General features: G+C 38.6%; 105 protein-coding genes, 1 tRNA gene, 1 riboswitch and 2 other annotated features (2 of these 109 cut by a window edge). Of the genes, 15 read left to right on the forward strand and 91 right to left on the reverse strand.

Features of this window, described 5'->3' with window-relative positions:
• Positions 1 to 339, reverse strand: the 5' end (the start) of a protein-coding gene (locus HNQ80_RS02320) for an undecaprenyl-diphosphate phosphatase (RefSeq protein WP_184307789.1). The gene continues 483 nt to the left of window position 1, outside the view; the window shows 339 of its 822 coding nt (coding positions 1-339); it begins with the start codon at positions 337 to 339; its stop codon lies off the left edge, out of view.
• A 175-nt stretch (positions 340 to 514) separates the two neighbouring features.
• On the opposite strand from HNQ80_RS02320, the gene HNQ80_RS02325 reads away from it, so the two are divergent.
• Positions 515 to 1,729, forward strand: coding sequence for an MFS transporter (locus HNQ80_RS02325; RefSeq protein WP_184307790.1), 1,215 nt, complete (start codon positions 515 to 517; stop codon positions 1,727 to 1,729).
• Between the two features lie 11 nt (positions 1,730 to 1,740).
• On the opposite strand, the gene HNQ80_RS02330 is transcribed toward HNQ80_RS02325, so the two are convergent.
• The 5 genes from HNQ80_RS02330 to HNQ80_RS02345 all read right to left on the reverse strand — a co-directional run bounded on the left by HNQ80_RS02330 (position 1,741) and on the right by HNQ80_RS02345 (position 7,217).
• Positions 1,741 to 3,666, reverse strand: a complete 1,926-nt coding sequence (locus HNQ80_RS02330) for an ABC-F family ATP-binding cassette domain-containing protein (protein WP_330602725.1) — start codon at positions 3,664 to 3,666, stop codon at positions 1,741 to 1,743.
• Between the two features lie 80 nt (positions 3,667 to 3,746).
• Positions 3,747 to 4,517, reverse strand: coding sequence for a dienelactone hydrolase family protein (locus HNQ80_RS02335; protein WP_184307794.1), 771 nt, complete (start codon positions 4,515 to 4,517; stop codon positions 3,747 to 3,749).
• 37 nt (positions 4,518 to 4,554) lie between these two features.
• The gene (locus tag HNQ80_RS02340; RefSeq protein ID WP_207726823.1) at positions 4,555 to 5,532 is read right to left on the reverse strand and encodes an MBL fold metallo-hydrolase; all 978 of its coding nucleotides are present in this window, start codon (positions 5,530 to 5,532) and stop codon (positions 4,555 to 4,557) included.
• A 432-nt stretch (positions 5,533 to 5,964) separates the two neighbouring features.
• Positions 5,965 to 6,093: a hypothetical protein gene (locus HNQ80_RS26195; protein ID WP_279288945.1), complete on the reverse strand. Its 129-nt coding sequence runs from the start codon at positions 6,091 to 6,093 to the stop codon at positions 5,965 to 5,967.
• Positions 6,094 to 6,185: 92 nt separating this feature from the next.
• Complete coding sequence (locus tag HNQ80_RS02345; RefSeq protein ID WP_184307796.1) at positions 6,186 to 7,217, reverse strand: homoserine dehydrogenase; 1,032 nt, start codon at positions 7,215 to 7,217, stop codon at positions 6,186 to 6,188.
• Between the two features lie 268 nt (positions 7,218 to 7,485).
• Between HNQ80_RS02345 and HNQ80_RS02350 the strand changes: the two genes are divergently transcribed.
• Positions 7,486 to 8,112 (forward strand): GTP pyrophosphokinase, encoded by a 627-nt coding sequence (locus HNQ80_RS02350; protein ID WP_184307798.1) that lies wholly within the window; start codon positions 7,486 to 7,488, stop codon positions 8,110 to 8,112.
• Between the two features lie 49 nt (positions 8,113 to 8,161).
• Here the strand turns inward: HNQ80_RS02350 and HNQ80_RS02355 are convergent, their stop codons facing one another.
• Genes HNQ80_RS02355 through HNQ80_RS02365 form a run of 3 tightly spaced genes read right to left on the reverse strand, consistent with a single transcriptional unit; the run spans position 8,162 to position 12,247 of the window.
• On the reverse strand, positions 8,162 to 10,042 hold the full coding sequence (locus HNQ80_RS02355) for an ABC transporter ATP-binding protein (protein ID WP_184307800.1): 1,881 nt from the start codon (positions 10,040 to 10,042) through the stop codon (positions 8,162 to 8,164).
• On the reverse strand, positions 10,039 to 11,766 hold the full coding sequence (locus HNQ80_RS02360) for an ABC transporter ATP-binding protein (protein WP_184307802.1): 1,728 nt from the start codon (positions 11,764 to 11,766) through the stop codon (positions 10,039 to 10,041). Before HNQ80_RS02360 ends, HNQ80_RS02355 begins: the two co-directional genes overlap by 4 nt.
• A gap of 31 nt (positions 11,767 to 11,797) precedes the next feature.
• Positions 11,798 to 12,247 (reverse strand): MarR family winged helix-turn-helix transcriptional regulator, encoded by a 450-nt coding sequence (locus HNQ80_RS02365; RefSeq protein ID WP_184307804.1) that lies wholly within the window; start codon positions 12,245 to 12,247, stop codon positions 11,798 to 11,800.
• Positions 12,248 to 12,849: 602 nt separating this feature from the next.
• On the opposite strand from HNQ80_RS02365, the gene HNQ80_RS02370 reads away from it, so the two are divergent.
• On the forward strand, positions 12,850 to 13,470 hold the full coding sequence (locus tag HNQ80_RS02370; RefSeq protein ID WP_184307806.1) for a glycerol-3-phosphate acyltransferase: 621 nt from the start codon (positions 12,850 to 12,852) through the stop codon (positions 13,468 to 13,470).
• 52 nt (positions 13,471 to 13,522) lie between these two features.
• Here the strand turns inward: HNQ80_RS02370 and HNQ80_RS02375 are convergent, their stop codons facing one another.
• The 9 genes from HNQ80_RS02375 to HNQ80_RS02415 all read right to left on the reverse strand — a co-directional run bounded on the left by HNQ80_RS02375 (position 13,523) and on the right by HNQ80_RS02415 (position 23,770).
• On the reverse strand, positions 13,523 to 14,752 hold the full coding sequence (locus HNQ80_RS02375; protein WP_184307808.1) for an aminopeptidase: 1,230 nt from the start codon (positions 14,750 to 14,752) through the stop codon (positions 13,523 to 13,525).
• A 331-nt stretch (positions 14,753 to 15,083) separates the two neighbouring features.
• Positions 15,084 to 16,097 (reverse strand): formimidoylglutamase, encoded by a 1,014-nt coding sequence (gene hutG / locus HNQ80_RS02380; RefSeq protein WP_184307810.1) that lies wholly within the window; start codon positions 16,095 to 16,097, stop codon positions 15,084 to 15,086.
• A 100-nt stretch (positions 16,098 to 16,197) separates the two neighbouring features.
• A complete protein-coding gene (locus HNQ80_RS02385) occupies positions 16,198 to 18,450 on the reverse strand; it encodes a HelD family protein (protein ID WP_184307812.1) in 2,253 nt (750 codons plus the stop codon).
• Positions 18,451 to 18,495: 45 nt separating this feature from the next.
• Positions 18,496 to 19,107, reverse strand: a complete 612-nt coding sequence (locus HNQ80_RS02390; RefSeq protein ID WP_184307815.1) for a TetR/AcrR family transcriptional regulator — start codon at positions 19,105 to 19,107, stop codon at positions 18,496 to 18,498.
• Between the two features lie 130 nt (positions 19,108 to 19,237).
• On the reverse strand, positions 19,238 to 20,425 hold the full coding sequence (locus tag HNQ80_RS02395) for a CaiB/BaiF CoA transferase family protein (RefSeq protein ID WP_184307817.1): 1,188 nt from the start codon (positions 20,423 to 20,425) through the stop codon (positions 19,238 to 19,240).
• A gap of 153 nt (positions 20,426 to 20,578) precedes the next feature.
• Positions 20,579 to 21,226: a GntR family transcriptional regulator gene (locus HNQ80_RS02400; RefSeq protein ID WP_184307819.1), complete on the reverse strand. Its 648-nt coding sequence runs from the start codon at positions 21,224 to 21,226 to the stop codon at positions 20,579 to 20,581.
• A gap of 327 nt (positions 21,227 to 21,553) precedes the next feature.
• Positions 21,554 to 21,805 carry a zinc ribbon domain-containing protein gene (locus tag HNQ80_RS02405; RefSeq protein WP_184307822.1) on the reverse strand — a complete coding sequence of 84 codons (252 nt, stop codon included), beginning with the start codon at positions 21,803 to 21,805 and terminating at the stop codon, positions 21,554 to 21,556.
• Positions 21,806 to 21,886: 81 nt separating this feature from the next.
• The gene (locus tag HNQ80_RS02410) at positions 21,887 to 22,798 is read right to left on the reverse strand and encodes a helix-turn-helix transcriptional regulator (RefSeq protein ID WP_184307824.1); all 912 of its coding nucleotides are present in this window, start codon (positions 22,796 to 22,798) and stop codon (positions 21,887 to 21,889) included.
• Between the two features lie 195 nt (positions 22,799 to 22,993).
• A complete protein-coding gene (locus HNQ80_RS02415) occupies positions 22,994 to 23,770 on the reverse strand; it encodes a GNAT family N-acetyltransferase (protein ID WP_184307826.1) in 777 nt (258 codons plus the stop codon).
• A 173-nt stretch (positions 23,771 to 23,943) separates the two neighbouring features.
• On the opposite strand from HNQ80_RS02415, the gene HNQ80_RS02420 reads away from it, so the two are divergent.
• A complete protein-coding gene (locus HNQ80_RS02420; protein WP_184307829.1) occupies positions 23,944 to 24,204 on the forward strand; it encodes a glutaredoxin domain-containing protein in 261 nt (86 codons plus the stop codon).
• A 117-nt stretch (positions 24,205 to 24,321) separates the two neighbouring features.
• Here the strand turns inward: HNQ80_RS02420 and HNQ80_RS02425 are convergent, their stop codons facing one another.
• From HNQ80_RS02425 to treP, 13 genes are all read right to left on the reverse strand, one after another.
• Positions 24,322 to 25,680 (reverse strand): metallophosphoesterase, encoded by a 1,359-nt coding sequence (locus tag HNQ80_RS02425; RefSeq protein ID WP_184307831.1) that lies wholly within the window; start codon positions 25,678 to 25,680, stop codon positions 24,322 to 24,324.
• Between the two features lie 278 nt (positions 25,681 to 25,958).
• Positions 25,959 to 27,839: a molecular chaperone HtpG gene (gene htpG, locus HNQ80_RS02430; RefSeq protein ID WP_184307833.1), complete on the reverse strand. Its 1,881-nt coding sequence runs from the start codon at positions 27,837 to 27,839 to the stop codon at positions 25,959 to 25,961.
• Positions 27,840 to 27,984: 145 nt separating this feature from the next.
• Positions 27,985 to 28,950 carry an AEC family transporter gene (locus HNQ80_RS02435; protein WP_184307836.1) on the reverse strand — a complete coding sequence of 322 codons (966 nt, stop codon included), beginning with the start codon at positions 28,948 to 28,950 and terminating at the stop codon, positions 27,985 to 27,987.
• Positions 28,951 to 29,032: 82 nt separating this feature from the next.
• Positions 29,033 to 29,839, reverse strand: coding sequence for a hypothetical protein (locus HNQ80_RS02440; RefSeq protein ID WP_184307838.1), 807 nt, complete (start codon positions 29,837 to 29,839; stop codon positions 29,033 to 29,035).
• A gap of 262 nt (positions 29,840 to 30,101) precedes the next feature.
• Entirely contained in the window at positions 30,102 to 31,448 is a 1,347-nt protein-coding gene (locus HNQ80_RS02445) for a short-chain fatty acid transporter (RefSeq protein WP_184307841.1), read from the reverse strand.
• Positions 31,449 to 31,519: 71 nt separating this feature from the next.
• Positions 31,520 to 32,179 (reverse strand): 3-oxoacid CoA-transferase subunit B, encoded by a 660-nt coding sequence (locus HNQ80_RS02450; RefSeq protein WP_184307843.1) that lies wholly within the window; start codon positions 32,177 to 32,179, stop codon positions 31,520 to 31,522.
• Entirely contained in the window at positions 32,179 to 32,832 is a 654-nt protein-coding gene (gene atoD, locus HNQ80_RS02455; protein WP_184307846.1) for an acetate CoA-transferase subunit alpha, read from the reverse strand. The genes HNQ80_RS02450 and atoD overlap by 1 nt, the downstream gene beginning before the upstream one ends.
• Positions 32,833 to 32,858: 26 nt before the next feature.
• Positions 32,859 to 34,037, reverse strand: coding sequence for an acetyl-CoA C-acetyltransferase (locus HNQ80_RS02460; protein ID WP_184307848.1), 1,179 nt, complete (start codon positions 34,035 to 34,037; stop codon positions 32,859 to 32,861).
• A 288-nt stretch (positions 34,038 to 34,325) separates the two neighbouring features.
• On the reverse strand, positions 34,326 to 35,783 hold the full coding sequence (locus HNQ80_RS02465) for a sigma-54 interaction domain-containing protein (RefSeq protein ID WP_184308048.1): 1,458 nt from the start codon (positions 35,781 to 35,783) through the stop codon (positions 34,326 to 34,328).
• Positions 35,784 to 35,857: 74 nt separating this feature from the next.
• Positions 35,858 to 36,052: a hypothetical protein gene (locus HNQ80_RS25555; RefSeq protein WP_207726824.1), complete on the reverse strand. Its 195-nt coding sequence runs from the start codon at positions 36,050 to 36,052 to the stop codon at positions 35,858 to 35,860.
• Positions 36,053 to 36,265: 213 nt separating this feature from the next.
• Positions 36,266 to 36,979 carry a trehalose operon repressor gene (treR, locus tag HNQ80_RS02470; protein ID WP_184307851.1) on the reverse strand — a complete coding sequence of 238 codons (714 nt, stop codon included), beginning with the start codon at positions 36,977 to 36,979 and terminating at the stop codon, positions 36,266 to 36,268.
• A 35-nt stretch (positions 36,980 to 37,014) separates the two neighbouring features.
• A complete protein-coding gene (gene treC, locus HNQ80_RS02475) occupies positions 37,015 to 38,679 on the reverse strand; it encodes an alpha,alpha-phosphotrehalase (protein WP_184307854.1) in 1,665 nt (554 codons plus the stop codon).
• A 133-nt stretch (positions 38,680 to 38,812) separates the two neighbouring features.
• Positions 38,813 to 40,246 carry a PTS system trehalose-specific EIIBC component gene (gene treP / locus HNQ80_RS02480; protein ID WP_184307857.1) on the reverse strand — a complete coding sequence of 478 codons (1,434 nt, stop codon included), beginning with the start codon at positions 40,244 to 40,246 and terminating at the stop codon, positions 38,813 to 38,815.
• A gap of 349 nt (positions 40,247 to 40,595) precedes the next feature.
• Positions 40,596 to 40,855: a binding site (T-box leader), on the forward strand.
• An 84-nt stretch (positions 40,856 to 40,939) separates the two neighbouring features.
• On the opposite strand from treP, the gene ilvA reads away from it, so the two are divergent.
• Positions 40,940 to 42,181, forward strand: a complete 1,242-nt coding sequence (ilvA, locus tag HNQ80_RS02485) for a threonine ammonia-lyase (RefSeq protein ID WP_184307859.1) — start codon at positions 40,940 to 40,942, stop codon at positions 42,179 to 42,181.
• An 81-nt stretch (positions 42,182 to 42,262) separates the two neighbouring features.
• Here ilvA and HNQ80_RS02490 read toward each other — a convergent pair whose 3' ends face one another.
• From HNQ80_RS02490 to HNQ80_RS02580, 19 genes are all read right to left on the reverse strand, one after another.
• Positions 42,263 to 43,417 carry an iron-containing alcohol dehydrogenase gene (locus tag HNQ80_RS02490; RefSeq protein ID WP_184307861.1) on the reverse strand — a complete coding sequence of 385 codons (1,155 nt, stop codon included), beginning with the start codon at positions 43,415 to 43,417 and terminating at the stop codon, positions 42,263 to 42,265.
• A 176-nt stretch (positions 43,418 to 43,593) separates the two neighbouring features.
• Positions 43,594 to 45,525: a sigma-54-dependent Fis family transcriptional regulator gene (locus tag HNQ80_RS02495; protein ID WP_243182939.1), complete on the reverse strand. Its 1,932-nt coding sequence runs from the start codon at positions 45,523 to 45,525 to the stop codon at positions 43,594 to 43,596.
• A gap of 71 nt (positions 45,526 to 45,596) precedes the next feature.
• Positions 45,597 to 46,481 carry a DMT family transporter gene (locus HNQ80_RS02500; protein WP_184307863.1) on the reverse strand — a complete coding sequence of 295 codons (885 nt, stop codon included), beginning with the start codon at positions 46,479 to 46,481 and terminating at the stop codon, positions 45,597 to 45,599.
• 50 nt (positions 46,482 to 46,531) lie between these two features.
• A complete protein-coding gene (locus HNQ80_RS02505; protein ID WP_184307865.1) occupies positions 46,532 to 48,079 on the reverse strand; it encodes a sensor histidine kinase in 1,548 nt (515 codons plus the stop codon).
• A gap of 167 nt (positions 48,080 to 48,246) precedes the next feature.
• Positions 48,247 to 48,894 (reverse strand): cyclase family protein, encoded by a 648-nt coding sequence (locus HNQ80_RS02510; protein WP_184307867.1) that lies wholly within the window; start codon positions 48,892 to 48,894, stop codon positions 48,247 to 48,249.
• Between the two features lie 12 nt (positions 48,895 to 48,906).
• The gene (gene zwf, locus HNQ80_RS02515; protein ID WP_207726825.1) at positions 48,907 to 50,379 is read right to left on the reverse strand and encodes a glucose-6-phosphate dehydrogenase; all 1,473 of its coding nucleotides are present in this window, start codon (positions 50,377 to 50,379) and stop codon (positions 48,907 to 48,909) included.
• A gap of 19 nt (positions 50,380 to 50,398) precedes the next feature.
• Entirely contained in the window at positions 50,399 to 51,307 is a 909-nt protein-coding gene (gene gnd, locus HNQ80_RS02520) for a phosphogluconate dehydrogenase (NAD(+)-dependent, decarboxylating) (RefSeq protein ID WP_330602730.1), read from the reverse strand.
• Between the two features lie 121 nt (positions 51,308 to 51,428).
• A complete protein-coding gene (locus tag HNQ80_RS02525; protein ID WP_184307871.1) occupies positions 51,429 to 51,767 on the reverse strand; it encodes a YckD family protein in 339 nt (112 codons plus the stop codon).
• A gap of 101 nt (positions 51,768 to 51,868) precedes the next feature.
• Positions 51,869 to 52,207, reverse strand: a complete 339-nt coding sequence (locus HNQ80_RS02530) for an arsenate reductase family protein (RefSeq protein ID WP_184307873.1) — start codon at positions 52,205 to 52,207, stop codon at positions 51,869 to 51,871.
• A 159-nt stretch (positions 52,208 to 52,366) separates the two neighbouring features.
• On the reverse strand, positions 52,367 to 52,636 hold the full coding sequence (locus HNQ80_RS02535; protein ID WP_184307875.1) for a hypothetical protein: 270 nt from the start codon (positions 52,634 to 52,636) through the stop codon (positions 52,367 to 52,369).
• Between the two features lie 117 nt (positions 52,637 to 52,753).
• Positions 52,754 to 53,512, reverse strand: coding sequence for an exodeoxyribonuclease III (locus HNQ80_RS02540; RefSeq protein ID WP_184307877.1), 759 nt, complete (start codon positions 53,510 to 53,512; stop codon positions 52,754 to 52,756).
• Between the two features lie 34 nt (positions 53,513 to 53,546).
• Positions 53,547 to 53,966 carry a DUF3785 family protein gene (locus tag HNQ80_RS02545; RefSeq protein ID WP_184307879.1) on the reverse strand — a complete coding sequence of 140 codons (420 nt, stop codon included), beginning with the start codon at positions 53,964 to 53,966 and terminating at the stop codon, positions 53,547 to 53,549.
• A 357-nt stretch (positions 53,967 to 54,323) separates the two neighbouring features.
• Positions 54,324 to 59,243, reverse strand: a complete 4,920-nt coding sequence (locus HNQ80_RS02550; RefSeq protein WP_184307881.1) for a DUF4132 domain-containing protein — start codon at positions 59,241 to 59,243, stop codon at positions 54,324 to 54,326.
• Between the two features lie 10 nt (positions 59,244 to 59,253).
• Complete coding sequence (locus HNQ80_RS02555) at positions 59,254 to 59,673, reverse strand: hypothetical protein (protein WP_184307882.1); 420 nt, start codon at positions 59,671 to 59,673, stop codon at positions 59,254 to 59,256.
• Positions 59,674 to 59,833: 160 nt separating this feature from the next.
• The gene (locus tag HNQ80_RS02560) at positions 59,834 to 60,331 is read right to left on the reverse strand and encodes a DUF6544 family protein (protein WP_207726826.1); all 498 of its coding nucleotides are present in this window, start codon (positions 60,329 to 60,331) and stop codon (positions 59,834 to 59,836) included.
• 35 nt (positions 60,332 to 60,366) lie between these two features.
• The gene (locus HNQ80_RS02565) at positions 60,367 to 60,888 is read right to left on the reverse strand and encodes a flavodoxin domain-containing protein (protein ID WP_184307884.1); all 522 of its coding nucleotides are present in this window, start codon (positions 60,886 to 60,888) and stop codon (positions 60,367 to 60,369) included.
• 22 nt (positions 60,889 to 60,910) lie between these two features.
• The gene (locus HNQ80_RS02570) at positions 60,911 to 61,360 is read right to left on the reverse strand and encodes a MarR family winged helix-turn-helix transcriptional regulator (protein ID WP_184307885.1); all 450 of its coding nucleotides are present in this window, start codon (positions 61,358 to 61,360) and stop codon (positions 60,911 to 60,913) included.
• A gap of 316 nt (positions 61,361 to 61,676) precedes the next feature.
• Positions 61,677 to 61,991 carry a TrfB-related DNA-binding protein gene (locus tag HNQ80_RS02575; RefSeq protein ID WP_184307887.1) on the reverse strand — a complete coding sequence of 105 codons (315 nt, stop codon included), beginning with the start codon at positions 61,989 to 61,991 and terminating at the stop codon, positions 61,677 to 61,679.
• A 35-nt stretch (positions 61,992 to 62,026) separates the two neighbouring features.
• Positions 62,027 to 62,212 (reverse strand): hypothetical protein, encoded by a 186-nt coding sequence (locus HNQ80_RS02580; protein WP_184307888.1) that lies wholly within the window; start codon positions 62,210 to 62,212, stop codon positions 62,027 to 62,029.
• A gap of 469 nt (positions 62,213 to 62,681) precedes the next feature.
• Here HNQ80_RS02580 and HNQ80_RS02585 point away from each other — a divergent pair, with 469 nt between their 5' ends.
• Positions 62,682 to 63,200, forward strand: a complete 519-nt coding sequence (locus tag HNQ80_RS02585) for a cysteine peptidase family C39 domain-containing protein (protein WP_184307890.1) — start codon at positions 62,682 to 62,684, stop codon at positions 63,198 to 63,200.
• A gap of 113 nt (positions 63,201 to 63,313) precedes the next feature.
• On the opposite strand, the gene HNQ80_RS26395 is transcribed toward HNQ80_RS02585, so the two are convergent.
• The 4 genes from HNQ80_RS26395 to HNQ80_RS02605 all read right to left on the reverse strand — a co-directional run bounded on the left by HNQ80_RS26395 (position 63,314) and on the right by HNQ80_RS02605 (position 67,478).
• A complete protein-coding gene (locus HNQ80_RS26395; protein WP_184307892.1) occupies positions 63,314 to 64,396 on the reverse strand; it encodes a leucine-rich repeat domain-containing protein in 1,083 nt (360 codons plus the stop codon).
• Between the two features lie 791 nt (positions 64,397 to 65,187).
• Positions 65,188 to 65,931 carry an ABC transporter permease gene (locus HNQ80_RS02595; protein WP_184307894.1) on the reverse strand — a complete coding sequence of 248 codons (744 nt, stop codon included), beginning with the start codon at positions 65,929 to 65,931 and terminating at the stop codon, positions 65,188 to 65,190.
• Positions 65,918 to 66,652 carry an ABC transporter ATP-binding protein gene (locus HNQ80_RS02600; RefSeq protein ID WP_184307896.1) on the reverse strand — a complete coding sequence of 245 codons (735 nt, stop codon included), beginning with the start codon at positions 66,650 to 66,652 and terminating at the stop codon, positions 65,918 to 65,920. The genes HNQ80_RS02595 and HNQ80_RS02600 overlap by 14 nt, the downstream gene beginning before the upstream one ends.
• A gap of 64 nt (positions 66,653 to 66,716) precedes the next feature.
• Complete coding sequence (locus HNQ80_RS02605; protein ID WP_184307898.1) at positions 66,717 to 67,478, reverse strand: MerR family transcriptional regulator; 762 nt, start codon at positions 67,476 to 67,478, stop codon at positions 66,717 to 66,719.
• Positions 67,479 to 67,925: 447 nt separating this feature from the next.
• On the opposite strand from HNQ80_RS02605, the gene HNQ80_RS02610 reads away from it, so the two are divergent.
• Positions 67,926 to 68,231, forward strand: coding sequence for a YciI family protein (locus tag HNQ80_RS02610; RefSeq protein ID WP_184307900.1), 306 nt, complete (start codon positions 67,926 to 67,928; stop codon positions 68,229 to 68,231).
• 306 nt (positions 68,232 to 68,537) lie between these two features.
• On the forward strand, positions 68,538 to 68,990 hold the full coding sequence (locus HNQ80_RS02615; RefSeq protein WP_184307902.1) for a GreA/GreB family elongation factor: 453 nt from the start codon (positions 68,538 to 68,540) through the stop codon (positions 68,988 to 68,990).
• 174 nt (positions 68,991 to 69,164) lie between these two features.
• Here the strand turns inward: HNQ80_RS02615 and HNQ80_RS02620 are convergent, their stop codons facing one another.
• The 6 genes from HNQ80_RS02620 to HNQ80_RS02645 all read right to left on the reverse strand — a co-directional run bounded on the left by HNQ80_RS02620 (position 69,165) and on the right by HNQ80_RS02645 (position 76,901).
• Positions 69,165 to 70,889, reverse strand: a complete 1,725-nt coding sequence (locus HNQ80_RS02620; protein ID WP_184307903.1) for a methyl-accepting chemotaxis protein — start codon at positions 70,887 to 70,889, stop codon at positions 69,165 to 69,167.
• Between the two features lie 257 nt (positions 70,890 to 71,146).
• Positions 71,147 to 72,520: an MATE family efflux transporter gene (locus HNQ80_RS02625; protein ID WP_184307905.1), complete on the reverse strand. Its 1,374-nt coding sequence runs from the start codon at positions 72,518 to 72,520 to the stop codon at positions 71,147 to 71,149.
• Positions 72,521 to 72,629: 109 nt separating this feature from the next.
• The gene (abc-f, locus tag HNQ80_RS02630; RefSeq protein WP_184307907.1) at positions 72,630 to 74,279 is read right to left on the reverse strand and encodes a ribosomal protection-like ABC-F family protein; all 1,650 of its coding nucleotides are present in this window, start codon (positions 74,277 to 74,279) and stop codon (positions 72,630 to 72,632) included.
• Positions 74,280 to 74,686: 407 nt separating this feature from the next.
• The gene (locus HNQ80_RS02635; RefSeq protein ID WP_184307909.1) at positions 74,687 to 75,316 is read right to left on the reverse strand and encodes a hypothetical protein; all 630 of its coding nucleotides are present in this window, start codon (positions 75,314 to 75,316) and stop codon (positions 74,687 to 74,689) included.
• Between the two features lie 186 nt (positions 75,317 to 75,502).
• The gene (locus HNQ80_RS02640) at positions 75,503 to 76,399 is read right to left on the reverse strand and encodes a GNAT family N-acetyltransferase (RefSeq protein WP_184307911.1); all 897 of its coding nucleotides are present in this window, start codon (positions 76,397 to 76,399) and stop codon (positions 75,503 to 75,505) included.
• A gap of 115 nt (positions 76,400 to 76,514) precedes the next feature.
• Positions 76,515 to 76,901 (reverse strand): hypothetical protein, encoded by a 387-nt coding sequence (locus HNQ80_RS02645; protein ID WP_184307913.1) that lies wholly within the window; start codon positions 76,899 to 76,901, stop codon positions 76,515 to 76,517.
• Between the two features lie 146 nt (positions 76,902 to 77,047).
• Here HNQ80_RS02645 and HNQ80_RS02650 point away from each other — a divergent pair, with 146 nt between their 5' ends.
• On the forward strand, positions 77,048 to 77,557 hold the full coding sequence (locus tag HNQ80_RS02650; RefSeq protein WP_184307915.1) for a hypothetical protein: 510 nt from the start codon (positions 77,048 to 77,050) through the stop codon (positions 77,555 to 77,557).
• Positions 77,558 to 77,590: 33 nt separating this feature from the next.
• Here HNQ80_RS02650 and HNQ80_RS02655 read toward each other — a convergent pair whose 3' ends face one another.
• Entirely contained in the window at positions 77,591 to 77,884 is a 294-nt protein-coding gene (locus HNQ80_RS02655) for a hypothetical protein (protein WP_207726827.1), read from the reverse strand.
• Positions 77,885 to 78,460: 576 nt separating this feature from the next.
• Here HNQ80_RS02655 and HNQ80_RS02660 point away from each other — a divergent pair.
• Both HNQ80_RS02660 and HNQ80_RS02665 read left to right on the forward strand, forming a co-directional pair.
• Positions 78,461 to 79,513, forward strand: a complete 1,053-nt coding sequence (locus HNQ80_RS02660; RefSeq protein WP_184307919.1) for a PocR ligand-binding domain-containing protein — start codon at positions 78,461 to 78,463, stop codon at positions 79,511 to 79,513.
• A 155-nt stretch (positions 79,514 to 79,668) separates the two neighbouring features.
• Positions 79,669 to 80,316: a hypothetical protein gene (locus tag HNQ80_RS02665; protein WP_184307921.1), complete on the forward strand. Its 648-nt coding sequence runs from the start codon at positions 79,669 to 79,671 to the stop codon at positions 80,314 to 80,316.
• A gap of 108 nt (positions 80,317 to 80,424) precedes the next feature.
• On the opposite strand, the gene HNQ80_RS02670 is transcribed toward HNQ80_RS02665, so the two are convergent.
• Positions 80,425 to 81,396: a DUF4367 domain-containing protein gene (locus tag HNQ80_RS02670; protein ID WP_184307923.1), complete on the reverse strand. Its 972-nt coding sequence runs from the start codon at positions 81,394 to 81,396 to the stop codon at positions 80,425 to 80,427.
• 2 nt (positions 81,397 to 81,398) lie between these two features.
• Complete coding sequence (locus HNQ80_RS02675) at positions 81,399 to 81,959, reverse strand: sigma-70 family RNA polymerase sigma factor (RefSeq protein WP_184307925.1); 561 nt, start codon at positions 81,957 to 81,959, stop codon at positions 81,399 to 81,401.
• A 266-nt stretch (positions 81,960 to 82,225) separates the two neighbouring features.
• Between HNQ80_RS02675 and HNQ80_RS02680 the strand changes: the two genes are divergently transcribed.
• Complete coding sequence (locus HNQ80_RS02680) at positions 82,226 to 82,609, forward strand: hypothetical protein (protein ID WP_184307927.1); 384 nt, start codon at positions 82,226 to 82,228, stop codon at positions 82,607 to 82,609.
• Positions 82,610 to 82,728: 119 nt separating this feature from the next.
• Here HNQ80_RS02680 and HNQ80_RS02685 read toward each other — a convergent pair whose 3' ends face one another.
• The 6 genes from HNQ80_RS02685 to HNQ80_RS02710 form a co-directional block, all read right to left on the reverse strand.
• The gene (locus HNQ80_RS02685; RefSeq protein ID WP_184307929.1) at positions 82,729 to 83,763 is read right to left on the reverse strand and encodes a PTS sugar transporter subunit IIC; all 1,035 of its coding nucleotides are present in this window, start codon (positions 83,761 to 83,763) and stop codon (positions 82,729 to 82,731) included.
• Between the two features lie 90 nt (positions 83,764 to 83,853).
• Positions 83,854 to 83,946: riboswitch (glycine riboswitch) on the reverse strand.
• A gap of 146 nt (positions 83,947 to 84,092) precedes the next feature.
• A tRNA-Lys gene (locus HNQ80_RS02690) sits at positions 84,093 to 84,169 on the reverse strand.
• A gap of 122 nt (positions 84,170 to 84,291) precedes the next feature.
• Positions 84,292 to 85,971, reverse strand: a complete 1,680-nt coding sequence (locus tag HNQ80_RS02695; protein WP_184307931.1) for a carbon starvation CstA family protein — start codon at positions 85,969 to 85,971, stop codon at positions 84,292 to 84,294.
• A gap of 107 nt (positions 85,972 to 86,078) precedes the next feature.
• Positions 86,079 to 86,336, reverse strand: a binding site (T-box leader).
• Between the two features lie 174 nt (positions 86,337 to 86,510).
• Positions 86,511 to 87,029 carry a nitroreductase family protein gene (locus tag HNQ80_RS02700; RefSeq protein WP_184307933.1) on the reverse strand — a complete coding sequence of 173 codons (519 nt, stop codon included), beginning with the start codon at positions 87,027 to 87,029 and terminating at the stop codon, positions 86,511 to 86,513.
• Between the two features lie 186 nt (positions 87,030 to 87,215).
• On the reverse strand, positions 87,216 to 87,731 hold the full coding sequence (locus HNQ80_RS02705; RefSeq protein ID WP_330602734.1) for an O-acetyl-ADP-ribose deacetylase: 516 nt from the start codon (positions 87,729 to 87,731) through the stop codon (positions 87,216 to 87,218).
• A gap of 114 nt (positions 87,732 to 87,845) precedes the next feature.
• Entirely contained in the window at positions 87,846 to 89,201 is a 1,356-nt protein-coding gene (locus HNQ80_RS02710) for an aminotransferase-like domain-containing protein (RefSeq protein ID WP_184307937.1), read from the reverse strand.
• A 169-nt stretch (positions 89,202 to 89,370) separates the two neighbouring features.
• Between HNQ80_RS02710 and HNQ80_RS02715 the strand changes: the two genes are divergently transcribed.
• Together HNQ80_RS02715 and HNQ80_RS02720 are read left to right on the forward strand one after the other, a co-directional pair.
• Positions 89,371 to 90,555, forward strand: coding sequence for a class-III pyridoxal-phosphate-dependent aminotransferase (locus HNQ80_RS02715; RefSeq protein WP_184307939.1), 1,185 nt, complete (start codon positions 89,371 to 89,373; stop codon positions 90,553 to 90,555).
• Between the two features lie 13 nt (positions 90,556 to 90,568).
• Positions 90,569 to 91,420 (forward strand): DMT family transporter, encoded by an 852-nt coding sequence (locus HNQ80_RS02720; protein ID WP_184307941.1) that lies wholly within the window; start codon positions 90,569 to 90,571, stop codon positions 91,418 to 91,420.
• Between the two features lie 13 nt (positions 91,421 to 91,433).
• Here the strand turns inward: HNQ80_RS02720 and HNQ80_RS02725 are convergent, their stop codons facing one another.
• From HNQ80_RS02725 to HNQ80_RS02775, 11 genes are all read right to left on the reverse strand, one after another.
• Positions 91,434 to 92,441 carry a FecCD family ABC transporter permease gene (locus HNQ80_RS02725; protein WP_184307943.1) on the reverse strand — a complete coding sequence of 336 codons (1,008 nt, stop codon included), beginning with the start codon at positions 92,439 to 92,441 and terminating at the stop codon, positions 91,434 to 91,436.
• Positions 92,438 to 93,445 carry a FecCD family ABC transporter permease gene (locus HNQ80_RS02730; protein WP_184307944.1) on the reverse strand — a complete coding sequence of 336 codons (1,008 nt, stop codon included), beginning with the start codon at positions 93,443 to 93,445 and terminating at the stop codon, positions 92,438 to 92,440. Before HNQ80_RS02730 ends, HNQ80_RS02725 begins: the two co-directional genes overlap by 4 nt.
• Positions 93,446 to 93,517: 72 nt before the next feature.
• Positions 93,518 to 94,444 (reverse strand): iron-hydroxamate ABC transporter substrate-binding protein, encoded by a 927-nt coding sequence (locus tag HNQ80_RS02735; protein WP_184307946.1) that lies wholly within the window; start codon positions 94,442 to 94,444, stop codon positions 93,518 to 93,520.
• Entirely contained in the window at positions 94,395 to 95,240 is an 846-nt protein-coding gene (locus HNQ80_RS02740) for an ABC transporter ATP-binding protein (protein ID WP_184307949.1), read from the reverse strand. The genes HNQ80_RS02735 and HNQ80_RS02740 overlap by 50 nt, the downstream gene beginning before the upstream one ends.
• A 282-nt stretch (positions 95,241 to 95,522) precedes the next feature.
• Entirely contained in the window at positions 95,523 to 96,767 is a 1,245-nt protein-coding gene (locus HNQ80_RS02745; RefSeq protein WP_184307951.1) for an OFA family MFS transporter, read from the reverse strand.
• A 129-nt stretch (positions 96,768 to 96,896) separates the two neighbouring features.
• Complete coding sequence (locus HNQ80_RS02750; protein WP_184307953.1) at positions 96,897 to 97,259, reverse strand: DUF2294 domain-containing protein; 363 nt, start codon at positions 97,257 to 97,259, stop codon at positions 96,897 to 96,899.
• A gap of 261 nt (positions 97,260 to 97,520) precedes the next feature.
• On the reverse strand, positions 97,521 to 97,976 hold the full coding sequence (locus HNQ80_RS02755) for a C-GCAxxG-C-C family protein (protein WP_184307955.1): 456 nt from the start codon (positions 97,974 to 97,976) through the stop codon (positions 97,521 to 97,523).
• Positions 97,977 to 98,169: 193 nt separating this feature from the next.
• Positions 98,170 to 99,213, reverse strand: coding sequence for a hypothetical protein (locus HNQ80_RS02760; RefSeq protein WP_243182940.1), 1,044 nt, complete (start codon positions 99,211 to 99,213; stop codon positions 98,170 to 98,172).
• An 82-nt stretch (positions 99,214 to 99,295) separates the two neighbouring features.
• On the reverse strand, positions 99,296 to 100,132 hold the full coding sequence (locus HNQ80_RS02765) for a nucleotidyltransferase domain-containing protein (RefSeq protein WP_184307957.1): 837 nt from the start codon (positions 100,130 to 100,132) through the stop codon (positions 99,296 to 99,298).
• A gap of 150 nt (positions 100,133 to 100,282) precedes the next feature.
• On the reverse strand, positions 100,283 to 101,032 hold the full coding sequence (locus tag HNQ80_RS02770) for a MerR family transcriptional regulator (protein WP_184307959.1): 750 nt from the start codon (positions 101,030 to 101,032) through the stop codon (positions 100,283 to 100,285).
• A 331-nt stretch (positions 101,033 to 101,363) separates the two neighbouring features.
• Positions 101,364 to 103,637 (reverse strand): ATP-binding cassette domain-containing protein, encoded by a 2,274-nt coding sequence (locus tag HNQ80_RS02775; protein ID WP_184307961.1) that lies wholly within the window; start codon positions 103,635 to 103,637, stop codon positions 101,364 to 101,366.
• Between the two features lie 190 nt (positions 103,638 to 103,827).
• On the opposite strand from HNQ80_RS02775, the gene HNQ80_RS02780 reads away from it, so the two are divergent.
• Positions 103,828 to 104,760: a helix-turn-helix transcriptional regulator gene (locus HNQ80_RS02780; RefSeq protein ID WP_184307962.1), complete on the forward strand. Its 933-nt coding sequence runs from the start codon at positions 103,828 to 103,830 to the stop codon at positions 104,758 to 104,760.
• A 102-nt stretch (positions 104,761 to 104,862) separates the two neighbouring features.
• Here the strand turns inward: HNQ80_RS02780 and HNQ80_RS02785 are convergent, their stop codons facing one another.
• From HNQ80_RS02785 to HNQ80_RS02835, 11 genes are all read right to left on the reverse strand, one after another.
• Positions 104,863 to 105,762 (reverse strand): peptidylprolyl isomerase, encoded by a 900-nt coding sequence (locus HNQ80_RS02785; RefSeq protein WP_207726829.1) that lies wholly within the window; start codon positions 105,760 to 105,762, stop codon positions 104,863 to 104,865.
• A gap of 235 nt (positions 105,763 to 105,997) precedes the next feature.
• A complete protein-coding gene (locus tag HNQ80_RS02790; RefSeq protein WP_184307965.1) occupies positions 105,998 to 106,624 on the reverse strand; it encodes a hypothetical protein in 627 nt (208 codons plus the stop codon).
• Between the two features lie 411 nt (positions 106,625 to 107,035).
• Complete coding sequence (locus tag HNQ80_RS02795) at positions 107,036 to 107,692, reverse strand: Vat family streptogramin A O-acetyltransferase (protein ID WP_184307967.1); 657 nt, start codon at positions 107,690 to 107,692, stop codon at positions 107,036 to 107,038.
• Positions 107,693 to 107,730: 38 nt separating this feature from the next.
• On the reverse strand, positions 107,731 to 108,618 hold the full coding sequence (locus tag HNQ80_RS02800) for a Vgb family protein (protein WP_184307969.1): 888 nt from the start codon (positions 108,616 to 108,618) through the stop codon (positions 107,731 to 107,733).
• A 386-nt stretch (positions 108,619 to 109,004) separates the two neighbouring features.
• On the reverse strand, positions 109,005 to 109,562 hold the full coding sequence (locus HNQ80_RS02805; RefSeq protein WP_184307971.1) for a flavin reductase family protein: 558 nt from the start codon (positions 109,560 to 109,562) through the stop codon (positions 109,005 to 109,007).
• A 308-nt stretch (positions 109,563 to 109,870) separates the two neighbouring features.
• Complete coding sequence (locus HNQ80_RS02810; protein WP_184307973.1) at positions 109,871 to 110,923, reverse strand: ABC transporter substrate-binding protein; 1,053 nt, start codon at positions 110,921 to 110,923, stop codon at positions 109,871 to 109,873.
• Positions 110,924 to 110,936: 13 nt separating this feature from the next.
• The gene (locus HNQ80_RS02815; protein WP_184307975.1) at positions 110,937 to 111,710 is read right to left on the reverse strand and encodes an ABC transporter permease; all 774 of its coding nucleotides are present in this window, start codon (positions 111,708 to 111,710) and stop codon (positions 110,937 to 110,939) included.
• Entirely contained in the window at positions 111,704 to 112,543 is an 840-nt protein-coding gene (locus HNQ80_RS02820) for an ABC transporter permease (RefSeq protein WP_184307976.1), read from the reverse strand. The genes HNQ80_RS02815 and HNQ80_RS02820 overlap by 7 nt, the downstream gene beginning before the upstream one ends.
• A 2-nt stretch (positions 112,544 to 112,545) precedes the next feature.
• Entirely contained in the window at positions 112,546 to 113,589 is a 1,044-nt protein-coding gene (gene potA, locus HNQ80_RS02825) for a spermidine/putrescine ABC transporter ATP-binding protein (protein ID WP_184307977.1), read from the reverse strand.
• Positions 113,590 to 113,887: 298 nt separating this feature from the next.
• A complete protein-coding gene (locus HNQ80_RS02830) occupies positions 113,888 to 115,117 on the reverse strand; it encodes an MFS transporter (protein WP_184307978.1) in 1,230 nt (409 codons plus the stop codon).
• 147 nt (positions 115,118 to 115,264) lie between these two features.
• Positions 115,265 to 115,343: the end of a GAF domain-containing protein gene (locus HNQ80_RS02835; protein ID WP_184307979.1), read on the reverse strand. It continues 1,769 nt past the right edge of the window; the window shows 79 of its 1,848 coding nt (coding positions 1,770-1,848); its start codon lies beyond the right edge, outside the window — the gene reads right to left on this strand; its stop codon occupies positions 115,265 to 115,267.

Here is a 115,343-nt window from a genome sequence, read left to right on the forward strand (position 1 = left end):
TAATAGCTCCTCTATGGCATCTTCAAATAGTGTCCCTACGACACCAGCAGGTACTGTAGCCACAATAATTTTAAACCAAATGCTTATGGTCTCTCTTCTCTCCTGACCCCTTTTATGGGGGTCAAAGGGATTTAACTTTTTAAAGAACAAGACGATTACAGCCAAAATTGATCCAAATTGGATCACGACGAGAAATGTACTCACGAAGGCTGGAGAAAGCCTAAACTTAAACACTTCTTCCACCAATATAAGGTGCCCTGTACTGCTCACTGGAAGCCATTCCGTAATTCCCTGGACAATCCCCAGTATAATGGCCTTCAAAATCTCTATCCATTCCATCTTGATTCCTCCCATGTATTATCTTCTATGCGTCTTAACGCTATTTTCATATACTTTCATCCTTCCTTAACACTTCCTTTATTTATGTAAATATGTAAAAATCCGTTGACCTGACTATAGCTTTATAGTTTATGCTGGTATCACCACACAAATTATATCAAAGGAGGATGAAAAAATGATAAATAATTTTTTTATAAATAAAAACTTTTTTCTGTTGTGGACTGGAAAAATCGTATCCCAAGTAGGTGATAAATTCTATGGTATCGCCCTTGCATGGTGGATCCTACAAAAGACCCATTCCCCTGCAACCATGGGTTTTTTTATGGCAGCATCTACCCTTCCTGGACTTCTCCTGGGCCCCTTTGCGGGCACACTGATCGATCGTTGGAATCGAAAGCACATCATCATCATAAGTGACATTGTCAGAGGTCTTTTGGTTGTAGTTACTGCCTTACTTTCTACTTGGGATGTCCTGGCCTTATGGCATATTTTCTTAGCCTCAATCATAATCTCCTTGGCATCGGCCTTTTTTGATCCAACAGCGCAAGCCATTATTCCCCAATTGGTCACCAAGGATCAGCTTTCCAAAGCCAATGCCCTAGGTGAAATGGTCACCGCCTTTAGTACGATTATTGGACCCATATTCGGTGCCATGTCTGTAAGCCTTCTGGGATTTACTTGGGTCTTTCTTATGAATGGCCTCTCCTACTTGATCTCTGCCTTCTTCGAGTGTTTCATAACATTCTCAAAGACTCATGATTCCCATATAAGACAAAACAGCCTATGGTTCGAGATGAAAGAGGGAGTGAAATTTTTATTCCACCGGCCAAATCTTATCCTTATCATTAGCATCATAGGTATTACCCACTTATTCGTAGGCTGTCTCATGGTTGTTCTGCCCTTTCTGGCAAAAGAGCTAGGAGACAACAGTGTTCAAAACCTCGGCAATCTAGAAATGATGCTAGGTGTAGGTATGTTTCTTGGTGCCACCTATATCCATAGAAAAATTAAAAATATTACCCAAGAAAAAAATCTTTTTTATATCATTCTTCTCATGGGTGTTTTATTTGCATCTATAGGTGTTGCCAGAGCTATGGTAGGTTTATCCCTGCCCCCTTATATGCTATTGGTATTCTTGATAGGTACAGCCATTGCAAATGCATCCATCTATTGGAGATCTCTCTTGCAACTCCACACCCCTGATACCATGACAGGACGTATATTTAGCATTTCCTCTATGGTTGGCAATGTATCTCTTCCCCTGTCCTATGGTTTATTTGGGTTATTGCTCAATTATCTGTCTATCTCTCTTTTAATGCTTATTTCTGGAGCTTGTCTATTGCTGGTCGGCACCACCCTCATGGGATCATACAAAACAGCCGCGCAATAACTGCGCGGCCACTATTTTTTCTCAATCTTTTCAGCCAATTCATTGAGATACATCCATCTCTCCATTTTTTCTTCCAATTGCCTTTCTAACGCTTCCTTCTCTGCAGATAGCTGCTGTAAGAGGGTATAGTCTGTGGCCGCATTATCGAGTTTTTCTTCTGTCTCTTGAATCTTTCGCTCAAGATCGGCAATAACATCATCTATCTCCTCATATTCTCGCTGCTCCTTGAATGAGAATTTTAATGGCTTTTCCTTCTCTCTCCCTCTATCTCCCTTGTTTGAAGCATCGGCTTTCTTCGTTGTGGTATCTTTTTCTACAACGTCATTGTCTGCTTCATGGATGCTGCTTTCCTTGTAGTCGCTATAGTTTCCGGTATATTGCTGTATTCTTCCCCGCCCCTTAAAAGCAAAGATCTTATCTGCTATTTTATCCAGGAAATAGCGATCATGAGAGACAGCGATCACTGCTCCCGAAAAATATTCCAGATAGTCCTCTAGAATGGTCAGGGTTTCTATATCCAAATCATTGGTTGGCTCATCTAACAGCAGTACATTGGGTGCTTCCATGAGGATTCTTAAGAGATGCAGCCTTCTTCTTTCACCCCCGGAAAGCCTGCCAATAGGTGTCCATTGCAACCCAGGGGGAAACAAAAACCTTTCCAGCATTTGAGAAGCACTGATTCGTTCCCCGTCTGCCGTTCTCACAAATTCTGCACCTTCTCGGATATATTCAATCACCCTTAGGTCATCATCCATATGGGAAGTTTCTTGGGCAAACATACCGATTTTCACCGTTTCTCCCACTTCAATCTTTCCTTGATCTGGTTGAAGGATTCCTGCCAGCAGGTTAATCAGAGTAGACTTGCCCATTCCATTCGGTCCTATGATACCTATTCGATCATCCCGTAAGACCGTATAGCTAAAATCATGGATTACTTCCTTATCATCGAAGGCCTTGGAAACATGGGCTAACTCGATGACTTTTCTTCCTAATCGACTGCTGGCCACAGAGATCTCTAATTTCTCCTCATTGAGATCTATACCTGCCTCCTTCAGTTTTTCAAACCGCTCAATTCTTGCTTTTTGTTTCGTACTTCTAGCTCTTGCACCCCGCCTGATCCATGCCAGTTCATTCCGCAGTAGACTTTGGCGCTTTCTTTCCGTCGCAGCCTCCATCTCCTCCCGCTCCAGCTTCTTCTCCAAGAAATTATTATAGTTCCCTTTGTATAGGTACAAGCTGCCTTGATCCAGCTCAATAATCTCATTGACCACTCTATCTAGAAAGTATCGGTCATGGGTGATCATGAGGAGAGCGCCCTTTCTTTTGTTAAGATACTGTTCAAGCCAATCAATGGTATCATTATCCAGATGGTTTGTAGGCTCATCTAAAATCAATAAATCCGATGGATTAATTAAGGCCGCCGCCAAGGCAATCCGTTTTTTCTGACCTCCCGACAACGTACCTACCTTTGCTTGAAAATCTGTGATCCCAAGCTTTGTCAAAACTGTTTTTGCCTCACTCTCGATGCTCCAGCCATTCATGGTGTCCATATCGTGGCTGAGCTTTATGATTTTTTCATTAGGAGTATCTGGATTCTGTATGGCTTCTTCATATTCTCGAAGGGCCTTCATCACCGGTGACTCCCCCTTAAACACCTGGGTAAGAACATTGGCCTCAGGATCGAAATAAGGATTTTGAGACAGATATTCTATCACCACGGAACTGCCCTTCATGACCCTGCCCTCATCAGACACTTCAATTCCAGCAATAATCTTCAGCAATGTACTTTTTCCTGTTCCATTGATGCCAATGACACCAATTTTATCCCCTTCGTTGATTCCTAGATTTATATGATTTAATAGTGGTTTCTCACTATAGCTTTTCGAAACATTTTCTACATTTAAAAGATTCATGGTGCTCCCTTTCCTTATGTTCATTGGTTTTTATTTACTTATAACATATACTGCATGAAAGCGCAAATTTTTCAATCACTAGCCAATAATGCATTCAAATGATATTACAAATACTTTTTTAGCCAGATGATGGCTTCCTCCAACATACCTGTGCTGATATAATGATCCATTCTGGGAATTTCCTGAAATTTTAATTTCTCTGGTGCATCCTTATATAGGGATGACACCTTTTGATAGAATACCCGCTGACAATCAATAGGCACAGATGAATCCGCATCCCCATGAAGCATCAGAATAGGTCTTCCCTTAAGGGCTTCCTTTTGCTGCAGCGGATCATACTGGGCAAGCACCGCGATGTGGGATGGATCTGCGGATGGTATTTTTCCTCTTTTTCGGAAGATCTCCTCTGACTTTGCCCAAGCACAAGAGCCATTGAAATTTACCAGACACTTCAAGTCAGGATTATGGACGAATATACCCGATGCACTGAAACCACCCATGGAACTTCCCATGACGCCTATCCGTTGAGGATCCGCGCTGTGATTTTCAACAAGACCACGGATCAGTGCCCTGGATTCCTCCACATTCTGAAGTACAACCTTCCAAAAATATTCTTCCATCATTTTGGGGTCGCTATGCTGTATGGGATTTCTCTCCCCATGATGCAGGGCATCGGGTAAAATTACTTGATATCCATAGGCCGCGAGAGAAACTCCTCTGAATCTTTGGTACTCTTTGCTAGAACTCCAGCCATGGTAATAAATTACCGTTGGCATTTGCCCTTGACTACCTTTGGCCCTAATTTTTAAACAAGGTATTTCTTCAACCTCAATCCGCTCTATGGTAACAAATTCGTTTTCAAAAGAAAACATCATGTCCAGTTCCTCCTTATCTCTCCTCATTCTTCCTATGCTAGAACGAAGGCTTTTGCTGATAATATAGTATGCCATTCTCCTTGGCCTTTTCAGCCGCACCCACCGATACCAAGTGCTCTAAATGAGACATGGCTTCCCCCGCTGCAAACCATTTCTGAGGTCCCGGAAAATCTTCCCAAGTATCATATCGTAAATCCCAATGCATCCGTGCCGCTATGTCTCGAACTGTCCTTCTCTCATTCTTGATAATTTCCATGATCTCATCCAGCCGTTTCTTATGATGCTGTAAAAGCTCATCAATACGTCGTTTATGATCCCTTAGTACATTGCGATGAGCTGTAAAAAGATAATCGATATCATATCCATACACCTTTTTCAAACTGTTGAAATAGACAGATAAAATATCCTGATCGAATCCCCAAAAAGCGATATTCGGTGTAATTTTATCTAAAATATGATCTCCACCGAAAAATAGCTTATGTTTTCTCTCATAAAGTCCAATATGGCCCGGCGTATGTCCTGGTATGTCCACTACTTGGAAAACATATTCTCCTAGGTCCAGTATATCCCCTTCCCTTAGAGAATCAAAATCAATAGGTTTCTTCGGGCTATATTTATATCCTGGATGCTCTTCAAAGGAGATACCATCCTTTCCTAGCCCAAACAGAGTATTATATGCTTCGAACTTCTCCCAATATTCACGTTTTGTCATCTCGTTGATCATATTGCCATCAATCGCTCCAGCATATACCTTAACACCTTCTTGGTTTAAGGCTGCAGCAAGGCCTGAATGGTCTGAGTGCAAGTGAGTAATCAACAGATTAGTTTTTTTCAAATCTATACCTAGCTCCTGAACCCCTTTCATCAATGCATCCCTACAAATCTCGATGTTGAATCCCGTATCGATGATTAAGTTCCTATCTTCTGAAACGATGATATAACTATTGATCGCCTTTAATGGATTGTTGGGTAGTGGAATTTCCAGTTGATAGATATTTGGATATACTTGTATCATTATGTATTCACCTTCTCCTTCGTTAAGATTTGCCTATTTATTATAAGGAATCCATGTACATTTCTTTCTAATTCAGAAAATGTTGCATTTTCTTCATACTTAATTCATGATTTCTTCATAGTTTTTCCAGAGATATACTATAAAATATAGTTGTGAAGAGATAACCCCCATCTCCTTTTAAATAGGGTTTCTATCCAGTTGGTAGAAACCCCCTATGATTTTTTGAAGATTTTTAAATAATTTTTCGCTATTTATGTATAAGGTCGTGAAACCTGTCAATACTATGATTATCGAGAACTTGATGCCCCGGTATTTTAGTCCCCCTTTAATGCCGACCCATCCATCAAATTCTCGATTTTTTTATGCTATTTTCTCAAACAATCTATCTCCTAATACTATTATAGCTTAATGGTATACAAAAGCCAGTTTATCCTAAAATAAACTGGCTTTTGTATACTTTCTGCCTATTCTTTTATTTGTAGGAATCAGTGTCCTTACCGTTTCTTGGTTTTTATCTATACCTACGGAACGACAGAGTCGTCGTTCCCTACATAAATCCATGATGAATTGATCTATCGTAGGGTTGGACGACCCTGTCCAACCGTTATCGCTGTGTCGTGTTTTTCTACAGCTACCATACTTTATCTATCTGTTTACAATTTACGAATTAGCCTCAGCAAATCACTGAACAAGCCATAACCCGTTTGTTCAATTTCAGGGTCATGTTCAATAATTGTCAATTCTCCCATTAGATCTGTCTTAATGGACAATATAGACGAAGTTCCTGTTACGCTGGCAAAAACATGATCTTTTGAAATCTCCATAGGTTTCACCACACCTACAACCTGTCCGTTTTCCACCCGCCCTTGGCAGATCAGCTTGATTACTTTTCCCTCTCGTTGGGCCCTTAGAATATCCTCATGGGTAATGTCCTCTATACCCTTTCTTTGAATATCCCTTGGTGTTATATTGGCATGCATCAATACATTCAACAGGGCAGCAGTTTTTGCAGCCGCATCCCATCCTTCAATATCCATGGAAGGATCTGCTTCCACAAAACCCCTTCTTTTTCCCTCTTCCACAGCATCTTCAAAACTTTTTCCCTCAGCCATTTCCTCCAGGATAAAGTTGGTCGTTGTATTGAGGATTCCTTTTATTCCTGTTACCCTGCACATGGGCAGGGTTTCGTCCACAAGATTAAACACAGGCGTACCATCCATGACTGTTGTTTCATGAAAGAAATGTACCCTTTGTTTCTCCGCCATACTTATTAGCTCATGATATGCCCATGCAATGGGTCCCTTATTGGCAGTGATGACATGTTTCCTTCTGCCAAAGGCTGTGTTTATATGCTCTATGGCTGGTTGTCCTGTAAAAATATTCAAGGGTGAAATTTCGATCAATACATCATAGTCTACCCTCTCTATGATTTCCATGGTACTCCACTCTCGATAAGCTTCCCATTGCCTATCAAAGGATCCTTGCCTTTCCAAATCTTGAAGAGCCCTATTCAAATCTATCCCTTTCTCATCCACCAGATTTCCTCTGCTGCCTGTGGTAATGGCTACTATTTTCAGCTCCCATTCCAGCGTTCCACTTAATTCCTTTTGTTTATCTAATATAATTCTTGCTAGTGCTTTTCCTGCATTTCCAAAGCCTACCATTGCAATTTTTAATGTTTTCATTGTTCTCCCCCTCTATCAAGGATATCTAAATTAATTTCTATTTGTATTTCAAGGTTTCCTGCCTATTGCCCTATACTCTTTTTAGAATCTTTTAAGACCTTTATCCTTATCTATTTCTGAAAACCACTGGAAAACTTTACATATAGGTCCTTTTATTGTATTCTAAAATATAGATAGATCATAAAAAAACAAATTTCGACATGTGTTATAATGAAAGTAGTCCATGAAATACTAATTTTCATATTTATAAAACAGGAGTGATTTTGTCATGGAAGCCATGGAAATACCGAGGGATGTAGCTGAATGGAATAATCTGATACTTATTTATAAATTTGCCCTTAAGGAAATCGATACTAAGTTAAACATTTTGAATGAGGAATTTCAGTTTATTCATGCCCATAACCCAATTGAGCATATCAAATCCAGAGTGAAAACAACAGACAGCATTATCGGCAAACTAAAGCGTAAGGGGTATGATGTCACTCTTGAGAATGCAAAGGAATATATCCATGATATCGCGGGCATTCGAATCATTTGCTCCTTTACATCGGATATCTATACCATCTATGAGTTGATCAAGAAGCAGAGCGATGTGAAAATTATAGAGGTGAAGGACTATATCAAAACGCCAAAACCCAATGGCTATCAAAGTCTCCATCTCATCGTTGAAGTTCCCATTTTTCTGTCTGATCGAGCGGAGCCAGTCAAGGTAGAAATACAAATCCGTACCATTGCTATGGATTTCTGGGCCAGCCTAGAACATAAAATCTTTTATAAATTTAACAAAGCTGTTCCTGAAGGAATCACCGATCAATTGAAAGAGTGTGCTGACGTCGTTTCAAACCTTGATCATCGTATGCTTTCTATTCGAAATGTCATGGCCCAATATAAATAGCGCATGGGAGTTTTTTATCCCATGCGCTATTTATATTGAGGACTTTATACTAGCTCGCTTGTTCATCTGAACTTTCACCTGTAAACTGGCTATTATAAAGGTCTGCATAAAAGCCCCCTTTTGCTAAGAGTTCTTGATGCTTGCCCTTTTCAATAACACTGCCGTTATTCATGACCAAAATCAGATCTGCATTACGAATCGTAGACAATCTATGGGCAATGACAAAACTGGTTCTTCCCTTCATCAGCTCTCCCATGGCTTTTTGTATATTTACCTCTGTTCTCGTATCTACACTGCTGGTGGCTTCATCCAGTATCAAAATTGCCGGATCAGCAAGTATAGCTCGAGCAATGGTCAGCAGCTGTTTTTGTCCTTGGGAGATATTGGAAGCCTCCTCATTCAGTAGGGTATCATATCCATCTGGAAGGGTTCGAATAAAATGATGAGCACGAGCAGCCTTTGCTGCCTGAATGATCTCTTCCTCGCTGGCGTCCTGTCGACCATAGCCTATGTTTTCCCGAATGGTTCCATGAAAAAGCCAAGTGTCTTGAAGTACCATACCAAAAATACTGCGCAGATTTCCTCTCTTTATGTTTCGAATATCTATCCCATCTATCGTAATTTTCCCATTATTAATCTCATAAAAACGCATTAAGAGATTTACAAGGGTTGTTTTCCCTGCCCCCGTGGGCCCCACAATAGCCACGGTTTGCCCCTGCTTTACATCGATATTCAGATTTTCCATCAACATCGTATCTTCCTTATAGCCGAATTGCACATTTTTGAACTGAACCTCACCCTTGGGAGAAGTAATTTCCTTTGCATCTATAGCATCTGATACCTCCTCTACCTCATCTAGCAGCTCAAAAACACGTTCTGCCGAAGCCACTGTAGATTGAAGGATGTTGGCAATATTGGCTGTCTGTATAATCGGTTGGGTAAACTGCCTTGAGTATTGTATAAACGCCTGAATATCTCCGATTTGAATTCTCTGTTTCGTTACAAGGATTCCCCCGACCACACATACAAATACATAGCCAATGTTATTGATAAAGCTCATCAAAGGCATGATGATCCCTGATATAAACTGGGCTTTCCGACCCGCTTGATAGAGCTGGTCATTGATTTGATTAAACTTTTCAATGGATTTTTTCTCGTGACCAAAGGCCTTTACAATGGTATGGCCTGTATACATCTCCTCTACATGACCATTTAGTTCTCCAAGGGCCTTTTGCTGCCCTGTAAAATATTTTTGTGAACGGGATGTTACCGCTTTTGTTACTGTTACATATAAAGGCAAGGTCACCACGCAGATCAACGTCATCATCGGACTGATGGATAACATCATTACCACAATCCCTACCAGAGTGATAACTGATGTGATGAGCTGGGTCATGCTTTGCTGCAACGTACTCCCTATGTTATCAATGTCATTGGTAACACGACTTAGAATTTCCCCATGGGTACGAGAATCAAAGAATTTTAAAGGCAGCCGCGCAAGCTTACCATTTACATCTTCCCGTATATCATAGACAGTTTTTTGGGCTACACCCGCCATGATAAATTGCTGGATATAGGTAAAAACAGTACTGATTACATATAGTACCCCTAGGATCAATAGGATCTGAAGGATATAGTTAAAGTCAATCTTTGCCCCTGGGACACCCCTCATTTTTATCATGATCCCTTCAAACAATTTGGTGGTAGCTTTTCCCATCACCTTTGGGCTAAAGATACTAAAGGTTGTGCTCAGAATTGCCATAAAAGTTACGGCTAACAGCTGGAAGCCCCTGGGTTTTAAATACACAAGGAGCCTCTTTAGCGTGCCCTTAAAATCCTTCGCCTTTTCTCCAGGCATTCCCATACCATGCCCCATAGGCCCGCCGCCGAGTCTTCTACCACCTCTATAGCCTTCCCGTTGTTCACTCATGCGATTTCCTCCTCTGAAAGCTGTGACGTTACGATCTCACGATAAACCATACACCCCTTCAAGAGCTCCTTATGATTGCCCATTCCCACAATTTTGCCATCATCTAACACGATAATACGATCTGCATCAATAACCGTGCTAACCCGCTGTGCCACAATCAATAAAGTAGCTTCCTTGGTTTCTCTTTTAAGAGCAGCTCGGAGCTTTGCATCAGTTTTGAAGTCTAAGGCAGAAAAGCTATCGTCGAAAATATATATTTCAGGTCTTCTAACTAATGCTCGGGCAATAGCAAGACGCTGCTTTTGTCCTCCTGAAACATTATTTCCTCCCTGGGCAAGAATAGATTCAAAACCATTCTCCATACCAGATATGAACTCCATAGCTTGGGCAGTTTCGGCTGCTCGTCTAATCTCTTCATCCGATGCACTTTCCTTACCATATCGGATATTGTCTGCAACCGTGCCCGTAAAAAGCACAGCTTTTTGAGGAACCAACCCAATTTTAGCTCTGAGGCTCTCCTGAGACATTTCACGGACATCCACACCATCCACTAAGATACTCCCCGCATTCACATCATAAAACCTTGTAATCAAGTTGATTAGTGTTGATTTTCCCGAACCTGTACCCCCAATGATGGCCGTTATCTCTCCAGGACCTACATGGAATGTAATATCTTGAAGGGCTGGCTGCTCTGCCCCTGGATAGTAAAAATTTACATTTCTGAACTCCACAAAGCCTTTTTTACGGTCCATTTCCTTGATCTCATCCGCATCTACAATCTCAGGAACCATGTCTAATACTTCATTGATTCTCACCGCCGAGGCTGAGGCTCTGGGAACCATCACGAACATCATGGAAACCATGATGAGGGAGAACATAATCTGCATGGCATATTGAATAAATGCCATCATATCGCCTACCTGCATGTTTCCATTGTCAATACGAACACTCCCAAACCAGATGATGGCAATGGTTGTAAAGTTCATTACCAGCATCATCATGGGCATAATAGCAGCTATGATTTTATTTACACGAATGGCATTTTCTGTTAGATCCCGATTTGCATCATTAAAACGCTTTTTTTCATGATCAACACGATTAAAAGCACGAATTACCCGGATACCGATCAAGTTCTCTCGAAGAACAAGATTTAATTTATCCAATTTTCCCTGCATCACTTTAAAAAGAGGCAATGCTTTTCGGGCTACGGAAAAAATCAATGCTGCAAGCGCTGGAATCACAACTACGAAGATCAACGACAGCTTTGCATCCTTTGATACCGCCATAATGATACCACCAATGCACATCATGGGCGCACTGACCATCATCCGTAAGCCCATGATCATCACCTGCTGCACTTGATTGATATCATTGGTTGTTCTAGTGATGAGAGAGGCTGTACCTATCTTGTCAAATTCGTGAAGTGAATAGGTTTCTACTCTAGAAAAAACCTTGCCACGGAGATCCCTGCTAAAAGCGGCTGCCGTTTTTGATGACAAAAATGTAGCCGTAATGGAACAAATCGTTCCACCTAACGCCACAAGAAGCATAAGCCCGCCGATTTTCAAAATATAAGGAGTATCTCCATTGACAATACCCTTGTCTACGATATCCGACATCAAAGTGGGCAAATATAGTTCCCCCAGAGATTGGAAGAACAAAAGAATCAAAACAATCGCTACTGTGGTTATATACGGTCTTAAAAATTTGAGTAATTGTACCATCCTTTATCCGCTCCATTCCATATAACTACTCTCAGTCTTTCATATTTTTTTCTATGGTCTCATTTAATTTCAAAAGCTGTGCTTCAATTTCGACTAACTCCTCAGGGCTTAATCCATCCACCAATTCACTGAAAAGCTCTCTATTCTTTTCTCGCATCTCATTAAATACCTTTTCACCCAAGTCTGAAAGAACAAAGTATATATTTCTTCGATCCTCTTTATTCTCTATTCTTTGCAGATAGCCCTCATCAACCAGTCTGTTCACCGTTAAGCTTAAGGAACTCTTGGCTAAGCTCAGATGATTGCACAAGGTGGTTAAGTTGGTTTCAGGGTGCTTTTTAATCATCTTCATGATAAACACCTGATGCATGGTCAAATGACTACTGTCCATCTCTTTCATCATGGCATGCCTCATATTCATGTGTATTTTTTTAAGCAGATACTGAAGCTGTTCTGGGATATTGGTTTTTATCTCTTCCATTGTTATCCACCTTCTATTTGTTTTATATGCGAACAGTTTTATTATAAAACTATATTGTTATCCTGTCAAGCAATACCATATTTTCTGCCTCTTCTCATTACAATTTCGTGCTTTGTATAGCATTATTTTATGCTATTCCGAAGACAATATTGCAATCCCCACGTATATGATATAATAGGAACAAAAGCATTTCATGATTTAAGATGAAGGAAATGCTTTTGTTCTTCACAGGGAACTAATAGGTGCTTTGCACCCGGCCGCCTCACCGTCTCGGCGGCGCTCGTAGCACGGCATCACTTCTTCGTGATGCCACTCGCCCTATGACGCTTCGCTGTAACCCTCCAATTATTAGACATAAAAATCGCAAATTGCTCCGCAAATGCTCATGTCGTAATAGAGATTTCTTCGAGTAAGACTCTCAAAATCTCTATTACTTAAATTAATTCAAAAAGTGGATTCTCTTTGATAGAGAATATTCCCGCTATAATTTTATATCATAAAGACAGTACTATGGGGTGAACCCCTTTAAAAATCCCCCATATCAAGGAAATCAAAACCCAAAATTTCCTTGATATAAAAAACATTATCAAGGAGGTTATTCCATGCAATCTTATATTCTTACTGTGTTAATTGGTTATATCTTTGGGTGCTTTCAGGCCTCCTATATTCTGGGTAAGATCGTTAAAAAAGTAGATATACGTAGTTTAGGAAATGGCAACGCTGGCGCCTCTAATGCCGTCAATACTTTAGGGTGGAAGTTTGGCATCGTGGTGGCCCTCGTCGATATCGGAAAAGCTACCCTCTCTATACTTATTATGAAAGTCCTTTTACAAGGCAGCGTAAGGCCTGAACAGCTTCCCTTTTTCCTCTATCTAAATGGCTTGTTTGTCATCTTAGGCCATAATTATCCCTTTTACATGGGCTTCAAAGGTGGAAAGGGAACGGCATCCCTCATCGGTATGCTCGTAGCTATCGATGGCCGCATCGCCCTCTTATGTATTATTGCCATCTTGATTGTTACTATTGTCACTGATTATATCGCCTTAGGCACCATTGGCCTCCTCATTGTTTTGGTGCTTTCCACTTTGTATTTTCAATACAGTATAGGTTGCGTCATCATAGCATTGGTCATTGCTGCCCAAAGTATCTATAAGCATATCCCTAATATCCACAACATTCGCCGTGGTACAGAGAGCGGCCTGCGAAAGGCTTTAAAGAAATAATGACAGCATTTTAATAGAAGAGGACGAATTCAGATGAATTCGTCCTCTTCTATTAAAATGCAAAGTTACCGTTCTTAAATATAGGTATTTCTCGTCCATCTATGGTAGTACCTATGATCTCTAAATCTGCGGTTCCAATCATAAAGTCCTCATGGGTAAGAGAATCATTTACCCCTGATCTTATTAACTCTTCCTGAGACATATTTTCTCCATCTTTTATACATACAGGATATGCTTTTCCAATGGCCAAGTGACAGGAAGCATTTTCATCAAAAAGAGTGTTATAGAATAATATATTTAAGTTTGAAATTGGAGAATCATAGGGAACAAGGGCAACCTCTCCAAGATATAATGCGCCTTCGTCCGTTTCAAGCAGCTTCTTTAGAATATCATATCCCTTCTTTGCTTGGAAATCTATGATCTTTCCATCCTTGAAGGTAAACGAGAATTCCTCAATCAAATTGCCATTGTGGTTTAAGGGCATAGAACTTACTACTGTTCCATTAACACCCGTCTTTTTCGGCAAAGTAAAAATTTCTTCTGTAGGCATATTGGCGATAAATTCCACTCCTCCAGGGGTATACTCCGACCCTCCAAGCCATAGATGGCCTTCTGGAAGTTCAATCTTTAAATCTGTACCCAAAGCATTTTTGTAATGAAGAAGCTTGAATTGATTTGAATTTAAGAACTCCATTCTCTTTTTCAAATTACTTTTGTGGGCTTTCCAGGATGCCACAGGGTCTTCTTGATCCGCCCTCACTGTTCTGAATATAGCATTCCAAAGTTCTTCTACAGCTTCATCTTCCATCAGTTCTGGGAAGACCTTCATGGCCCAGGATTGTGTTGGAATAGATGCGACACACCATACATTTTTATTGGCCATCAGTTTTTCATAATATTCTTTTAAAGCAGTACTACGAGCCTTTTCCGCCTTCATCATTCTATCCGGATCAACGTCCTTCATCAGTTCAGGATCAGAAGCAGAGATCGTCAAGAACGCTGCTCCTTGGCGCACATGAGATATGTATAACTCCTGCTGCCATGAAGGAAATTCTTCAAAAATCTCCTCTGGTCCATGCATAAATCTAATCTTTGAAAACAATTCATCTCTCCAATTCATCACCACATCCCTTGCCCCTTCTTCATAGGCAATTTGGGCAACCAATCTGGCAAAGGAGGCGCACTCTATGGGAGATGTAATCACTAAAATCTGATCTTTTTGAATGTTAATCCCTGTTTTTACGAGCAATCGAGCATATTTTTCCAACAAAGCCTGATCCATGATAAAACCCCTTTCACTCTTTATATAGACCCTTTGTTCCTATATTTTCCTCATAAGTAAGATTATATCATACTATTGTAAAAACATACCATTTCTTTAGAAGAATCCTATTGGTTTTGGGCGGTATAAAAGAAGGGCCGCATCTGCTACCCTTCTTTTTATGGTTCGTATTAGATAAAAGTTGTGCCATATCGCAGGGAGCGGCCCTCGCCGTTCCGTGGCTTTGAATTCCTATCTTTTTCGGAACGATGGGGGCTGTCGTTCCCTACAGAAAACATGATTTTCTGTGGTTTTGTAGGGTTGGACGCCCCTGTCCAACCGTTACCTTTGTTTACAGGGACAAATTATGGGCCTGACATAATGTATCAATGACAGAGAAAATCAGTACCTTCGCTAGGTTTGCCGTCGTGTTGTCTTGGTCAAATCGTGGTGATACTTCAGCAATATCAAAACTTACCACCTTATCGGACTTCAATATATATTTCATAAACTTTATCACTTTTTCTGGATCTAACCCTACAGGTTGTGTAGCACTAACCCCTGGTGCAAAGGCTGATGAAAATACATCGGCACATATGGTCATATAGATATGATCATTATTTTTCATAAAATGATCGAATCTTTCCAATAGCCCCCAATTATCCCCATCGATGATGTCTTTGGCAAGAATATATTCTCCGCCCAATCGATCGGCTGTTTTGAATAAATCGATGGTATTACTGTGTTTCTGTACCCCTACACAGAAATAGGAATAGTTCAATTGCTGTTCCTCACAGTGGTCAGCAATCTGCCGAAACATGGTTCCTGAACTTCCACCATTGGGATAAGGTCTCAGGTCGAAGTGGGCATCAAAATTAATAATACCAATATTGGGCTTATGATTCGTTTTCTTTACGTGATTCAATATCCCATGGTAATGGCCAAAAGCCACCTCATGACCGCCTCCCAATACAATAGGGAAAAGATTTAATCCCAAAAGCTTTTCAACCGCATTAGCAAGTAGCGCTTGGCTTTCTTCTAATGTGCAATTTTCACAATAGATATTTCCCGCATCAAAAAGCTTCACCTCTTGCGTGAAACGACAGGGTAGGTTGGATAACTCCCTTCGAATACTCTGAGGCCCATTGGCGGCCCCTGTCCTTCCTTTGTTGCGCTTTACACCTTCATCACAACAAAATCCAATAAAGGCAAAGCCCAGCTTTCCTGTAAAAGGTGTTAAATTATCTTTTCTTAGGTCCATAGGTTGTATCCATTGATGCCACCGGAAGGTATCATAGTTGCTTTCGCTATCAATCCGCCCTTGCCAGGCTGTCTCTTCTATGGTTTTATAATTTTCACCAAACATAGTTTCCTCCAAATTTGTTTTCTATACCACTACTACCTTAGTAGATATGACCTAACTCTGTCAATGTAAATTTCATCCATATCTATTGATAAAATCAACCTTATAGGAGAAAATAAGAGGAATCTGGCAGAAAAGAACTTTTTGTATCCTTATAATAGATAACCAGTCGGTGAAGGGCTCTTGTACAGGCAATATATAGGAGTTTTCTATCTAGTTCAGTCGCATAACGGCAATCTGATACATCATAGACAATGACAGCATCAAACTCTAAACCCTTGGCCATATATCCAGGGATAATCATGGCACCTGACTCTATTTCTTCGTCCTTTGAAGCAATGATGCTGATGTCGAGAAAAGTCTTCAATCGACTGTGAAGCTGTCTAGATTCTTCCATGGTCTTACAGATCACAGCAATCGTTCTCTGACCTTCCTTCATAAACCGATGAATATCTTCTACAACGGCATCATCCATGTTTTCTAAGCTGTCCTTTTTCAGCACGAGGGGTTTTCCTTCATGACGTTCAAAGCTGATGCACTCCTGCTGAAGATTCAATATTTTCTGAGAGAATCCACTAATTTCATAGGAAGAGCGATAGCTTTTGTTTAGAAACAAATGAATCGCTTTCCTCTTATGAAAGATTTGATTGATGTTATCGTATAGAGAAATATCTACTTCCTTATGGATAGATTGGTGAATATCCCCCAAAATCGTAAATCTGGCATCCTTAAACAAAAGGTCAAAAACTGCATACTGTATAGGTGCATAATCCTGAGCTTCATCCACCACTACCTGCTTGATTTCCGAGAACATGTCATTTCCTTCGATTTTGAGCTTTAGAAACAATAAGGGTGCACAATCTTCATATTGAATATGCCCCCGTTCTAAATTCTCTCTCGTAGATTGAATGATACTTTCAATATCGACTGGCAGCTCCAATCCCTGAGCCAGTTTCTTTAAAAGTCCCTCTTGATCAAACAATGTACGATATACCTGGAAGTAGTCCACCTGGGTAAAACTGCGGATTTTTTTCATTAATCCACTGGATTTCTTCATGGAAAGCAGTCGACTAAAAGATTTTATTTCAAATTCATGTCCATCCATTTTTTGTACGAGCTTCTCAATCTTAAACATCCTTTCCTTTCGTAATGGATGAATTCTGTCTAGGATCATTCCCTCCATTCGCTTCAACCGTTTGGCTATGGGTCTTCCTATTTTATCATGGAGAAATTGATTCCTTAATAGATTTTTTGTCTCAATAACCTTGCCAGCATAGTAAACGTCCTCAAAAACAATATGATTTCTTTCATAATATAACAGCAAACGATTTAAAAGCTCTACAAATATATTGGATTCTTTAAATGCAATGCTTTTCTTTCTTTGCTCTACCAGATCCACCGCCGGGCAACCAATCAGCCATTCTAGCTGCTCCATTCTTTTTTCTATGTTAAATCTACCATTCGATACCTTTGTTCCCAGAACATCAAAGGTTAATTGCTCTACATTTTCTTCTCCCAGCTCAGGCAAAACTCCAGAGATGTATTTACTAAATACTTCATTGGGTGAAATAATTAAGATGTTGTTGGAGCTCAGCTTTTCACGGATGCCATGATAAAGCAGAAATGCAATTCGATGAAGAGCAATGGAAGTTTTTCCACTTCCGGCAACCCCTTGCACAATAAGGAGCTCATTATTGGTATCCCTGATGATCGTATTCTGTTCTTTTTGGATAGTCTCTACGATATTTCTCATTTTTGAAGACGAATGACGGCATAAAACTTCTTGTAAAATCTCATCATCAATTTTCAAACTGCAATCAAAAAAATAATCCAGCTTCCCATGATGAATCTTATACTGTCTTTTTAGCAATACATTTCCTTCGATAGTGCCCTTGGGCGCTTGATAGGCCGCTTCTCCCAGCTCAAATTGATAAAATATGCTCGAAATCGGCGCTCTCCAATCATATACTAAGATATCATAGGATTCTTCGTCGACCACATTATGGAGACCCACATATATCTTTTCTCGCCCCGCTTCTCCCTTTTCTATGAAATCAAATCTTCCAAAATAGGGAGTATCCAACATTTTCTTATATTTTTCAATTTGTTTATAGATGGTTCCATAGCTGGTAGTTTGACCGTTGAGTACGGCCAAGTATTGGCTAATTTCTGTCAATCGTTCAAAATCCGTAGAGAAATGCACGGTATTTTCCCACATTTCCTTTCTAAGACTTAATAGATCATCCTTCCTATTTTGCAATGTACGAATCTCTCTATCCAGCTCATGACCTATGAAGTCTAGCGTTCTAGATAGATATTGCTGTTCTTCCTGTAGGTTTTGTTGATAACTGTCCATAAAATTTCCATCTCCTTTGCATTTCATTTTATGGCCGAAGGCATGCTATCGAAACAAACTTATGATTCCAAACATATGATAGGAATGAATTGATTTTAAATGCTGCCTTACCTCTTCAATATTCTTTGTATCCCGTAAGATACACAGCGTCATATGAATAAGATTCTCATAGATAAGTCTTATTACGAGCTCCTGCTTATTCTCTGCTAAAAATTGTCCATACTGAATTGGATGAATCACCTGTAGGGCATGCAAAAGAAATTCTACCAATTCCCTCTTCGCATTTTCATATTTTGTCCCTGTGTTTTTGTGAAAGACAATGAGCATGTGTTCTCGATGATCCACCATGAATTGGATCACCTCATGATTGACCAGCCAAAAACTCTCTGACTGCTCTACAAATTTTGCATCCGTTTCCTTGATGGCGGAAATCTTACTCCATAGCAGCTTTTTTACTATTTCTAAAAAATTTCCCGGCACATTGGCATCAAAAATCTCATCCTTGCTCTTGTAATATCGATAGATATTTCCAATGGAAACCCCTGCCCATTCTCCAATTTCGGATATTTTTGTATCCCTATAACCCTTTTCTGCAAATATCTTCAATGCTGCTCCATCAATCCGGTCTTTGATCTCGTCTTTTTTATACTGAACCATTATGGCCCTCCTTAAAAGCGAATTTTTCATTCTCTTTTATTATATACGAGTTTCTTCGTTTGTAAACCCTTAGAAAATAAAAACATATGGGACGTTTACGTCCCATATGCAGGTTATTCATGTTCACTTTTTAGAAAATATTTTCTTTCTTTAAAGCATCAATTTCTTCTGTACTCATACCCAATAGTTCCTTTAGGATCTCTTCTGTATGCTGCCCCAGCAGTGGTGCATGGGTACGTACGATACCTTGGGTTTCACTCATCTTAATAGGTACTCCTGCCATTTTTAAGTGGCCTGCCACAGGATGATCTACTTCTATGATCATATCTCTGGCCAATACTTGAGGATCTTCCATCACCTTATCAATCGTATTGATTGGTCCGTTTGGTACCCCTGCCTTGTCCAGTAGGTCCTGCCACTCTTTTGTTGTTTTTGTTCTTGTAACCTCAGTAATCAGTGGCACCAATTCTTCTACATGCTTCGTTCTCAATGGATTGGTTTTAAATCGCTCGTCCTGGGCCCATTCCTCTGTTCCAAATACTTCACACATCTTCACAAATAATGCATCATTTCCTGCTGCAATCATGATTTCTCCATCGCTGGTTTCAAATGGCTCAAATGGCGTAATGGAGCTGTGACGGTTTCCTGCTGGCTTCGGTGCTTCTCCCGTAACCACATATCTGGCAATGGCATTCTCCAGGATCGCCACCTGACAATCTAACATGGCCACATCCACCTTTTGTCCTACTCCTGTATTGTTACGATAATTTAAGGCTGCCAAGACGCCAATGGCTGTAAATAACCCTGCTGTTACATCTCCGATGGATGGACCTACTCTCGTTGGCTTACCACCCTTTGGTCCTGTGATACTCATGATACCTCCCATTGCCTGTACAACGGCATCATAAGCAGCTCTCTTGCTATAAGGTCCAGAGTGACCGAATCCTGATGAAGCGGCATAGATAATTCTAGGGTTTATTTTCTTTAATTCTTCATAGCCCAAGCCTAATTTCTCCATTGTTCCAGGTCTGTAGTTCTCTACCACCACATCTGCCTTCTTCACCATTTCTATAAATAGTTCCTTCGCTTTAGGTGCTTTTAGATTTAATGTAATACTTCTTTTATTTCGGTTTAAGCTCATAAAATAGGCGCTTTCATTCTGGATATAGGGTCCAAATTGTCTTGAATCATCCCCCACCTCAGGGGCTTCAATCTTAATTACATCTGCACCCATATCTGCCATTACCATGGTAGCATAGGGTCCTGCCAGCACTCTTGTCAAATCCAGTACTTTAATACCTTCCAAAGCCTGCTTCATATGTCTCTCTCCTTTTCTTTTTCATTATTGTTGGCATTTTATATAAAAAAATCCTATTCAATATATGTTATTCCTATCCTAAAAACACAATTCCAAACAAAATATTGATATCATATATTTGATCAAATTATTATTGCATAGAATTTATGATCGTTACTTTTCTGATTCGTAGGATTGAAAGAAAACTTCTAATGCCTTTTCCTTATGACTTCTTAGGATCTCTTGAGATTTTTCTATGTCTTTTTGTCGTAGGGCATCCAGCCATTCCTTATGCTCCTTTAAAGATTCCTTAGGTCTGGTACTGGATTTTGTGAACAATGTTCTATAAAAGGAAGATTTCTCCCATAGGCCCATAATCAACTCACGAAGATAATGATATGGACTGACACTATAGATATATCCATGAAACTCCTTATTGAGTTCTGCATACACCCTGTAATCTTGATCTTCTATAGCAGTCTCCATTTCTCCAATCAACGCTTCCAGTTCCTTAACTTCACCCTCATTGATATAGGGAATCGCTAATTTGGCAGCCAATACTTCTAGTTCCGTTAAAATGAGAAGGATTTCTTTCATCTTGTCCACCTCAAAAGTGGCAACCCTTGCACCGATGTGAGGTATTACTTCTACGAACTCATCCTGTTGTAGTCTTTTAATGGCCTCTCTTACGGGCATGGGACTCACATTGAACTCTGCAGCCAAATCTGAAATGATAATCCTCTCTCCAGGCTTTAGCATGCCATCTATAATCTTATCTTTAAGCTTTTGATATATAATATCATTTTTTGTTAGAAAATCCATTGACCTCACCTCTTATGATTTAAATTTTACCATATATTATATCAAATATCAAATATCTTCTTATTGATATCAAATGTCATTTATCTATCTTTTAGTATGTTCCTTCATGCCATAATCATGCAACAGTTTTAACAACTCAAAATTCCATATATACGCATATAAACACCTACTTAAAGCTGTTGACAGATTTATGAGGAAAAAAGCACACTATAGATACGGCTCTCTATAAAACAAGTGGGAGACTGATTCTTTATATCAATCTCCCACTTGTTTTATAGCCTATAATTGCTGTCCATTCTTTTGAGTCTATCCCATTAGATAGGGACCCTATGCCCATCTTTTCAAAGTAGGTAATAGACTTTTCATGATCTGCCTTGATTGTTCCTCTTTCATTCCTTGATGGACCATATGGGGTACACAGATCTCTACCATTTCTTCCATGGTCACTTCAGAAGCAAATTTACCATCTTGAAAGCAGTAACAACAATAGTCGTCGTTCTTAGATCCATTTTGATTGGTTCCCAGCAATTCCTCAGTTGCCATGGGCATTCCACAGCTTTGACATATTCTCTCCTTCATTCGATCTCCTCCTCAATGATATTTCTTTCATTTTCATTATAGGAGTTCCAATATGACAACAGCATGTCGTAATTCATTTGATCATTCATATTTTTTTAGAATGTTTTTTGTTCTCTCCAAAATAATTCTTCTGATGCGTTCTGGCTCTATGACCTCCACCTTATCTCCAAAGCTCAAAATCATTCCATAGACCCATTCATCCTCTGGATATTTTACAGTTACATAGACAGATCCATCTCCTTGTATATCCAAGCCTTCCAGTTCAAAATATTGATCGAGCCTACTCAGTGCCTCCTGCTCGAATTTAAGAATCAATTTTATCTTTTCCCTCTTATCATGATCAAAGTCGTACATCACGGGCCCTTCTCTCCTCATAAAGCCGTGATCTGTAACCTGAAGCTCCCTGATTCTGGTCAGCTTAAACAATCGATAGTCTTGACGCAAATGGCAATACCCATGAAGATACCATATATTCACCTTCAGAATCAAAGCCATAGGTTCTACTTCTCTCCAAGTTGCCTTACCATTAAGATCCAGATAGTTTATTTTAATGATTTTATTCTCTTCTATAGCCCTTCTGATGATATTGACCTTTTCCCTTCGTTTTACTGAATCTCCCCAGGGGCTAAAATCCATTAGCACATTGTTGGTTTTTATAGGATGATCTTTCCGCTTAACGGCCGATAGCTTGTCCATAATATCCTGTAGATTTTTATCATCATATGCTTTGTATACACCTTGGAGAGCTGTTAATAGCAGACTTTGCTCTGTCTTGGTAAAGTAGCTTTTGCTAATCACGTAATCCTCTAAAACACCGTAGCCTCCGTTTTGCCCTTTGTATGCAAAGACAGGGATACCTGCCATATTGATGGCCTCGATATCCCTTTGTATGGTTCGTACCGACACTTCAAAATAATCTGCCAACTCCTTGGCAGTCACTCGTTCTTTATTCAGCAGCTTGATGACAATGGCCAGCAGCCTTTCTAATTTCATAGGGTTAACACTCCAAAGCAAAAAATGATGGTTCTCTTTTTACTTCTATATCTATTCTCGGAATCCTCTAATTCTTTTCATCATCATAGTCAAATAAGACTCAGGAAGTGCTCCTCTTCCCCAATATTTTTCATAAATGATCTTTTTGAATACATAGAGGCTTTTTATCTTTCTACCCTACTCATTCCTTCATTATTAGAAGCCTACATAATGCTTTACCTGATCAAAGGCTCTAAATCCCAATCTTTCATAAATCCTTCCTGCATCCATGTTGTCATACTGCAAATAGAGATCTTTGCCTTCCTTCAACAGTTGATCGCATAATGCTTTTACACACGCTGTTCCCAATCCTTTTCCCTGGTATTCTGGATCCGTGGCAACACCAACAATCAAAGCCGAGGTTTCCATTTCAAATTCACTTTGGGCAACGGCTGCGATTTTTCCATTTCGACGTATGCATAGACCTCGGCCTCTGCCACTGTTGAGTCTTTCCTCCATCACGGCCTTTGAGCTAAACCCAGTAAATACTTTTTCATAGATCGTTGCGACCTCATCCAAATCCTGAATCTTGAGGATCTCTATTTCCTCAGAGATAGGATATTCCATAGTTTGGCCTAAAGCAGCTAGTTTGGCAATAATGGCTCCCTCATGGGCAGAAGCAAATAGACCTTTTCCCAAAAATTGATCACAATAGGAAGCAGGCCCAATCAAAGCTTTGAACTCCAGCTCTCTCATACATCCTACAAAACCTTCTATATCAAAGTCACCTTTGGCATAGAACTGCAAATTTCCTAGCTTACGGCGAAAAAGCACTGCCTTTAGTCTTTGTTCATGATCCCATTCTCCTATGAGCTTTTCATATACCTTTTTCCCATTTTCAAGGCCTAGACGAATAAAATAATTCCGCCCAGGGTCTTGATTTATAAATTCAAGCACTTCGCCATATTCCTCTTCTAGAATTTCTCTGATCATGATTGTCCTCCAAACCAATATAAAATTTGATTTTATGCGTCTACCCTTTGTTGAGGATCTCAAAGTTGGGTATAATATATATAGTTTCTCTATTTAATCTGTCCTTTCATTCTCTCATATGTTTTTTACCTTAGAAAGCTGTTGATTTAAAATGAAAAAGGAGAGTGATACAAATGAAATCTGTATTGATGTTTACCATGGAGTCGTGTCCATTCTGTAAGGAAGCCAGTACATGGATGGAGGAACTCAAAAAGGAAAATGTAAAGTATTTCAACATCGATATTCAGAAGATTGATGAACGACGACAGCCCGAGATTGCCAATAAATATGACTATTATTATGTACCTACATACTATGTGGATGGTGTAAAAGTCCATGAAGGGGCTGCAACGAAGGATATCATTCGTAAGGTTTTAGAAACGGCCTCTGAGTAAGGCCTCTCTAGAAAAGGAATTCTGATTTTGCTAGAATTCCTTTTCTAATTGATTGTTGTAGCTTTAGAACAAATACGCAGCATTGTCATCCTTTAGAAAGCTCTACAATTTTTTCCATTACTCTCTTATTTCCATATGCAATCTATTGTCCTCCATATCCTGATCTTTCAATATGCTCATAAGATATCTTTTTACAAAGCTATTGGGTGCTACCTTCCATAATTCAAATCCCTTGGATTCTTTAATCTCTTCTTCTCCGTCATGATCTTTGCCTGCAAAATATCTTATATTTAATATTTCCATGGTTTTCGCCATCCAATCCAGTTCTTCCTCGGTATAATGATTAAGACCCACCAAAGCAAGATAAGCCATATAGTAGGCCTCTTTTCCAAAGGATTTTTCCGAATAGTCCTTGAAATGATTTATATTCTCATCCACAATTCCAGCTTCCTTCGACCAGCCTTCCACATCAACCCATGCAGTACTATAGTCATAGGCCTCCCTATCCGGTGAATACTGCAGCACGCCATATTGCTGGGGGTAGACGTTCAAAGAGCTTGTGACAATATCATAGATTGGGCTCTTTCCTTGGCCTTCTGCCGGTTTATAGGAGCTTATGTCCTGAATATGAATATGGCCCGATAAAAATATGTTCAATCCTTGCTCCTCAAATACCGTTAAGCATTCCTTATGATTGTCCAGGGTATATCCCTCTTGGATCATTTCATTATGGTCCAGCAGATTGTGGTGCATCACAGTAATAATCTTCGCATTTTTCTTTTTCGCCAAATCACTACATTCTTTAATCCAGGCTAAGGTTTTAGGCCCAATTACCCCCCCTGCTTCAGGTCTACCATCTTTCATGTTATTCCTATATTGATTTGTGTCCAGCATCAGCAGCCATAGATCCTCTGAAGGAGCTGCAAGATAACTCAATGTTGTTCGATCCCTGGCGATAGCATCCTTGTATCCAAAATCTTCATATATCTTTTTAAAATCTTTGTCATTGATGGTCTCTGTTGCGTATCGTTGATCTTCCTTGAAGCCTGTAGCCCAAGGATTGAGTATATCATGATTTCCTGGAATGACGTATACCGATGTGCCCAATGCTTCAATTTCCTTAAACAACTCCTTCAGTTCCAGGTGACTTGCCTTTTCTCCATTGTTTGTTAAATCCCCGCTAACCAGCAAAATCTCTGGCTTTTTCCTTTGAATATCATAAATAAAGGCCCTCATGATTTCATCAATATAATCTAGCTCTCTTCCATCATCCCCAAGGGCAACATACTTTTTAAAAGCTTCTCCTCCATCCTTTAAACTGTCTGCTAAATAATGGATATCGGAAGCCACGAAAAAGGTGACCTCTTCCCCTGCTTTTAACCGGGTGGCCGTCTGTTGATCCCTTAGAAAAATGCCAATGGATCCTAGTATAAGTACCACAGCAATTGCCAGAAGTAATTTCGTTTTTCTTCTCATAGGGACCCCCTTTCTTTTTTAACTGCTATTTTATATATACATGATTCTTCCACTAAAAACAACAGGAACAAAGTTGCCTATCGGCAATTTGTTTTCGCTAGGAAACCCTAGGTTTCCTTCGACGCCTGCAATGCAGGTTCCTGAGGACCTTCCTGAATACGGCAAAGGGGAAATCCCCTCTGCACACCCCATATATAGGAAATTGAAAATCATAATTTCCTATATATCAAAAAAGGGAGTAAGCACTGTTACTCCCTTCGTTTCCTATAGATTCCCTACTAAGAGATCATCTTCTTCATGATCTCATTACTTCGTTTGATGAAGTTTGCCATAGCCTCTGGTGCAAGGGGCTTGTGACTGAGTACGGCTAAATCATATACCTGTTGCGCAATTAAATCCAATAACTCTGTTTCCTCGTTGGTATGGCCTAAAATATATTGTATCAGAGGATGCTTTTTATTCAGTACAAGGGTTTCTTCACTTGGGAACATCCCTGGGTTAAACCCTCCCATGTTATAACGCTTCATCATTTCCTGCATCCTTCGGCTATCTTCCGATAGAATGATCATACCCGCCACATCTTCAGACTTTAAGCTTTCAAGCTGAATCTTACAGTCTTCTTTTGCTAGTGCTTTTTTAAAGACCTTGGTTACATTCTCCACTTCTACCTTATTCGTCTCTTCATCAGTCTGATCCTGCTCCTTCATAAGCTCTGAAATATCAGAATCAACTCTTTTGAAGCGGATATCATTCTTTTTCATTTCAATATGGGATATGAAGGCAGAGTCAATACTATGGTCCAGGATCACAGCTTCTACTCCGTGGGCTTTCAGTAAACTGACATACTGGGCTTGCTGCACAGGATCTGAAACGTAGTAGACCTGCTTCTCTAGCTTTCCAGTATGCTTTTCCAGGTATTCCTCAATCGTTACATATTGTTCATCGGTTGTTTTGTATAGGAGGATGGATTCTATCTTCTCATAGAACTTATCATCCTTGATAGAACCATATTTAATAAATGGACTAATATCATCCCAGAATTTTTCAAAGCCTTCTCGTCCTGACTTAAAGAGACCATTCAATTTATCGGCTACCTTTTTTGTAATATAATCGGAAATCTTTTTGGTAAAACCATCATTCTGAAGAAAACTTCTAGATACGTTTAATGGTAAGTCTGGACAATCAATAACACCCTTTAAAAGCAGCAAGAATTCAGGGATAACTTCCTTGATGTTGTCTGCGATAAAGACTTGACTATTGTAAAGCTTGATGCGTCCCTCAATGGTATCAAACTCCGTGTTTAATTTGGGGAAATACAGAATCCCTTTTAAGTTGAATGGATAATCCATATTCAGATGAATCCAGAAAAGGGGTTCTTGAAAATCTCTGAAGGTTTTTCGATAAAACTCTTTATATTCCTCATCGGTACAAGCGCTAGGCTGCTTCAGATATAGCGGAAGCACATCGTTCAACGCCTCAGGCTCAGTAATAATAATATTTCCATCCTTATCTTTCTCTGGTTCCTTATCTGCCACTTCAAAATAGATTGGATATGGCATAAAGGAGCAGTATTTTTCAATAGTAGATCTTACAGTGTATTCACTTAAGAAGGTCTCTCCATCTGGTCCCAGGTGGAGCGTAATTTCTGTCCCTCTATGGGTTCTGCTGCCTTCCTCCATCTCAAACTCTGTGCCACCATCGCAACGCCATTTCACCCCTTGGGCTCCTTGACGATAAGATAAGGTATCAATCTCCACCATATCAGCTACCATGAAGGCTGAATAAAAACCAAGGCCAAAGTGACCAATAATCTGATCGATATCTCCTTTGTCCTTATAAGTCTTTAAAAAGTCCTCAGCTCCTGAAAAGGCAATTTGATTGATATATTTCTTTACTTCCTCATCGGTCATACCGATGCCATTATCAATAAACTTTAACGTCCTTGCCGTTGTGTCCAGGATCACCTTTACCTGAAAGTCTGTTTTGCCGCCTAGATGAGCCTCGCCTAGGCTGCTCAGCCTTTTTACCTTGGTAATGGCATCACAAGCATTTGAGATTAACTCTCGAATAAAGATGTCATGGTCTGAGTAGAGCCACTTTTTAATAATGGGAAAAATATTCTCACTATGAATAGACAAACTTCCTTTTTCCTTACTCATAAATGCCCTCCTTATCATTTAAAATTATGTAGTTGATTATCAGTTAAGGATGTAAGATCTCACCCCTTTTACAAATTTATATTACAACGATATAAATTTTCAGTCAATATAAAAATTAGCACTCCCTGATAAGGAGTGCTAATTTTTATACAACAGGAAAGAGTATCCCTGACATATAAATCACAGCAGTCAGCATAATTCCACTCAATAAGGTAGAAGCCATAACCACCTGTGAAGCATAATCAGCACAATTATCAAATTCTAAGGCCATAAGGGCGGTATTAACTGCTGTAGGTGCAGCTGATGAAATCAATATAGTCTGGGCAATCACCCCATCAAACTTCATCATGTAAATCAGCAACAATGTTAAAATTGGCCCTCCCACCATTCGAATGGCAGCTGCCATATAGACCTCTTTATTTTTTATATCCATTTGAGTCTGCGCACACTGGATACCAAGCGTCATCAAAATCAACGCCACAAATCCTTCCTTAATATGCATGATTGCAGACCAAATTGGAATCTGTGTTAGATCATAAGGAACATGTTTCATTAGAAATGCCAAGGGAATTGCATAGATTGTAGGCATGGCAAGTATTTTTTTAATGGTATCCTTCCAGTGCATATTCCCACGTCCTGCATTAAAAAAACCAATGGTATTCATCGTAATATTTTGAGCGATATAGATCATAATTTGTACTGCGAGGGCCATATTCAGATATGGGGTCTGTCCATTTTTTACAAAGGGACTGCTGCTAAATACCGTCATAACAAGAGGAATCCCCATGTTGCCAGCATTATAGAACATCGTAGCATTCTTTAATGCATTGGTCATCCGATCATCATAACCTCGCATCCTTGCAAACCAACGGGCCGTAAAACCAGTTATCACCACAAATATGATTGCATAGATAAACACTTTCATCATTTCAATAGGCATTTCTGTCGTATATAGGTTTACAAAAACAAATACAGGAAGATAAATATTTAGATTGATGATGCTTAACGTATAAATATGGGTGCTTTTTCTTTTACCAATAAAATATCCCAAGAAAATCAGTACAAAAATGGGAAGAATATTATAACTTAAAATATGGAAAAAAATCTTCATTTGTTTCTCCTTTCGATGACAAATTCTTTTATGAATAGGCGGCATTCATTTGAATCTTTTTTTATATGCGGATATTTATTGTTTATCTCCATCGTTCCATACACGCTGAGATTTCTTTTAATGTTGCCACATCCAATCCTGTATCATATTTTGTACCGCTTAATGCCTTAACAATGGTTTCTGTAGAAAGACCAGAACAGCCTGGTGTTTCCATGGATATGGATGCATCAATAACATCAGCACCTGCTTCAATTGCCTTTAGATATGCCATAGAAACCATATCGCTGTTATGGCAGCTATGAAAGTGAACAGGTATTTTTATCACATGTTTTAGCATAGTTATCATTTCAAATGCGCTATAAGGTGTAAGCCCTCCATGTTGATCGACCAGACAAATAGACTCCGCGCCTATTTCTTTCATCCTTCGAGCAATCCCTAGATAATGCCCTATATCATAGGGAGCTGCTGCCGTATATGCAATGGCTATTTGCCCTTGTCCCCCTTCCTTTTGAATAGTCCTTACGCAGGTTTCTATTTCCCCCATTTCCGTTGATGTATATAGAATTCTAATGATATCCACCCCATGATACACAGCCTTTCTTATAAACGTTTCTCTTTTCTGTCCCTCCGTAGCTTGCTTTGTCAATGACAATAGCAGTTTTGTGTGGGTCACAAATTTTCGCATCATTTTTAATCTTTCCCATGGGTTTTCATATAAAGCCCCGTGGGAGGCATCAAAAGCGTGTTCATTCCAAACCCCTAAAGCATAATATCCAATACTATCCAATTTCTTTAGAAGTGAAATCATTTCCCCGCCTTCTATTCGTTTTGCAATCAAGGATGGGTGCATATTCTGAAAAACGGTTTCCGTTACTTTCACCTCAAACATTTTTACCTCCTAATTCCCATTCATATTTTAAATTTCTACAGACTTTGTAACAGACAATACAAGGAAATAGAATTCCAAGGTTGGCCAACTTTTACAATTCTATACCCATTGAATGAAAGCTGAAAGTAATTATTTGCAAATTTTATGCCAATCATTGCGCATAGACAAATGGCTGTTTGCTACCTTTTCTTTCTAAAAAAAAAGTGTTACATGAAACATTTCATGTAACACTTTTTTCATTTTTTATTTTACAAGCCTATCCTTATAGAAACATTAATCCAAGACCGATAATCACACCTGTATAGATTAAATCAATAATGCAGAACCCCATGATATCTCTTGCACCAAGGCCTGCAATACCTAGAGCAGGTAATGCCCAGAAAGGTTGTATCATATTGGTCCATGCATCACCCCATGCAATGGCCATGGCTGTTTTGGCTGCCGGAACACCCAATTCGGCTCCAGCAGGCATCATAATCGGAGCCTGAACTGCCCACTGTCCACCGCCAGATGGCACGAAGAAGTTTACCAATCCCGCGCTTAAGAATGTAAACAAAGGGAAGGTTCTAGGTGTGGAAATGTTTACGAAAGCATTGGACATTGCTCCTGCCAGAGAAAGCCCTTCTGCACTCATGCCTACCATCATCCCCATAATTCCTGCATAAAAAGGAAACTGTAGAATAATTCCTGCCGTACCTTTGGCCGCTTCTCCAATGGCTGTTAAGAATCGTCTTGGCGTTCCATGTAATAAAATTCCTAAAATTAAGAATATGAAGTTCACAATATCTAGATTTAAGCTAAAACCATTGTTTATAAAGTAGTAGAAAATATATGCTAAACCTAGTACCCCAATCAATATGGACAGCACCGGACTCGTTTCCATTTTGTCTGCTGCTGTAGCAGCTTTTTCAGTAGTACACACTTCAGCCTCTAATAACATTTCTGGGTTTACCATAATAATCTTGTCTGGATCTGGATGCATCGCTTTGTTCACAAAAGGTAACGTAAATATAACAAGTCCAGAAATGATTAAGTTAAAATGAGAAAAAATCGTTTGACTAGTAGGAATCATTTCTGTGACAGCCCCTCTTGTCATACCGGCTAAATCTGCCGTAGGGGTTGCAAGGGTCAATGGTATGGAACCAGATAATCCACCATGCCATACCAAAAATCCAGAATAGGCTGCGGCAATCAGCAGACGATAATCCACGCCTTTCACTTGTTTGGCCAATTGCCTTGCATATAATGCGCCAATAACCAAACCAAATCCCCAGTTAATCCAACACGCAATGGCAGACACGAATGAAACGGCAAGGATTGCTTGGGTAGGTGTTTTTGTAAGTCCAGCTAAATTCTTCAAACCTCTTTTAATGCTGGGCGCGCTAGCCAAAGTGTGACCTGTTACTAAAACCAAGGCCATCTGCATGGAAAAGGCCAACAGACTCCAAAAACCTTTCCCCCAATGGACAGTCATTGCCATTGCACTTTGTCCTGTAAATATAATACCTAAGACAAATACAATCAGCGTCAGGATTACTGCAAATAAAAATGGATCCGGTAAATACTTTTGAACCAATGTAACGCAGCCATTTGTAAATCGTTTAAACATCTTCTCTTTCCCCTTTCATTGAATATATATTCTTGGGTACTACTCGCCTAGGCAAGCAGTACCCAAACAATTTATATCTCCATAGGTTTTAAATCTTCTGCAACAATAAGGTCTGCTTCTGTTGCCCGCTTTACATCTTCTATCGTAAAATCTGGATGAATCTCTTTCAGCACAATTCCCTGAGTCGTAACCTCCATCACGCCCATTTCTGTAATAATCAAATCTACCTCTTGAACAGCCGTTAACGGCAGGCTGCATTTCTTTAGTATTTTAGGCTCGCCTTTTGCAGTATGCTCCATGGCTACAATCACTTTCTTTGCGCCAACCACCAAATCCATGGCACCACCCATACCTGGAACCATCTTCCCTGGTATCTTCCAATTTGCCAAATTTCCTTCCTGATCTACTTGCAGTGCACCTAGCACCGTAGCATCCACATGTCCTCCACGTATGATACCAAAAGACATGGCACTATCAAAGAAAGCACCTCCCATTTTTATGGTAACAGGCTGTCCTCCTGCATTGACAATGTACTTGTTTTCTTTTCCAGTTTCCGCTGCTGGTCCAATGCCTACAAATCCATTTTCTGATTGGAGAGTGACATCCATATCTGGCGCTATATAATTTGCCACCATGGTAGGCAAACCAATCCCTAAATTTACAACATCCCCGTCTTTAAATTCCTTGGCTACTCTTTTGGCTATGACAATTTTCACTTCATTTTTATCCATTATTTTTCACCTCCTACAATATAATTTACAAAGATACCCGGGGTCATCACTTCATTGGGATCTAGTTCTCCTACTGCTACTAGATGCTCTGCTTCCACGATCACCACATCTGCTGCCGTAGCCATCAGAGGATTAAAGTTTCTAGCTGCATCCTTATAGCAAATATTTCCTTTCTCATCTACCTTGTGTCCAAAGATCAAGGCCACGTCCGCCTTTAAAGGCAGCTCAAGCAGATAGGTTTTTCCGTTCAACACCATTTTTTCTTTTCCTTTTTCTACTTCTGTGCCTACGCCTGTTGGCGTTAAAATACCACCCAAACCGGCACCTGCTGCCCGTATTTTTTCTGCCAAACTTCCTTGGGGAACCAAATCCACTTCTGTTTCTTTCTCATTCATTTGGCGTCCAGTTTCCGGATTTGTACCGATATGGGAAGTAATAATCTTCTTGAACTGCTTATTTACAACCATTTTCCCAACACCTGCATCTGGAAAAGCCGTATCGTTGCAAATCAACGTTAGATCCTTTACTCCTTTTTCAACCAAAGCGTCAATCAGCTTTTGTGGGCTTCCGCAACCTAGAAATCCTCCAACCATTATCGTCATACCATCTTGAACATGGGTGACAGCCTCTTCTATAGATATGCTTTTATTCATAAATATATCCTCCTTTTGCTTTCTATCTATCGCTTGATCACCATAGCAATCCCTTGTCCGCCACCAATGCAAAGGGTAGCCAACCCTGTTTCCGCATCCCTTTTTATCATTTCATGTATCAAGGTTACCAGGATTCTTGCCCCTGATGCACCAATAGGATGACCTAAAGCAATGGCGCCACCATTGACGTTGGTTTTCTCAGGGTCTAAGCCTAAATCCTTCACTACTGACAAAGATTGTGCTGCAAAGGCTTCGTTGGCCTCTACCAAATCGATGTCCTTTGGGGTGAAGCCTGCTTTTTCCAATGCTTTTCTGGAAGCCGGTACAGGTCCATATCCCATAATCTTCGGATCAAGCCCTGCGGAAGCAAAGGAGACAATGGTTGCCAAAGGCTCTATTCCCAGTTTTTCAGCCATTTCCTTGGACATGAGTACTAAAGCCGCCGCACCATCATTAATACCCGAAGCATTTCCTGCTGTAACCGTTCCATCCTTCTTAAAAGCTGGCTTCAGTTTAGTCAAACTTTCTATGGTTGTTCCAAATTTCGGATGTTCATCGGTATTCACCATGAGTGGTTCTCCCTTTCGCTGGGGCACGGGTACAGGAACAATCTCTTCAGTAAATCTTCCCGATTTGATGGCTTCTTCCGCCCGTTTCTGACTTTGAAGGGCAAATTGATCCTGTTCTTCTCTAGATATGTTCCATCTTTCTGCGATATTTTCTGCCGTAATGCCCATGTGGTAGTCATGAAACGCATCCCATAAACCATCTCGTATGATATAGTCTACAACCTTTTGATCTCCCATTCTCATTCCCCATCTGGCACCCTCTAGAAGATAGGGAGCAGAACTCATACTTTCTGTTCCTCCAGCCAAAACCACGTCGGCTTCCCCAACCATAATCGATTGAGCTGCCAAAGCAACAGTTTTTAATCCAGAACCGCATACCTTGTTCACTGTAAAAGATGACACTTCTTCCGGGATACCTGCCCCCATGGAAACCTGTCTCGAAACATTCTGACCTTGCCCTGCCTGCAGCACATTTCCAAAGATAACCTCATCAATCATTTCTGGCTTAATTCCTGCTCTTTTGATGGCTTCCTTTGCAGTGATTGTACCCAGTTCTACGGCAGACACATTTTTAAAGCAACCACCAAAGGCACCTATAGGTGTTCTGACTGCACTTACAATAACAACTTCTCTCATGTAAAATAACCTCCTTATTTTTATGATCATCTTTTTTTCATTGGATTGAATGAAACGAGAAAATGATACCTTTATATAGCAATTTGTATGCCAACTTTTTTCCCGTCTGTGAAAGCCATGTTTTTTAAGGGTCTACACCATTTCATTTAAAGTACAATGATTTGAGTAAGTTTGGATTATTTCATTTATGTAGAAATTTTTCTACATAAATCTTATAAAACAAAATCAATGAACATAATCAAAAAGAAATAGTGTAGACATTTGTCTACACTATTTCTTTTTTGTATCTTATTTTCTACACAACTTCTTTTCATCACCATCCAACATGGAGATGTCTAGGCCATATGCCTCTATTTTTTTATAAATCGCCGTTCTATGGATGCCTAATTTTTTTGCTGCTAAGGTTCGATTCCCACCACATACCTGAAGGGCTTTTTGAATCCCTTCAATTTCCGCCTTGGCTACAATGTCTTTTAGTAGCAGCGATTCTTCGTCTGGCTTCACAGGCACTTTTTTATACTTCATCAAGTATTCAGGGAGATGGTCCCACCGAATTACTTCTCCCGAGGCTATGTTTAACGCTCGCTCAAGGGTATTCCTCAGCTCCCTTGTGTTTCCAGGCCAATCATGGGCAAGTAAAATATCCAAGGCTTCGTCAGAAATTTTTTTCGGTAATATCTTCAAGTCATTGGCTAGGCTCTCTAAAATATATGTCACCAACAGCGGAATATCCTCTATTCTATCCCTAAGGGGCGGAATATCGATCCGCACCACATTCAACCGATAATATAAGTCCTGCCGAAAAGTTCCCTTTTGAATGGCCTCTTCTAGTTTTTCATTGGTGGATGCAATGACCCTCACATCCAATTCAATGAGATTTGTCCCTCCTACCCGCTCAAATTCTCGGCTTTCCAATACGCGGAGAAGCTTGGCCTGCATCTCTGGAGGCATGTCTCCGATTTCATCCAATAATATGGTACCACCTTTGGCCAGCTCAAATTTCCCAAGCTTTCCTTCTTTTTTAGCCCCAGTAAAAGCTCCGCCTTCATAACCAAATAATTCTGCTTCCAAAAGTTCCTTAGGAATTGCTGCACAATTGATGGATACAAAACTTCCGTATTTTCTCAAACTGGCATTGTGGATGGCATGGGCAAAAATTTCTTTGCCTGTCCCACTTTCCCCTTGAATAAGAATTGTTGAATTACTCTCTGCCGCTCTCCTTGCAATCTCCTTCAAGTAAATCATGTGCTTATCCTTTGTAATAATGTGATCAAAGGAATACTTGGCTTCATAGAACTTTGTAATTTCTCCTCGATATTTATGGACAGTGCTCATCAATGTCTCCATTTTTAAAGCCAAAGATTTAAGCTCTTTTACATCCTTAAACATGACTGTTCCAGCAGCTCCGATAATCCTTCCATCTTTAACAATGGGTACACGGCTGGTAATCATATCATGACCCTGTATTTTTTGTATTTCTCCCAGCTCTTTTTCTCCTGTCTTCGCCACAATGTGGAGTCTCGTATTCTCTATGACATCTTCCACACGTTTATTGAGTACTGTCTCCTCCTTGATTCCCAACAGCTTTTCATAATTCCATTTAACGATTCTACCTTCTTCATTTACCAAAACCATCCCATGATAGGCATTGTCAAAAAGCTCCTCTATCATCTCTATACTTTCTTTCAGCTTTTTCATTTGGTAATTGGACTCATTCTCCACATTGGCAGAACAAAATTCTTCCATCACGGTAATACCTCCTCAGCCCCAACCTTTTAAAAGGGTTTATCCATAGATAAATATGGGAAACAATTTCTATACTATTCCATAGTATATTCCAAAACCAAGTTCGGAATAACGGAAACATCTTTGTTGTTCAGCTCTTCAAAGGTATTGATGCCAGCATTTGGTGAAGCTAATCGTTTAAAAGCCTTATCATTATTATAATCGTATAATACAGCAAACCATATGTCAAACCATTGTGATATTCTTGCTATTATAATAAATAATGCCATGATTCTTTTGAATCATGGCATTATTTATTATATAGGAAATTATGGTTTTCAATTTCCTATATATGGGGTGTGCAGAGGGGATTCCCCTTTGCCGTATTCAAGAAGGTCCTCAGGAACCTGCATTGCAGGCGTCGAAGGAAACCTAGGGTTTCCTAGCGAAAACAAATTGCCGATAGGCAACTTTGTTCTTATAGGTAACCTGTATATTTTTACTTAGTGCTTCCTTCTAGCAAAATCTACAAATCGAAATTTATCTGGTCTATGCCTGGATTCTGTATATTGAAAAAGACTGGCATCCTCTAAATAGGTATAGTTTTTTACAACCACAATCATAGTGTGACCTTCCAAATCCAAATACTTCTTATCTTCCTCTGTGATCTGCTGGACGGTAATTTCTTTTTTGGCAAAGCTAATCTTAAGGCCTAGATCGTTTTCAAGATATTCATAAATAGAGTTTTCACAAATCTCCCTAGTCAGCAAAGACACAAATTTCTTGTTGAGAAAATCTTTATCTAAGATAATTCTCTTACCTTCAATTTCCCTGACCCTGATAACCTTCCATACATCCTCATCCTTGGATAGATCTAGCTGCTTCATCAAATAATCATCGGCTTTAATTACTTCCAACTCCGCTAAGATAGTATTTGACTTTGCATCCATCCGTTCTGACAGTTCTTTAAAACTGGTAAGCCCTGATACGCTAAAGTCAAACTTATGAATATCCAAAACAAAGGAGCCTTTTCCTTTTATTTTCTGAATGTATCCATTTCGTTCCAGCAATGTGAGGGCCTTTCTGATGGTGTCTCTGGAAACATTGTATATCTCCATCAATTCATTTTCAGAGGGGAGCTTTGTGCTGGATTCCAGCTTTCCATTTTCAATTTTACTCACAATTTCATTATAAATAGTAAAATACTTGCTATCCATCTTTCATCACCGTAGCCATTTTACCATTTTTACCCTCATTTTTCAAGGTGATAGACGATGGCTTCATAGGGCCTTAGTTTCATTTTCTTGAACGCCGATGAAGAATCCTTATAATTTGAAATCAAAATCTTACTTTCATATCCATCAAGATCGATTGCCTCAGGCAATTCAAACCATGTATCTTGATCAAAAAAATTATTGATCACCAACAATCTCTCTGATTGATAGGCTCTGATATAAGCGAATATATGGGTATCCTCCTCTAAAATGGGCTGATATGTGCCGTATGCGATGATATCTAATTCTTTTCTCGAACGAATCAATTGCTGATAGTGATAAAAAATAGAGTTTGGATCCTTCAGCGCATTCTCTGCATTGATTTGCCGGAAGTTCTTTCCCACTGCAATCCACGGTATCCCCGTCGTAAAGCCACCATGTTTATGGCTGTTCCATTGCATAGGTGTACGAGAATTGTCCCGAGACTTTGCCTTTAGGGTTTCAATGATTTCCCTTTGATCTTTACCCTGCTGCAGTAGAATATTATAATAGTTGATGGATTCCACATCCTTATACTGATCGATTTCCTCAAAGGAGGGGTTTGTCATGCCCAATTCTTCCCCTTGATAAATATAAGGTGTCCCCCTTAGCATGTGTATAGCAGTGGCCAGCATTTTCGCCGACTCTCCATGATACTTTCCATCATCCCCAAAGCGAGACACAATACGGGGTTGATCGTGATTGCACCAGAATACCGCATTCCATCCATTGCCTTCTTCCATACCCGTTTGCCATTCATTGAAAATCTGTTTTAATTTTAGAAAGTCAAAATCCATCCGGGTCCATTTATCGCCATCCTTGTAATCTACTTTCAGATGATGAAAATTAAACACCATGGATAATTCCTTCTCTTCTGGATTGGAGTACCTAATACAATTATCAATGGTGGTAGAGGACATCTCGCCCACGGTAATGATCTCCGCCTGCCTTCCAAAGGTTTCTCGATTCAGCTCCTTCAAATAGTGATGAATACGAGGTCTATCGGTATAAAAGCACCGACCATCCCCTTCCAAATCATCCACATAATGCTCTGGTTTTGATATCAAATTGATGACATCGAGACGAAATCCTTTGACCCCCTTTTGAATCCAAAAGTTTACGATATCATAAATTTCTTTTCTCAATGCTTCATTTTCCCAATTTAAATCTGCCTGGCTGATATCAAATAGGTGTAAATAGTATTCATCGAATGTTTCTACATACTCCCAAGCAGAACCACCAAATTTTGAAGTCCAATTGGTTGGCTCTTTTCCATCCTTAGGCGGCTCAAAAATATAATAGTTCTTATATTTTTCATCTCCCCCTATGGCTTTTTGAAACCATGGATGCTCGGTGGATGTATGATTAAACACCATATCCAGCATAATATCAATTCCTCGCTGATGGGCTTCAGCTACCATTTCATCAAAGTCCTCCATGGTTCCAAACCGAGAGTCAATGTTGCAGTAGTCTGCCACATCATATCCGTTGTCCCGTTGAGGGGAAACATAGAAGGGTGTCAGCCATATATAATCCACACCCAATGTCTGCAGGTAATCTAATTTTTCTGTAACACCCTTCAGATCCCCAAATCCATCTCCATTGGAATCATGAAACGATTTAGGATAGATCTGATACACCACGCTCTTTCTAAAGTCTTTCATATCATTTGCTCCTTCAACGAATAGGTAATAAAGTCCAATAACATCTATAATATTTACTAAGAAAAAGAGGGGGATAGACATTCCCCTCTTACCCTTTGCTGCATTCTTTATGAACTTCTCATGGTTAACACACTTATGCAGCCATCTCTTTTTCTTTCTTCACCAATATCTTCTTTTTTGCAAAAGCAATGGTTAACAGGAACGGTACTACGATGGCTGCCAGCATGGCGATGGCAAAGGTAAGCATGTGTTGAGGTTGAATGGATAGAATCCCTGGCAGCCCGCCAACACCAATGGAGTTTGCCATAACGCCTGTACCTACGGACAATACAGCTGCCGTAGCCGATCCAATCATTGCCGCTAAAAATGGATATACATATTTTAGATTAATACCAAACATGGCAGGTTCCGTAACCCCTAGATAACATGAAATTGCAGCTGGGATGGATACCTGTTTTTCTTCTTCATCATTCTTATTCAAATAAATCATTGCCAGTACTGCAGAACCTTGGGCAATATTTGATAATGCGATCATAGGCCACAGATTGGTCCCTCCTAGCTCGCTCATCAGTTGTAGGTCAATGGCATTGGTCATATGATGTAATCCTGTGATTACCAACGGCGCATAGGTAAATCCGAAAATTGCTGCAAATAGCCATCCAAGGGAGGAGGTCAATCCTGTATAAACAACATCTGAAATCACAGAACCAATTGCCCAGCCAACAGGTCCTAATACCACATGGGCAAGCAGTACGGTAGGTACCAATCCGAAGAATGGGACCACAATCATGGAAATATAATCTGGCACAATGTCTCTCAATTTAATCTCTAGATTTGCTAGAACAAATCCTGCCAATATGGCTGGTATGACTTGGGCCTGGTAGCCGATCATTTTAATCTGAGTAAATCCAAAGTTCCAAACAGGTGCTTCAGCACCTCCCGCTACTGCATAGGCATTTAATAGCTGGGGTGAAACCAATGTGATTCCCAGTATGATTCCTAAAATTTGTGTAGTTCCCATCTTCTTAGAAATAGACCAGGTGATACCTACAGGCAGGAAGAAAAAGACCGCTTCTCCAATTAACCATAGAAAATGATGCACTCCACTCCAGAATTGGGAAACTTCTGTCAGAGACTTGGTTCCTTCCTCTAGAAGCTTAATATCTCCAATCACATTCCGAAAGCCTAAAATCAAACCCCCAACAACAATGGCTGGGATAAGTGGTGCAAAGATTTCTCCCAAATGGGAAATCAGTCTTTGTAATAGGTTTAAATTTTGTCGCGCTGCCTTCTTCACCTCATCCTTACTGGCAGCCCCTATCCCTGCTTTTTGGATAAACTCATTATAGAAAGTAGATACATCATTGCCAATGATGATTTGAAATTGACCTGCTTGGGTAAAAGTACCTTTTACAACCTTTATTCCCTCAATCTTCTCAATATCAGCCTTTTTAGGGTCCTTTAATACAAAACGCAATCTTGTTGCACAATGGGATACTGTCGCTATGTTTTCTTTTCCACCTATGAATGCTAATAATTCCAGAACCTCATTCGAAAATTTAGCCAAACCCAAAAACCCCCTTTTATTATTTTAATTCTCTACCTCATAAAGATATATGTGAAAACCTTTTCTCCTTTGCAAAACATGTACGTACATGTGATTATAATTTATTATAACTTGTACGTACATGTTGAGTCAATATGTTTTTTATTTTTTCTAATAATTCATGAAATAATTACCATACTTATTGAAATCCTAGCAGAAACTTGCTATTTTATAAATACCTTTTATCTTTCACATAGATACTTCATTTTACGCCTTTAATTCTATTGAAAATTCATGTAATTTTAAAAATTTCTTCTTATTCTATTGACAATGCAGCTGAATGTTAGTATAATTGACAACAATTACATATATTCTGGCAATGACGGAGAGCACTATTTTATCATAAGCAGTTTCAGAGAGTCGGTGGTTGCTGTGAACCGATACTGTGTATAAAATACAAATCACTCCCGAGCTGTTGACTTGAAAGTTAACATCTTCCATGGATTTTAGCGAGTAAAGGATACCGATTAGTCCCGTTAAAGACTTAGGTTTGTTAGAACTGAAAAAAGAGGTATTCAATTTATTTTGAATACAATCAAGGTGGTACCGCGGGTAAAGCCCGTCCTTGAAAGTATACTATACTTTCAAGGACGGGCTTTTTATTTTTTATATGTTATCGTTTCATCTATCAATCACCATGGGAGGGGAAAAATTATGTCTCGTTTGAATGATCCAGCTTTTGCTCAGCGTCAGTCTTTTACTGATTTCCTGCAATTCCAAGAAGCAAAGAACCGCTTACAGGGCATTCTCAAAGAAACCAACCTGATCTACAGTGCTGCCTTTAGTGAAGAATGCCAAAATGATGTCTACATCAAGCCTGAAAACCTACAAATGACAGGAGCATTTAAGATTCGAGGTGCATTTAATAAAATTTCTAAGTTATCCCTCAAAGAAAGGCAGAGAGGGCTCATCGCCTCTTCCGCAGGCAATCATGCGCAAGGTGTTGCCTATGCTGCCCAAAAACTAGGTGTTACAGCCACTATCGTTATGCCCAATACAACACCCCTTATTAAGGTTGAAGCCACCCGAAATTTTGGTGCTAATGTGGTACTTTGGGGTGACTGTTATGACGAGGCCTATGGTGAAGCTCGGAGATTGGAAAAGGAACATGATTATATTTTTGTCCATCCATTTGATGATCTGGATGTCATTGAAGGCCAAGGAACCATTGGCTTAGAAATCCTGGAAGAATTGTATGATGCTGATTATATATTGGTTCCCATAGGTGGTGGCGGCCTTATCAGCGGTATTGCTGCTGCTGCCAAATCCATCAAGCCTAGCATTAAAGTCGTTGGTGTAGAACCAGAAGGTGCAAAAGCCATGAAACTTTCTTTAGATCACAATAAGGTAATTCATCTAGATACAGTTCATACCATTGCCGACGGGGTGGCTGTAAAGAAGCCAGGGGATTTGACCTTTTCCATCATTCGTGATCTTGTGGACGAGGTGGTCACTGTTTCTGACTTTGATATCATGGAGGCTTTTCTCCTTCTCTTGGAGAAGCATAAATTGGTGGGAGAAAACTCTGGGGTATTGTCCTTAGCCGGATTAAAAAAACTTCATGTCACCAACAAAAAGGCCGTCTGCGTGGTCAGTGGCGGCAATATCGATGTATTGACCATCTCGTCTCTGGTGAATCGAGGACTTATATCTAGAGGTCGCATCTTCTGTTTTTCTGTAGATCTTCCTGATAAACCGGGGGAGCTCTTGAAAATCTCTGAAATCCTGGCAAAGCTTCAAGCTAATGTTATCAAGTTAGACCACAATCAATTTAAAAATCTGGATCGTTTTATGGAGGTTCAACTGGAGGTGACCGTTGAAACCAATGGTCATAAGCACATCCAGCAAATTATTTCAGAAATGCACAAAGCAGGGTATGAAATTGCTAAGGTGTAGTGAGGATAAAATTAAAAAGAGAATCCTTTTCTACGAGGATTCTCTTTTGATGCTATGATGTCTATTTTAAGAAAGATCTGTTTAAAGCGCTTCTTTGTAGATGGTGATAATCTCTTCTTTATTCGGTGTTCTAGGATTCCCTGGCGTACATGCATCGGCAAGCGCCATGTCTGCCATTTGTGCTAGATCTTCTTCTTTCACACCAAGCGCTGCTAAACCTGATGGTATACCCACATCCTTAGACAACTTCTCTATGGCCTTTATCGCTACTTCATTGGCCTTTTCAACAGATAAACCATCTACTGCTTCTCCCATGGCAACCGCTACATTCCTTAGTTTATCGCCTACAAAGGCAGCATTATATTTTACGATATGGGGAAGCAATACAGCATTACACACTCCATGGGGCAAGTCATACAACCCACCCAACTGATGAGCCATGGAGTGAACGATTCCAAGTCCGCAATTACTAAAAGCCATACCTGTAATATATTGTCCATAGGCCATTTTGCTTCTAGCTTCTAGGTTTTCTCTATCATTGACTGCATCTCTTAGGCTTGAGGAAATCATTCGAATCGACTCTAAGTTTAAAGCATCTGTTAATGCAGAAGCTCCCTTTGTTAGGTATCCTTCTATTGCATGGGTAAGGGCATCCATACCAGTGGCTGCCGTCAAGGCTTTTGGCTTTTTCATCATTAATTCCGGGTCATTCACAGCAATGGTGGCCAAGCTATTGCTATCCACAAGAACCATCTTTACTTTTCTCTCCTCATCGGTGATTACATAATTGATGGTTGCTTCGCTGGCAGTACCTGCCGTAGTATTTATTGCGACGATTGGTAATCCCTTGTTTTGCGTTTTGTTGACACCCTCATAATCCCTTAGATCACCAGGATTTGTTGCCAATATGGCTATGGCCTTCCCACAATCTTGGGGTGAGCCTCCGCCTATGGATATCACAAAATCACAGCCATTTTCCTCTAAAGCTTTTAATCCATCATATACATTTTTGATTGTGGGATTTGGTTTTACATCGGCAAAAACTGCATAGGCAATGGCACTTTCGTCTAAAACCTTTAATACTTCTTGAGACACACCAATTTCTAAGAGAACTTGATCCGTAACCACGAGGGCCTTCTTTACATTCATTTTTTTAATTTCAGGACCAATCTCCTTTACACAACCTGGGCCTAATAACGCTAGGGGTGGGATATACATTCTTCTAGATTGTAACATGTTATCATACCTCCTTGTTTGTTTATTAACTATCAAAGCAATAGCCATGCCAACTTTTTCAGATTGTCATTTTCAAAGTGTTAGATCTCTATTCGTTTCTTTACATAGAAAAAACGTTTAATAATTAAACATGCACCTTTGATTTTTGTGTCTAATTATTAAACGTTGTATAAATTTTATACACTTTTCACATTGTACTTTTTGACCTTTGTATATAAAGTGGCTCTGGTTATGCCAAGAACCTTAGCCGCCATAGTAAAATTATGATTACATTCTAGCAAACATTTTTCAATTGCCTCTTTCTCCCACTGGGTCAGGGATTGAAGCTTTGTTTTTGGTTGAATGCTGTTGTCTTGGCGGTGGCTATTTTCTAGCTTCTCCGGTACGAAATCAAATGACATTTCTCCATCAAAGTTTACGATGTTCTCCATACAATTTTCCAATTCTCGAATATTTCCCGGCCAATGATAGGATATTAATCTAGCATACAAATCGTCATGAATCTTGGGTATTTCCTTCCCCAACAAAATTGCTTTATTCTTCAGAAAGTGTTCTATTAAGAGTTCAATATCTCCATGTCTTTCACGTAATGGGGATAAATAGATAGGTATGACACTGAGTCTATAATATAAATCTTCACGAAATCTCCCTCTGCTTACTTCCTCCCTTAAGGCCTTATTGGTTGCAGCAACAATTCTGACATCCAAATAAATTTCTTTATGATCACCAAGTCGTGTGATCTTGCCTTCCTGAAGAAACCTAAGCAGGTGCACCTGCATATGCAGTGGCATTTCCCCAATCTCATCCAAGAATAGCGTACCTTTATCTGCCAAGGCCAATTTTCCTGAATATCCACCCTTTCTTGCGCCAGTAAAGGCTCCTTCCACATATCCAAAAAGCTCGCTTTCTATGAGGCTGGTTGGAATCGCACCACAATTTAAGGCTACAAAGCTGTTATGAGCTCGTTCGCTGGCATTGTGGATCGCTTGGGCTAGCAGTTCTTTTCCTGTTCCACTTTCTCCTTGAATGAGTATTGTGGATGGGCTTTTGGATACTTTTTTTGCATATTCTTTCACCTGGAGCATTTGAAAACTCTCACCCTTGATCATATCAAAGTCATATTTTGCAGTCATACCCACATATTGATTTACTAACCGAAACACCTTGTTGATATCCTTTAAAATGATGATATTCCCTGATACGTTACGGAATTTATCAAAGGTTTGGCTTGAGCTTAGTATAAATTTCTTTTCTCGATTGTTTACATGAATACGCACTTCTTTATTTTCAATCTTCTCTCCTTTTTGAAAAAGCCTCTTTAACGCAAGATCTTCCTCCAATATATTAAATATATTCTTTCCCACAGCTTCCTCTTTATAGATATGCATCATTTTGCAAGCTCCATAATTAATCAACTTGATGATACCGCTAAAATCAACGGCTAGGATACCCATATCCAGAGAATTCATGATAGTGCTGGTATAATTATAGGCTTCTATCAGTTCACTTTGTTGACGCTGCACCTTTATTTGGTTTTCTATGGACCTTACCGCTGCAACGACAAGGGCAAGGGTATGTTTATGAACACGATGGGACCACCCAGTAAGATTGATGCATCCAATAATTTTTCCTTCTTCATTGTGGATTACTGCCGATGAGCAGGTAAATTGATGAAAAATCTCTAAGTAATGCTCTGATCCTACCAATTGTATGGGGCTGTCTTCTTCTAAGGCGAGACAGATGGCATTGGTACCAGCACTTTTTTCACTCATATCCGTGCCTACACGCATATTCACATCCAGAGATCTTTGGTTGATATCATCATCACCGATGATATTCAATATAATACCCTTTCTATCAATAACCTCTATAAAGAAACCTGTATCTTTTACATAATTATATAAGGTTTCAGTAAATGGTTTTGAAATTCTCAATAGTTCTTCATTCTCTAAAAGGAGCTGGGCTTGTTTTTCCCCTTTTAATCCATCAGGAAGATATTTTGTATTCTTTTTCACACCATATCCCTCAGACCTCTTGTGGGAATTTTCCACTAAATCTCTATGAATTTGGTATCTCTCCATAAATCCATGCTCTATAATCCTATCCATTCCCCGTTCCCCCATGTGTAAATTGAATCTTTTTTACAGCACTCTCTACTGATGGATAACCTCTTTATATTTTATGCTTTCCTTTTTTCCAACATCCCTGTTGTCAAATAAACACCAGCAAATACGAATAGTCCTCCTATGCTTTGGGCTCCCGTAATTCGCTCTCCCAAAATCCCACTGATCACCGCTGTAAAAACGGGAATCAAGTTTAGAAAAATCCCTGCCTGGCCAGGCCCAATCTCACGGACAGATATATTCCAGAAAACAAAGGATCCTACCGATGGGAAAATAATCATATAGATAATCCCTGTTATGGCTAATGGGCTTAGATTTGAAATATCCATGCCTTGCGCAAAGACAAAGGGAGCCATCATGATCACAGCAAACAACGCCGAAACTGCTGTAGCCGTGATGGGTGGAATCATCGTGAGCCGTCTCCCTAAGATGGAATATGCCGTCCACACTACCACAGCACCCACCATCAGCAAGTCACCCCTATTATAGGCTGTATGAAAAATTTGTGTAATATTTCCCTGAGTTAATAATACCAGCACACCGAGGAGCGAAATCCCAATCCCTAAGATTTGCAGCCTGGAGATTTTTTCCTTCGTAAGAAGTACGGAAGAAACTACCATGATACCAGGATTTAAGGCACTGACAAATGCTGCGTTGGTGGGAGAAGTATAATCTAAAGCTGAATAAAGCAGCATATTGTAAGCGATAATTCCCAATATTCCCATGATCACCAAGGAAGGCCATACTTTTCTTACAGACTTCCATTCTGGTTTTTCAAGAAAATGGGCAATAGGAAACAATAGGAGAATGGCAAATGCCCAACGGAAGAATGTAATCCCCAGAGGGGTGATTTCTGCAATCACATATTTTCCGAACACATAATTTCCTGCCCAAAACAAGTTGCATACAATCAATAATAGCCAAACCCGATATTTATTCATATCTTGTAATCCCCCTCTCTAGATTCATTTTGAAACGCCCATCCCATTGATCATGTTAGGTAAATGTCCGAAAACTCAATCCTAATTGTATTGATCAGTCGATCATTGGTTAAGCCCAATGGACTGTTGAAGGTATCCACTTCCTCTGCCTGATTCTTGGGAAGCAAAATGGTAAAGGTACTTCCTGTCCCTACTTCGCTGGTCAGTGATATATTCCCCCCCATAGCCTCCACAAACCGCTTTACTAATGATAAGCCAATCCCTGTCCCTTCTGCCTGCCTGCTCAAAGAACTGTCCACCTGGCCGAACCGTTCAAAAATTTCCTTCTGCTTTTCTTTTGGAATCCCGATCCCCGTATCTTCGATTTCAATACGGATCGTATCCTCATTATCAGCCAAATTAACGTTTATGCGCCCATTTCTAGGTGTAAATTTAATTGCATTAGACATTAAATTTAAAAGGATTCTCTCATACTTCTCATCATCAATCCCTATGACTGCTTGTTCCACTTCAGAGGTAAAATTTATTTGTATATCCTTCTGTTTTGCGTATAACTCAACGGATTCTGCGATGGCTTTTGTCAAAAACACAATATCTAAATTTTTTATGTGCATGCTAAATTGCCTGGCATTCATACGAGTAATATCTAAAATATTGTTGACCAATCGCAGCTGCCGAAAAGTGTTTTGCCTAATTTTATTGATAAATCCTTTCCCTTTGTCAGATAGTTCATCCCCACATATCAATTCCATGGCTTGAACCGCAGAATAAATAACATTCAATGGCGTTTTAAACTCATGGGAAATCATTGAAAAAAACTCATCCTTCATTTGCAATGCCATTTCCAGCTGTTCTTTCTGCTGGCTGATCATCACGTTCTGCTCTTCTATTCGTTTTCTATCTAACACGACCTGGGTAATCTCTTCCGTAACTTCAGCCACATACTGTACTCCATTTTTTCCATGGATAGGCATTAAGATCGTTTTCCAATAGGTAGTCCCTCTTTCCAATCGATCGTATTCATATTCATTGATATGGAAGTATTCACCCTTTTCCAAAATTTTTTCCCATATTTTTTCTGCGCCGCTGCCCTTCCATCCTGTTACAAATTCTTGTATCTGCCTACCTATGGCATTTTCCCTTTTATTAAAGGGTTCATCGAAAAAACTAAGAAAGGTTTCATTTGCCTTCAGTAAGACAATATTTGGCGTAATGGCAAAGATCCCAGTCCCCAATGTGTTATGGTCACATAGCCTATCAATAAAGGGAAATTTATCTTCAATGGACCAATTGATATCTTCTTTAAAACCAATAATCTTAACATCATTTTCTTGCCGCAGCATCACGGTTACTTTCCTCGGATAGAGATCCTTTGTAAAGAGAAAGCATGCCGTTTCTTGTCCTCTTTTTAGCAACCTTATATCATAGGTCAGTCTTAATAGTTCGCTGCACACTTGAGATATGTCTTGGCCCATAATATCGTCTTTTCCATATCCCGATAATTTTAGGAACCTATTGTCCACATGAGTGATACGATTTTCTTGAACTAGGATATATGCATAAGATTCGAGTTTTCTTCTGCTTACGTGGACTTTCATGAAATGCCTCCTAAATAAGCCATGCTTTAATCTCTTCAAAAGAACGCCAATTAAGCTCGCCTTTGAAAGATAAAGTTATATTTGAAATACTTCGACGGTTATATTAACTTTCCCTCTCTAATCCTATAAGAAAACCTGCCCCTATTTCTAGGGGCAGCGGCACACATTTATCGTATATTGTTCATATCTGCGAATAACCCCTCAATCAGTATTGCTCTGGTGGGTGCTGCTTCCACATTCCTTATTTTCAAAGGTGGGGCACATAATATATATTCTCCTTCTTCTACACCCTTCAGTCGAAGTCCTTCCATAATGCTGATGCCTTGGCTCAATAAAATTTTGTGAGTTTCATGGTCGCTCTGATCTCTTTCAATCCCTAAAGCATCAATGCCTACCCCTGCAATGCCTATTTCTTTCAAGTAGGATGCACCACTTTTCTCTAAATACACAAATTGAAAATCGAAAGCCTCTGTAAATGAGTTTTTTGTTTTTAGCAAAACAAAATCTCCCTTCTCAATAGACTTCCTCTGTAATAGCTCCTTTGTAATCGTATCTTCTGCATCCGTCAAATCTAAGACCTTACATTTTCTGACGAAGTTTTCTACAGCATAAAGCTCCATGGTTTCTCCCCCATCGATCATGTGCAAAGGTGCATCGATATGGGTTCCCGTGTGCATTTCCATGGTTATGTAGGATGTATAGGAACTGCCCGTGGTGTGATCCTGAGTAACAACGATCTTCGGCTTTTTTTCTAATTTGTTCTTGTAGACTGTCATATCCTCATAAATATCCATTGAAATATCGTAAATCTTCATGGCTTCACTCTCCTATCGATTGATCCAGTTTCTGTGATCTTTCTGAAGCAATTTATCGGCTTCCCCTGGCCCCCAAGTACCTGCTTCATAATTTGGAAATATGGGGGGATGATTTTTCCATGCCTCAAGAATGTTATCTACAAATTTCCAAGCATACTCTACTTCATCCCATCTTGCAAAGAGGGTCCTATCCCCTCTCATAACATCATATAGAAGCCTTTCATAGGCCTCCGGTGAGTTGATCCCTACCCGACAATTTTGGCAAAAATCCATTTCCACTGGAATAATTCTTTGCCGTGTACCCGGTTCCTTTGCATTAAACTGAAAGAATATCCCTTCCATAGGCTGTATTCTGATGACCAAGATGTTGGGCTGGAGTTGTTTGTCTTTAAAATACAATATGTTTTCCATGGTTTTAAATTGTATTAGAATCTCCGTTGACTTCTCAGGCATCCTTTTTCCCGTCCTTATATAAAAGGGTACCCCTGCCCACCTAAAATTCTCTATATATAGCTTCAGTGCCACGAATGTCTCTGTATTGGAATGGGGTGCTACCCGTGCTTCCTGTCTGTATCCTGATATTTCCCCTCGCTCTGACCTTCTTGATCCATACTGGCCACGCACCGTATTTTCTTCAATATCCTTGCCCGCCATCTTTTTAATGGCTTTCAGAACCTTAACCTTCTCGTCTTGAATAGACTTAGTATCTAAATCATTGGGAGGCTCCATGGCAATTAAGCTTACCAACTGAAGCATATGACTCTGGACCATATCCCGCATTGCCCCGGATCTCTCATAGTAATCTCCGCGGTTTTCTACCCCTACGGTTTCACTGGAAAATATCTGAATGTGGTCTATAAACCTATTGTTCCAAAGAGGTTCAAAAATCATGTTGGCAAACCGCAGTACCATGATGTTCTGCAGCATTTCTTTTCCCAAATAATGATCTATTCGGTAGGTGTTCTCCTCTTGAAATACCTGCACAATTTTATCATTTAAATATTTCGCAGAGTTTAAATCCCTACCAAAGGGTTTTTCAATGACTACTCGATGCCATCCCTTGATGCCTTCATCCATACAATGTCGATGCAGCTTATCTACAATACCTTCGAAATACTCTGGCGCCACTGCCATGTAATAGATTCTATTGCCTTTTGTATCATACTGGTATTCCTTTTCACTTAAAAATCTATTGAATAGGCCGTAGGTTTCCTCCTGTAAAAAGTCCATGCTCCAATAATAAATTCTGTCCCTTAGGTTATTCCACACCTCTCCATTTACCTCAAACCTTGAAAACGCTTTGATAGACCGATATATTTCCTCTCTATAGTCTTCATCTGTTTTTTCCCTTCTCCCCACCACTATCACTGTAAAGTTTTCAGGAAGAAGCTTTTCATACTGGAGATTATAGATAGCAGGCAATAGCTTTCTATGGGCTAGATCTCCAGTTCCACCAAATATGACCATGGTACAGGATAAGTCCATTCTATGCACCTACTTCCTATCATTTATCTTTCTTTTCTACGCGGTGTCCTCCGAATTCATTTCTTAAAGCTGCAATGACCTTTCCTGAGAATGTATCTTCCTGTTGGGATCGATACCTAACAAATAGGGAACTGGCAATGGTATGGACAGGGACTTGGAGCTCTAAGGCTTCCTGGACAGTCCATAAACCTTCACCGGAGGAATGCACCACCCCTTTGATCGATTGGAGCTGGGGATCCTTTTCAAAGGCCCTTTCCATCAATTCCATCAGCCAGCCCCGGATCACCGAACCATGATTCCAAACCTTTGCAATCTCTTTGTAATTTAATTCAAACTGACTTTTCTCCAAAATTTCAAAACCTTCTCCGATTGCTTGAAGCATGCCGTATTCAATGCCATTGTGAATCATCTTTACATAATGACCTGACCCGTTTTTGCCTGTGTGTACATATCCATTTTCTAGACAAACATCTTTAATGAGGGGTTCAATCCGCTCAAAAACATCCTTCTCGGCACCAATCATCATACAAGCGCCATTTCTTGCGCCTTCTACTCCCCCACTCGTACCCACATCCATAAATCGAATCCCTTTTTCCCTCAGCATCTCGTACCTTCTCAAGGTGTCCTTATAGTTGGAATTTCCACCATCGATGATGATATCTTCCTGATTGATCAGTGGGATTAAGCTTTCTATCATTTCATCCACAGGGCTGCCTGCTGGTACCATCAGCCAAATAATCCTGGGTGCAGCCAGCTTACTCACCAGTTCTGCTATGCTGTATGCCCCGATTAGTCCATAACTTTCTGCTTCTTGTATTTTTTCAGCAGATCTGTTGTAGGCAACCACCCGATGTCCATGATCTTTTATGTTTTGTGCAAGACTGTATCCCATCTTTCCCAAGCCTATAAGTCCTATTTCCAAAGCCATCACACCTTCCTAAGTCATTATTTTTTATTATATTTACTACCACATTTGTATATTCATAAACCCCTTCTCTCAAAAAAAATAAAACTGCCCCTAGAAATAGAGGCAGTTTCCCCTTGAAGCACTAATGACAACGCTTCTTTTTTGATTTATCCCACTTTGGAACAAACCCATTTTTCTCAAGCTTCTCATAGTGCTTTTCCAACCGAGAGATGATCTTCTTTCCTTTTTCCTCAGTCATAACTCCATACTCAACATATTTTGAGATTACTTCTTTTCGCTTCATCAGGATCTCTTTTTGAAGTGTTGCCAATTCTTTCTTTTGTGCTTCTGTTAATTGTACCGTCGCCTTCTCTGCATCAAGGGTCAAGCCTTCAACAGGTTGTATCGAAAGGACACCAAATGAAACAGCAAACACAAACACTAGCAAGGAAGCCACCAAAACTGTTCTGAAGTTACTCATGAACAAAATCACTCCTTCCTCAGTTGGTAGTCTTATTTTCTGTATCTTTATCCCCTTTTATCCGAGAAATGGATCGTTTTATCTTTCCATTTTTCCATAACTTATTCCCATGACTGCCAAACATCTGGCACATAACCTACAGTGGCCTGCCTTCCATTCCGTACAATTGGTGTTTTGTAAAGACTTGGATGCTTCAGCAACATCTCTTCTCGCAGGTTTGCACTTACAATACGATCCATATTTAATTTTTTATAATCCTTTACTTCCCGATCAATTAGATTATTTAGCCCTACAGCTGCACTTACACTTTGCAGTTCTCCCTTGCTTAGACCTTTTATGCTCAAATCTATAAACTGATAGTTTATTCTTCTCTCCTTAAAATATCGTTCTGCCTTTTTGGTATCAAAGCATTTTTTCAAACCAAAAATTTGAATATTCATCGGCTTACATTCCCCCTAATTCGATCCTTAACTTCTTTATTCTTTTATAGCGATAGCATAAAAACCCCCAGATATATGATACGGCTTATGCAGCATCATGAACGGCGGTTTTATGGGTTCAGTCTCTTCTATACTTTTATACTTCTTTAAATCATGATACTATGCCATGTGCACATCTATCACTTTGGCTACATAGTCATCGGCTCCTGGTTCTACTACGATCAAAATTGGCTGATTTTCATTTTTTCCAATCTCTGCTCGATATACCGCTAGACCATTTTTATCTAGCTGACCCTCCATGTGCACGATAATATCTTCCTTATTAGCAACCTCATAATCTTCCAGAATCCCTGTTACACGATGGGCCACATCTCCCGTCGGGCATTCAAGGCCTTTAATCCTCTCTATGGCATCCGCAAGTCTTGACATATTCTTGGCCTCCCAAAAGCATATTTATCGTTCTTATTATCTCCGATTCCCTGCTTTTGATTCTCCATTAAGAAACTTGCTTTCATATAATATATTCTACTATTATAATAGGATGATTTACGCCAAATTGATCTCCAGCACCACAGGACAATGATCACTTCCCATCACGTCGGCATGAATCTGAGCATCCTTTAGCTTGTCCTCTAATCTTTCAGAAACAACAAAATAGTCAATTCTCCAACCTACGTTTCGCTCTCTAGCCCTTCCCATGTATGACCACCACGTATAGGCATCTTCCTTATCAGGATAAAAGTATCTAAAGGTATCCATAAAGCCTGCCCCTAGTAATCTAGTCATTTTATCCCTTTCTTCATCGGTAAAGCCTGCATTTTTCCTATTTGATGAGGGGTTCTTCAAGTCGATTTCCTTATGGGCTACATTCAAGTCACCACATATAATTACTGGCTTGTTTCCATCTAACTTTTGAAGATAGCTTTTGAATGCTTCTTCCCACCCCATTCGATAATCGAGTCTTGCCAACTCCCTCTGAGAATTTGGCGTGTATACGGTTACCAAATAAAACGCTTCAAACTTCAGAGTGATTACCCTTCCTTCTTGATCGTGTTCTTCAATCCCTATGCCATATTGCACCGATAAGGGTTCCTTTTTTGTGAATACAGCTGTACCAGAATAGCCTTTTTTTACGGCATAATTCCAATATTGATGGTATCCTTCTAAATCCAGATCGACTTGTCCTTCTTGCAGCTTAGATTCTTGGATACAGAATATATCCGCATCCACCCCTTTAAAATACTCTAAAAATCCTTTTCCTATACAAGCTCTGAGACCATTTACATTCCATGATACTAGTTTCATACCTTTACCTCCACAAAATTATCGACGCACTTTTCTACACATCACACTGTTCAATTTCTATAGAATATTCTCCACAGTGAACACACACAATTACACTTACAATATAACTATTGTCAACTTTTCCTTTTTTAAATAGCTTATGAAAAGAAGCTCCCTCCATATCTTTAGAGATACTGCTAGTCACGTATTCCCCATTTTTTGTATAGATATAAAAATGATACTCTAGAAACTTAAAATATTTTTCCTTTTCAGCCTTTCCCGCCAAGCAATTTGGACAAGGCTGGTCATAATGGGTGATATCAAAATGAATTTCTTCCCCTTGATGAAGCAACCTCAACACATCTGAAATCTCGATCCCCTTAACGGGTTTTTCTTCGTCATTGATCAACTCATCATTAGGATTTATACCCAGTTCATATTCCTTTCCATCATAAATAAATTTATAACTCTCCATGCTGTACCTCCAACATAATACATATTCATATTTAAAATATTTTCCGACATCACGATACCGATAAGCCCTTGTCTTGTATGAACGACTACGATTGGGCTACCTCCTATATGAATAGAAGTTTCTTCTTACATTTCCCATTTCATAATGAATTATACTTCCATTTTTTCTTTCACTGTCGTATTCTTATCATCTTGCCCCTTAATTATATAGAAATTTTTTCTAAAAAGGAAGCTTTCTTACACAGGTAATAAAATAACTTATCCTGAAAGAGAAATAGAACCAAATGAGCACCCCTTTTGACTCTATGAAAATTTCTATTAAAAATTTAAACCATTCTACATAATTTCAGCAGGAAGCCTAAGAGGTGATTTGAACAAGTATACTAGGATCTTTTAACTTACTGTCCTCGGCTAAGAGTATAATCTTCGATAAAATCTCCGCACTCTTCGGGTCTTCATCTATAAATGGCAGGAAGATTCTACCCCGATGGCTTGAATGTACAGGAAGTATGTTTATCGAGCCCGTCCCCATCTTATGAACAGTTCCACTGCCCAAGTGTACCGTATACTCTCCATGAACCCCTAGAATATGAGCATGACTTCCTTTTATTGTTACATTTGTAAGCTTCAGCAGCTTCATAAGTTCCTCTACGATTGCACTGCGTATTTCCATCGTCGATAGGCTGGCTTCTGGATCAACCCCACCTACATGGGCAACACTCACTACCAAATCTACATCTCTCATGACTTCGGAGAATATCAACTTCGATACCTTATCTATTGGGACAGGCTTAAAGGTCTTACGGTCTTCAAATCTAACGACCTCAATGGTCGGTGCCTCGATATCCGAAGGTGAGAACCAATCAGCCAGAGCGTAGATCGTTGCGATGATATCCTCCTTATAGTATACCTTTTGCAAACCTTCCTCATAGCTGGCTAACCAACCTCGAGTTTTTAACAAAGCAACTGCCTTCTTAGGTTGAATTTGATGCCCTGCATATCTGCGAGATATCGTTTGTTCTTTTAATTCATCCGTGTTTGGTAAATACATCTCCCTAAATACTTGTTTAAATGGCTGGATAATCTTTTTCGCAAATAAATGTTTTTGATAGTTAGACCATTCCCCTGATTCATATAAATGGACGGGGTGGGCAATCATGATCTTATCTTCTGGCTCTAATGGATGAATCTTACCTCTGTCATCTACTAGATTCCCCTCATGAAAGTATCCTAATTTTTTATCGGATACAAAAACTAGATTTTCAATGATAGGAGCTAGCACTGGATTTATGCAAAGATTCATGAGTTCGCCAGTTTCAAAGTCCTCTCCTCTTTCCATAGAAGCTTCGAAGCTGTGCTTAGCCCTTATATACTGATCCTTCAAAGATTTTCTTACGGCCTTTATCGCCTGTACATATTCATGTTTTTTATGCTTAGCCGGTATATCTTTCAGTATTTTGCCATCTTTCGTACATTGAATATTTGCTTGGCCTAGCTTATCAATGACCAGTTGTATTTCGATATCCTCAAGCTTGTAGGGTTGAAGATATATGCGTATCGTATCCAACTTAGCTGTCTCCATATTCCAGACAAGACGATTTACATCGGAATACCCTGCATTTCGTGCTAGGTTAAGTAAGGCGATATGGGCACTTCTTGCTTCGCTGGCCTGTCTCTGAGTTCCAAATTGTTTACTTTCCTTCAAATACTGCTGGATATATTCATAACGGCTTAGAATATCTCCCTTATCCTTGATGGGTATTAATCCGAAGGCAAGCAAATAATCTTTATTTCTCTTATCCATGATCCGAAACTGCACTTCCTGAACATCTAACTTCCCTAATGTGGCATCGGCAAACAATTGGGATCGCTTGTGAAGTCCACCACCTGCTATGTATTTTGCGCTGTCATAGACCAGCTTGAAGTTCTTTTCTCCTATTGTGTAATAGGCATCCATGAACCAATCACGATCAAATGCACCATCTCTAAATTCCTGAGGTGTTATAGGAGAATATCTTGCTACAATCGTAGATTTTTCTTCTGAAAAATAATCGTTCACATGGGCATGGAAATACCAGCAAGCTGCTTTTAATCCCTTATAGCCTAGATATTCAGCAACGATATCCAGCCATTGGGGGGCATACATTGCTGCCTCAATTAATTGTTTATTTGTTACCTTTTTCCCCTTTAATAAAATTCCTAAAGTGTTTGCATCCTCCCCATCCTTTGGATAGCAGCACTTCAGCAGATGACTAAACATTTGCTTTTTTGTGCAGTCACCCGTTACAAAATTATAGCCCCGTATATAGGTATCTTTTTCAGATCCCAGTAGTATTACTATAAATATATTTGTACCAAAGCATTTTTGAATTTTAGCCGCCAGATGAGTTACCTCTGTATTTAACTCACCCCGTGTCACCTCAATATTTGCGATGTTCTCTACTACAGTAGCTCCTAACTCCATCAGGTGAGGGAATCTTCGCAGATTGTCTCTATCATGTCGCTGAACGCTTGTTACTGTTTGTATGTTATTTGGGCTTAACGGTCTAGCCATCAACTCTTTGTACACTTCATTCTCGTCAATAATAGCGAGTTCTAATGCTCGCCCGAAATGGGCTAGGGTTAATGTGGTATTCGCTGCATATTGGCATGCCTTATAGTAGTTATAGGCGATGGTGAAATAGTGAGTAAAGCTTTCATCATCGTAATGACTTTTTTCCATTAACGTTAACCAGTATTTTATTTCATAACTTCTAGCAATATAATCTTTTCCATCGTAATAATAATATCTATTGGTTCTACCCAGATATTCAGTGTGATGCTTATCGCCTGGAATGTCCCCATATAGATCCTCTAATACAGCTTTCGCCAGCTTGAATTTTTCAATCTGTGGTATCTCCTCTACCAATAGATGAATATAAGCTTTCACTTTATGGGCGTACAGTAGCTTTTCTACGGTCTCTAAAGATGCTTTCAAGACTTTAAGATTAAAGCGATCCTCCAGCAATTTATGATACCATGGTGCATAAGTCTCATAATTAAGCCTATGAATGGCACCCAAATAGAAATCTACTTCAATAAGTCTATGGAAATCCAGGGCTTGAGACTTAACGATCTCCCTAATCTGATCTGACAAAGGATAATTATCTAAGCCATCATTGCTCCTGTTAAATGGTGTTAGAAAGTTTGAGCCACCTAGGGTGATTACTGTTTTTGCATCATCCCAGCCTACCACCTCATATTCAAGATCCCTATTTACATGGATGAGATCACTAAAACGATTCAAGATATCTTCAAGTCTATGGGTTGATATAGAGAAGACCGATTTGATCTTGAAATCTTTTGGCCTAGTAATTGGCTGAATCTCTACCTCCTTGAATGGGTCATATAATCCAAAACCATTGGCATACGTACGCATCCCCTTTGTGTCACTGGTAATATTTTGAGTGAGTATTTTTTCTTTTTGCGTAGTATCTCCCATGGAAGTAATAAGATTTAGGCAGTCTCTATAAGCTTTTTTATGCTTGCTGTCACTTTCCATTGCACTAACGATATCTATGGCACCCATTCGCTTATTCTCATTTTTGCTGTTTACCAAACGATTGACACAGGCTGTTAACGCCTCGCCGCCCTGCTTTAACAATAGCTTAATCACATTTTTCCGCAGATCTCCAGATTTGTATTGCAGGAAATTCTCAATCAGAACATACTCATCTTTGCTTAACTCTAAGTGATTTACGATCTCGTAGGCACTTTCTCTAACTGAAGGACTTCTGTCTCCACAGGCCTCAAGAAGTGCTATTTTTTGTTTCATTGTTTTAGGCTTTTTTAAAAATATATCTACAAATGCATGTCTTGTATCGGCACTCATCTTATCCCTATAGTCAATCAATGTATCAATGATATGCTCATCATAAGATAACGCTACTGCAAATATCATTTTGTCCATAATCTCCGATGCAGTCAGCTTAATATCCAACCATGGGAATACACTGCCCTTAAAGTCAAGTTCTTTTTTAGGCATCGTATCTATCACTGTTTTTAATTGGTCGAATAGTTTTATACCGTAACAATAATCATCTAGCTTGGCATAGGAATCTAGACTTTCTTTGGCATGATTTCTTATGCCATATAGCGTTAAATCGCCAAATAAGTTTTTTATTGCCAAGGCAAGTACTTCAAAATCCTTCTCCCACAGAACTTTGCTTGCAATCTGATGTTTAAAAATAGTGAATTGCGTTTGATATAAGAACTGAAGTGCCACCAATTTTTTATACTTTTCCGTGGATTGAAGGAGCATACCTAAAATACTATCTATATCTTCCACTTCATCAAAGGCCGTTGCCCAAATACCTATATAGATTCGTAAATTATCCGTTGAATGGATACACTCATCTAGATAGGCTTTACTCATCAGACAGTGATAGGCAGCCTCTAAACATTTATTAATCATCTTTGGCTTCTCATGATCTATTGCCAAACCGGTCCATGTACCAAACGCCCTGACAATAGAAGAAAATCTGGATAGGTTATTATCTAGAATTAACTTTAATAAGTAGATAAAGCCTTCCCTTGAGCATTCATCCATGCTCTCAACAATGACCTGTCTTAAACCCTCTTGGAGCTTAGCAGCCAAAAGTAGTTCCCCAATCATTTTATGGGCCTCTTCATTTCTGCTCATGAGCATTCCTTGAATGATTTGTCGCGTTACAATTGCACTATTGTTATCGCTATAAATGATATCTCTAATTTTATTTAAGACCTCTTGATTATTATTATCGATCTCGATAGATATGATATCAGCAATCATCGATACGTCCTGATCATTGGATTTATTGTAGCTTAGATACTGCTCTAGGGAAAAATCCGTTGCCGCAAGATATATGCATTGTACCAATTTATTAATATTTTTGTTGAGATATAACCTTGATGAAACCTTCGTTCTATAGGAACGCCTGCAATATCCTGTTGTATAGGTATATAGCGTAGCCCTATCCCAAACATGCTTAAATATCTCTGCAAAATGATCGCCCAAAAGCAGCTTGAGGGCTCCATATTCTTTTCCAGTGAATACTTCCCTAATATCCTTTGTCCCGTTTGACCATAATAGATCCAGCAACTTGTTGTACATAGCGCTTTCACTGTTATAATCCGCCTTAATATAGTCGATGACGACATTGGCTATATCCAGACCTCTCCCTAAAAATAATAGCTTTTGAAGGAAGGATTTATTTAAATAACTATCCATTATTTCTCGCTTCTCATGATTTATATACATAATCTACCCCCTACCACATTCTACCCGCTAGCATTGTTAACCTGATAAACGTTAACACATCTTCTTCTCTCAAGTCTAGTGGTTCATCTAGGCAACCGGCTTCTTTGTCTCCAATAAATACTCTGAATATCCCGTCTTCATAGGCTAGAAATGCATTTTCCAAAGCTTTTTCCAGTTTTGCTTTCGTTGGGTTATATGTATCCCCAAAGGAAACCCTTCCCACGGTAACTCTATCATTGATCTCTTCGCTGGTGAGATAGTTCAGGATTTTTTGTTCAGCATGTCTATGATTAAATTCTTCTACATTCTCCGAAACAATATTTGCAATCAGCTCCCTCAAAGTTGAGGGCTTGCTCTTTAAGTATATTTCTTGCTGAGTAATATAGCTTTTCCGCGTTCCTGCTTGTTTTACATTCACATATATTTTCACCTGAACATCTCCCCTCGCTGCACATCGTTTCCTATATTATATCTTCTTATATTTTATCGTGAATCCATCTCTTCGTCTTTAGTCCATAAGATAGAAATAGGAAAGACCATAAGAAAACTTGAAGTCTTCCTATGGCCTAATTCTGTATAACAACCTGTTATTATTTAAGATGTTCACCATTGTATTCAATTTCCTTAACATTGAACTTGGCATAACAATATTCTCCCTCAGGAAAATGCCAGATGGCCTCTCCATAGCTTGCTATCTTTATGCCATTCATCTCTTTATAATTCTTAACTGGCGTTGACCATCTGACTTGTCGATAATTCTTTCCCGTAGGAGAGTAATATCTATCATCGGAAACGAAATTAATCAACTCTCCCTTTTCATTGAAATATAATACTGCTGAAATGCGGTTGCCCTTATTATGAAATGTTGCCCTCACAGTCAACGGATCAATTTCTTCCCACTGGATTTTTTTATCAATCAAACTAGCAGGCATCCATATACACATATCATTAAAAATCGTAACGGTTTCCCCTTGATTCATCTCCTCTCCCCTGCCATCGGCCACTGTAAATAACCCCGCTAGCTTTATCAACATAACGGCCTTCCCTTCAGCATAAGCGTGAAATCCAATTACTGGAACTCCAAACATATTTATTTTTATAAAATACATCCGAGCAGGATCATCTAGGAAACTATATTGTTGAGTAACTGGGCAAATTTATCGATATTTTCCACAGATATCATGGATAGATCTTTTTTCATTTCCATTGCAGAAAAAGTGGGGTTGTTCTTAGCAACTACCTTTGATACCATCTTGGTTATGGCTTTTTCTGCAAAATTCATGTCACTATACCGCATTTCACCGCCAAAGCTTTCCTTTGCTATAGCACTACTCAAAAGTTCTCGAGGGAAAGCGCTATTTAACTGTGCCTCAGCATGATTGGGAAACATACAGCATATGAACAGTCCGAGTTTTTTTCCCTTTAAGATATTAAGATTTTGTGCACAAAATACCGTTATTTCCTTTTGTATCCTTCCAGCATAAATAGAACCTCCGATCACTACCTTATCGTATTTCGTAAGGTCTGGTGCAGCCCCCAGCTTGAGATCATGTAAATCCGTCTTTCCAGTAAGTTTTTCCGCAAGCATAGAAGCACACTTTCTTGTAGTCCCATGCTTGCTCCCATAAATGATCAACGTATTCATTTCTATTCCTCCAATTCTAAACTTAGAGATTTTCCATGGTTTCAATTTTCCTTGCTAGTTTTTCAAAACAATTGGTCATTGTACTTATCTCCTCTTCACTAAAGCTGCTAAACAGATCCATGATAAATTGATTATCCTGATCCTGTCTTTTCTCCCAGAAACATTGGCTTTTCTCTGTCAGTTTAAGCCGAATAGCCCTGGCATCCTGTTCATCTCTTTCAATCCTCAAAAACTCCTTCTCTTCTAATTTCAGTGCAAGCTGCTTGACATTTTGACGGGAGCTTCCCATAAGCTCTGCCACTTCACTGAGGGTAGGAGGTTTATCATGGAATTGTGAAATCATCACGGTCAGAAACCACTGTTTCGTTGTCATGTCATCCTTTCCTAAATATTGATCTCCAATAACTTGCAGCTTGTTGGCAAGGAGGAACAGGCTTCCAAATATATACCTTTGTTTATCCATATCTATCATCTTTATTGTACCTCCATCTTTTTTATCTCATGATATGTAATATATTACTTATATAAGCAACATATTACATATTTACCTTCACGTCAAGAATATCCTATAAAATCTCAAAAACATGTCACCCATCATACAAATATGTTTGATATGAAAAAATAGCTCCCTGTAGGGAGCGGTTCATAAGGAATCATTGATTGTGGGAGCGACCTTGCCTCATTAAAATAGACAGCAAGAATCTCTATTGCGTGCTCCACTCTTTGAAGATAGACCGCTTGGACATATTATTCCTTCACACAAAGATATATGAGTAATTAATCTATGGTTACTTCCCTCCTATCTGTTTTCTTAGTTTATTTAAGGCTGCTTGTTTGATTTTATTAATGGCTTGTTTGGTGATACCCAGATCCTTAGCCACCAGCTCTTCTTCTTTATTCTTTATAATGCATTCATGAATGATCTGTTTTTGCCTATCAGTTAATGCACTGATAGCTTCTAGGACTTCCTTGTCTGTAAATATCTCATGATAGTCTATATCTTCTTGATCCCTATAGATTTCTTCTATGAAATCCATAGGGGCATCTGCAATGGTGTTGATCTTTTCTTCTTCAAAATCAGCATCTAATACATTTAAATACAATCCTTCTTTTTCTCTCAGCGCATTTTCCCTTTGCTTTAGGTCCCTGGCTGCATAAAAAATGGTTTTTTTATGTAGCTGTAGAGATTGATTCGAAACAGGTAATCATTAAACTTCTGATTGAGGACATCTAAAAAGCTGTCATTCTTAAAGATAATTCCCTGGACGTATAGATCCTTATTTGCTGTATCTTCCTCTAAAAACTTCTTTGCTAAACTATCCACCTTATCCCCTCCTCGCATAACCCCCTGTAACCTGTTCACCCATAAAATACGTTTAGAACTTGTTAAAAAATTAATCTCATTACTATATAAGACGGTTAAAAAGTAAATTTGGTCAACCATTTTCTATACATTTTTTAATTTTTTTGAAAATTAAGTCAATTATTACATTTTGATTACAACAGAACATCCAAATTATACCATATATCGGAACATGTGTTCGTAATTTTTTAGAAAAAAATATCAAATTCCCTTAGAAGAAAATTTGATCTCTCTATATAAAACGGATTTTTTTGAAAAAAATCAACCACTTTTGAAAATTTTTTTAGAAATTATTTTTTTGATTTGGTTGATTTTTGATTCCTTTTCCCCATTTTATTTAGTGTAGGGCAAAACGAACTGGCCAGAGAGTAGAAGCCTAGCAAAACAAAAAAAATATAACAAATGTAAAGTAAAGGAGGAAGGTATAAAAATGGCAAGTCAAACATATTCTAAAACACTTTCTGTAGTAAGTTATAAGCAATTTGATAGTAGATGGAAAGACTTAAAAACTAGTTGTGGAGGCACAATGGGCCAAGAAGGTTGTGCAATTACAAGCTGTGCAATGATTTTTAATACTCTGCCAGATGTACATTTGGCAGAAATGAAAGCTAAAGGAGGTGCGGATTGCCCTTATCAGTGGACGACAGCAGCTTCATTAAAAAATAAAACCTATTCAGCTACCACTGGAAGTTTTGACTCTTTAAAAGCTTCTATGTTTGAAAACATTATCACTAAGGGGCTTCCTATGGTTGTAGCTGTACCAGGTCACTTTATTGTTGTAAAAGGTTTTGTCGGAACTTTACCAGTAGATCCGGACGGCAATATTTTCTATAGTTCAATAACTGCAGATATGTTCAAGGTGAACGACCCAGGTTCATCGTCAAATGCAACGCTTCAAGATGTAATCAATCAAAAAGGTTCAGTTTCACGAATGGCTGTATTTAAATAAAAAAACACAAAAAAAGATAAACCAAATCTTATTCACACATTTGGTTTATCTTTTTTTGTGTACACTAGCCGTTGATTTATGATAATTAATTGTTTTGATATAAAAAATAGAATCTACCCTATATAATCCTCAGATAGGTAGAGGTTTTTATTTTCTTTTAACTTATCTACTTTTTCAATATTATTTAAATTTAAATATAATTCTAAACTCTTAGGATAGTTCATTAAGTAATCAAGATTTTTTACCTTTGTGTTTCTTATATCTAGGATTTGAATTTTAGGAAGGTCTAAGATAACTGATACATCCATCACATTTGTGTCATTCAATCTAAGTGTCTGAATATGTTCAAGATCTTTCAAAGGTGATATATCTGTTATCGTATTATTGCCTAAATATACTTCAACAAGATTCTTAAGGTTTGATACTTCATGTATATCTGTGATGTAATTGTTTTCTATATTTAAATATTTAAGATTGTATAACTTACCGATGCCTTCAATATTCTTGAGATTGTCGTCTTTTAACTCTAAAGATTCCAATTTATTTAATTTATCAAGAAAACTGAAGTCCTTTACATCACAACTCAATAGACCAAGTGAAGTTATTTGTTCCATTGAAGACAATAGATTAATATTAGCAATTTTAATATTTGTCAGATAAATTACCTCTAGTTTTTCATTGTTTATCAGATCCTCAATATCACACACAACAGAAGCCTTATCGTCTTTATTTTTAGTTATACTTAATCCTTCTAATTCGCTCATTTGTTTTATAAAATACAAGTTTGAAAATTTACAGTCTAATATCTGTAAGTTCTTTAAATGTGGTAATTGAATCGAGTCAAACTGATCCAAATTCATGTTTGAAATGTGTAATTCCTTTAAGCCCTTCATATTCTCCAAAGCTGAAACATTACTAACTATCAAACCATCTAAATATATAGATTCTAGATTTTTGAACATGTGGAGGTTATTAAGATTGAGGGTCTTTCCATGTAAATCCTGATAGCTTATATGTATCATAGTAACACTAGTTAAAATGTCCTCGTCAGTAGACTTAGGTTCAATATTCATATCTTGAGCTGCTATCTCCAATAGCTCTCTTTTTTGATCAATTGATTTTTTAAGCTCAACACTTACGAGCCCAGTTGTAAGGGCTATTACTGTAAGTAAAGCTATAATAAATTTTCGTTTCACAATTGCCTCCTTTTTGGCACATTCTTTTTTGCTTTAATACCATATTATGCCACCTTTATCTATTAAAGCATTTTTGCAATCTGGATGTTTTTGCATATCCCCTCCAAAAAGGTGATTAGGCAAAAATACCCAAGATATGATCTGAATGACTCAGTTAAATCGTATAATTCTTCTGCATTATAGGGTATCAGCATCAAAACGCGGAAATTATACGCTAAGCAACTAAATAATCGTTATCAGCGTTTTTTTATACTCTAAGAAAGTAATCAAAAGGTTTAAAACACTCATTTTCTTTACTTTGAATATTTTACTGCATTTATTTACCTATGGAATGGTTCAAAATCATAGGTGAAAATTTTAAAAAATAAAGTAAATAATACGACCCTTTATTTTACTGATATTCAGCTATTTTCAGTAAGGGAAAATTATATTAGAGTATAATTTTCACGTTTTACTGCCTGTACCCCTATTTACAATCCATTCCTTTCACCTATTTAGAATAGTCTGATCATTCCATAATATGTAAATTATATCACAATATTCACATTTATAGGTTACATATACATTACATTTTGCACCTCTCTTTTCAACTAATCCCTAAAGAACAATTGTAGGAATAGTTCCAGATGAGCATAAATTTTTTTAATTAGCACTGCTTAACTACAATTTTGATATTTATAAAAAAGTCCTCATAAGAAAGCACATACTGGTGGTAAAGTGTATATCTCGACCAATAGTATATCAGGGTTTTTAACTGTCTGCCTCTAAGCTATCAGTTAAGTTATAATGCACTATTCCCATTTGAAAAAGTGAATCGAAATGCCAGTGCAGATTATGGCAAGCATAATCATCACGACAGCTGAAAGTAAAACACTATTGATAGGTAAGCCGAGGGAAGTAGCTTTCAGCAGCTTAATGCCTTGCGTCAGCGGCAGTAAATCGGCTACTTTTTGGAGTGCCACAGGCATAACTTCATAGGGTAAGGTAGCACCTGAAAAAATAAGCATTGGAAAGTATAACACGCTGGCTAAAACACTTGCTATTTTAATGTTTGGTGCTATTCCACCTACTAGCAATCCTATGCTGAACATAGATATCATCACAAGTAAGTATGCACCTAAAAAGGAGAAACATGAACCATGCAATTGATATCCAAAGAAAACCGTTGCGGTCTCATAAACAAGGATAAGTGAAATGATGGAATAAAGCGCGTAGATTACAACCTGTACCGCTAAAATAAGGGTAGGGCTAGTTGGTGTTACCTTGAACCGCTTTAAGATTTTCTTATGGCGGTAGTCGGATACTACTAAAGGAAGTCCCATTACTCCACCAGCACAGATGGCAATTGTCGCCACTGCTCCAAAGGATTGCTCCAGAAAAGTATAGTTCGCACCATTGAAGGCTGGCCTATTTCCAAAAACAGTACCTAGAATGATTAGTACTACAACAGGCATGCAAATTGCAAAAATGAACATGTCCATTCCACGCAGGGATAACTTCAATTCCGTTCTGAATAGAGCGCTAAATGCTTTCATTCTCTTTCCCCTCCTCATCCGTATACCAGAGATAGGCATCCTCAAGTTTCTCATAAGGACTGGCTGCAATTGCTTCCTGCACAGTTCCATAGAAAATGCTTTTCCCTCTCTTTAGAATCATGATTTTGTCACATAGCACTTCCACCTCATCCATAAAATGAGAGGTCAACAAAATAGTCAGTCCTTTTGCCTTTAAATCAGAAAGGCACTTCCAAACATCCCGTCTCGCTTTTGCATCTAGTCCAGTTGTCAATTCATCTAAAAACACCACCTCGGGGTTAGGAATTAAGGCAAGGACAATAAACAAACGTTGTTTTTGGCCTCCCGAAAGTTCACTTACTTGATTTTTTAATTTTTGTGAAAGTCCAAATTGTTTTAGTAAATCCCTATAATTCAAAAAGGTCTTGTAAAGGGATTGGGTAACCTCACAAAGTTCAGCTACCCTTATTTTGTCTTGATAATTAGTCTCTTGAAATTGGACGCCGACCCTCTCAAATAGTTTTTTCCGGTCTTCTCGGGGATTCATCCCTAAAATAGATACCGTCCCGCTGTCATGGTTTTTTGTGCCTAATATGCACTCAATGGTGGTGCTTTTCCCCGCACCGTTGGCTCCGAGCAAACCAAATACTTCTCCGCGACAGACAGAAAAATCGATATTTTCGATTGCCTTAATAGTGTCATACGACTTGCTCAGTTGATTTACTTTGATTGTTGTTTCCATGCTGCGAAAACCCTCCTTTTCTTTTCTTTGTATAAAAAGAATAACACCAGAATAAAGTCTGGTGTTAAAGTGTAAGGTTTGTTTTGAATTGCTTTTTCATCTTTTCCAGATGGGCAAGCATATCGTACGCGTTTTTTTCAGCATATTGCAAGGATGTAAGTAACTTGTCGCACACGGAAATGATGTCCTCATCTTCTCTAGGGGTATCAATTACCTTGCGTATATCTGCTTTGGGATTGCTGGAAAGAGCGCAGAGCATCCGCAAAATGGCTGCAAGAGAATAATTCGCACATCGCAAAGAACGTATAATTTTCAGTCGCCGAAGGTCTTCATCTGTATATACTCGATAGCCATTTTGCTTTCGCTTCACAGTCAGTAAGCCATTCATTTCCCAATTTCTCAAAGCATCCATTGTAATTTGCAGATGACTGGCTGTTTCCTTTCTGGTGAGAAAAACGCTGCTCATTTCTTGCTCATTCCCCGACAGTAACTGCTCTGTAATAATAATGGCCTCTTCGGCATTGTTTTGTTCGTTTTTGATTTGCTGTATATAGTTTTTTGTAAGTCGGATTGCCCTTTCAAAATTTCCAGCAGCAGATATCTTAATAATGTCAATTGCCATTTTGCGCAGTCCATTTTGCAGGACTTCAACCTTTAAAGCGGTTCTTACCAGTTTGACTTGCTCCATATGGAAATCTGTGAAAATACGATATCCATTTGGTTTACGCTCTGCTTTAGGTATCAGTGCAAGTTTTTCATATAACCGCACTGTGTTGGGATGAATGCCGTTGCAACGTGCAATTTCTACTGCTTTATAGGTGTTCATTCAACCAGACCACCTCCGATCTTTTAACTATTATAGCATCCAATAAAAGTCTGGTGCTATAGTAGAGGGTTTTCATTATAACCGATGTAAACAAAATTCTTAAAACACAACCTTCGACCATCCAATGTTTATCATTTTCCGACAGAAGACTCCCTCTTCAATCGTGTGAAGGGCGAAGCCCAACGATAAGTGGGAGATAAATGTCAGTTGGTTTAGGAATCTTCCACTTCAATCAGACCGCAAGGTCAGATAAGTGGGGGTAGTTCAAATGGGTTCTATTCATTATCACCATTATATACCCGACCTTCTATTTCTTCAACGAAACGCAATATTTACCAAGTACAACGTGAAATAACATGATCCTTATACAGGAAAAATACACAAACCTGTAGAATATAACCCCTATATCAAGCATTAAAAAATATTATAAAAAAAGGATGTGGATCTATGCAATTTATAGTTACTGGCTACGATGGAACAGATGAGGGTGCAATGGAAAGACGTCTTGCTGTTCGTGCTGACCATATGAAGCTTGTGGAGTCCATGCAAAAGGAAGGAAAGCACTTATACGGCCTTGCCATATTGGATGAAAATGAAAAAATGATCGGCTCCATTCTTGTTGTAGATTTCCCTACAAGGGAAGCACTAGATGAATGGTTAAAGATTGAACCCTATGTGACAGGAGATGTATGGAGACAAATCGAGGTCCGACCTTGCAAAGTTGCACCAGTGTTTATGTCCTTACACCAGTAAAACATATTCCTTACAACCTCATTCTTGAGGTTGTTTTTTTATATCTAGAAGCGTGTCCAGCAAATAACAGCTTTGCTGACCGCCCTCCTAGAAAAAACAAATTTCCGATAGGCAACTTTCTTCTATCGGACCATCAGATACTATTTATTTAATGATTTATTACCGATAGATAAGTATAAAGGTATTTACAAATGATTACATTTATGGTAAATGTATCTTATAGGCAATTCACGAATTTTCGTGGGTTGCCTTGTTCCATATATATCCATTTACCATTTAATGTATTTAGAAAGGAGAATTTGAATCATGACAAAAAAAGTACTATCAAAGGAGGCCCATGAATATCTTCTAAGGCACCTAATCTCCATCGAGGAAGAAAAGAATTATGTATCGGAGGTTTATTATGCCAATGAACCTGCAAAAAGAGGTGAGTTTACTGAGTTTGTGGAAAACTATATATCCTATATCGATAACTTTATTCAAAATACAAGCATTAGTGAAGACCCCCTTACCGCCATACCCTTTTCAACCATCGGCAACATTGTGGAAGTTGAAGATATGAGAAGAAATGAAATTACCAATTACCGCATCATATCACCATTTTTGGGAAACAAAGATTTTCACATAGACGAGGACTTTGCATCCTATCTTTCCCCCATCGGAAAAGCACTACTTCTAAAAAAGATTGGAGATAAGACCATAATAGAAACACCTACTGGCATACTTGAATACCGCATAAAATCCTTTCGCTTTCCTTAATTAAGCGTATTTCACGAAAAAGCCCTATAGTTTTTACATTATCCTATATGCTTGACAATCAAAAGGTATTAGAAATCCTAATATTAGGATTTCTAATATCTTTATTTGAAAAATAATGCAAGTCATAACTTATAAAAAAGGACTAGATCCTTTAGAGCATTCGTGATCAAATTTTCACACGATGAATCCTGAAGTTAACTGGCACAGTCGCTTTGCCATCTCTGACAGTTGTTCCGTTGTACTCTCAATTTCAATCATAGTACTCAGCTGCTCTTCTATACTGGCACTTATGTTTTCTGTTCCTTCTGCAATTTCATTGGATGTGACTGTCATACTTCTTATCACCGTCTCCATTTCCTTTGTGCTGGACGCCTGTTTTTCATTTGCCTGGTCAATTTTTTCTATTTGGCTTACGATGATTTGAATGTTCTCGATAATATTGGTGATACTTTGACCTACCTCCGATGCTTTATCTACCCCTAAAGATACTTTTTCCTCCACTATATCCACTGATTTTACTGCTGAAGTTGATCTCAATTGATTTTCCTTTACCAGTTCCCCAATCTCACTGGCAGCATTCTTACTGGCATCCGCCAACTTTCGGATCTCCTCTGCCACTACATCGAATCCCCTTCCTGCCTCTCCTGCACGGGCAGCCTCTATCGCAGCATTTAGAGCCAGCAGGTTTGTTTGATCCGCTATGGAAGTAATGATTTGAATAATATCACCAATCTTTCTTGAAGACTCATCCAGGGCCTTAATCATCGATGATACCTCTTTTGAAGAATCAGCAATATCCGCTATGGAAGATACTACCTCCGATATCTGTTGCGCTCCTTCTTCTGCAATTTCCTTCGCCTTCTTGCTATTGAGGGTAGTATTCTTACTGGCAAAAGCCGTAGCTTCAGAAAAACTTGCTACCTCTGCTAAACTTACTGTAGTTTCCTCTGCAGCAGCGGCTCCCGATGAACTGCTAGAAGCGATCTCGACAACAGTATTAGAAATCTCTTCTAAGGATTGAGTTGTTACCCCTGTAGCCGTGCTTAACTCCACGCTTGAAGTTGCTATGACATCAGCAGAGGCTGTTATCTCTTGAATAATTGTTTGCAGTTTGTCCACGAATAGGTCAAAGCTGCTGCTAAGTTCTCCTATTTCATCTTTACCTTCATAGTCTATCCTTTGGGTTAAATCTCCACCACTACTGGCGATTTCCTTTAACTTCTCTGTAACTCTTCTCACTGGAAATACCACAGATTTTGTAATGATCATAGATAGAATAAGGGTAATGACGCCACAGAGTACCACCAAAGAGATGATGGATATGATTGTACGCTTATAAACCGCTTCACTCTCATCATAGGTTGCCTTCGCATTGACTACTTGCTTTTCTATCATTTCATCGAAAGCTGCAATAACGGTTTTTCTTGCTGCATCATAGTTTAGCATCTCACTCGGAGGCGTTCCAGCGCTTTCATCCGTACCTATAGTTCCAGCTGTTCCTACTCCATTTCCTTTTATAAAAGCATCTTTTGCTGCCATAAAATCATTATAGGTTTGTATTAGGTCTGTATATTCCTCTTGATTTTTATAATCTTCCATTTTTTGTGTAGCCTCAGCAGCCCGAGCTTCGATATCTTCTTGTACAGGCTTTTTTATACTATCATCGTTCCCTGCATCTAGCAGTGAATTTGATTGGGCACGTATGTATTCAATATCCGACTTTATACTCTCGAGTTTCACAATGGGCACTAGTCTATCATCATTCAATTCCATTAATTTGGTATTCACACTGGATACCTGTTGAATGGAAGCAGCTCCAATAGCAATCAGAAAAGTAAAAAAGCTTAATGAGAGCAGTCCAATCTTTAATCCTAGTTTCATGTCTCTAAAAAGTCTCATATGATTCCCTCCTTATGTCCTTATATGAACATAGTCTAACTTTCATTCTCCCATGTCCTATTGTCTGATACTATTCTACAAACCAAACCTTAAATGTAGCTTAAATATATAGATTTATTTTGGGTAGGATTTCGTAACGGACGTAGAAGTCTGTTTCTACAAAATATAAAAACTCACCAGATTGCATCGCAGAATATGCAAACCTGATGAGTTTCCTTCACACTTTATAAATTCATTCTATGCTAATTATAGTGAGATCATCCACTATACTTTGCCTCCACATTGACTACCCTATAATTTTTTCCGAGATATAGGGCAAACCATGTGGTCAGTATAATTCCCTTCAATATACTACTTATACTGATACTCCACCATACGCCGTTCAAGCCCAGCAGATTCTCATTCGATAAGATTAACGCCGCTGGAATTCGAAGGGCATTCAACAAGATACCAATAATGGCTGGCGGTACTGTTTTTCCCAATCCATTAAATGCACCAGCCGTAGCGATTTCCATGCACATGAAAAACTGTGATATACCCAATATTTTAAGATAAACAACACCGTACGTTATGGCTTCCTGTTCATCAATAAATCTTGAAAAGATTGGCTTGGCTCCAAATATCAAAAGAACTGTTGTAAGCACACCTATGGCCCCCACGATTCCCATGGCGACAAAGTAACCCCGATATATTCTCTCATGCTTTCCTGCCCCATAGTTTTGACCTACAAACGCACTTAAAGCCGTAGAAAATCCACCTGCAGTCATCCACGAAACCGCTTCAATTTGGGAGCCTATTTTCTGTACTGCGATGGCCACAGGTCCCCATTGGGCAATAATTCTTGCAATAATCATGGCAAAAATCGTAAAACACCCACTTTGAAGAGCCGCAGGAATGCCTAGCTTAAATATGGATATAACCTTTTCTCGGTCAGGCTTTTGCGCAATATTGATTTCCTTGAACAAAGGCATGATCTTTTTAATCCTAAACAAAAACACCAGCATCACCAAGAACTGAGCTCCCACCGTGGCAATCGCTGCCCCCGCCACACCCATGGCAGGGAATGGCCCTACGCCTAGGATAAGAACCGGATCAAGGACCATATTGACGACCAATCCGATTACATTGATATAAAAGGGGGTACTACTATTGCCATATCCATTGAGAATGGCAGTAAATACAGGATTCATAAAGTTAAAAATCATTCCGAAGGCAGTAATAACCAAATATGTCTCTGCCATACTGATCACTTCTGTATCTCCCAAATTAAAAAATCCAATAAGTTGGTTCTTAAATAGAATAAGGGGTATGCTGTACAAAAAGGCCAAGAAGATGCCAATTTGCAATGCATGAACAATATGGGCCTTCGTAGCTGCAACATCCTTTTTTCCTGTGGATTGTGCTACTCCAACCTCTGCCCCTATTTTGGGAATTAATATAAACGCCATGGCCAACCATGTAAAAAATCCTGCGGTTCCAACACCAGCAACAGCCTTGCTTCCTATTCTCCCGATCCATATCATGTCCGTCATGTTGTACGCCATCTGTACAAAGGACGTACTCATGATAGGCAATGACAATCTTACCAACGCCCGCCATATACTTCCTTCTGTAAGTCTATTTGATCCCATCTGGTTTTTGGTTTCCCTTCTTCATAGATTTATGTCGCATCCTGTTATTTCCAACAACTTCTATTATATAGCATCTCTTTCATTTTTTCATATTAACTTTTTATCACATTTATTTCTTATTGCTTGCCTTCAGCCTATTGATTTCTCCCAATACTTCATAATACTCCTTATCTAGTGCTGCGATATCATCTTTCTTGGAGGGCATGGATAACCTCCCTACGATTTCTGAGAGTCGATTCTCCAGTACACAAATCTGTTTTTCACTTTCCTCTTGGTCATCCAGGCATCTATTCAGACTTTCTAGATACTCCTGATAACTTCCTGCAAACATCTTTATCTTTTGGTTTTCTATGGTCATGATACGATCTGCCACAGCACTTACAAACCTCCTGTCATGGGAAACAACCAACAAGGTCCTATCATATTCTCGAAGAGCTTCCTCTATTACTTCAAGGGAGTTAATGTCCATATAATTGGTAGGCTCATCCAATATGAGAAGATTTATATCTTGCACCAGTATCTTAGCAAAAGCAACTTTTACTCGCTCTCCGCCACTTAATACCCGTACCTTTTTATAAACAGCTTCTCCTGTAAATAACAGTCTTGCCAACAGTATCCTGACAAATGTCTCTTGATATATACTGGTTTTCATAACATTCTCAATAATCGTGCATTCTTCCTCCAGAATACCCAAGTCCTGGCTAAAATACCCTATCTTCGCACCTTGAGCTATTCTTATGTTATGATCCCTATTCATGATCATTTTGATCAAGGTGCTTTTCCCACACCCATTTGGTCCGATCAGTGCCACCTTTGTACCATTATAAATGCTAAACTCAGCATTCTTAAATATAACCTTCTCCCCAAAGTCTTTGCTTATATTTTGCCCTTCTATAATGACTTTGCTGTAGAGTTTCTTCACATCCTCTACATCCAGTTTCATTCGCTCTTGTTTTTTCGGCTTCTCCTTCACCTCTAGCTGTTCGATTCTTGACTCAATACTTTTCACTGCTTTGTCTAGATTTGCCTTTGCCTTCTGGTTTCCCATCTTATGGAGTCTAGCCTCTGAATTCCCCATCCTTTTTGGAGTCTTTCTCATACCTTTTATTTTTTCCTTTGTATGATCAATGGCTTCTTCTAGATGTTTTTTTTCTTTTACATACTGTTCATATTCAAACTGAAGCCTGTCTCTCTCTTTCATCTTCTGCCCATGATAATCACTAAAGTTACCATTATATACTTTGATTTTGCCATCCTCAACCTCTACGATCTTGTTGCATAACTTATCTAGAAAGTCTCGGTCGTGGGATATGAGAATTAGAGCCCCTTTGTATTCTGCAAGCCTAGCCTCCATCAACGCAATGCCTTCCATATCCACATTGCTGGTGGGTTCATCTGCAAAGATCAATAGATTCTCATCATTTAAGCTTTGGGCAAGCTTAAATCTAGTCTTCTCGCCTCCGCTCATATACTCATGCCAAACTTCTGGAACCTTAAATCTAGAAGCCATTTCAGCACCTATAATCCTATGTTCCGGCTGTTCCAACTGTGAGATATAACCGCAGTTTCCATACAGCTTAACCCATCCTTCATCAGGAGCTAATCTTTGGCTGAGTATATTCATCAATGTGGTTTTCCCTACACCATTTACACCTATAATCCCGATTCTATCCTCGGAATAAATCTTTAAATTTTCTACCGATAATACTAATCTATCTCCAAAATATTTCTTCACATTGCTACACTCTATTAACAGCATAAAAAAACCCTCCTTGTAATCTGGAGGGATAGCGTCATAACAATATCACATCCTTGCGCGTCATAACAATATCACATCCTTGCGCGCCATAACAAAATCCCAGGCTGCAAAATAAAAAAGTTCATTTACACAGCGAGATTCCGAAGACCCGTTAAGGTTATGAAATATGATTTCTACAAGCTATCAACAGTTACAAAAACACTATCCACTCACAAGTTTAGATAAAATCCATGACAAAAAAACCTTTGCATAAGATGCTATATGGATTTTCATTTTAGATAAATACTTGAAGTGAATTATATCTTCATTTCTGCCAATACCCTGCCCTTTCTTAAAATTTGTTTCTATTCAACATTATTATAAGCACTACGCGCCTTCCTGTCAACTTCTAACAAGGCTCCAAAGGATTACTTCTTTCTTGCGATTAAAAATATTATGCCAGATGCACCAATCAAGGCGAATCCACCCATCATCGTAATATTCTTCTGAACGCCACTATTCGCTGCAGTCCAATCTATACCCTGAATCGCCTCTCTGGTTGACAAATAGGTTTCCAGTTTTCCTCGGTCTTCAGGGTTCATATTTTGACCGTTGATATCAATCAATTTCACTAATTCTTCCCCTGATATTTTCTTTTCGCCTTGTATCTTTTCTTTATCAAAGGTTATGCCCACCATAGCCTGGGGTGAATGGGGAAAATAATGGATTCCATCTTTTTTCAAGAATAGGAGTACTTGATTTCCATTGGCATTTAAGTCATAGTCTATGCTCGTTCCTCCATTTGGAGTACCTACAATCATTTCAGAATCATTCATCTCCCCTTTAATATAATAATATGCCTTTACACGCCACTTCGCATAATGCATATCTTCTTTCTTTATTGATCCTTCTAAACGCTCAACAATCTCTCCGATCAAAATCACATCAGATTGTTCTACCAATTCATCCACCGTAAGATATGCCCAGCACGCCTTTGCCACTTGAGGCACCATAAGAAATATACATATCGTTAAAGCAATGATATATCTTTTTTTCATCCCGCTCTGCATCCCCTTTCAAATAGGTCATAGCTCTATAAGCTCTATCTTACAGATTAGACGACTTTATAAGAAAGAAAGTTCCTGCACCTGTACCGTTTATTTTTCTAACCATAGATCGAATCCCGTTGATGCCTTATCCATTTGGCAATTTCTAACATTGCTCTTCATCATCAATTGCTTCAATTATTTCAAATCATATTTATAGCATACAACTGCCTCAACCTGTTTAAATCCCTCTTGAATATATAATGACTTTGCTCTTTCATTCTCAGCATTTACACAAAGTATTGTTCTGTCATAGCCTTTTTCCTTGGCAAACCCCAATGAAGTTCTTAATAGCCATCTTCCTAAACCTTTGCCTTGGTATTCTGGTATGATAGCGAGAGGACCAATATTCATGATTGATTTGCCTTCATACTCGTCTTTCGCACCTCTCACTACGCCCACAGGCTTTTCCTTATGGTATAATATCATCAAACCACCTTCTATGTAGTCCTCGCCAGAGATCATCTTTGTAACCATTTCCGGCGTGACAGGCGTTTCACTTCCCTGAAGCTTTGCAAAGCCTTCATTTCTTACCTTACACCAAATCTCTTCATCCCTTCCTGCCCTAAATGGTCTGATTTGGTAAGATTCTGGCAAACAGGCCTCTGATATTTCCAAATCCTCTCTTATAAGCAGGAAAGAGTATCTCTCTACATTAAATTTCAATTCCTCCATCACAGCCATCAGCTTGCTGTTCGTCAGTTGCACAAATAGAAAAACCTTGTCCAAGCCTTCTGTATGCTTCAAAATCTCCTGTATCAGCATACGATAGCACTGAATATTCTCAACCTCAGCATGAAATATTCTAAATCGTCCCTTTTTCCCTCTTTTATTATACTCATCAATGATAAGTGAGGCTGCTCCTATGAGTTGACCCTGCCCGTTAATGGCTATATACGTAGGATTTTCATCATTCGGTTCAAAATTTTTTAAATCTTCGTCATATAGGAATGAATCGTCCAGTTCGTCTCTATGGCTTTTGCAATATTTTATAAAGTCAGCGATCCTCTCTTTTTTCAAAGCTTCGACTCTCATATATTTTTCCCCCTTTGTTTGAAGTTATTATCTCCATTCCCCAACGTAATTCTTACATTTTCTGCATCTACTATAGTATAGGACAACTGCTAATTTTCAAATTAGAAACAAGCTTCTAATAATTTACATCATACACTTCAAGGCTATCTGCTTTTACTTCGACATACTGCCCTTTTGGTATATTCTTGCCTTGTATCTCCAATTGAATGATACTCTTCCCAAATCGTAAATCTGCAACACCATCATTATAAACCTTTTCTAAAATTCCCGTAATAAAGGTGGTTCCTTGCTTCATAAAGATCTTAAAGTTCTTTTCTTTGCTCAAAACCACATCTTTTTCCCATCTTAATGGGTCAGTGATATCATATTCAACATTATACTGCTTCCCTTGTTCTGGCTTGCGATATCCATTCCAAGCAGCTTTTCCACTACCAAATTCCATTGAAAAATCAACAATGATATCCTCCGTCATCCTGCTGATTTTATTAATTAAAATTTTCAATTTGCTTACCTCCCGTATTTATAAAGCTTCTTGCGAATGATAAATGCCCGCCTTCCTATTGCGCTTTATCCTTCAACTGATTCCATTATATATCATTTTTGATTTTGTGGAATAATATACAATATATCAACTGAGGAGTGATCATATTGTCTTTACATATAATTATAAAGTTTTTAGATTCCTACAATCTTCCATGGCTAATACTGGCAATACTCACTTGGCTGGTAATCTTTTTCTCTTGTTCTCTCCGAGAATTCTTTCATGCCCTTCCTGTTGGCATCTGGACCATGATCGTCGGCGCTGTCTTAGAATCTTTTTTCCTTCATCACAAGTTTTGGGTAGAACGTTTTATCATGATTCACATCGGTGAATTAGATTTATTTCTCATTATCGGGCCTTTTTTTTCTATAGGGTTATTATTGATAAGATTCCTTCCCAAGAGCCGATGGGGAAAATGCCTTATTATCTTAGCCTTCGCAGCACTAGCTACAGGAATCGAGTTGATTGCTATAAAATTAGGGTTTCTTGAATACCATGAATCAAAATGGGGCATAGCATACTCCATCGTAGCCTATTGCTTAAGTTTAATGAGTGCTTTGGGGTTCTATTCCGTCTATTACAACAAAAGTATATATCCTCGCACCTATCCAAAGTAAACGACTCGAGAGTCTGCGCCTATAAGAAGGATTCTATGCTTCCCCCTTCCTTGTGAAGTTATTTTTTAAGAAGCCCACCGTTATATCAGCCACTTCCGGTACACTGCCTATGCGTACAGGAGGACCCCATGCACCTGCCCCGCTTGATACAATTATCTGTAAGCTTCCCGTTTCAAGATGTCCATAGTCAATTTTGAAGACTCTGCTTGTAATAAGATTAAATGGAAAAATCTGTCCTTTGTGGGTATGCCCCGATAACTGCAAATCAACACCAGCAGTCTCTGCTTCTTCAAGTTCCAGTATAGATATTCCCATTTTTATAGACAAGACAAAGATTAGAGAATTTTGTACTTTTAAAGTAAGAACGCATCATTCCTAGTGATCCAGCTTGTCCCATACGATTAAAATCGCTTGGGACATTCTTAGGAACCATATTTAGTTCTCCTGTTATACGCCTGATTTTATCATTATAAATGCTAGACCCACTCCATCCACAAGAAAGGCTAACTCTTTGAGTGCCATCCGTATAGAGATACATCTTTCCATCCAATTTTGCTTCAAGTTCATTTTAATTTTTATATTTTGCTAGGCTTTCACTCTCTATCCTGTTCGCTTTGCCTTACTCTAAATAAAACGGAGAAAAGGCATCAAAAATCAACCAATCATAAAAATAATTTCAAAAAAATTTTTTCTAAGATGGTTGATTTTTTTCAAAAAACCCGTTTTATACCGTTTCACAAATCCATGTGTTTTATACCTGAGGCTCCCAACCGTTTAATACAATATCTATTCAATGAAAATATCATATTATTCAAAAAATTGATTTATTTATGGAGGAATTTGTCATATTTTGTTGAATATTTATTATATCTGCATGACGACTCATTTTTAGGAGGGAAACCTATGGGACAGGAAAAGCTAAAATTAAAGGATGTACTTGATTTAGATTTATTGCAGCAGTTCCAAGATACCTTTGCAAAAGCTATGGGAATGGCCAGCCTTACAGTAGATGAAGTAGGCCCTGTAACAAAGCCCAGCAATTTTACAGAATTCTGCATGGAATTGACGAGAAAAACAAATAAAGGATTGTCCCTTTGCAATCACTGTGATATTACTGGTGGAAAAGAAGCTGCTAAAACGGGAAAGCCTGCAATATATCACTGCCATGCGGGATTAATGGATTTTGCAGCGCCTATTATTATTGATGGAGAGCAGGTTGGCGCAATGTTAGGTGGACAGGTATTGCCTGCACCTCCCGATGAAGAGAAATTTAGAAAGATTGCAGAAGATATTGGCGTAGATCCTGATCAATATATCTCTGCCTTAAAAAAAATCAGAGTCGTGCCAGAGGAAAGCATCAAAGCGGCAGCTCAACTGCTTTATATCGTTGCCAATGCCTTATCAAAAATAGGATTTCAGAGAAATCAAATTCTTCATTCCTCTAATGACCTAGAGACGCTATCCAGTGAGATGTTTGATAAAATTAAACTTTTATCAAACGAATTTGCAAACGTTTCCTCCCAAATAGAATTCCTATTTAGTACATTCAATGGCTTATTAGAAGCATCTGCAACCTCAAAGGAAAAGGTTATGGAAACAGACGCGATTCTAGGATTTATAAGAAATGTTGCTGGACAAACCAACCTATTGGGTTTAAATGCTGCCATTGAAGCTGCTCGAGCCGGAGAGCATGGTAGAGGTTTTGCAGTGGTTGCAGAGGAAGTTAGAAAGTTGGCTACCATTAGTGTTGATTCTGCTGGAAAAATTGAGAACATTTTAAAAAGTGTACAGGCTTCTATGAAGTCTATTGAGTCCGGCATCAATACTACAGGTGAAGTAATAGAAAACCACACAAAAACAATGGAAGAAATTGCAGTAGGAATAAAAGAAATGGAGAGATTTTCAAAAACCCTTCAGGAAATGACGAAAACAATGAAAACAAAAATTGAGGAATAATTGATTCTTTTATTAAATGTAGATATACGGGAGAATATAGCACAGATTTATCAATGCTCATATCCTCCCTTTTTATATACACACGTTCCTAAAATCGATATAATTAATATATGCTTACACGATTGCTCTGGATATAGAATGGAGAGGTGATAACCATGGAAAATTTTATTACATCCAGCTATTCTCGCCTTGAGGAGATTCAGCTTTCAATTTATGATGCTGAAATTATACATTATGGGGGAAACCAGTACTGGTTTTCAAAAAAAAACCATCAGCTTAGCGGTTGTGGTCCCGTTGCCGCAGCCAATATCACTGCATATTTATCACAAACCTTTCCAGATAAATTTAGTAATCTATATCCTTTCAAAGGTGTGCTCAACAAAAAGGATTTCATGGAGCATATGGTTGAGATTCGTAAATATGTAAAGCCAGGAATATTTGGGCTTACCTCTGTTCACCAGTTTTCTAACAATGTTTTATCTTTTGCACAAAGCAGAGGTGTATCTTTAGCACCTCATATTCTAGATGAAGATGCTGCCAGTATGCAGGACGCCATAAATTTTATTAACCAAGCGTTATCTCTAAAACTCCCTGTTGCCATTTTAGTCCTTACACATCCAGTAAAGGAATTTGAAGAGTACGCGTGGCATTGGATGACGATCACTCATTTGAGGCTGAATCCTGAGGATGGCAAATATTGTATTTCCGTATCAACCTATGGTGAATATCGGGAGATCGATTTGGATTTGCTTTGGAATCATAGGCGGCCAAAAGATATCATCAAGTTGGCCTATTTTACTTAATCAAGTTAGAAAAATATTCGAGATCGCTTTTAGCCTATAAACGCGAGCAGATACCATTGAATAAGTAAAAGTAAGTATCTTTATCCACTATCAAAGCACAAAATTAAATTATTTTATGGACGCTGCAATCTTTATTAGTTCACTTTTTGAAATTTCGCCTCTTCCTGATAACATGTAAAGAACATTATCCGCTTCCCAATCAATACTTCTACCATCAGATATAATAGCATCTATCCCATTAATTTTTACTTGTTCGATTTTGCCATCTGTTGCCATCCCATAGGCTGTTTCCTCATCGGCAAATCTTTGCTGCATGTAGATGTATTTTCCTGTTTCTTCATTGGTAAATATCAAACCAATGTATTTACTATTATTTACAAGACCCTTCTCATCTTTGTACAATTCTGCTCGATCAAATTTATACCCGACTGGTAAGTAGCTAGGAAGATTCACTTGAAAGCAGGTATACTTGTTTAATTCTTTAGGATCCTTTATTTCTAGTATCCCTTCTTGCCGCATTTTTTTATCCTGTGATACGGTTACGATTTCACCATTTGTCAAATAAGCAATTTCTTCTCCCTCAGCCGTATACATTTTCCTAGCGCTTTCTTTTGAAAACACATCTATCGGCTTTCCATCTTTATCAAAAATTTTCCCTTTCAGTTCTTTTGGAACAGGAACGGTTTCTGTCTTGGGCGTCTCTGTCTGCATAATCGTTATATGTCCAAGGGATATTACATTTCTCACTTTTTCCGCAAAATCCTGGGCAAAGGATGTCTGCATGATAGAAATACCCATTATACATACAAGCACTAATGATGCTGCTGCAATCCCAGTCCCTTTGATTATATTTAATTTTTTTATCATATTGTTCTCCTTATACTCATTGAGATTTTGTAGTGTTTTATTAAACACAGCTTCCTTATCGCTGTCTTTGCTAAAATCTTTATCTGTCAAAGTCTTACCTAATTCTAAAAGTTCCTTGCATTCTTCCGCTTGTGACGCATCATACTCTTTTATCCCTTTTAGATAGGCATCTAATTCTATAGTAAATTTGTTTTCTATATTTTTTTTAATCATATCTAGCCCTCACTTTCTATCTCCTTTTTTAACTTCCTCATTGCGCGATATAGGATTACTCCAACATTGCTTTCTGTAATATCTAACACCTCTGCGATTTCCCTATTTTTTAGATCTGCACCAAACTTAAGGGCAATCATATTCCGCTCCCTTACATCCAAGGTATCCAAAGCCTGCAAAAGTTTGTCATTCGTTTCTGCTGCGACGATTATGGTTTCAGGTGTTTTTTCTCTTGATATAAATTCCTTGAGCGTATCGATGGAGAATAGTTTATTCTTTTTCTGGCTTCTGAAGTAGTCATTTACTACATTTCTAACGATAGCAAATAACCATACTTCAAATGGTGCTTTGCCTCCAGAATATGTATTGATTTTTAACATAATCTTTTCGAAGACCTGACTGGCTAAATCTTCTGCTGTATAGCGACAGCTTACACGATAATATATATAGTTGTAGACCCTTTTGTAATAGGTTTCAAAAATATACGCAGCCTCTTCCTCCATACAGTGATTTTCTTGGATTTCTTTATTCCCTAAGGAATTACACCCCGCAAACTGCTGCATCGGTTTATATCCCTCCTCTCTTGAATCATTTCCCTTAGCTAAGTCTTTCATATGTTAATACGTCAAGTTCGTTATTTCATTACATAGATTCTAAAATATAGTTTTTTTATATCTTAGGCATATTCTTCTGTCAAGCAACATAATTCTGACATAGATGCAATATTCTGAATAGGTTACAGCTACATTCACGATCCAACAAGTTTAACGATCTAAGCATCCTCATGTGAAATACAATCCATCGGTTTCTATACAAAGGGGGAAATATTATGAGTCAAAAGAGTCCTATATGGACAAGACAAGGTTACATTGGAGCTAAGATCCTTCATTCAAACATTAGAAGCGGCAATTACAAACTAATCTTTGCCGGTTCCGAGCCTTTAGAAGGTGAACAGTGGAAAATTCATTTTATCTTAAGTTATTCCTCATACAATTCTACCCACCAGAACATTGCCTATAGTTCTAATTTTTACATCCCTGCCAAACCAGGGCAACATATTCGATTTGAACCCTATTTAGGAATTACTGAAGATGCAAACATAGAATATCGTCCTCGTGATCTCGTTCGTTATCAACACTTCTATCCTGTACAGTTTATCAAACCTATCCGCATAGAAATTGATTCTCTGTATTATGAAGTTCATTGTATTTAATGAAAGTTCCGTTTTATTCTGGACAGAATCAAAATAAATATAGGCAGTAAAACAGCTCCTGCATGTGTTGGTGCAGGAACTGTTTTACTGCCTATCTATCGTTTAGATTTCAATTCCCATTATTGCTCTACAACGATCTTCTTCCTGGATAGCTCTATCCTCCTACTCTTTATATATCTATAAATCATTGTCCCTAGAAAACCGCCCATTACGCCTCCTACCGCAGCAAAACCTAGGGCCATCACTACTTTCAACGGTGAATTAAATCCAAAGGGCGCCAGTAACCCAGGAATGGGTGAGGCTGTTCCTGGTGCATTGTTGATGATTCTAAAATATGCTGCTGCGATACCCGCCAAACCACCACCAATAAAATCAGAAAAGTATATAGGAAACGCGTTTTTCGTAACAATATCTGCCTGTGTGAGAGGTTCTAGCATCACTGCAATCACATTACTGGAATCTCCTATTTTCAGTTTCTTAAAGACAACACCATTGGTAAACGCTCCCCCAAAGCTGGCAATGGCAGCTATTCCCATGGCTAACCCCTGTAATCCCAGCATTGCCGTTAGTGCCATAGAGCTCAACGGAGATGTGCATATCACCTTAATAATTCCGCCTAGCAAAAATCCCATGATATAAGGAGATTGATCCGCTGCCACAGCAATCATATTCCCTATACTTAAAAGTGTATTATTCACGATCGGTGTAACCATCACTGCAATCCATCTGGAGACTGGAGCAATAATGAGCGCTCCTGCAATGATATCTACCCCTTTCAGAAGCTTTTTTTCTAATATAGGTCCAAACAGTCCTACCATGTATCCTGCCACAAATCCTGGCAATATGCCCACCTTTGCTACTGCTGCACCTGCCACTACGGCATAAACGGGATTTACACCCATATGGATTGCTACAAGAATTGTCGCAATCGGCCCCCCCATGCTCCCTGAAGCATTGCCCACCTCTCCTAAGAATTGAAAGTGTAGAAAATCTCCGCTGATATATTTATGGATGGCTTCTACTAAAAATGTCGCGACTGCAGCACCCGCAAGGCCAGACATTGCTCTATCTCCTTTTGGTGCCTTCAAGCTAAATCCTGAAAATACAATCAATACCAACAACAATAAGCCCATTCCTTTTACAATCTCTAACATTACAATCCCTCCAATAGAATATTCATAATAAATTCCCAAGATATGGGCAAAAAAGGACAGGGAGTAAAGCAGCATAGAAAATTCTATGCTGCTTTACTCCCTGTCCTTTTATCTGAAAGCTTCCTTACGCCGTAAGTTACTCCTTCGATGTCCCGTTCTTTGGATCTCTCCAGGGTTGTGTCAAATCATTGTATTATTACCTGAAAGTTTCAAAATAGATTATGCGCAAAATCTATTTCTTGCTTCTACGGTCATCCCTCTAGAATATCTCCAATGATTCTCAACCACCTATTCAGTTGTTTCTTTTCTCAAACAGAAAAAGAAGATTTTGGTACTCCATCAGGGATTCGAACCCTGGACCCCCTGATTAAGAGTCAGGTGCTCTAGCCAGCTGAGCTAATGGAGTACAACTATATATTTCTTATATGATCATATTACTCTTTAAAAACTTTTTCGTCCATATAATTAAATTTTTTCTATCATTCTATTTTCTCTATAGATTTTTTTGATTCTTCCTGAAAAGATACGCTATGCTTCGACCATCTTTTTCTTCTCAACAATCTTCTTAAAACCAGAAATCGCCACCATGAAACCGAGACCAACCAGAAGTACTGCAAATACAAGCTGCAGTCCATCACTCTGAATTACAAAGTCATTGCTAACAAACAACTTATTGTAAATTTTAAAGATTGTTTGGCCAAGGGCTGTAAATGTTACTGCAAGCATGATGACCATTGGCGCCCATAGCATAAAGCCTTTACGATTTGTCTTTTTTAGGAATACTGCCAATGCAATTAATGCAAGGGCAGAAAGCAGCTGATTTGCTGACCCGAACAAAGGCCAAATATTTTGATATCCCACCACTGCAAGCAAATATCCTAGGAATAAAGTAATCGCCGTTGCAAAATATTTATTGGTGAATACTGTATACACAATAGACTTATTTTTTTCATCGATTTCATCATCCAAAAACAATTCTTGGAAGGAAAGGCGTCCTACTCGAGCCACAGAATCCAGCGATGTTAATGCAAAGGCAGACACTGCAAGGGTAATGATTGTAAAAGTCGCCGTTTCTGGAAGGCCTAGAACACTGAGGAACCCAGAAATCGCTTGCGCAAAAATGGTTGGTGGCGTACCCTGTGGAAGTTTTCCCCCTACTGCCAATGCACCTACAGTAATTAACGCAATTACAGCAAGTACACATTCAAGCAACATCGCTCCAAAAGAAATAGGCAGCATGTCCTTTTCATTTTGAATTTGTTTAGAACTTGTTCCCGATGCAACCAATGCATGGAAGCCTGAAACTGCACCACATGCAATCGTGACAAACAATACAGGAAACATCATTTGCCCGTTTACATTAAATCCTGAAAATGCAGGAAGATGGATTGTCGGATTCGCAACAATTACTCCTACAACTGCACAAGCCATCATAGCAACCAATAAGAAAGAATTTAAATAATCCCTTGGTTGAAGCAATGCCCACACAGGGGTAACGGATGCAACGAATACATACGCAAATACAAAATAGAGCCATGCAGTTTTAACAACATATATTGGGAAAGCCAATCCCAGTACAATGGAAGCAACTAAAAGTCCAATCCCTACAATATTGGCAACTAAAGAAGATGGCTTCTTGTAGTAGGTAAAAAGTCCAAAGGTCACTGCAGCTACAATGAACAACAGGGATGTTGTGGCAGTCGATCCATTTGCTACGTTCAATGCCCCTTCAGCAGTAAAACCATTAAAGGTACCTGCAACGATATCTGCAAAAGCAGCAACAACCAGAATAGAGAATAACCATACAAAAAGTAGGAAAAGTCTCTTACCTGTTTTACCAATATAGAGTTCAATGATATATCCTACACTACGTCCTTTGTTTTTAACGGAAGCATACATTGCTGCAAAATCCTGTACTGCCCCAAAGAAAATTCCTCCAATAAGAATCCATAAAAGCACGGGAACCCAGCCAAACATTGCGGCAATAATTGGTCCATTAATCGGCCCTGCCCCTGCAATCGATGCAAACTGATGACCAAACACGACGCCAGATTTTGCCGGTACATAATCTACACCATCCTGCATCTCATATGCAGGAGTTTTTGCATTGGGATCAATCCCCCAGGTTTTTGCAAGCCATCTACCATAGGTAAGATATGCTCCGCCTAAAATAATAATTGCCATTACCATCATTACTACACCATTCATTTAACTTTCTCTCCTTTCAAAATTTTTGTTAAGATTGTGACGGAACCGTCCACATTTTCAACAGAAGACCGAAAAAAAGCAATAAAAAAACCTTCATCTCCTAAAAAATAAGAGACGAAGGCTATGCTCCGCGTTACCACTCTTGTTGTTGTAAAACAACCCCTCTATCATATCTTACAAGCGTTAAAAACTTGTGCAATACGTTTCTTTTTAACGGTAGAAAACCGGTCGCACCTAATTGGCCATTGCCTTTCAGCTAACTGCTCACAGGGGATATAAATTTTGGAATTCACATCGTCTCCCACCACCCGACGACTCTCTGGAATGAATCGATCAAAATTACTGTTCCTGTTCTTCGCATTTTTCGTCTTCTGTTGACATTTATTTTACCACCCTCAAAAACCATTGTCAACAATATTCAAAAAAAACAGACAATAAAATTTTAACCAATATTATCCTTACTCTCCTGAATTCGTTTAATCGTTTTTTACTTAATTCATCCGTCCCACTTGCACCTACAATGATTTTTCGATAAAAAACTAATATTTTTCGTAATGCACTATTTCCTGCAACGATTTTCTCGCTGTATTGTGTCTATCAGGAGATGCCTTCTCTCCCGCCGGATATCCTATGGCTAAAATATTTACTGCTTCAATATGCTCAGGCAAACCAAATTCTGCTCTCAAAATTTCAGGGTTAAAGTGGCAGATCCACACCGTTCCTAGCCCTAGTTCAGCTGCTTGCAGCATCATGTGGTCTGTTACAATACTCACATCAATATCTAATACGTCCTTCCCATCAAAGGAGCGCTTCCATGATACGTTGTGATCACCACATACGATAATTGCAAGGGGAGCTCCATATGCATTGGCACATTTTTTCAGTTTGTCTAATCCCTCTTGAGTTTCCACAACAATCAGGCTATGGGGTTGAAAATTTGCCGCTGTTGGCGCAACTCTTCCTGCTTCAAGTATCTTACTTAACTTCTCTTCTTCTACTTTTCTTGTGTCATACTTACGCACTGAATAACGACTCTTTGCTAATTCAAGGAATTCCATTATTATACTCTCCTTCCATATTCATCTATATGGGTATCATATATAAACCCGCTTATTTTATCAAGTACGCACTATTTTGTAATATAGTACCAAAAAGTATACTGTTTTAAGCAGACGAAATGCCCTAGTGGTTTATGTACACTCTATTTTCATTAATAAAATACTGTATTTATATATTTCCACGAATTACCTTCTTTTTTCCTCAATCTCATCTAATGCTTCTACATACGCCTCCATCGTCTTCTCATCAAAACATACCATAACAACTTTATCTATGCTGCTGTTTCCGTTCAAAAATCTAAATATCTCTCCCAAAGCAATTTTTGCTGCACGTCTTACAGGAAATCGGTACACACCTGTACTAATCGATGGAAAAGCAATTGTTTTTATCCCATTCTCTATTGCAAGCTCCAAGGAATTTCGATAACATGCTGCAAGAAGCTGGTCTTCATTATCATTTCCACCATGCCAGACCGGGCCTACCGTATGGATGACATACTTTGCAGGCAGATTATACCCTTTTGTAATCTTTGCCCTTCCAGTTTCGCAGCCATTCAATTTGCGGCATTCCTCGAGAAGTTCCGAACCTGCAGCCCGGTGTATGGCACCGTCTACGCCTCCACCGCCGAGGAGCGTATTGTTTGCGGCATTTACAATAGCATCCGCTTTAATTTTTGTTATATCATCCAAAATTATATGCATACGTCCCATTGTTATTTCCTTCCCTTATCTTTTTATGACTATTATACAATATTTTCCTAAAAAATAGACTACCCCGACTTCAGTGCCGATTTATATCGTACAACTTTTAGTTTCTTAGAATAGCTGTTCTTTGATTTTCTGCAATTTGTGTATCTCCTCAAATATTATCCTTATTCCAGTTTTCATTTGATCCTTTGTAAGTTTCGAAATGCATATTCTAAAAGCATTTTCACTTCTATTATTCCCAATAAAAAAATAGTCAGCAGGAGAAATAAAGATATTTCTTTCCCTTAATCTTTTCTCTAAAATATTTATATTTATAGCATTTGACAGCTTTATCCAAACAAAAAATCCTGTTTCAGGAATTTTAAATTCTACCTCTGTCATGTTTAGATTCTCAACACATTCTCTGAAACAGTCCATTTTTTTTCGATATTCTAATTGAGCTTTTCGAATATGATGTTTATACATCCCGCTATTTATAAAAATTTCTAAGGCTCCCTGGGCCAATACGGAAGTATTTAGGTCATGACATCGTTTATGTTTTGAAAACTCCTTTCTCAACTTTTCATGTAGTACAACTGCGCCAATTCTGATTCCAGGCATAAATGCTTTTGAAAAACTCTTCACATAAATCGTTCTCTGGAATATATCATAATAATGGACAGGCAGTGCCTTTTTGTCCATATCAATATCTGCAAGGTAATCATCTTCAACAATATAGGTATCGTATTTCTCCGCCAACTGCACAATCTCTCTCTTTACTTTTTCTGAATAGCTCATTCCTAAAGGATTGTGCAATCTAGGAATTGTATAGAAAAACTTAATATCCTCATTTTTAAGAATCATTTCTAATTGATTCAAATCTATTCCCTCTTGATTTCTACTGATTCCAATCAACTTTATTCCGTTTAATGCTACAAGCTCCTGCATTAATCCATAGGTAGGTTGTTCCACTAAAATATTTCTCTTATTATTGGGAAAATGCATTTTGGCCAATATGCTTAGGGCTTGCTGGGCTCCTGAAGTGATAAAAATATTATCGGCTGAAGTAAATATTTGATGCTCGCTGAAATGATTCAAAAGTGCTTTTCTTAAAGATTTCAAGCCCTGGGCATCTCCATAAGAAAATAAACTATCTTTATACAATTCTACTGCCCTGTTTATGCAATGATTAAATTCTTTATAAGGAAGCAATTTGGGATCTGGCATTACTTCTGAAAAATCAATGCTGTCGTATTCATCATGATTCCCAGGATTCTTTTCTACTAAATAAAATCCTCCCTTGGGAATAGAATATATCTTATGATTCAATTCAAGCTCCTGATAAGCCCGTATTACAGTGGATTTATTGCAGCCATATTTTTCAGCCAAAAACCGAATGGAGGGCAGTCTATCTCCTTGGTTTACATGCTTTTCTGCGATAAGTCTTTCGATATACCCTATGATCAGTTCATATTTCTTTTTCATCATCTCACCTCAGCATGATTATTTGAGCACTTCTATGCCAATCGATTAAAAGGCATAGATGGTTCTATACCGGTACAGAGGTATTTCTTTGGCATTGTACCGTATATTTCCAGTATATATAATTGAATCATAATAGGAAATAAATTTGTTGCTGGAAAAGGAGGATTCTATGAGTAATAAAAAATTAGAGCACATATTGAATTGTCACCCAATGATGAAGGCAGACATCACAAAGGGTGAGAACACCTATCTATTCGATAGTTTCGGCAAAAAGATTATCGATTTTGAAGCTGGAATATGGTGTGCAGCGTTAGGCCATAGCCATCCAAGAGTCAATGCCGCTATGATTGAACAGATTAATAAAATCGTACATCTCCACCATAAGCTGACTTCTGACATTGCAGAAGCTTTGGCTGTAAATTTGCTTGAATTATTTCATTTCCAAGATGGGCGAGCTGTATTTTTGAGTTCTGGCAGTGAGGCTGTAGAATTATCCATACGACTTTCAAGGCTAATTTTACCCAATAAAAAAAACCTGACATTCTCTACCTCATATCTATCTGCCTTCTTCAACTCAGGAATTCCTCGTAATAAAGAACAGTGGGTTGAAATAGATTTTCTACAATGCAGCAACTGTCCAAACACAGAATGTACTATAGAATGCAATCTGCTCAACCGAATCGAATTCAGTAATATTTCAGCATTTATTCTAGAACCTGCCATGTGCGGAAGAGTTCTTTTCCCACCCTATAAACTGGTTAAATGTTTAGAAAAAGAAGTGAAGAATCATGGAGGTATGATCGTTGCAAATGAAGTTACGACGGGATTTGGAAGAACCGGAAAATGGTTTGGATATAATCACTACGATGTAGCACCAGATATAATAGCGCTAGGAAAATCCCTTGGCAATGGCTATCCAATCAGCGCTGTAGTCATGAGCCATGATGTTGCCTATCAGGTTGAAATAAAAAATTTTATCTATGCACAATCCCATCAAAATGATCCTCTTGGATGTGCTACTGCAAATGAAGTTCTCAATGTTTTTAAAGAGGATCAGATAATCGACCGTTCGATCCGCGTCGGAGAATTTTTTAAGGATTATTTATTGGAAATTCAGCAAACCTGCCCTGTCGTAAAAGATGTCAGGGGAAGAGGTCTTATGCTGGCAGTAGAACTAAGCATTGAAAATGCTGCAGAATGGATAGCTGAGAAGATGTTGAAAAAAGGCTATTTTATTGGAATTGTTCCCCAGGCAAATGTATTACGATTTTCTCCGGCATTGACGATCACAAAACACGATATCATCAGTATGTGTAAAGATCTTAAATCTTTATTGAATGAGCTAAAAGTATAGGAGCGTACTCGTTATGGATAAAAATCGAAAAAAAGCAATCAAATATATGATCATAGCATCAGTTCTATGGAGTATTGGAGGACTATTTATTAAGCTTGTAGACTGGCATCCCATGGCAATCGCCGGTGGCCGCAGCGGTATTGCCGCAGTAGTTATGCTTTGCTATTTAAGAAAGCCTAATGTACGTACAAAGAAGCTTACGTTACTCGGTGCATCTGCCTATGCCGCCCTTCTGATATTGTTCGTGACCGCCAATAAACTGACCACTTCAGCCAATGCTATCCTATTACAATTCACCGCACCCATATGGGTGGCATTATTTTCACGCTGGTTTTTAAAGGAGAGGGTTCAAAAATCAGATTGGGCTGCTATCATCGCGGTCATGTTAGGGATGGTCCTGTTTTTTATTGGTGACTTGCGTACAGGTCATATGCTAGGGAATCTTATTGCTGTATTGAGCGGTATTGCTATGGCTAGTATGATTATTCTTCTAAAGCTTCAGAATGAAGGTTCTCCAGTGGAAATAACATTATTAGGCAATATATTTACTTTTGTCATTGGTTTACCGTTTTTCTTCTCATCTATTCCAAGCTGGAGCAGTCTTTTTGCACTGCTAATATTAGGTATATTTCAGCTAGGGATTTCTTATATTTTATATACAGTTGCAATTCCACATGTATCAGCAATTGAGGCAATTTTGATTCCTGTCATTGAGCCTTTGCTCAATCCGATTTGGGTATTCTGGTTTACAAGGGAGCTGCCTGGACACCATGCGCTTTGGGGAGGTATGATTGTTATTCTTGCGATAACGATCAGAAGCATATATCAAGCAAGGAAAGACAGCCCTAGCTTGCAACAGAATTGAAGCTCATATTTCATCATTTCTTCAATAATAGATATATGAAATAGGGTGCACCGATTAAAGCAACCATAATACCTGCCGGAATACCCTCGGGTTCAACCATGTGGCGTCCGATTGTGTCTGCAAATAATAACAGCCATCCGCCAAGCAAAACAGCAACGGGAATAGACAATTGATTTCTAGGTCCTACTAAAGCCTTGGCCATATGTGGCGCCATCAATCCAATAAATGCAATACTTCCTGTGGCAGATACTGCAGAAGCTGCTAATGCCACAGCTGCTAATAGGAGTTGAATCCGCTCCTTTTCAATGGATACACCAACGCCAATGGCCACTGCTTCGTTCAATCCAAGAATGTTTAATCGATTTGCTTTGTATAACGTAAAAGGAATCAGGATGGCTAACCATGGAAGGATCGCCAAAATGAAGGGCCAATCAGCTCCCCAAATACTTCCTGCCAGCCATTTTGCAATAAAATCTACTTTTATACGCTCCGCAGATGAAATAAGAACAATCATCAATCCAGAAAGTGCCGTTGAGCATCCAACGCCAATAAGAACCAACCTTGTAGGTTGAAGACCTTCAGGCTTGTGATAGGAAAACAGATAAATGACACAAGCCGTAATGAGAGCTCCCGCAAAAGCAACTAGGGGGAGCACAAAACCAAATACGCCTCCACTGATAGGAAAAAATAAATAGAAAACAGTAATGGCAACACCAGCTCCAGCGTTAATACCTATCATACCTGGATCGGCTAAATCGTTGCGTGTAACGCCTTGCAAAATGGCACCAGATAAAGAAAGCGCCATACCAGCCAACAATGTAATGATGATTCGTGGCAGTCGAACAGAGAATAAAACAAATTCCTCTTTAAAAGTGCCTTGACCGAGAAGCGTCGGAATCAGGCGATCATAAGATAGTGAAGCGTATCCCATTCCCATCCCGGTAACAATTGTAATGATGATTAGTGCTAGTAAGGCATATAAAATCAATCGCTGTTTCTTTATTAAAGTGGGTTGAATCATGAGAACACTTTTCCTCCTTTATGCACAATAACTAGGAAGAATGGGATACCCATCATTGATACAATGGCTGCTACAGGTGTTTCATATGGTGCGTTGATCGTACGCCCAAGTGTATCGGCAAAAAGCATTAAGGTGGCTCCTGAAATGGCTGACATGGGTATGACAAATCGATAATCGGTTCCCACCATTGCACGAACCACATGAGGTATCATTAAACCGATGAATACCATATTTCCAACAAGAGCAACGGAAGCTCCTGCTAATAAAATAATCACTACAAAAAGTACCATTTTTATCTGGGTTGTCTTTTGCCCTAATCCAACGGCCACTTCTTCTCTCAAACTAAGAATGGTAAGCTGTCTTGAAAGAAAAACAGCAATAAGTATACCAATTGAAATAACTGGAATAACGATGCGAAGCTGACTCCATGAGGTGCCAATCAACCCTCCCGCCGTCCACTGAGATACTTCCTTTGAGATTTTATAGTAAATACCGATGCCTTCTGCCAAGGCGTATAAAAATGTTGAAATGGCTACACCCGCTAATACAATTCGAAAAGGGGAAAACCCACCTTTTTTTATGGAACTAATGCCAAAAACAAAAGTAACACCAACAGCCGCTCCAATAAAACAAGCGATAATGATTCCCAAATAGCCAGCCGAAGGGAAAAATGCAATTGTAAAAGCCAGCGCGGCATTGGCACCAGCAGTTAATCCAAGCAAACCTGGATCAGCAAGGGGATTTTTAGTCATTCCTTGCATAATCGCGCCAGACACAGACAATGCAGCACCAACAAAAGCTGCTGCAATTTCACGGGGTAAGCGGATCTCGCGGATGATCAAGATTTTATCTCCCACTGCATTCGTTGTAAGTGCAGCCCAGACATCTTTAACAGAGATATCTGCTGCCCCCAGCACCATGGCCACAAAAAACATTCCAACAAATGCAAGTATTGTCAAGAACAGTTTATATGCAAATAGAATGAAACGTTGATTTTCTTTCATCTTCACTCGCTCATCTTTCCTATTATAGAATAAAGGAGGAGATATTTTCTGTTAAGATATCCTCTCCCAACATTAGTTACCAAGAAAACTCTTCTTAAAGAAGTCTAGCTGGTACTCTAACGTAAGTGGATCATTAAAATAAAACTCTTCAGAATTGACTTCAAACACACGATTACTCTTCACAGCAGGAATATTTTTGTACGTATCAGTTTCCTGGAATGAATTGTCCGCATCTGGATTTTTACTGAAGATTAAATAGTCTCCCGCAAACTCAGGTAAAACCTCAGGTGATAATGCATAATACCCCTCTTTTAAAGCCATCTCTTTTACTTTCTCTGGCATGTTTAATTTCATCTCTTGATAAAGAATCTCTGTGCCGCGTCCCCAATTATCACCGAATACATAAAGCTCTTTTTCAAAGGTTTCTATAACAGAAATCGTTGCCTCTGCTCCAATTTTCGCTTTGATCTCTTCTCCAGCCTTTTGTGCGCGTGTTTTAAAATCATCAATCCAAGCTTGGGCTTCTTTTTCTTTATTCAGCAGTTTGCCAACTTCCAAAAACTGTGTTAAATAATCGACTTCTCCATATGTAAACGTGACGGTAGGGGCAATTTTATTTAACTTTTCAACATTGTTAATACTTGATAAAGCAATAATTAAATCCGGCTCTAATTCAAGAATTTTTTCTAAACTTTCATCTGTTACTTCTTCAACATCTTTTAATTTATCTGCAAAACGTGGATTCATTTTTGACCAAGGATCTGCACCAACAAGATTTACATCTAATGCCATTACGCTTCCTGCAAAAGAATGAAAAAGTACGACTACCCGCTGTGGGTCAGCAGGAACTTCAATAGGGCCATTCTCAGATTCATATATGATGGTTTCTGGTTTATTTTCCTTTGGAGCAGAAGTGCTCTCTTTTCCTGTTGATTGGCTACTGCAAGCACTAATAATTAATACAAATATCAGTAGTATAGGAATGAATATTTTTTTCATTTTTCCACTCTCCTTTTAATAAATTGTATGTAATACACATGGGCTTGTTTGTCCGGGGATCTCTACCAATTTCAGCATCAATATGGAATACTTCCTTCAGCACGCTCTGATTCATAACTTCTTCGCAATCTCCAGCTTTCACGATTTTTCCGTCTTTTAAAGCGATAATATAGTCTGCAAACCGAGCAGCTTGATTTAAATCATGAAGAACCATTACAATAGTCCTCCCCTGTTCCACATTCAGCTTTTGCAAAAGTTCTAATACTTCTAGTTGATGGGCCATATCTAAATAGGTTGTCGGTTCATCCAGAAATATGATTTCGGTTTCTTGCGCAAGGGCCATTGCAATCCAGACACGCTGCCGTTGACCTCCTGATAATGCATCTATAGCACGGAACTTAAAATCTTTTGTCCCTGTTACTTCAAGCGCCCAATCGATGATTTCATGATCTTTTTTAGTTAAACGTCCAAAGCCTTTTTGATAGGGAAAACGGCCATAGGACACTAGCTCTCCCACTGTTAATCCGCTTGCACCCTCTGGTGTTTGTGGAAGAATGGCCATTTTTTTAGCCAGTATTTTTGTGTTTTCTTTCAAGATATTTTTTCCATCTAAAATGACTGCCCCAGATTGATGGGAAATAATGCGAGTGATTGCTTTCAATAATGTAGATTTTCCACAGCCATTGGAACCAATAATCGTAGTAATTTTTTTATTTGGAATTTCTACACTGAGATCTTTCACAACTAAACGTTCACCATAGCCAATGTTTATGCTTTCTGTATATAGGCGAACCATAATGTAACCTCCATTTTTAAAAATTTAAAAAATAAATGTTAATGATTATCAATATCATCCACCTGATTATTGTAATTCTATTCCCAACTACTGTCAATAGTTATTTAAAATAGACTACTTACTTTGACTGGTTTTGGCTCTATCATTTATGTACCATATTTAAAAGAAGCAATAAAATTAGAGGCCACTGAAAAAGCAAAGCTTTTTCAGTGGTCTCGTCATAAGCAGATATTTTCGTGTTAATCAATTGCATAACACCTCAATTTATATGCCCTTGTTTTTCTACAAACTCCTGCCCTCTGTGCTATCAGCTTTTATTATTTTTCTTGATAATAAAATACCTACACTACATAAAGTAATTACAAAATAAAATATAATCCGATAATCCTGAAGGACATCCATGAGCATTCCAGAAGCCAGAACACCAATAATTGCTCCGACCCCATATGCTGTAAACACAACGCCATAATTCTGGCTATAGTGTTTTGTTCCAAACATAATCATCGTGGAATTCGGTGCAATAGCCAACCAGCCACCAAGGTTAAACCAGAATATAGAAAACGATATGCTAAACAAAAACAAGTTCCCCTTATTTGCCGTTAGTATTAACACCGCCCCTATGATAATCAACCCATATGAAATTAGCATGGCTTTTTTAGATGATATCTTATCCGTCAGCCAACCAAATATAGGTCTGCCGATCCCATTAAAAACTGCAAATAATGGTATGAACAAAGCAACTGTTTTTTGAGGTATTTTCATGAATTCAACACCAACATTACTTGTCATTCCGACTAACATTAACCCAATCATTGCCCCAATTAGAAAATTAAAATACAAAGCCTTAAAACCCGCTGACTTAACCATTTTGGCTGTATCCATATCATGGATATCTTCTTTCCCTGTAGAAGCTGTTTCTAGGTATTTGTTATCTGCATCTGTTGGATATTTGAGGGGACAGGATGCTATCGGTATGATAATCCCAAAAGATATTCCCAATATCAAAAATGTTTTCATGACCCCGTAGGCTTCTATCAGATTTCCTGCCAGGGGTGCAGTGATAAGGGGAGAGAGTCCAAATCCAATCAATACAAGTCCTACCGCTAAACCCTTCTTTTCAGGAAACCATCTTGCTACTACCGTCATCGGCACACCATAAGCTATTCCCACACCAGTCCCAATGATGACACCATAGGTAATTGTTAAAATATAAATATTTGGCGCATATGCAGATAATATCCATCCTAAAGCGACGAGGAAAGCACCTGCTGAAATAACTTGTCTAGGTGTATACCGATCCAAATATTTCCCGATTAAAAACATGAAGAATGCATAGAAAGCCAAAGATGTCATATAGGGAAGTCCACTTAAAGTAGCCCCTGCATTGAATATCTTTTCAATATGCAGTCTAAAAGTGCTCCAAGAGTAGACTGTCCCTAAGCACATCATGATAATAATTCCCCCAAAAACAAACATCCATCTTTGAGGGTGCTTTATAGGATTTGATTTGGATAATCCTTGATTCATTCCTATCACCACTTTCTATACGTTTATCCTATTAAAAATAAAAAAGCCAATAACAAAAACCCCCTTTTCGAGTTATTGTTATTGGCTTACTCTTGACTGATCCGAGATCCTTCAATACGTCTTCCAGTTTTACTTAGTAAATTTCTCCTCAATATCTTGATCGACTACGATGGCTATAATTTTTTCACCGGTTTTGGTACTCACATCGGAATAAGTACTTACAACATTGACATCTATTATAGATTTTACAGCTTGCTCCAAGCTATCCCTTGAGTTCTCAAACAATGCAGTTCTTACTTTTTTTATCAGATCAATTCCTTCTTTGCTTTGGGCTAAACTTCTTTCTGCCGTACTTAAAAAATCCTTCAGCCTTACCACGATTAAATCTTGAAAAATCATTGTTCTGATCTTTTCTGGACCTCTACCCATATTGTCAATCTCAAACTTGCTAATTGCTTCACTTATTTTGGCCTCAACTTGTCCTTTTGTCACTCGATCCCCTCCATATATCATTTAAAACAATCCGATGATCGAATCAAACGCTATATGAGTAACAATTATAGCATATTAAATCATAAGACTCAATGAATAGTTATCAATTTATTTGCATGAATATATCATTTATCTTCATGGATATTTCTCTATATAACTTGACAACTATATTTCATAATTATTAATGATTTTTTCAGCTAACCTAAGCTTTTTTATCCTTAGATACCTAGCTTGTATCCTTTTTTTCAGTCCTTTCTGGCTTTAGTATGAAGCCAACGCTCTTGTATTCAATACATCATCAATAATTTCCGCCGCACATTCCACAAGCTCTACACAAGGACGTTTTTTATGTAGACCCCCCTCTTTTGTACTAGAGGCATCACGATATGTCTCTGGATTCAAAAGTTCTCTGCATATAATAGATCCATTTTTTTCCTTAAATCGCTGGGAGAGTTCTTGGATTAGCTCATAATGTTTTTGTTTTAAAGCCTTATCTTTTGGGTCAGCATATCCATACTTAAGTCCAGCAACCATAAACATTGAGGAAACTGCTCCACAAACCTCTCTTAAACTTCCCATGCCACCTCCAAAGGAAGAGGATAGTCTTAATGCTGTTTCCAAATCCATACCTAATTCATCACAATATGCGCCTATCACCGCTTGGGAACAATTATACCCTTCTTTAAATAACTTCACTGCATCCTTGGAATTGTTCATATATTATCACCTCATTTTGACCATAATTAATTTTAGTCCATTTGTCAACACTGCAGACCTTTTTAGGCAAACGTACAAACTCCTTTCTAGTGAGGATGATGGGATTGCATCTACACCTGAAAGGAGTTTTCATATGAATTTCTTTGCTTCTATTTTCTAGGAACAACTTCAATTTAGTAGAATCATTTATTAATTATTCGAGGGATTCGCTTTCCATGGGCTGAAGAGGATTGCCCTTAAGAATATTTTCCACTTCTTCATATCCCGTCGGAAATGCATAGTTGTAACGGGCTGGGAGCGCAAAAACATATTTCGTGTTACGACCAAGTTCACTAGGCCCCATAGGTGCTGCGCCAATATGGAATTTTCCCTGTTGTAATGCATTCCATTGGCCAAGGGTAAATATCATGATGGGAATATCCTGTCGCTGGTTTTGCGATGTCCATTGGGGGTGTCTGATAGAAATCATTGGACCCGTTTCATTCGTATCCTTATTTTCTGAATCACCTGAAGCTAAACCCTCCCATTTATCCGTCATAATCTCATAACCTTTCCAACTTTCCGGTAGGAAAAAGCGAAAGCCATATTCGGTATTTTTATAAATCGTTCCGTTAGTTTCCTCGTAAGCGCCGAGGGTGACTTCATCAATAAGCCAGTGATCATTGATTTTCCTTAGCACAAGGGTAATCGGCTGCCTTGCAGCAGTCCTCCCATTTTCCTTGTCTGCACTTGTTATCTCAACAATTTCCCCTTTCACTTCATAAGCAGATTCTGATAATCCCTCAATGCTTAGAACTTCTATGCGATCCGGCCACGGACTTGAAGTCAGTCTCCCTAGGGCATTTACTGGATCACTTATCCATCTTGCTAGAAGCGACTGGGACACAAAATCACCGTAGTTCTCTTGCATGCTCTTTTTCACTATATCTTGAGGACCTTGTAGTGAGACGAATTGGAGTTGGTTACCGAATGCTTCAACCAAGTCCGCAACTGTCTCCTTATCAATTTCCTCGGCTTTCTGTGGTTCCTCTTTTTGTTGTAATTCTTTTTCCTGGGAAGTCTCATTGCTTTTCTTTACACAGCCAAATAAAGAGACGCTTAACAATAAAATAAGCGCAAGTGATAATATTTTTTTCATGCGATTACCTCCTAAAGAATTGATTCTTATCTTTAGACGGCGGTAGCGTGTCTTTAGTTCCACCTTGTCAATATTTCCACCAATTCTTAATTTTCTCATATTACTGGAGTTCCACGGATTACTCTCTTCTACTGGTATAATTGCGTACATAAGATCTAAAATTCCATGCAGATTTGCCTACCTATTGATCAAGTAGCATTTTTGTTTCGGCAACAAGCTCTTGGAGCATATCTACACCTTCTCTTGTGCGATCCTTGCTCGAAGAAATCAATGTAAAAATCTGATCTACTCTTGTCTTGTACTCCTGTGGTCTTATATTAAACCCATCAATCATTCGAACAGCCTTTTTCTCATTAATGCAGTATTCTTCATTCTTGGCAAATAAGACTTGATTCAAGCAGGAAATAGTTCGAAAGCAATGTCCTGAAACATATGAAATATCATCTTTATCAACATTATTCTTCGCAAACATCAAAGAGAAGGATGCTTCAAACATAAAATATTCGATTATGGCATCTTTCAAAGCTCGGGGATAGGGCTGGGTCTTAGCTTTTAACTCAAAAATTTGATTCGTTGGGTCAACTAATATTTTGCAAATCGAGATTTCACCCATATACATTACATTGAGATAAGCATGGGGATGTCCAGTATGATAATGAGCAGAAACTTTTCCCATCAAACAATCATCAATTACTTGTGACACTCTCTTAACATCGCGAAATATGAAGTCAACATGATATCCTTGAACAACAAGCCATCCACCGCCATTTACCCAAGAACCCCATTGGCCTAAAGACATAACTAAGTTTTCTCTATGCTCGTCATCCATTCTTGCAGCAATCCTGTCAACTTCCCGAACATCAAAACCTTCCGATTCATCATAATATATCCCAATGTCAATATCAGAAGTAGGGTGATGGGTACCTCTTGCTCTAGATCCCCCTAAAACAACGCCTACAATACCAGGTATTTCCTTCAAACTTTCACTAATTTCCTTTAAAATATTTTGTATTGTCATAAAATTTTCATCTCCATATTGTTTACACAAATTCTTTTTCTTCTCTATGCAATCGCAATTATTAATGTTTAGAGAAGGCGAGTCATTCACTCGCCTTTTCCTTTTCAAAGGTTTTTTGATCCCTCACATATTGCATAGTTTTCATAAAAGCTATGCTTTAGCTGCATACATTTCTGCTGCTGTGTAGAGATAATAGGAAAGACCTATTTGCTGACCTTCCAGCATATTTCTATGGAAATCATCCTCTAACATGAACTTTGCTAAATTTACGAATGACTTTCCATCCATATTTGTACCATGCTCATTTAAAAATGAAATATGCTCTTTCAATGCTTTTTGCAATCTTTCATCATCTGCTCTCCATCCACTTTTCAATCCATTTATCAGACAATTGGTAAACTGCTGTGCCTCCAACGCTTGCTTATTCATTTGCTCCGGTTCAATCTCTTGGCTGTCTAGCATATCATATCCATACTTATCCTTGAGATACTCATTCTGTTCTGTAAGTGCCTCCGTCCATTCTTCCTTATCAAAACCTTTAAACATTGCTGATTTATCCATATTTTCTCCTTTCTTTGTGAAGACAATCGATTCTTCAATGGTGCTTAATAAACGATCCATTCTCTGCCTGCGCGCACAAAGCAGTTTATGTTGTTTTGTTAAGCACGCAATTCGACTCGGTTCATCTTCAAGAGCTTTTTTTATGTCGGTGAGAGGAAAATCCAGTTCCCGATAAAATAAAATTTGTTGCAGCCTTTCCAACTCCTTTATCCCGTATAGACGATAGCCGGCATCTGTCATCTTATACGGTTCTAACAACCCTATTTTGTGGTAATGATGGAGTGTCTTTATTGTCACTCCCGTTAACGCTGCAATTTCTTTAACAGTATAATATTGCAATATTATCACCTCAAATATAATGTTAATCCCTTACCTAAGGTAAGAGTCAAGAGGTTTTTAAAAAAAGTTACTGTCTCCTCTTTTTAAGGTCTGCAGCGGTTATCCAACTCAATTCTCGATGGCTTAGCGTTCTATGACAATAATATCCAATCGTCAGATAGTCATAAACTATTATTTAGAAATACTACTTGAACGTCTAGATAGCGACTTCGACATGCGCTTTGATAAAAATGATGCTATCACGCATAAATATTGATTTTGCGTTAAGGTAGACGTCCTCAGCTATGGAGCATACATTTAAATCTGCCATAATTATTTCTTGTTATTTTTATCATTCTATTGATAATGTATATTGTTTCAGGTATTTTCCGGTAATAGAAGAATTATGCTTAACTAAATCCTTAGGTTGTCCTTCAAATATAACCTTACCTCCATCTTGTCCTGCTCCAGGCCCTAAATCTATAATCCAATCAGCGTGACTCATTATGTCAAGGTTATGTTCTATCACAATTAAAGTACTCCCTTGATGAACAATACGGTCCATAATCCTGATAAGCTGTGATATATCAGACATATGCAATCCTGTAGTAGGTTCATCTAATACATATATATTTTCTCGTTTTTCTAATTCTGCTGCAAGCTTAACTCTTTGGAGTTCTCCACCAGATAGCGTATTCAGGGGCTGGCCAAGAGTAATGTAACCTATTCCTACGTCCCTCAATCCTCCTAATGTAGCTAATATTTCCTTTTCATTGAAGAATTTCATAGCTTCATCTATTGTCATTTCAAGAACTTCACTAATATTTTTCTTCCGTAATTTAAACTGCAGGACTTCCTTCGTAAACCTATGGCCCTGGCATACTTCACAAACACTTTCAACAGGATCCATAAAAGCTAAATCAGTATATGTTATTCCTAATCCCTTACATTCCGGGCAAGCTCCCTGTGAATTAAAGCTAAAAAGAGATGCTTCCACACGATTCTCTTTTGCAAATAGCTTTCGAATGGAATCAAAAATTTCAGTATAAGTAGCAATATTAGAACGTTTAGAAGCTTGAATTGCTCCTTGATCTATGAAAATTGTTTCAGGATAATATTGGGGAAATACATGATTTATAAGAGTGCTTTTTCCCGAACCAGCCACACCTGTAACCACAGTCATAACACCTATGGGAATATCAACAGAAACGTCCTTCAAATTATGCAGAGAAGCATGTTTTATGGATAGCCATCCTTTTGGCTCTCTGATACTTTCCTTTAATCTAGGTCTATAACTCAAAAACTTTCCTGTCAATGTTTCTGCTTTCAGTAGCCCCTTTATGCCTCCCTCATATATAACATTTCCGCCCTTTGTCCCGGCTTTTGGCCCCATATCAATCACATGGTCTGCAATTTTAATCACATCTGCATCATGCTCCACAATTAAAACAGTATTTCCTTTATCTCTTAACGACTTTAAGAGATTATTAATTCTATTTACATCATGAGGATGAAGGCCAATACTTGGTTCATCAAAAATGTAAGTAATATCAGTTAAACTACTTCCTAGCTGGCGAACCATTTTAATTCTTTGAGATTCACCTCCAGAAAGAGTAGCTGTATCTCGATCCAGGCTTAAATATCCTAATCCAATAGAATTTAAATGCTCCAACCGATGGATGATAGCTTCTACCATTGTATAAGAAGATGGGGCTTTGATATTCCGAATAAAATTAATAAGATCGTTGACTTGCATTTTTGTACAGTCCGCAATATTTTTACCGTTTATTTTACACTCCAATACTTTTTGATTAAGTCTGGCACCTTTGCACAATGGGCAAATACCCCTTGTGACCACATGGTCAATCGCCTCTTTATATAGTATCACGTCCCGCGATTCTTTACTCAAAAAAGTACGTTCAATTCTGGGAACAATACCCTCATACTTTGAAGTAGGAGGCCACCCATCAGTGGGATTTTGAGGCTTAAAACCTGTTTTGTAAAGAAGTGTATCCAATTCATCCTCCCTATAATCTCTCAGTTTCTTGTCATTGTCAAAGAGCCCTGTGCAAACATAACGTTTCCATCTTACCTCTCCCGGTCTAAAAGTTGGAAATTGAATTGCTCCTTCATTTAAAGATTTGTTTTTATCAAGCAGTCGCTCAATATTGATTGTATCGACCTTTCCCAATCCTTCACATTTAGAGCACATTCCCGCAGGGTTATTGAAGGAAAAGACATCGGAATATCCTACAAAAGGTTTACCGATACGCGAAAACAATAAACGTAATAAGGAGTAAATATCAGTAATAGTTCCCACCGTTGATCTTGCATTCCCGCCAATTCTCTTTTGACTAATAACAATCGCTACAGAAAGATTCTCGATAGAATCCATGTCAGGATGTCCATAATGCGGAAGCCGATGACGGATAAAACTTGAATAAGTTTCGTTTAGTTGACGTTGAGATTCAGCTGCAATTGTATCAAATACAAGAGATGACTTTCCAGAACCTGAAACCCCTGTAAATACAGTAATCTGTTTCTTTGGAATCTTTACATTAACATTCTTCAGGTTCTTTTCTCTAGCTCCAATAACATGTATGTTATTCTCATATTCTTCTCTCATAGTAATCTCCCTTTACTAGATGTGGTTTTATGCTTAATAATAAGTCTTTTCCTTGGCATGCAGACTTATTTTGTGTACCTATTATAAATAATGTATACTGTAAACATGACAATTGTTGTCTACTTTTATTGAATTAAATTTTTATTACCTCACATTGAAAAAATAATTCCTCTTGTAAAGGAGAATTTATATGTCAAAAGCTAAAAGAATATTTGATTTAATTATGTATGTAAATGCTAAAAAGAGTTTTACTGCTCAAGATGTTGCGTACGAATTTAACATATCGGTTAGAACTGCACATAGATATTTAATGGAAATAAGTGAATTAGGAGTTCCTCTATATACCGAGCAGGGTCGAAATGGAGGGTATCGTACACTAAAAAACAGAGTTCTTCCCCCAATTGTATTTGACGAGAATGAAGCTTTGGCAATTTTTTTTGCCTTCCAATCATTAAAGTATTATAAATCACTTCCATTTCATACAGATATCGATTCAGTTTCCAGGAAATTATACGTTAGTCTTCCTGAAGATACTAAGAAGAAAATAGATCGCTTAGAATCGATCATATGTTTATGGAATCCAAAAAGAAATATTACTTCTCCATTCCTAAAAGATATAGTGGAAGCGTCTATAGAGAACAACATATTAATAATTGAATATCTATCAAAATCTAAGAATAAAAAAAGACAAGTTAAACCCATCGGAGCTTATGCATATGATGGGCTTTGGTATATGCCTGCTTTCGATATTGAAAAAAATAAGGTTCTATTATTTAGAGTGGATAGAATACTATCCTTAGAAACTTCCAAAAGAATTTATGAGTTTCCAATGAATTTAACAGATTGGTTTAACAGCTATACAATTAAATCACCTATTCGGTTGTACGTTAAGTTAACAAGAGAAGGGGTAAGGCAGTGCCAAAGTAAATCATGGTTAGAGCCTCACATCATTATGACTGATCATGAAAATGGATATATCGATACGATAATTGATGAAGATGAAATAGAATATGTTTCTAACTATTTTGTTCAGCTAGGTGCTTGTGCAAAAGTTATTGAACCACAAAAAATAGTAGATAATATAAGAAAACATGCCTATAGTCTGATAAATCATTATCTATAGTGAACAGCTTTCTGATTGGGCTGAGAGGTTCTCTGATTACATAACAAAAGGGCTGTCCCAAATAATTGATTCTATCATTTAGGACAGCCCTTTCTATAGTCTTTATTTATTATTATCTTCAAGATAATTCGTTACTTTATATTCACTTTGTTTTTCTTTCATCCAAGTATCATATGCATCTGGAAGCTTTTGTTCGATTAAAGTATCTTTGATTTGGTCTTTACTTTCTTCATAGTTTGCTTCTTTTGCCTCTATTATGTTCTCAACCTTTATAATATGATATCCATATTCCGTTTTAATCGGGTCACTAATTTCTCCTGCTTCCATCGAAAAAACTGCATTCTCAAATTCTGGCACCATTTGTCCTTTTGTTATATATCCAAGTTCTCCACCTTGGTCTTTATTGCTAGTATCTAATGAATTTTCTTTTGCAATTTTAACAAAATCCTCACCTTCTGACAACTTCTTTTTAACTTCTTGTGCTTTCTCTAAGCTATCCACTAAAATATGACTCGCTTTTACCTGTTCCTGTTGCGCAAATGTCTCTCTATTATCATCAAAATACTTTTTCATTTCATCTTCGGTTATGGTGATAGATGGCTCAAGCAATTTTTTCACTTCTACATTTCTTTTCATATCTTTCTTTACATCATCTGTTGAATATCCAGCTGATGCTAATGCCTGATTAAAAGCATCCTCTCCACCATAATAATCTATAATGTCCGTCATTTCTTTATCAAGTTCAGCTTCAGTAACCTTAATATTCTGCTTTTGAGCCTCAGCCTCAATAATTTTTTCAGTGATTAACGAATCTAAAACTTGAGCACCATTTTGTTCAACTAAACGTTGATATAATTCATCTTTCGTAATATTTTTACCACCTACAGTAGCTACGATTTCTTCATTCTGACTTTGGCAACCAGTCACAGCTGTAATTACCAATAGTAAGAAAACAACGAATAACATTTGATACTTTTTTCTGTTCCTTAGTTTTTCAAACAAATCAAACTCTCCTCTCTACTAAGAGCATCTCTAATTTTTCTAATTCTTAATTTCCTACTACAAAAACAATGATTACTTGATCTTTCTCGTTTTTTAACTTCTAGATATTTGTATATTGCACTAACATAGATTTTATTATAACAAACAATTGTGAGCATTTAGTGATAGATTTATGAAATATCTATACAAATAAATATAACCGTTTCACTAAACGGTTATATCTTCTAAACTCTATTTATTTTGCAGATTTTAGTTTACGCTTTACAATAACACCTCCACCTAAGAGCATGCATGCACCTGCAGCATATATCAATGGAGCCTTAGATGGGCTGGATTCTGATGCCTGTTTGTTTTCATTTGAAAGAACAACCTCCGCCTCTATACCATTAGAAGCTGCTGTTGTATTGTATAGTTCTGCCTGCTGACCTTCAACAACTTTAACCATCTCTCTACCGAATAATTCATAAAGATATTCAGCGTTTTCTTCACTATAGGGTGTAATGCCTATTTCAACATACTCATCCAATGGACTTGTATGGGTAACATTAAAACCCTTCTTATTTATTTCTCCAGCGTGGTCTTCAAATAAATATTTATCAATCTCTCTTTGCTTTTGAGATATATTCTCGTTGATCTCTCCTTGGTCTTGCGCTGGATATGAGACCGCAGCGTCTGGCGAGTCTGTCGATACTTCAGCCGATATCCCTAGCTGTCTCTCATCAGTTTTAATCACATCAACAGCTAATTGCCCTGGCAAAGGTGACGGTTGGCTTCCCCCACCATCAGCTAAAACTACACCCGATGACAGTAATGTAACACATGCCCCTAAGATAAGCCCTCTTGTAAATTTTGATTTTATCATAAAATAATACCTCCTCCATAATTTTTCTCCAAATATGCGTATTAGCTTCTTGCCTTGTTACTTTCATTTGTTAGACGAACGCCGTTAATTTTCTGTTCCCAATTTTTTAGAGGAACATGTAGAAAAATTCAAATATGAAATGAACATTAATCATCTCTAGCTAACATAGAAGCAAGTTTTCAGTATGAGAATTCAAGAAAAAAAGATTGGCATTCACCAATCTTAAAGCATATTTAAAATCTATTCTTTGCAAGGTCTGTTTATTTGTTTTAAACGCTCATTCTACTCTTTAACCATGAACTAACCTCACAACTACCTCCATGTGTGTAGTATGTAGAAACATAGACTTAACGGATGCCTTCTTTCACGTTTATAAATTGCGCTATAATCTAAAAGTTCTTTATTTCCGTTTCATTCATTATCCACCATATCCCTTAATTTATCAGCATCCTCACTACAAAGTAAAGTAATATTTTCTGTAATCTTTTCAACTTCCCAATCCCACCATCTTATTTTGAGCAGCAGTTCTATTACATCATCACAGAATCTTTTTTTGATAATAGTTGCAGGATTACCACCTACGATTGTATAAGGGGGAACATCTTTAGTAACCACTGATTTTGCTGCAATGATTGCTCCATCTCCAATCTTTATACCTGGCATTATGATGGATTCCATACCGATCCATACATCATTGCCTACCACTGTATCTCCCTTAAAAGGCAAATCTTCTATTCCTGGTATTCCATACTCCCACCCATTTCCAAATAATCCAAAGGGATAGGTTGTGAATGCTTTCATCTTATGATTTGCTCTATTCATTATAAACTTAACCCTGGGTGCGATCGCACAAAACTTCCCTATCACCAATCTATCTCCAAAAAAGTCATAATGATATAAAACATTTTCTTCAAACTTTTCAGGATTTGCAGGATCATCATAGTAAGTGTAATCGCCTACAATGATATTTGGATTCTTAATAATATTTTTTATAAAGCAAAGACTTTTGATTCCACTTACTGGATATATATCTTTGGGATTTGGTCCATTGTTATTAGAAATCTCCATGAATAAACTCCTTTTCTTTTATCATTTTCCTTCACCCTTTAGAGAGAAATTAGCCGTCCAATCTGGTTGATTTCTTCAGCAAACCATAAGGCACCATCGGGTCCTAGTACAATTCCGTGGGGTTCTGAATTCACTGTAGGAATTGGGTACTCAGAAATCTCTCCATTCACGGTAATACAGCCAATTTGGTTACTTCCCCACTCTGTAAACCAAAGTTCTCCATCCCTGCCGGCCGTAATGGCATGGGGCCGAGCATTTGCTGTAGGAAGCTCATACTCACTGATCTCACCTTTTGTAGTGATTCTTCCTATCTTATTTCCGTTTATCTCCACAAACCAAAGGTCTCCATCTGAACCAACAGTAATCCCTACCGGTCCTGCCCCTATTGTAGGAATTTGATATTCAACAATCTTCCCAGTAGTAGTTATTCTGCCAATTTTATTATTTTGATTCTCTGTAAACCAAAGGGCACCGTCAGGTCCTGCTACAATGGCAGAGGGAAAAGCGTTTGGAGTAGGTAATAGATATTCTCTCATTTCTCCCGTTCCTGTAATTCGTCCAATCTTATTTCCGATGATTTGAGTAAACCAGAGGGCTCCATCCGGTCCAGCCGTGATACCAAACGGACCCGCATCAGCTGTTGGCAGAGAGAACTCCGTTATCTCTCCATCCGTGGAAATTCTACCGATTTTATTGGCCTTATATTCTGTAAACCACAAATCTCCATCCACTCCAGCAGTAATGATAGAAAGTCCTGCATCAGGAGTGGGTACAGGGTATTCCTTAATGTTGCCGTCTATAGTTATTCTTCCAACCCTATTCCCATGGTTTTCCGTGAACCATAGGGCATGATCTGAACCTACCGTAATCCCATAAGGACCTGATTTCAGCGTAGGAAGCAGGTATTCTTGCATCTGTATCTTCATATTATTGTATCCTCCTTTATATGAACTTCAAAATAGTCCATTTGCTCATCAATCTTTTTAGTGTCTTCTTATTTATTTTGAAATATAAAAAACCTCCTACCCATGTTCTGGATAGGAGGTAAAATAACACCAAAAGACATAGTATTCCCCATACTATGGTATAAATCTTTTGTGTATTATATAAAAAGGCGCAGACTAACCCTATCCAGAAAAATATTTTTGTTTTTATAACAAATGTTTTCTCTAAAAATAGGATTAGTAGATCATTGTCTTGATAGTCACCCTTTCGCCCCATATTGTTTCACTATTACATAGATTATCTTAGCATATAGTCTTCGCCTGATCAAGGTGAGCATTCATCATAACTATCTTATACGCAGCAGCTTTTATTTGCCTTCCGATATTTTTAATCCCGCCTTAAAAGCATCACCCACCAACTGATTTAGATCATAGTAACTCGCACCCATCATAATCATTGGATTGATCTTCAATGGGTCTGGCTTCCCCTCTGTCAAGCATTCCTTATTCACATATACCGCAACAATTTCTCCTAGAAACATTTCAAAGTCATCTATAGGAATAACCTGCACGACTTTACAGAGAAAGTTCATCGTGCATTCTGTAATCATTGGAGCTTTTCCCAATTCATCATAAAAGGGAACAAATAAGTTTGACTTATCCATTCTTTTTCCCGACACAATACCACAGTAATCTGTCAGTTCAACCAGATCCGCTGGAGGAATATTGACACTAAAATACCCGTTTTCCTTCACGCCTGCCGTTGTATAATGCGTGCTTTTTAGCGAAACATACAGCATTGGCTTCAAACTCACTACCCCACATGCACCCACAGTAACATAGTTCGGCTTCCCATTGACATCCGCTCCCACAAGCATGGTAGGAAAGGGGCCGAAAGGGCGATTTTGAATTTTAATCTTTTCCATTTTAAATCCTCCTATTCATCTGTTATTCTACTGCAGTAGTATTTGTATTATAACTGGAACTCTAATAAAAGAATAGACTTTTTCTTTTTTATGGGTTATCATATAGATAGAGTATACCCCTAAGCCAATTGGCTTAGGTTTTTTATTTTTGTGGCATCTTTGATGATTTTGAGGCTAATTACAAATCTATTTTTTGCGCGCTAGCTTCTACATTCTCCTTGATAACAATAAGAAAGAGACTAGGACTATTCTTTCATCTAAGAATAGTCCTAGTCTCTTCTTGAATCTATCTTTTCCATATCATTCTTTTACTTTGCTTTGATCTCCGTCCATACGCGATCATATTCTGTTGTGAATTCTCCTAGATCGACGAAAACTTCACCCTTCTCCATGATATTCCCTTTTGGATAGGCCAACTCATTGCCAACCACTTCTTCAGAAAGTAACGCTTTTGCTGCTTCATTAGGGGTGGCATACATGACGTATTCTGCACACTTAGCTGCCACTTCAGGCCGCAGCATATAGTCGATAAACAGCTCTGCTTCCCTTTTGTGCTGACTGGTTTTAGGAATTGCCATGGCATCAAACCAAAGGTTTGTTCCTTCCTTAGGAATTACATAGGCCAAATCAGGGTTCTCTTCAACCAACAGCATAGCATCTCCAGACCATGTCAAGGCCATGGCAGCCTCTCCTGCAATCATCATATCCTTATAGGCATCCACTTCATAGGCCTTTACCAAAGGCTTCTGTTTCATCAGTTCCTCTTTTGCCTTTTCCAATTCTTCAAGATTCCGTGTATTTAAAGAATATCCCAGCTTTTTTAAAGTAATTCCGATGGTATCTCTGGAGCTGTCCAGCATCAGAATATCACCCTTATATTTCTCATCCCAGAGAGCATTCCAACTGTCTAGTTCTCCCTCAACCTCTTTGGTGTTATAAATAATACCCATGGTTCCCCAGAAGTAAGGTACGGAATATTTGTTATCAGGGTCATAAGGAAGGTTCTTGAATTGTTCTCCGATATTTTTAATATTAGATAGATTTTTCATGTCTATTTCTAGAAGTAAATCTTGTTTGATCATGGCTTCCACCATATACTCGGAAGGAAAAATCACATCATATTCTGTTCCCCCTGCTTGAATCTTCGCCAACATCTCTTCATTATTGGCATAGTTTTCATAGTTCACCTTGATCCCATATTCTTTTTCAAAATCATCTAACACTTGAGGATCAATATAGTCTCCCCAATTATACACATTTAGTTTGTTATAATATCCTTGCTCGTTGGTTTCTCCCTTTCCACAGGCTGCAAGAGATAGAATCAACATCCCTATGATCAAGATAGCTACTATTTTTTTCATCACCCTCACCCTTTCACTCTTTTATATTGCTTGCCCTTTGCTGAAGTATGATCAGCAGGCTCAGTACACCTACAAATAAAATGGTTGATAATGCATTGATTTTGGGACTAACCCCTAGCTTTGTCATGGAGTAAATTTTAATCGATAATGTATTCACCCCTGATCCCGTCGTAAAAAAGCTTACCATAAAATCATCCAAAGACAAGGTAAAAGCCAAAAGGAATCCTGTCACAACCCCCGACATAATCTCTGGCAAAATTACCTTGAAAAAAGCCTGCAGCGGTGTAGCACCTAAATCCAACGCAGCTTCCTCCAAGTGGGGATTAAGCTGATAAATCTTCGGCAGTACTGCCAAGATCACATAGGGTACATTAAAGGTAATGTGGGCCAGCAGCAAGGTTATGTATCCCAACTTTAACTTCAGCCACACAAATAGTGCAAGGAGCGAAATACCAATCACAATATCTGGATTCATTACAGGTAAGTAAGTCATATTCATAAAAACTGCCTTTGCCCTGGGTTTCATATGATGAATACCAATGGCCGCTGCCGTTCCAATGACTGTGGCCAGCAAGGAAGCCAATATGGCAATGGTAAAGGTATTATAGAGGGCGCTGATAATGGTACGGTCTTTCATTAATTCTTGGTACCATCGCAGGGTGAATCCACTCCAATTCCCCCGGTATTTTGAGTCATTGAAAGAGTAGACGATCAATACTAGAATCGGCAAGTATAAAAACAAGTAGATGATGCCTGCATAGGCACCCTTACAAAGTTTCTTTACCATAATTGTCGTCCCCCTCCTTCTCCTTGATATTTTGATGTAATACCCATGGTAATCAAAATCATCGCAATCATAATCATCGATATGGCTGACCCAAACTGCCAGTTTCTCGCCACGAGGAACTGATTCTGGATGAGGTTACCCAAGAGAACGGTTTGCCCACCACCCAATAGGTCTGATATGACAAAGGTACTGACAGCCGGCATAAATACCATAATGGCCCCCGAAATCACCCCTGGAAGGCTTAAGGGAAAAATCACCTTTGAAAAGACTTGCCAAGGAGGTGCGCCTAAATCTTCAGCTGCTTCCACAAAGCTTTGATCTAGCTTGGATAGTACTGAATAAATAGGCAATACCATAAAGGGCAGAAAATTATAAACCATACCCAACAAAACAGCATTATGGCTATATAAAAGCTTTAAAGGTTCATCAATGATCCCTATATTCATAAGAAACTGATTAATTACACCTTGATCCCTTAACAATACCATCCACGCATAAGTTCTTAACAAGAAGTTGGTCCATAATGGCAGCACGAACAGCATCACCATGATATTTCTTCTTTTTATTTTACTTTTCGCAATAATCATTGCCATGGGATAACCCAAGATAAAACAAGCAAGGGTACTCTGGGTTGCTAAAAGAATAGACCGCCAAAGCACATTTATGTAAATAGGTTCTAAAAAATTTCTATAGTTTTCCGTTGTAAATTGATAAATGATGTTCCCATAGGATGAACGACTGCAAAAGCTGTAGACAGCGATGATAAGGATCGGTGCTATACTAAATACAAGGGCCCATATGCCATAAGGTACGGACAACCATTGTTTTTTCATGTCTATCCCACCTTCTTCATGATATGAATGGCATCGGGAACAATATCCATGCCGATGGTCTGTCCCACCTTCACCATGTGTATGGTATGGATCATCCAAGACATCTCTGATTCATCCCGCACCAAAATCTCATAGTGGACACCTTTAAATACCACTGATTCTACAACACCTTTGAGCATTCCTTTTTGGGCTTCAACAATTTGTATATCTTCTGGCCGCACCAGCACTTCTACGATTTCATTGGAGGCAAAGCCTTTATCCATACAGGTGAATGTTCGATCTTCTATCTTCACCTTAAAATCCTCTGCCATCACCCCATCAAGAATATTGCCTTCTCCAATAAAATCAGCCACAAATCGATTCACTGGTTCATTATAAATATCCTCTGGGGTTCCGATTTGCTGAATCTCTCCTTCACTCATGACTACAACCCGATCAGACATGGTCAGCGCTTCTTCCTGATCATGGGTAACATAGATGAAGGTAATTCCTACTCTTTGCTGCATATTTTTAAGCTCCAGCTGCATTTCCTTACGAAGCTTTAGATCTAAGGCCCCCAAAGGTTCATCCAGCAGCAGTACTTTGGGCTCATTTACCAATGCCCTGGCAATAGCTACTCGCTGCTGCTGCCCGCCGCTTAGGGATTGGACTTTTCGCTTCCCAAAACCCTCTAGATTTACCAATTTCAGCATACGAGACACTTTCTCTTCAATTTCTCCTTGTCCCAGCTTTTTTAATCTAAGACCAAAGGCGATGTTCTCGAATACATTCAAATGGGGAAATAGGGCGTACTTTTGAAATACTGTATTGATTTGTCTCTGATAGGGAGGCAGATCATTTATTTTTTTGCCCTCAAAAATAACATCCCCTGCAGTTGGCTCTTCAAATCCACCAATAATCCGCAGGGTCGTCGTCTTCCCACATCCACTAGGTCCCAGCAGTGTGACAAACTCCTTTGGTTTTATTTTGAGATCAATCTCACAAAGAGCCTCTTTTTCCATAAATCTTTTTGTCAGATGGCTCAATTCAATGATATATTCTTCCATAGAACCCCTCCTCACCTATCACCTATATACCCTCCATTTAAAATGAGGTATCTGCTACAAATCGATTTAGCATCTGTAAACTTTAATTTTAAAGAGACTAAATCGAATTAATTATAGTTTTTTTGCAATCTTTTGTCAATGACATGGCTTTCAATAAAATATTTATCTTCTTCATGATACTTAAATTTTTTCGAAAAAAAATAAATAAACAGAGGCCAAAGCCCCTGTTTACACATCATAAAGTCCATATTTGATGATACAAAAAATTTATATTTTGCATCCCCTGCTAATCTCTGAATCAGCTTTCATTGATTCTATCTTTTGGCTTTCCTGCCTCAACAAGATCTTTGTTGCCAATTAGGAAAAAGCTTTGAACGAACAGTAGAAAACCAGTTCCTATCAACAGCCATTCGATCTGGACCGCATCGGCCATTGGTCCAAATATCAGCATTCCCAGGGGCATCATGGAGCTTGAAATCATGCCTAGCACACCGAATACCCTCCCTAGAAAATCCTCTTCAACTTTCTCCTGCAGCAGAACGGTGGAAGGTGTATTGAAAAATGGCATGACGATGCCGACAATTCCCATGATCAATAAATAGAGCCAAAAGATAGGTACAATACCTAGGGCAAGGGTGCAAATACCAATGACAAAACTGGAAAGGGTCATGGTATATATCTTATTGGGAAAACCTCCCCAGGAAGCCATAATCACGCCTCCCAGCATCATACCAAGAGAAAATGTAATCTCTATGGCAGTCAATCGCCACACGGCCCCTCCAAAGCTTCGGGTAACTTGTAGAGGTGTTAAAAAAGCAACCGGCGCTGCTAGGAAAAAGAAAAAGGCACAGAATACAAAAAATTTTCTTACATAAGCATGATCTCTTATATAGAGAACACCCTCTCGTAAATCCTTGAAATAACTAATCCCCTGTGCGTCCTGAGCTTTGCCATGGGCCGGTACCTTTAGGAAAATAAGCAATACCAACACCGCAATCCCAGCTGTGAGGACATCAATAAAAAAGATAGCTTCGATGGATGCCATAGTGAGGAGGGCCCCACTTAGCATCGGCGAAATCAGCATGACCATAGCTTGAATACTACCATTAATGCCATTTACTTTTGTTAACTGATCCTCGGGTGTTATCTGAGGAATAAAAGCCCCAATAGCCGGTGTCTGAATACCCGAACCGATGGCTCTGAAAGCAGACATGACGAAAAGTAGACCCATAGAATCATAGCCTAATAAAAATAGTATGGCTAACACTAAGGTAACGACCGCAATAAATGCATCCGACAGCATAATCAATATCTTTCGATTATATCGGTCCGCCCATACACCAGCAAAAGGCGAAAGAAAAAATGTAGGTACGAAACCGCAAATAATTGAAACAGTCATCATAACACCGGACTTGGTATTCAGGGTGATATACCACATAATCGCATACTGAACCAATGAAGACCCAAAAAGAGATAGGGTTTGGCTTAGTAGAAACAAGATGACGTTTCTTCTCCAGCTATTTATCATATTTTGACTAACACTCCGATCCGAACATATATTTTAGTTTTAGCATTTCTCATCTATTATATCATGTACTTGATCATCTCTACATATAAGTTATACTGGACAAAATTTTTGAACCGGCTTGCCTTAAACCATTATATACTTAACCTTCTACCATTCATCTCTATATGAATGATAGAAGCCCTGGTAGTCAAAATGAACCAACTCCTCTATCCATTCAAAATGGGGG

Source organism: Anaerosolibacter carboniphilus (assembly GCF_014205875.1).
Taxonomy (GTDB): Bacteria; Bacillota; Clostridia; order Peptostreptococcales; family Thermotaleaceae; genus Anaerosolibacter; species Anaerosolibacter carboniphilus.

Excerpts from the sequence above, each read along its gene's own strand:
- HNQ80_RS02325 (WP_184307790.1), top strand. The coding sequence starts at position 515 with ATGATAAATAATTTTTTTATAAATAAAAACTTTTTTCTGTTGTGGACT.
- HNQ80_RS02330 (WP_330602725.1), bottom strand. The coding sequence starts at position 3,666 with ATGAACATAAGGAAAGGGAGCACCATGAATCTTTTAAATGTAGAAAAT.
- HNQ80_RS02335 (WP_184307794.1), bottom strand. The coding sequence starts at position 4,517 with ATGATGTTTTCTTTTGAAAACGAATTTGTTACCATAGAGCGGATTGAG.
- HNQ80_RS02340 (WP_207726823.1), bottom strand. The coding sequence starts at position 5,532 with ATGATACAAGTATATCCAAATATCTATCAACTGGAAATTCCACTACCC.
- HNQ80_RS26195 (WP_279288945.1), bottom strand. The coding sequence starts at position 6,093 with ATGGATTTATGTAGGGAACGACGACTCTGTCGTTCCGTAGGTATAGAT.
- HNQ80_RS02345 (WP_184307796.1), bottom strand. The coding sequence starts at position 7,217 with ATGAAAACATTAAAAATTGCAATGGTAGGCTTTGGAAATGCAGGAAAA.
- HNQ80_RS02350 (WP_184307798.1), top strand. The coding sequence starts at position 7,486 with ATGGAAGCCATGGAAATACCGAGGGATGTAGCTGAATGGAATAATCTG.
- HNQ80_RS02355 (WP_184307800.1), bottom strand. The coding sequence starts at position 10,042 with ATGAGTGAACAACGGGAAGGCTATAGAGGTGGTAGAAGACTCGGCGGC.
- HNQ80_RS02360 (WP_184307802.1), bottom strand. The coding sequence starts at position 11,766 with ATGGTACAATTACTCAAATTTTTAAGACCGTATATAACCACAGTAGCG.
- HNQ80_RS02365 (WP_184307804.1), bottom strand. The coding sequence starts at position 12,247 with ATGGAAGAGATAAAAACCAATATCCCAGAACAGCTTCAGTATCTGCTT.
- HNQ80_RS02370 (WP_184307806.1), top strand. The coding sequence starts at position 12,850 with ATGCAATCTTATATTCTTACTGTGTTAATTGGTTATATCTTTGGGTGC.
- HNQ80_RS02375 (WP_184307808.1), bottom strand. The coding sequence starts at position 14,752 with ATGGATCAGGCTTTGTTGGAAAAATATGCTCGATTGCTCGTAAAAACA.
- hutG (WP_184307810.1), bottom strand. The coding sequence starts at position 16,097 with ATGTTTGGTGAAAATTATAAAACCATAGAAGAGACAGCCTGGCAAGGG.
- HNQ80_RS02385 (WP_184307812.1), bottom strand. The coding sequence starts at position 18,450 with ATGGACAGTTATCAACAAAACCTACAGGAAGAACAGCAATATCTATCT.
- HNQ80_RS02390 (WP_184307815.1), bottom strand. The coding sequence starts at position 19,107 with ATGGTTCAGTATAAAAAAGACGAGATCAAAGACCGGATTGATGGAGCA.
- HNQ80_RS02395 (WP_184307817.1), bottom strand. The coding sequence starts at position 20,425 with ATGAAGCAGGCTTTGGAAGGTATTAAAGTACTGGATTTGACAAGAGTG.
- HNQ80_RS02400 (WP_184307819.1), bottom strand. The coding sequence starts at position 21,226 with ATGGATTTTCTAACAAAAAATGATATTATATATCAAAAGCTTAAAGAT.
- HNQ80_RS02405 (WP_184307822.1), bottom strand. The coding sequence starts at position 21,805 with ATGAAGGAGAGAATATGTCAAAGCTGTGGAATGCCCATGGCAACTGAG.
- HNQ80_RS02410 (WP_184307824.1), bottom strand. The coding sequence starts at position 22,798 with ATGAAATTAGAAAGGCTGCTGGCCATTGTCATCAAGCTGCTGAATAAA.
- HNQ80_RS02415 (WP_184307826.1), bottom strand. The coding sequence starts at position 23,770 with ATGATCAGAGAAATTCTAGAAGAGGAATATGGCGAAGTGCTTGAATTT.
- HNQ80_RS02420 (WP_184307829.1), top strand. The coding sequence starts at position 23,944 with ATGAAATCTGTATTGATGTTTACCATGGAGTCGTGTCCATTCTGTAAG.
- HNQ80_RS02425 (WP_184307831.1), bottom strand. The coding sequence starts at position 25,680 with ATGAGAAGAAAAACGAAATTACTTCTGGCAATTGCTGTGGTACTTATA.
- htpG (WP_184307833.1), bottom strand. The coding sequence starts at position 27,839 with ATGAGTAAGGAAAAAGGAAGTTTGTCTATTCATAGTGAGAATATTTTT.
- HNQ80_RS02435 (WP_184307836.1), bottom strand. The coding sequence starts at position 28,950 with ATGAAGATTTTTTTCCATATTTTAAGTTATAATATTCTTCCCATTTTT.
- HNQ80_RS02440 (WP_184307838.1), bottom strand. The coding sequence starts at position 29,839 with ATGTTTGAGGTGAAAGTAACGGAAACCGTTTTTCAGAATATGCACCCA.
- HNQ80_RS02445 (WP_184307841.1), bottom strand. The coding sequence starts at position 31,448 with ATGTTTAAACGATTTACAAATGGCTGCGTTACATTGGTTCAAAAGTAT.
- HNQ80_RS02450 (WP_184307843.1), bottom strand. The coding sequence starts at position 32,179 with ATGGATAAAAATGAAGTGAAAATTGTCATAGCCAAAAGAGTAGCCAAG.
- atoD (WP_184307846.1), bottom strand. The coding sequence starts at position 32,832 with ATGAATAAAAGCATATCTATAGAAGAGGCTGTCACCCATGTTCAAGAT.
- HNQ80_RS02460 (WP_184307848.1), bottom strand. The coding sequence starts at position 34,037 with ATGAGAGAAGTTGTTATTGTAAGTGCAGTCAGAACACCTATAGGTGCC.
- HNQ80_RS02465 (WP_184308048.1), bottom strand. The coding sequence starts at position 35,783 with ATGGAAGAATTTTGTTCTGCCAATGTGGAGAATGAGTCCAATTACCAA.
- HNQ80_RS25555 (WP_207726824.1), bottom strand. The coding sequence starts at position 36,052 with ATGGCATTATTTATTATAATAGCAAGAATATCACAATGGTTTGACATA.
- treR (WP_184307851.1), bottom strand. The coding sequence starts at position 36,979 with ATGGATAGCAAGTATTTTACTATTTATAATGAAATTGTGAGTAAAATT.
- treC (WP_184307854.1), bottom strand. The coding sequence starts at position 38,679 with ATGAAAGACTTTAGAAAGAGCGTGGTGTATCAGATCTATCCTAAATCG.
- ilvA (WP_184307859.1), top strand. The coding sequence starts at position 40,940 with ATGTCTCGTTTGAATGATCCAGCTTTTGCTCAGCGTCAGTCTTTTACT.
- HNQ80_RS02490 (WP_184307861.1), bottom strand. The coding sequence starts at position 43,417 with ATGTTACAATCTAGAAGAATGTATATCCCACCCCTAGCGTTATTAGGC.
- HNQ80_RS02495 (WP_243182939.1), bottom strand. The coding sequence starts at position 45,525 with ATGGATAGGATTATAGAGCATGGATTTATGGAGAGATACCAAATTCAT.
- HNQ80_RS02500 (WP_184307863.1), bottom strand. The coding sequence starts at position 46,481 with ATGAATAAATATCGGGTTTGGCTATTATTGATTGTATGCAACTTGTTT.
- HNQ80_RS02505 (WP_184307865.1), bottom strand. The coding sequence starts at position 48,079 with ATGAAAGTCCACGTAAGCAGAAGAAAACTCGAATCTTATGCATATATC.
- HNQ80_RS02510 (WP_184307867.1), bottom strand. The coding sequence starts at position 48,894 with ATGAAGATTTACGATATTTCAATGGATATTTATGAGGATATGACAGTC.
- zwf (WP_207726825.1), bottom strand. The coding sequence starts at position 50,379 with ATGGACTTATCCTGTACCATGGTCATATTTGGTGGAACTGGAGATCTA.
- gnd (WP_330602730.1), bottom strand. The coding sequence starts at position 51,307 with ATGGCTTTGGAAATAGGACTTATAGGCTTGGGAAAGATGGGATACAGT.
- HNQ80_RS02525 (WP_184307871.1), bottom strand. The coding sequence starts at position 51,767 with ATGAGTAACTTCAGAACAGTTTTGGTGGCTTCCTTGCTAGTGTTTGTG.
- HNQ80_RS02530 (WP_184307873.1), bottom strand. The coding sequence starts at position 52,207 with ATGAATATTCAAATTTTTGGTTTGAAAAAATGCTTTGATACCAAAAAG.
- HNQ80_RS02535 (WP_184307875.1), bottom strand. The coding sequence starts at position 52,636 with ATGTCAAGACTTGCGGATGCCATAGAGAGGATTAAAGGCCTTGAATGC.
- HNQ80_RS02540 (WP_184307877.1), bottom strand. The coding sequence starts at position 53,512 with ATGAAACTAGTATCATGGAATGTAAATGGTCTCAGAGCTTGTATAGGA.
- HNQ80_RS02545 (WP_184307879.1), bottom strand. The coding sequence starts at position 53,966 with ATGGAGAGTTATAAATTTATTTATGATGGAAAGGAATATGAACTGGGT.
- HNQ80_RS02550 (WP_184307881.1), bottom strand. The coding sequence starts at position 59,243 with ATGTATATAAATCATGAGAAGCGAGAAATAATGGATAGTTATTTAAAT.
- HNQ80_RS02560 (WP_207726826.1), bottom strand. The coding sequence starts at position 60,331 with ATGTTTGGAGTTCCAGTAATTGGATTTCACGCTTATGCTGAAGGGAAG.
- HNQ80_RS02565 (WP_184307884.1), bottom strand. The coding sequence starts at position 60,888 with ATGAATACGTTGATCATTTATGGGAGCAAGCATGGGACTACAAGAAAG.
- HNQ80_RS02570 (WP_184307885.1), bottom strand. The coding sequence starts at position 61,360 with ATGATAGATATGGATAAACAAAGGTATATATTTGGAAGCCTGTTCCTC.
- HNQ80_RS02585 (WP_184307890.1), top strand. The coding sequence starts at position 62,682 with ATGGCAAGTCAAACATATTCTAAAACACTTTCTGTAGTAAGTTATAAG.
- HNQ80_RS02595 (WP_184307894.1), bottom strand. The coding sequence starts at position 65,931 with ATGAAAGCATTTAGCGCTCTATTCAGAACGGAATTGAAGTTATCCCTG.
- HNQ80_RS02600 (WP_184307896.1), bottom strand. The coding sequence starts at position 66,652 with ATGGAAACAACAATCAAAGTAAATCAACTGAGCAAGTCGTATGACACT.
- HNQ80_RS02605 (WP_184307898.1), bottom strand. The coding sequence starts at position 67,478 with ATGAACACCTATAAAGCAGTAGAAATTGCACGTTGCAACGGCATTCAT.
- HNQ80_RS02610 (WP_184307900.1), top strand. The coding sequence starts at position 67,926 with ATGCAATTTATAGTTACTGGCTACGATGGAACAGATGAGGGTGCAATG.
- HNQ80_RS02615 (WP_184307902.1), top strand. The coding sequence starts at position 68,538 with ATGACAAAAAAAGTACTATCAAAGGAGGCCCATGAATATCTTCTAAGG.
- HNQ80_RS02620 (WP_184307903.1), bottom strand. The coding sequence starts at position 70,889 with ATGAGACTTTTTAGAGACATGAAACTAGGATTAAAGATTGGACTGCTC.
- HNQ80_RS02625 (WP_184307905.1), bottom strand. The coding sequence starts at position 72,520 with ATGGGATCAAATAGACTTACAGAAGGAAGTATATGGCGGGCGTTGGTA.
- abc-f (WP_184307907.1), bottom strand. The coding sequence starts at position 74,279 with ATGCTGTTAATAGAGTGTAGCAATGTGAAGAAATATTTTGGAGATAGA.
- HNQ80_RS02635 (WP_184307909.1), bottom strand. The coding sequence starts at position 75,316 with ATGAAAAAAAGATATATCATTGCTTTAACGATATGTATATTTCTTATG.
- HNQ80_RS02640 (WP_184307911.1), bottom strand. The coding sequence starts at position 76,399 with ATGAGAGTCGAAGCTTTGAAAAAAGAGAGGATCGCTGACTTTATAAAA.
- HNQ80_RS02660 (WP_184307919.1), top strand. The coding sequence starts at position 78,461 with ATGGGACAGGAAAAGCTAAAATTAAAGGATGTACTTGATTTAGATTTA.
- HNQ80_RS02665 (WP_184307921.1), top strand. The coding sequence starts at position 79,669 with ATGGAAAATTTTATTACATCCAGCTATTCTCGCCTTGAGGAGATTCAG.
- HNQ80_RS02670 (WP_184307923.1), bottom strand. The coding sequence starts at position 81,396 with ATGATTAAAAAAAATATAGAAAACAAATTTACTATAGAATTAGATGCC.
- HNQ80_RS02675 (WP_184307925.1), bottom strand. The coding sequence starts at position 81,959 with ATGCAGCAGTTTGCGGGGTGTAATTCCTTAGGGAATAAAGAAATCCAA.
- HNQ80_RS02680 (WP_184307927.1), top strand. The coding sequence starts at position 82,226 with ATGAGTCAAAAGAGTCCTATATGGACAAGACAAGGTTACATTGGAGCT.
- HNQ80_RS02685 (WP_184307929.1), bottom strand. The coding sequence starts at position 83,763 with ATGTTAGAGATTGTAAAAGGAATGGGCTTATTGTTGTTGGTATTGATT.
- HNQ80_RS02695 (WP_184307931.1), bottom strand. The coding sequence starts at position 85,971 with ATGAATGGTGTAGTAATGATGGTAATGGCAATTATTATTTTAGGCGGA.
- HNQ80_RS02700 (WP_184307933.1), bottom strand. The coding sequence starts at position 87,029 with ATGGAATTCCTTGAATTAGCAAAGAGTCGTTATTCAGTGCGTAAGTAT.
- HNQ80_RS02705 (WP_330602734.1), bottom strand. The coding sequence starts at position 87,731 with ATGCATATAATTTTGGATGATATAACAAAAATTAAAGCGGATGCTATT.
- HNQ80_RS02710 (WP_184307937.1), bottom strand. The coding sequence starts at position 89,201 with ATGAAAAAGAAATATGAACTGATCATAGGGTATATCGAAAGACTTATC.
- HNQ80_RS02715 (WP_184307939.1), top strand. The coding sequence starts at position 89,371 with ATGAGTAATAAAAAATTAGAGCACATATTGAATTGTCACCCAATGATG.
- HNQ80_RS02720 (WP_184307941.1), top strand. The coding sequence starts at position 90,569 with ATGGATAAAAATCGAAAAAAAGCAATCAAATATATGATCATAGCATCA.
- HNQ80_RS02725 (WP_184307943.1), bottom strand. The coding sequence starts at position 92,441 with ATGATTCAACCCACTTTAATAAAGAAACAGCGATTGATTTTATATGCC.
- HNQ80_RS02730 (WP_184307944.1), bottom strand. The coding sequence starts at position 93,445 with ATGAAAGAAAATCAACGTTTCATTCTATTTGCATATAAACTGTTCTTG.
- HNQ80_RS02735 (WP_184307946.1), bottom strand. The coding sequence starts at position 94,444 with ATGAAAAAAATATTCATTCCTATACTACTGATATTTGTATTAATTATT.
- HNQ80_RS02740 (WP_184307949.1), bottom strand. The coding sequence starts at position 95,240 with ATGGTTCGCCTATATACAGAAAGCATAAACATTGGCTATGGTGAACGT.
- HNQ80_RS02745 (WP_184307951.1), bottom strand. The coding sequence starts at position 96,767 with ATGAATCAAGGATTATCCAAATCAAATCCTATAAAGCACCCTCAAAGA.
- HNQ80_RS02755 (WP_184307955.1), bottom strand. The coding sequence starts at position 97,976 with ATGAACAATTCCAAGGATGCAGTGAAGTTATTTAAAGAAGGGTATAAT.
- HNQ80_RS02760 (WP_243182940.1), bottom strand. The coding sequence starts at position 99,213 with ATGAGAAAATTAAGAATTGGTGGAAATATTGACAAGGTGGAACTAAAG.
- HNQ80_RS02765 (WP_184307957.1), bottom strand. The coding sequence starts at position 100,132 with ATGACAATACAAAATATTTTAAAGGAAATTAGTGAAAGTTTGAAGGAA.
- HNQ80_RS02775 (WP_184307961.1), bottom strand. The coding sequence starts at position 103,637 with ATGAGAGAAGAATATGAGAATAACATACATGTTATTGGAGCTAGAGAA.
- HNQ80_RS02780 (WP_184307962.1), top strand. The coding sequence starts at position 103,828 with ATGTCAAAAGCTAAAAGAATATTTGATTTAATTATGTATGTAAATGCT.
- HNQ80_RS02790 (WP_184307965.1), bottom strand. The coding sequence starts at position 106,624 with ATGATAAAATCAAAATTTACAAGAGGGCTTATCTTAGGGGCATGTGTT.
- HNQ80_RS02795 (WP_184307967.1), bottom strand. The coding sequence starts at position 107,692 with ATGGAGATTTCTAATAACAATGGACCAAATCCCAAAGATATATATCCA.
- HNQ80_RS02800 (WP_184307969.1), bottom strand. The coding sequence starts at position 108,618 with ATGAAGATACAGATGCAAGAATACCTGCTTCCTACGCTGAAATCAGGT.
- HNQ80_RS02805 (WP_184307971.1), bottom strand. The coding sequence starts at position 109,562 with ATGGAAAAGATTAAAATTCAAAATCGCCCTTTCGGCCCCTTTCCTACC.
- HNQ80_RS02810 (WP_184307973.1), bottom strand. The coding sequence starts at position 110,923 with ATGAAAAAAATAGTAGCTATCTTGATCATAGGGATGTTGATTCTATCT.
- HNQ80_RS02815 (WP_184307975.1), bottom strand. The coding sequence starts at position 111,710 with ATGGTAAAGAAACTTTGTAAGGGTGCCTATGCAGGCATCATCTACTTG.
- HNQ80_RS02820 (WP_184307976.1), bottom strand. The coding sequence starts at position 112,543 with ATGAAAAAACAATGGTTGTCCGTACCTTATGGCATATGGGCCCTTGTA.
- potA (WP_184307977.1), bottom strand. The coding sequence starts at position 113,589 with ATGGAAGAATATATCATTGAATTGAGCCATCTGACAAAAAGATTTATG.
- HNQ80_RS02830 (WP_184307978.1), bottom strand. The coding sequence starts at position 115,117 with ATGATAAATAGCTGGAGAAGAAACGTCATCTTGTTTCTACTAAGCCAA.